A 115,343-nucleotide genomic window follows, 5' to 3' on the forward strand; every position below is an offset into this window, starting at 1 on the left:
CAAACCATTTCCTTTTTTTATCTTCATTACTATTAGGAAAATCTTTGAAATTCTATAGAGGACTTAAGTTACATACTTAAGTCCTCATCATTAAAAAAGTATGAGCTTCAGTCGTAGTTTTCGACTAAGACATTCAATTTTTTAATCTGTTCTTCTACACCAGTATCCGCATTCACGAATATTTGATATGTGTCATTACCACGTGTTCCTACAAATTCATAGCAAAGTACTTCTTGATTCAATTTATTTAAAATGATCGCTTGGCGTTCTTCCATTATTTTTAAGTTTGAACTAATACTATTTCTCGCTTCCTCAACCGATATTTTCGGCTTTGGAATCGTTCGTTTTGTATATGCTGCTAAGTAATTTTTTGATGAAAATCCTACAGTACTTCCGTCATCAAGTGCAATTTTCATCGTAACAGATTCAGGATAGATTCTTACGCCGTCCTGTTTTGTTACATATGTAAACACACCAATCGTATCATATTGTGAGCTTTCTGTTAGTTCCATATTAGAGAATTTATTACGTTCTAAAAATTTAAGCCCATTAATAGAAGCCTGATTTAAATCGATTTTTTGCGCCTTAATATTTCGACTATCAATCACCCAAACTGGATACCCTCCTTTTTCGGTAATATCCATATAAATTTCACTATTTGTTTTTGGTTCCTTAATTTCTAAGCTATAGTACCGATCTGCTAATTTTTCACCTGTAAGATCAACTTTTATTTGTGCTGTACTATTTAATTCAAGAAACTTTTTCGCAATGTCCTTCGCTTGCTCTGTCGTTATTTTTTCGCCTTTTACATTCGAAAGGTTAGCACGATTTACTTTATAATTTGTCAGTGAAGGATCTGCATTTGCATCGGAATAGGTCATTACATTCCTTTCCACTGTCTTAAATCCGTCAATAATTACGTTATTTTTCGGATTTTGATCTTTTGCATAAGCTAGCTCTACATCCATCCAACGTAATTTATTCTCAAATACCATATGCTGAACTTTTCTAATCTCTCCTTGAATTTCAGCAGAGTTATCATATAACTTTTGCAGTGTTGCGTATTCATTTTGGGTCAATGGTTCTTTATCTAAATCTCTTACGGCAGTTCGATAACTAAAATCACCAATATTTGTTAGAAATTCTTCCGTTTTATTAACTGGTAATAGCCTCAAAGGAAGTTGGCCTACGTTAGATCTAGCTTGAGAAGTTAATCCCCAAACTTCTACAAGTGCTGGAGAGAGGGATGACTTTGATTTCATTGCTAAAGTATCGCCAATTTTATCATGTAATAAATCTAATTCATAAGTTAGTTCATGAAATGCTCGTTGATAGTTGTTTTCTGCTTGGATATTGATTTCGTTTTTAGCCTTATGCTCTGTATAACCCCAATATGATGTTCCGATAAGTCCAATTGCTAACACGCCTATAGCAGCTTCCTTAATCACTTAAAACACTCCTTTCTTATCGGCAAAATATATGTCTACCAATTTGTTTTATTTGTGGTCTGCTCCAAATCCAAGCACTTGTCGCTGTGTCTGGATTAAAATAATAAAGTGCACTTTCACTCGGATCCCAACCATTTACAGCGTCTAAAACAGCTTTTTTGGCCGTCTCATTTGGTGTTAAATAAATTTGTCCATCAGACACAGCCGTAAATGCACCCGGCTCAAAAATAACTCCTGACACTGTATTTGGAAACGATGGATTGCTAACGCGATTCAGAATTACTGCAGCAACTGCTACTTGTCCGATATACGGTTCTCCACGCGATTCACCATAAACTGCATTAGCCATTAGCTGAATATCATTTTGCGAATAACCATTCGGAACATTCGATCCAGCACCTGCATTTTCACCTTTTTCATATTTTGTAGCTTTTACGAGCATCGCTTTTGTCTTAGCTCCAACAACCCCATCGACAGGCATCCCGAAATTATTTTGGAAATTCCGAACCGCCCAATATGTGTTGTAGCCAAACACCCCATCGACCTTGCTAGTGTAATAACCGTTATATTTTAACCGAGATTGTAATTCAATAACATCTTCTCCTGTAGCACCCATTTGCAGGACTTGGCTTGTAAACGCATTTACATTTTTAGGTTGAACATTACAAAAGAAACTAAAAAATACGATTAGTAATATTAAAGGACCTTTTAAGAAAACTAGTTTCCTCATCACAAACCTCCTAGTATAATTATCTCTTTTTGTATTTTTTTCAAGAATGACCAATTTATGTAAATACTTTAAAAATAGTTAAAAACAAGTCAGTTTTTTACCCAATAAAAAAGGGACCTTTTGGCCCCATTTTTACTTTCTATTAAAGGTAATACCATCACCATATACTCGATCATAGATTACCCAATCCCATATATCATTTGAATGATTTTGAAGTACCCATTCATACCATGAATGTTCAATCTGACCGTTTGTTAGAACTTTCATTAGAAGAGGTGCAATTTCGTATGATTCTAATTTAAGATTTCCTTTTTCTAAAAATGGCTTTGAATAGTTTCTAATCTTGTCCATTGTATTTTTGTCATTACTCCAAATCCACATCGGTGTTTCATTATACCAATCTTCTCCTTCACTCTTCTCCACTGGTGCTCCCCACTGCTCGTATGTTGCCTTTTTATCACCAAATGTTGGACGATGATCACCATAAAAAAGGACGATTGTAGGATTCTTACGTTTTTTTATTTCCTGCCATACTGAAACAAGAGAATTGCCGCTTTTATAAATACCACTTGCATAACTTTCCACTTTTCCTTTTAAATCCTCATCCATAGGTACTCCACTAACTCTCATGTTTTCTACAGGAAAACGGCCTTTATGCCAATCAAAATGATTTTGCATTGTCACAAAAAATACAAATTGACTCCCTTTTTTATTAATTAATGACAATGCTTTTTTCGAGCTACAATCGTCTGATAGATAGGAACCGAATTTTTCACAAGAAGTTAAATCTGTTTCTGACAAGAACTGATTAAATCCTATGTTAGGATATACTTCTTTTCGTTTGAAAAATGATGTTTTAAATGGATGAAGGGCTATCGTATCCATACCAAAGTGTCTAACATCTTGAATGAAACTAGGTGAAAGTCTATTCCCCATTTTTCCTTCTTGGTATGGTGTCCGATCTTCAAATTTACGTTTTAATTTTAGACTAGTTAATACTTCAAACTCCTCGTTAGCCGTCCGTCCTCCAAATGTATTACTAATTAACGTTCCATGAATCCCTTCATTTATAGAGCGAAGAGGTGCATTTGGATCAGTCTCCCATTTTAATTTCATGTCATCTAGAATACTGTATGCCTCACTTTGAATCACTAAAATATCTGGTAATTGTTTAGGTATAGAAAGTGGTTTGAAAGATTTGATTTCTTTAATAACCTCATTCTTTACTTTATTAGATACTTTAGGTTCTTCACGTTTGCTATTTACATAAGTTACTAAAAATGCTGGATACATACCATATCTTTCGACACTAGTCTCGTAATTCCAAGGTATATATTTTACATTTGAGTTTTTTACAAAATAAGCATAGCCTTCTTTTGAACTAAATGTAAAAAAGACCCCAAGTAATACGATTAGTAAAAAACGCAGACTATTTTTCCTTGCAGAAGCATTTCTCCATTTTTTATAGGCAAAGAAAGTCCCTAAAAAAAGAAATGTTATGATTCCAATTAAACCTCCCCATTTGAGAAGAAATGGAAGCTTTGAAAATTGTAAAAAAACAATTGGGTCACGCAGGAAAAATAAGTCACTTGGATGAAAAGGCTCACCAGTATATTTTATTTTTTCCGATAGTGCATATGAGAAAATTCCAATTGAACCTACAATCGTAATTAAAATCCACCAAACATTAAAGCCTAGAACAGAAAGTCCAATTACTAGTATTGAAACTACAACTGCCACAATCATAAAGTTCCACTTAAAAAAATCCGTAATGATCCAATTCTGATAAAGATTTACATTGTTCTTCCACAAATAATTATGAGACCAAATAACCAGTAAATAGCTACAGACCAATCCGATTAGAATTGGTCCTAACAAATTAAAACTCTTTTTCATCATGAAGAATCTACCCTTTACAAAATTATTAACACTAACTTTGCTTATTTTGTTTTTACATTAATTTCTCATTCGGTAATGCTTCATCAAGCTGGTTGAATTTTTGAATTAATTTCTCCGTAACTAATGATTCAAACACTTTAGTAGCACCTTCAATATCGCCGATCTCTGATTTGTATTTTGTTTCAAATTTACTAAGAATACTACCTTCTTCAAAAATTCCCCATATATTATTCCCACTACCTTTGTAATCGCTCAACTTAGAAGGTAAGTATGGATTAATATTTTTATAATCCTTCGTAAACGCATCATTCACAATTAGACAATCGAATTTTGTTGTAAAATTTAAAAACTCTAAAAAGTTAACATATGGGTTTACTTTTACATGTTTTTCAATTACTTCTCCCGAAAGTTCATTTGCAAGTGACTTGGGATCTGAAGTGAAAACATGAAGTTTAATTTTATCTCTTAATTCTGGTTTCGTTAATTTAAGCCCTTCAATTATTTCATTTAATTTCCTCGTTTGATAAAACGTTCCAAAGTACCCTAGGTTTACTTTGTTCTCATCAATTCGATATTTACTTGCTTTAACGTGATAATATTGTTTCGGTAATGTCGGTTGATTACAAATTCTAGCTTTCTTTAAAATGACTTCTTTCAATTCTTTTATCGGGAACATCTCTGACATGTATTTCAACTGATTTTCATTTGTAAAAACAATTTCATCTGCAAATGCATAAGCAATGTATTCACACCAAAAAAACATATTGTTATTTAATGCTAGTGGCAAGTTTTTTTTCTTTAAAAGTGCATTTACTTTTTTATAAAACCCTAAATCAATAATTGCGGACTTCCGTTCATTTCCATGAATATCTAATAGGATCGGATCTGAGAATTCTGCAACCCATTTTGCCTTTGGATTTTTCATTTTATATTCAAATGCTAAAAAGTGTGAAGCAGGCCATAGTGCTCGGCTATAAATTTTATGGTATGTACCATTTTTTCTTTCTTTCAATTTAATTTCCTTAAGAGATTTTTTAATAAAGTCTTTCATTGATTTCCATTGTTTAAAACTACTGGCAGATGATATTTCCATTCGATTATTAATAAAACCATCAACCATTGCATTTTGTCGATAATCGGTATCTCTTACCTTCGACATGTTATTATAAATTACGTCCACCACTTCATTATTCTCAATAATGCGCTTAGCCATTACAGTTCCGCTTGTATCAACATATGGTGGGAAACAATAAGAAATAATTAAAGAACGCGTCTCTCCATTGTATAGCTTAAAATAAGGAAAATAGACGAAACTGTGTTTATTTACTTCTTCAATTACTTTTTCTCTCAATTCATTGCTATTGTTAATATACCTGTCTATAAATCCATATTGAGCGTGTATTTTTCCTTTAATAAATTGTTGAATTGTAGGACTATTCGTTTCCCCTAGTAAAACATCAAGATGTTTCATGACTTCCAAACGTTCTTTTACATTAAACTCAAATGAATTTTTACGTCTAGAAACTGAATTATCTCTTAAAACTCGATAATAAATTGCCTGCTCTTCTAATGGAACAATCTTCAAGTGAAAATGATGCAAAGCAAATAATTTAGTAAAAAACACTACATCTTCTCCACTTTTTAAACCAAGTTCGTATCGTTGGGTTTTTACTTTCTTTGTTGGTATTAATTTACATGCATTCATTGTTAAAACACTATTTAAATCAGTATAAGTATAAATTTTAGTATCTAATGCTTTTTTAATTTGGGAGTTAACAGGATTGTTAGAATTACTATTACCTTCTAGATCTACGTCCACAACTTGTGAAATGACAACAGATTCTTCATCAGCATGATCAAATAGTTTTTCAAGAAAGTTAGGTGAAAGATAATCATCGTCATCCAAGAATGTAATGTATTTTTTTGATGCTTGTTGAATTCCCATATTTCTTGCAGCAGAAACACTAGCTTCTTCTGAATGAAGAATATTGAAATGATTAATATTATGTTCCTTAATGAAATTCATCAATATCTCTTCAGTTTGATCTTTTTCTCCATTGATAATAAAGAACACTTCAAAATATTTTGGTGACAAAGTTTGATTTTTTAGTGATTCAATACATTTTTTTATTACTTTTTCACCCTTGTATGTCGGGATGATTACGCTAATACCGTTTATTAATTTTTTAAAATGATAATTAGAAAATATTAAGTCTTCCGGGATTTCCTTATTCATTCGTTGGTAAATTTCGATCTTAATTTTTTCAATTTCTTCTAATCTTTGCTGAATTTCAAATTTGTTCAAAACTGACTCACCAACCTCTTAACTTTCTAAAAAGCCATCTTTTAGCTTTCCAATAAAACTGAATTAATCTGCCTAGCTTTGAGTGCATTACTTTTCGATAACGGTCTTCCATTATTTGAATTTCATTCTCTAGCTTTTCAATATACTTTATATTTTTATAATGCAGCTCTAACGCTGTTTCTTCATTAATTAATAAGGTTAAAAATTGTTCATAAAACTGAGACTCTATGTCCAAATTATTTAAATTAGATTTAAACTTGTTTAATTTTATAAACCAACTTGGTATTTCTAATTCATTCTCAATTGTTTCTGCATTTAATGAATGAGTTCTTGGGTCGATTGTCATCTTGATGAGTCCTTCCTAATAGCTTGAATACTTTATAATATGCCCTAAATAAGCAGTTTTTTTTCATAAAATGATGAATTAGAATCATTTCTTAAAATAAAAAAAGACAATCACCTTATCGGTAAATTGTCTTATGATACTTATACTATTTTGTAATTAGATTTGGATTTGATTATCCCTTTTAAATTTGCGAGATACATCTTCATATACTCCTGAACCAAATAATACACCTATTAAAATTAAAATAAATCCGACTACTTGAGTTAAAACAATTTTTTCACCTAAAAATAATACCGCACCAATAAGTGAAAAGAATGGATTTAAATTTAAAAAGATTGCCGCCTCTGTTGTGCCAACCTTTCCAAGAGCAAAATTATATAGCATATGCCCCATAGCTGTTGCAATAACTGCTGATGCAAAAAATACTGCCCAAATTCCTACTGAATGATGCACCATACTTGCCATTCCACCTGGCTCAAGTATTTGACTAATTCCAAATAAAATAATCGAACCCATAACTAGCATATATCCAGTCATTAATCTCGGGTCTAATGTTTTCGAAACTTTTTTAATTAAAACAAAGCTAGATGCCTGAGCTAAGATTGCTAAAAACACATAAAAATCTCCATGCGAAACGCCATGAAAACCTCCACCGCTCTGGAAAACAATAAAAGCAACACCTGCAAAACCAAATAAAACGCCTAAAATTCTAACAAAATTCATTACACTTCCTAAAAAGAAAACCGACAATAAAGCTGTTAAAAGCGGCCCCATACCGAGAATTAGGCCCCCGTTTGATGCTGAAGTTTGGGAAAGACCGATTGATAAAAAATAATGATGTGCAACTACATTCAATAGCATCGCAAAAAATACATACCCAAACTCTCTCCTAGTAAGCAAACGAACTTTTTTTATTAAAAATAAAATAATAAAAACACTTACTCCAGCAGTGAAAACACGGATAGCTGTCATCGTAACTGGCATAAAGTTCTCTACTAGAACTTTTGTCGCAATTACATTAAATCCCCATACCACCATAATACAAAATAAAATGATATAAATTTGTTGCTTCTTCAACTTCCCCACTTCTTTCTACTGGCCTAAATATAAAAAGAGGGAAACTTCCCCTCTTCAGACTGCCCGCCAAACGCTCACTTTCTTCGTTACTTCGCCTGTTGAGCGGTGCTCATTACCGAATAGGGTAACTTCGCGCCTCGAAAGACAAGCTCTTGCAATCCGTCTGAAAATAGTTTTTAGTTCCCCTCTTTATTTTAATTCAGAAAACGTTTAATTTACTTTTTCTAATATAGTAAATTTTTGAGATTTATTCAAAGTGTATGCTCGGATTCATTAAAAATATGTTCCTCGTTTTACTTAAAAATAAAATACTACCCTTGAAAAAGGTAGTATCCGTACTATAAAAAATATAATCATGTGCCACAGAAAGTCTGATATGGACGATCGGGATCAGGAGGTAGTGTACAATAATTTATCTGTTCATTCGTTTCAATAAAAGGATTAGAAAGTGCTTTAAGCAATTTCTCCATCACGCTATAATCTCCGTTCTCTACCGCTGCTTCTAAAGCTTCTTCTACGCGATGATTTCTTGGAATTACAATCGGATTGTTGTCTCGCATTAATTGAAGTGATGCTTCTTTTGATTCTGGTTGTCTACTTAATCTCTCCTGCCACTGCTTCTCCCACTGTTTAAATTCAGTTGATGTAAACAAAGGCAGTTCATCTTGATTGCCATATGATAATGCTCTAAACGTATTCGTATAGTCTGCTTTATACTTTTCCATTATTTCAAGTAACTCATCAATTAATGACTTATCCTGTTCTTCTTCATTAAATATTCCTAATTTTCTCCTCATGCCTGCGATCCAATTATCTACATAAATTATAGGGTACTCAGATATTGCATCTTGTGCTATTTCTAAGGCTTTTTCCTGATCATCATGCAATAAAGGTAATAAGGTTTCAGCAAATCGAGCAAGATTCCAGCCAGCCATTTTGGGTTGATTTCCATATGCATAACGACCTCGGAGATCAATAGAGCTAAATACAGTTGCTGGATCGTACGCATCCATGAATGCACATGGACCATAGTCAATTGTTTCACCGCTAATAGTCATATTGTCAGTGTTCATTACACCATGTATAAAACCAACTAATTGCCATTTGATAATTAAGGAAGCTTGGCGCTTAATGACCCCTTGAAGTAATGAAAGATATCGATTTGGATCATTTAGTTCAATTTCCGGATAATGCCTTTGGATTGTATAATCAGCTAGTTCTTGAAGTTCATTCACGCTACCCCATCTTGAAACATACTGAAACGTACCAACACGTATATGACTAGCAGCAATTCGAGTCATAACTGCCCCAGGTAATCGAGTTTCACGCTGGATTTGTTCACCTGTCGTTACAACAGCAAGACTTCGTGTAGTTGGTATCTTTAGTGCATGCATCGCCTCACTAATAATGTATTCGCGAAGCATCGGGCCAAGTGCTGCACGACCATCACCACCCCTTGAATAAGGTGTTCTACCTGAACCTTTCAGTTGTACATCAAATCGCTCGTTTTTTGGAGTGATTTGTTCACCGAGTAATAATGCTCTTCCATCCCCTAGCATATTAAAGTGTGCAAACTGATGTCCTGCATATGCTTGGGCAAGTGGCAATCCACCTTCTGGCACTTGATTCCCGGCAAAAACATTTACACTTTCTTCGCTTTGAAGAGATTGAACATCTAGACCAAGTGATAATGCCACTGGTTTATTTAAAACAACTAATTTCGGTGAACTTACTGGATTTAAGTCTTGAGTAGCAAAGAAGAATTCCGGTAATTTTGAATAACTATTATCAAAATTCCATCCTGCATCACTTTTTACATTTCCCTGTGTCATCTTATCCCCCTTTTCCACTTTTTTCTTTTTTATTATTTACTCTCTACATATAACAAAAAAGAAATCGTTTTTCTATGATTTTGATTTCTCCATCCATTTCCCAGGTTAGTGTCTACTCCTCAACTTCAATATATTCTAACATTGAAGGAAAAAAGCAATTAGTTCTTATAACAAAAAAACGGCTACTATACAGCTGCCGTTTCTAGTATCGTTTTCTGTTTAAATCGAGGATTTTAAAATTCCTGTTTATCAACAATTTCTCTATCTTGGACACGGCTTGTTGTATTTACGATAAGTTTATTATAAACCTTATCACAAAGCTTGATCGCACAATAGCCAAGCAATCCTCCAGAGGTATTTAGTATTAAATCATCTACATCAAATATCCCTATCGAAAAAATAACCTGAAAGCTTTCTATGCATAAACTAAAACTCAAAGAACTAATGAATACGCCTATGAATGATATCCCTCTATTTTTAGATAAAAATACAAGAAACATTCCAAATGGGATGAATGCTACGATATTCCCAACCAAATTACTAAAATCAGGCCATGATGATAGACTCTGAATATTAATGGATATTGTTTTAAATGGGATAAGATTTCCCATTTTCAATTCGTTTATGAGATTAACAGGATTCCTGAGATTAGTCTGAAGTTGATACCATAAAAAGGATAGATCTCTCCAGCGGAATTTAAATAGAATGACTCTAATTAATGCATACATATAAAAGACAAATAGTGCTGAAACAAAAATTTTGTTCATTAATTTTATTATTTTCATTCTGCTATGCTACCTTCCTTAAGATTAGTATGATTTGAGCTGTTAAATACCGTCACAATCACACCATCCATATTGTTGCCTGATATTTCATAACGAAGATTGGTAGGCACATGAATGGTCGTATTTCTAGTAACAGGGTAATAAGATATCTCGAAATTTTGGCCATTTATAGTAGTAGAAATAGACTTTTGTTTTTTTAAGAAATCCAAATACTCTTCTAAAGAAAAATTCTTATTCTTCATAATCACACTATGTGGCAATCCAACATAGCGAATATGCCAAGGTTCATACTGAATGCCTGTAATTGCCGTTTTATCCTTTGGATAGCGTATGATAAAGCCATATTTCCAAGCATTTTTTTCTAACCACTTACCTTCAGGTGCCTCATTCATTTTCATTTTGGTAGAGCCTACATCAAGTGATAAACCCAAATTATGTTCACTACGGCCCGCAGGCAAGGCATAGTCTGCTCCCATTTCATGATAAAGTGCATTTTGCTCATCAAAGTCTCGAAAGCCACTATTAATTGTAAAATGGCGAACCCCTTCTTTTTGAGCAGCAGTGATCATCTTCGCAAATTTACGGGCGACATCCTCTGACAATTCAATTTTCGTATCTAGTAATTCGTATCCATTTTTCAATTCTTTGTGAGTAAATAAGTTTACAACATCTGATTTTATACTTTCCTGGTGTACAGGATATTTTTTGTTTATTAGGAGTAAATTTCCTTTATAGACCGATTCTTTAGTAATGCTCTTCTTTTGAAAACTTTCAGAAGTCTCTCCATTAACTAATTGGTCATTGTTAATTTTTTTATATGTTTGAATCTCTACTTTATCTTGAAGCGACGTTTCTTTATTAACGAATGTAAAAATCAGGCAAATTACTAAAGCAACTAAAAATCCCCACTTCTTCATTTTCACGTTCCTCCTAATTCTGATTGTTTCTAGAATAGGAAAAACTTTTTAAATAAAAAGTAGGGTAAACTTTAAATTTTTCTTAAATTCTTTATGAAACGTTTAAACTTTGTCAATTGGGATACGTTCCTGCGGTAATCGAACTTCAAATACAGTTCGGATTATACTACTTTCGGCTGTAATTGTTCCATTATGTTGCTCCACGATATTCTTTGCAATAAATAAACCAAGACCTGTGCTATCTTCTTGATGAGTTCGTGCTTTGTCACCTGTATAAAACATATCAAAAAGATATGGAAGTTCCTCCGGAGGAATACAATCCCCATAATTAACAACCTGAACAATCACTTCTTGCCCATCAACAAACCCGTTAATATCTACAAACTGACCATCATATCCATATCGATTTGCATTGGTTAATAGATTTTCAAACACACGAGCTAACATCTCACCATCACCCAAAATAGGTAAATTAGGCAGAAGATTCATTCGAGCGATCAAATTATTTTTCTCAAAAACAGGGTACAATTCTTCTTTTAGTTGAAAAAGTAGATCACTTAAATTAATTTGCCTTTTTTCAAGAGGTAACATGCCATAGTTCATTCTAGTTATTTCGAATAATTCATCAATCAGTTTTTCTAAACGCTGAGATTTAGTAAAGGCAATCGTTAAAAAATGTTTGACTTGTTCCTTAGTTAACTTCTCATCCTTAAGGATTAAATCTAAATAACCTAACACAGAAGTTAGCGGGGTACGCAAATCATGTGCCAAATTTACAACTAATTGTTCTTTACTGTTTTCTGAAAAATCGCCTCTTTGTACGGCTTCTTCTAATTTTTCACTTGCTAGATTAATTGCTTTAGCAATATCTTCGAACTCATCATTTGACTGGATCGAAACCCGATGTTTAAAGTTCCCACTAGCAAGATAATGAATCCCGTTTGATATTTCATTAAAATAAGTAGAATAGGGTTTAGTTAGTAAATAGAAAAACAATATCGAAAGTGGGATAAATAGAAATAAAAAGAAGTTAACGTCTCCAATACTCTGTATGAATCGACGAAGCTGGGCTAAGGGATCACCATAACGAACCATCGTGTGATAATAAAGCTGTAATCCTTTAAAAATTATGTAAGTTATCATACTAGCCAGCGTCATACTTAAAGCAAATAATACGATGATTTTGGAGCGAAAACTGCGTATAATTTTATCCATTAAATGAATACCCCACTCCCCAAACCGTTTTGATTAACTTATTTTTCCGCTTATCTTCTCCGAGTTTTTTCCGCAAGGTGCGAATATGTACCATTACTGTATTACCACCTTCAAAGTATGCATCACCCCAAACCTGCTGAAAAATATTTTCTACACTAAAAACTTTCTTTGGATGACTCGCTAGTAAATACAAAATATCAAACTCTTTCGGTGTTAGCTCGATGTTTTCACCATAATGCAAAACTGTCCGTTGATCAGGGGAAATCATTATTTCACCAAACTCCAAAAGAACTTTATGATCATCTACTTTCGGTTGATTCAACTTCATAAAGCGTCGCAATTGAGCATTCACACGTGCAACCAATTCAATGGGGGTAAATGGTTTTGTTATATAATCATCTGCTCCAATAACTAATCCATGTACTTTATCGAAATCAGATGTTTTAGCACTCAAAAATATTATTGGCATATTATGCCGCTCGCGAATGAGCCGAGTTACTTCATATCCATCCATTTTTGGCATCATTATATCCAATATCAACAAATCAATTGACCCGGTCTCGACTACACGGACAGCCTCCTGTCCATCCGAAACTTTAATAACATGATACCCTTCTTTTTCTAGATGTAAGGCTATGAGATCAGCAATCTCCTGTTCATCATCCGCTATTAAAATAGATATAGGTTTCAACAATTTTTCCTCCTATTTATCGTTACATTCAGTGGATGATTATCCAATTAAATATCCTAACGATGATTTCTCCCAAAGACTTAAATTAACATTTGCTGAGTTGTCCAATAAATTGGGACTCTGTTTTATTTTCTATTATTTCCTCTTATTCTTCAAGAATATGGAACATTTTGAGAATAAAGCTAAACTTTTAAAAATTTCTTCTAACTAATGTCCTTGATCTTATACACATAAAAAAACACCTCTTTAGATTATTACTTCTAAAGAGGTATTTCTTCACGATTGTAGCTTTAAAATAAAGTTTGATCATAAATATCTTACAAACCCACATCTTACGTTAACTTAAAAGAACCTGTTTTGACTCTATTTTTTTAAAATACTGGTAAACCTTTTCTAGTTTTTTCTTCTGTTTTCCATTAGGGCTCTCCATTTTACCGAATTCAAAAAACTTCACTTTGTTAATCCCTACAAATTGAAATAAAGCTCTTTTCATTAATATTTTATGAGCATTATTTAACCAAAGAAGAGGATATTTCGCAGGCCCCTTCATGGTAGAGATACATACTACTGACTTTCCTTTTAACAGCCCCATGGGCAAAAGTCCCTTCTTATCTTTATAAGCAAAGTTTGATGCAAACATCTGATCAATGTAACCCAGCAGCATTGCTGGGGGTCGCCCCCACCAAATTGGATAGACAAGGACTAGTTGATCAGCCCATAATATTTGTTTCCTGTACTTTTCTAGGTCAGGATCACGATGCATATCACGTCTTCTTTTATTCTCATTAAATACCAGGAGAGGATTAAAGCCCTCTTCATATAAATCCAGCACCTGCAACTCCTTTATGTTTGTGTTTTCATTACATCCTTTGATGACGTTTTGTAAAAAAGAATAACATAAACTTTGGTGATTAGGGTGTGTGTAAATTATTAGGGTCTTCATAGGCCACCTCTTTTAGTTATCAATTGATAACTAAATCATAACACTTGCTCTTTTTACTTGTCAATTGATAATTGTATTTTGATAACTTTTTTGATATCTTATCAAAAGAGGTGAATTTTATGGACAATTCAGTACTTTTTTCTAAATGTGTATCATTCATAACTTCGGTGCATCGAGTAACGCATGAATTAACAAAAAACTCAAAATCCGGTTCAATCACACCAATTCAATATAAAATTCTTGAATATATAACGGTTAGTCAGCCCGTAACTCCAAGTGAAATTAGTGATTGTCAGAATATATCGATGCCAAATACCAGTCGTGAATTGAAAAAGTTAAGCGAAAAAAATTTAATTGAAAAGATGAGTGATCCTGCAGACCGACGAAAACAATTCATTCGTCTTACAGTGGAAGGAGAAGCCATGATGAGTGAATCCTTTAAGAGCTTAGAATCTCTTTTACTCTCTCGTATACAAAATGCTTCGAAGGAAGATTTACGTGATATTGAGCATGCAATGGAAATCCTGCAAACAAAAGTGTTTTATTAATAATAAAGAATCATGGAACAATAGCACTCAATTGAGTGCTATTCTATGTTTCTTTGAGGTAAACAAAAAAAGACTTCAAACTGCTACCTAATGGAGGGTCTACCTCTTTATCAAAAATAGATGTAACTCTACCCAGAACCACGCCCTTCTTTAATCCATTTGTCGATTTTAATTGTACTTTTAGACATAAAAAACCCCTTTAGATCATCACATCTAAAGAGGTCTTTCTTCAAAGCTATTTAAAATTTACTTTTATATTCCACACTTCAACTGAACTTGACAATTATCGCATGTATTACAACCACCATGTTCAACTACAGTACCTGCTAGGCAGATTGGACAAGTGTCTCCGTTTTCTACACCAACGTTACCTGTTTTAACTTGTGAAGTTTCATCAGGATCGTTATTCGTTTCATCTTTTATCGTTTCAACTGTTTCTAATTCTACATTTGTAAAATCATTTTCTTCATTAGTTAGCGATAGTACTTGGGCATCACGTGAACCGTCTACATATACAGTCCCGCCTTTTGCTCCACCTTTGTGTAATCTTTCATACACTTTTGCTACTTGTTCAACAGAATAACCTTTAGGAGCATTAACTGTTTTACTAATTGAAGAATCAATCCATCTTTGGATAATACATTGAACATCAGCATGCGCCTCTGGAGAAAGGTCCATTGTTCCAACAAATTGTTCAGGAAGATGTTCAATCATCTCATAAACATTTTCTTCATTTACTTCATATCCATTTGCTTCTAACCATTCTAGTGCGATATCAGCTACAACTGGAATGAATTTACCTAATCGTCCTGAACGGAAGTATACGAAGTTAAAATAAGGCTCAAGTCCAGTGCTGACATTCATCATCGTTCCAGTACTTCCTGTAGGAGCAATTGTTAATAAGTGCGAATTACGAATGCCGCTTTCTAAAACAGCTTCACGAATTTCTTCAGGCATTTTCTTCATATATCCCGAGTTAATAAAACGTTCGCGTCCATCTTCAAAAGTCGATAAGAATGGGAATTCTCCCTTTTCTTCCGCTAATTCAATTGAAGTTTTATAAGCAGTAGTTGCAATCACTTCAAAAATTTGATCAACTAGTTTGTTGCCAGCTTCCGATCCATATACTAGGCCACAACGGATTAGTAAATCATGTAACCCCATTACACCTAATCCGATACGACGTTCACCTTTTGCTTGCTTTGTATTCTCTTCTAGGAAATACGGCGTTGCATCGATTACGTTATCTTGCATTCTCGTTCCAATTTGAACAGTTCGTTTTAACTTTTCCCAGTTAACTTTACCATTTTCCGTCATTTCAGCTAAGTTAACAGCTGCTAAGTTACAAACAGAGAATGGAGCAAGTGGCTGCTCTCCACAAGGGTTTGTTGCAACTACTTTTTGACCATAAGAAACAGCGTTTGTCATTTTGTTTGCATTATCTAAGAAGAAGATTCCTGGCTCAGCAGAATAAGTTGCACAAACATTGATTAAATCCCAAAGTTCTTTTGCTTTTATTGTGTGGTACGTTCGTACACCATATCCACGTGCAGCCCATTCACGTACATCTCCACATTCCTGCCATTCTTGATCATAAATTAAACGCATTTCATCGTCATAGTTTTCTAAATCAGGGAATTGAAGCTTGTACTCTCCATCATTTTCAACTGCCTCCATAAAATCATCAGTTAAACAAACAGATATATTTGCACCTGTTAAAAACTCAGGGTTATGAACTGAATACTTACCACCGTCATTAAGCAGTTCTTTTGCCTGTTCGATTTCAGGTGTATTTAATTTCCCTTCAATTGTTGCAATATGAATTAAAGCTTCATAAGCTGCTTTTTCAGTTGCATTAATTGGCTCGAACTTTAATTTACGCTCTACTTCTTCACGAATTAATTTCGATTTTGTAGTTTGCGCAATATAGCGTAAAACCTTTGGATTTTGGTTCTTTGATACGATGAACTCTACAATATCAGGATGATTGACGTTCATCATAATCATTTGCGCACCACGTCTTGAACCACCTTGAATAACTAAATTGGTTAATTCAGATAAATCATGTAACCAAGAAACTGATCCACTTGAACGTCCATTCACACTATAAACAATCGCATCGCGAGGACGTAAAGTTGAACCGTTTGTTCCAACGCCACCACCACGTGACATAATTTCCATTACCTTCTTACGGTGTTCACCAATCCCATCACGAGAATCGTGAATATGAGGCATTACATAACAGTTAAAGAATGTTGTTGAAGCTCCTGTACCGGCACCAGCCAAAACACGTCCCGCTGGTACAAAAGTTTTGTTAGCTAAAATTTCATAAAACATCTCTTTTACTTCGGAGAATTTTTCTGGAGTTTCTGCAGATGCAAGCCCACGTGCAACACGGTCTGCAATTTGTTCGTAGAAGATTTCAAGTGGTTTGTCTACTTTATTAAATGCAACTGTAATGATTGCTCCGTCTTCAAACTGAGAATCTAATTGAACAGTTACTTCTTCCTGACTATTGTCAATAGCAATTACTTCACCATAACCACGACGAGGAAACTTTGGATCATCCTTATATGTTAGTACAACTAGGTCACCTACACCTAATGTAACAAGTTTAATATCTTTAAATGCGTATCGATCTAACATAACCGTTCTAGATACACCTTTAAATGTTGTTTTATGCATCTTTGGATTAATAGGTGTAATCATTGGAAAATGCATTATGTCTTGATTTAATTTCTGTATATTCGCAGGTAATTCAGCATCAATTATTGTATTTATCATCACCTGTTCCTCCTCGCAAAAGATTATATCGATTTTACCATATATCGATATATAGGTGTTCTCTTTCTTTTTAACACCCATATGTAGTATTCATCCCGTCTCAACAAGATATAAATATACCGACTTAAGAAGTAAAAGTCAATGTAAACGACTGAAATAAACTTATTTAAATTTGCACTATTTCCTACAAATTTCATTGACAAATATAAATTTTACTACGTGATGTTAAAAAACAACTACAAGAATTCCTAATTCATAAATATACTTCAATGGAAAGTTTGTTCATATAATTTTTTTTATTAAGTATGCTAATTTCTCTTTTAAATAGTGTACAATTTATAGATATTAAAGAATGGAGAAATCACATGGTAACTTGTAGTGAAACAAGAGTCATTAGAACAAATTTAGTTCTTCCCAATGATGTAAATAGTCATAACACTTTGTTTGGTGGAAAATTAATGAATGACTTAGATATTATCGGAAGTATATCAGCAATGAAATTCTGCCGATCTTCAATCGTAACTGCTTCAACTGATTCAGTTGACTTTCTTCACCCAATTACAATGAAAGATTCGGTGGCATTCGAAAGTTATGTAACTTGGACTGGTACCTCATCATTTGAAGTTTTCGTGAAAGTAACTGCAGAAAACTTAAGAACTGGAGAAGAGAAAATCGCTGCTACTGCTTTTTTAACTTTTGTTGCACTGGACGAGGAAGGTAAATTAATTAAAGTTCCACAAATTGTTCCCGAAACTGAGGAAGAAAAATTCTTATATCAAGGCGGAGAAGAACGAGCTAAAATCCGTAAAAATAGAAGACTTAAAAGTAAGGAATTAGCAGACTTTTTTTACAAAAAATAAAAAATGGGCCGACTATTGTCGTTCCCATTTTTTATTTATACGGTCATTTTCCAACTAGATAACGCTAACCAATTTTCTCTTTCCTTATATTCTGGAATAATTTTACCGACAAGTCGCCAAAAAGACCTGTCGTGATTCATATGAACCATATGGCACATTTCATGGACAACAACATAGTCAATCACCTTTTGAGGTGCCATTGCTAGTTTCCAATTAAATGTTAGTTGCCTTTTTGAATCACAAGTCCCCCAGTTTGTTTTACTATCAGTAATACGAATTGAAGATGGCTTTACTTTAAAATTACTTTGATACTTCTGAATACTCTTTTCAACTATTGCTTTAATTTGTTGGTAATAAAACCTTTTAAGTGCCTGTTTTATTCGTTCATCCTCTAGTTGTTTTACAATAATATTTAGCCTATTCCCTTCAAAAACTACTTGATCTTGCTGAATACTTTCATCGTGTGAAATTTGTATAGGATATGAATTCCCTAAATAAAGAAATGTCTCACCGAATTCATAAGTCCGTTCTTTTGGACCACGAAGTCGCTCCTTCATTTCATTTGATTTTTGAAGAATCAACTCCCAATTAGCCTCTAAAACTTCGATGACACTTTTATCAGGTGTATCTTTAGGAGCCTGAACCTCAACGTTTCCATAAGCATCTATATAAATACCGATCGATTTTTGCTTTTTATATTTTATATTAAAACTGATTGTTTCATTTAAATATGTATGTATCATTTATTTATCACCTATCGTTAACCTTCTAATCCTGAATCTTTTCAATTATATAATATACTACAGTAGAAGCAGTGTGTAGACAAAGTACTAAAAACTTGATTCTCAGACTGATTGCAAGCGTTTAGCGGGCAGTCTGCAACACTCTACTAAACAAGTGTTGCCTTCAATTATCCAATCTGCTTACTCACTTTGAATTTACAATTGAATACCATCAGTTGAAATTGTTTCAAAGCGAGTATGATTTAAAAGATCTAAGTTTCGTTCAATATTTTTGGATTCACGAAAACGAATTGCCCATAAGCCAGCTTTCAGCATCCAACTACTTGGACGTGCGACCATATTTCCAATTGATGCAACCTCATTATCATGCACTTTTATCAGCGCTTCCCACTCACTATCATTAGCTACAGCAAGCTTTTTTGCAAAATCCCATGCATAATTTCGAGACTTCTCTAGACTAAAGTTTATGATTGCCTTTGAAGCTTTTGGGTCAACATGATCTAAAAAACCAATCCAAGGTGAAATTCGATCCATGTCATCCCTCACCTCATCAACTAATGATGCCAAAATACTATTTATTTTCATAAAGTCATTGTAAAGCGATAAAATATCTGTGCCTTGGCATACCTTCGCTGCAGCTACTCCTAGATCTAAATTAATATGTGCATTAATACCAAGCAACAAATGCTGTAACAATATAGATTGACGGTTTTCTGCGTGTCGAAACGCTAATTGCCAACTGAGACTTACAGGTTCTCCATTTAAATAGTTTTTAAGTGCTTTTAAATAGAAATTTGCAAAATTTACATCCAGCCTTTCCATTCTTGTCCCGTCTTCGAACTGATTATTTAAAATTCCAACTTTCACTTTAATCGTTACCAATCGATATAAAGAAGCAAAATATCCTAGTTTGCTTTTTGTTTTATTGCTCATTGAAATAATCTCATCTAACTGTTCAATTACATCATCAATTGTATTTGCGTTTCCTATATGATTTAATAGACTATTCATTACTCACTCTCCTAACTGTTGTGACAAGTACGTTGTATTAGATTTGTTAATCAATATGCTATTTGTTTTAAAAAGATACTTCTAATGGTGGAGATATCTTTTGATATTCAGTGCGTCTATTGAGAATTCCTTCGTATGGCGAACACTTCATAAACTTTCCTTAAATAATAAAAAAGAGCAACTCATCGCGAGTGCTCTTTTTATTTATTTTTGACCAATATTTTAGAATCAATAAAATCCACAAGGAACATCGAATACCTTGTGAATTTCCATTATAGTTCTTTTACTAACTCTGATCGCTTTCAGGTAATTTATCAAAATCCTTAAGCAATCCTTGAATATTTTTCTCATAAACAGTACCAATCTTTACAATAGGTGGTTCAGGACGGGTACGTGCATAAATGCTTTCGTAAATATCTTCTATTTCTTCGCCTGTTAAGTCACCTCTTTTTAGCAGCTCTTGTGCAATTGAGTGTACAAAATCTGCGTGTTCGGTAACAAGTTTTTTTACTTGGCTCATTTGGTCCTTTAGAAGAAGGTTAATTTTTGGTCGTAGCGCTCTAAGTCCTTCTGCTTGTGAGCCTAGTGCATTCCAACTGAATAACTCATCGCCCATTCCAACTAAACCTAAATATGCACCAGCAAGTAGGGTTGCTTGTTGTAGATCAGATGTGACACCGTTTAATTTCTTGTGGAGAAACTCTTCTTCTACTGCTCTAGCCGCCAAACAAACTTGGATTGCTGCAAGTATTTCGCTGTCGCTTCGATTATATCTTTCTGTTGTTGGCTTAGTCGCGGCAAGCCCAAGTGCGTCACCCCTACGAATAATTGTTACCTTCCATACTCGATCGTGTGGCTTTAACAAATATTGAGCTACGGCGTGACCTGCTTCATGGTACGCTACATTTCTCTTCTCATCTTCACTCATAGATCTAAGTGGCTGCTTCAGTCCCCACTCATACGTTTCCATTGCATCTCGGAAATCAGTGTAATTTGCAACCTCAGCACCTCGCTGATGAGCAATTACGACAGACTCATTCACTATATGTTTAATTTGTGCTGGACTATATCCAATCGTATCAAGAGCTGCTCGCTCTGGTGTTAAAGATGAATCGATTTTCACCTTTTTTAGATAATATTGGAAAACATCAATACGTCCATCATAATCAGGAGAATCTACCCAAAGTTTTCGGTCAAAACGACCTGGTCGAAGTAATGCTTGATCAAGTACATCTGGTAAATTGGTAGCTGCAATCGTCAGAACTGCTGGACGCTCAGCTTTCTTTTTACGTAACCCGAGTGATCGAAGAAATTTTGCTATTTTAGAAGTATCAATATTTGGAGGATCCATTTGTAGTAAAAGTTCATTCAATAATCCAGTACCCATTCCCATACCGAACATTCCTCCGCCACCTGCTCCTCCTCCTTGACGAGACATACCAATTGCGTCGACTTCATCGATAAAAATGATACACGCTCCGTAAATATTAGCTAACTTTCTAGCCTTTTTGTAAATTCCCATTACTTTCAAATTCCCTACACCAAAGAACATGTTTTGAAAACTTGGAGCCGAGGCATAAGCAAAAGGTACTTGGGCCTCATTCGCAATAACCTGTGCAAGATAAGATTTCCCTGTACCCGGAGGACCACAAAGCAGCAATCCACGAATAGCCTCTCCACCCATCTCTTTAAACGTTTTAACACCTTTTAGTAATGTTACGATTCGTTTTGCATTTTCAACAATCTCAGGGTTTCCACGATAATCATCCCACGTCGATCCAGTCTCACCAGGTAAAATCCAATAAGTACGACCTCTAGCTAGAAACCAGAAAATTGCTACAAATTGGATGATCGCCATGAAAATCATAACGGCGAACTGAAATAAAAGACTAACAATCGATATTGCTACACTCCAGTATGTTGGCCCCCCTTTAGTAAGCACAACACCAATAAAAATAATAACAGCTAACCAAATTAATACTCTTCGCCATTTAACCCATTGATATTTTGTCATAAACATTACTTCCTTCTAGGGAATTTTTTGAATATTCTATGAAAAAATTAGCCCATTGGTGCCTAGAAATATATGTATGCAAAAACTAAATAAATTTGTGTATTTAAATAAAATAAAAAAACCTCTTTGTCATAGGCATTTAAGTTTGTTTACAAAGTCCAAAAACTTGATTTCAAACTAAAAAGCCCCCATTTGATGAGGGCTTCAATACTTATTGAAATTTACTAAATATGTCTTTCAAATACTTAATAACGATTGCGATTCCAGCAATGAAATAAAATGTTATTAAAATCCATCCTGTAGGATCAAGTCCAAACATTGTTATTAAAAACTTCAGTGGAAAAATGAAGTATAGAATATCCTTTAAATATCCTAGTATAAAAGATGTATCGAATGAACCTTTCCAGAATGAACGGATAAATGCTATTACAAAATCAAGAATCATTAATCCAGTAACTGCCCAAATAGTATATAGCATCCAATCCGCAAGTCCGAAGCCTAAATCCATAGTTATCACCACCTTACATCATACTATTCAAAGAAAATAGGCTGGTGATATGAATTTACTTAATTTTCAGATAATATTTTTTAAACCTTTTAATGAGCATTGTTCTGTTCTTTATCCTCGTGTTTATCATATTAATTTAATAAGAGATTAATTGCTAAAAATGAGTCTAAGTTCCCACTTCATATTTACTAAAAATACTCTTTTACTAAAATTTATTATATGGAAAAGACAGAACATTCCACACTTCAAATTGCCTAACTAACCGTCGTTTTCCAGCTACACTATAGCCCAACTAAGCATACCCAAGTTCCCCCATCTGTACTTGAACATAAAATATTAGTAAAAAAATATAGAAAGGGAGAAATAGTAGTGGGATTATTTATAAATAAGAATGAACACCCTGATGTCTTTAAAAATAATGAAACAATACAAACACCGAATCAAGGGCTTGTTCGGCATAATTACTTAGCTGAACTAATGGAAGAACAACAAAAAAATAACATGAGCCTGGAAAAATCAATCTCTGAATTGAAGCCACGATATGAGCAATTGGAAGAATTGCAAACAAATCAGTGGAATCATGTTAAAAATCAAATAAATAGTCTCATAGGTAGTAACCATGAGCGTGAACAATTTGAAAGAATCATGATTCAGCGATTAAATACATCGGACGCAAATGAAAGTCTGGAAAAAAAATCGTTGATTGATAAAATGATTAGTTTAAATGATGCTTACACAGAATTGGCAAAGCGATTGGAAAAAAGTGAATCTGATAATCAAGCTCTCTCATTACAACTTGATAAGCTAATTGAAAAACAAAATGAAGTAGCTCATGGATTATTACAGCAAGAGGAATTTCAACATGGGGTTTTAGATCGCCTTGATACGCAAGAAGCAATGATGGATAGAATCTCTCACCAGCTCAACAACTTACGCTCGATTATTTTTGAACGAGCAAGCTATATCACGACAAAACTTGAAGACAGCTATAAACTAACAACTGATTATATTTATAAACTAATAAATGGTACAGATAAGCCCAAATCCTATACTACTACGGTGAGCACAAAAAAAGAGGAAAAACAAAAACAAGCAGACTAACTATATGGCAAATGCTCAATTGGAGAATAGTTCGAAATCCTTTTTAAGTTTAATTCGATCGAATATAAAAAAAGCTTCTCGAAGTCTGCACTTAGACTTAATCGAAAAGCTTTTTTTATGTTCACTTAAAAGTAGACTAATGCGACTTTTTCTTTCTCTTCTAAATTTTCAATCATTGAATGCCAAGACTTTGGCTTATTAGATAACACTGTATAATAACGCTTTAGAAACTTTACAATCAAGTCTGATTGAAGCTCATTCATTTCCCCATCCATTGGAAGGAAACAAAGATCTAGACCTGTTACTGCTTCACCGTCATTATTCCATGAAGGATGGATATATTCAAAATCCAGTCGCTTATACCCTAGGTGAGCTAATACTTCCCTACGCACATATGGATTCATTGGTTTAACCCCGCCAAACTCATGGTGTTCTACTTGATAAGGGTCATAAATTTCAGCAAACATACCTGATAACTTTTTATTATTTTCAGTTGCTAATGTCTGTAAATCTACTAATCTATTGTGTGCCAAATATGGGCCGATTCCCAAACCAGCTTGGCCAATTATTGTAAAGTCAGTCATGGCAACATTAAAATCGTCATAATAGCGGTATTCTGTAGCACCTACTACTTTCTCTTCATGGACAGCAACAAAAACACGAATTCCTGGATCCTCCAAAGGCTCTTTCCAAAGATCGAATTCTAATACTTCTTCTGGAGGAAATACATCTTGCATTAATTGATGCATTTGTTTAAATAATGGGTCATTAATATTTGTAATTCTTTTATAGTCCATTTTCTTTCTCTCCCTTTAATTAGAATGTTTAAATGGATTTTTCCATTCCATTAGAGTCCCATAATTGCATGATTCTTCATCCTCTAAATAATTAGCTACTACCTTAACCGGGGTACGACCACATCGAAGTAGAAAACTAATAACTGGATCCTTTAGCTCCCCTTTTATTACAGCATCTAAGTATTGATCGGGTGACAAGTTATCCGCCTCTTTATGATATCCTGGCATCCTGCCTCCACCAAGCAATCTTTCCAAACCAAGATGTACAACAACATCATACATAGAAAACATTAACCATTTACCTAAACCTAATTTACGATAGCTAGGTCTGACACCAATATCAACGACATAAAGTGTATTTCCGTTTGGGTTATGGTTACGAATATAACCATGATCAGTAACCTCTTCCCATGAATGGTCAGGATGGCTAGGATCAAAATGAACTAGTAGACCTGTCATAGAACCCGCCATTTGACCATTTACTTCTATACATAACGCTCCCTCTGGAAAAAGAGTTATATGATTTTTAAGTTGCTCCTCATTCCACCATAGTTCCGATGGGAATGGTGGCGGAAAGCTTTCTTGTTGAATACGGATTAAATCAGTAAAGTCATTCTCATTATAATTACGAATTACCACTGGGACTGGTTTGTCCTGGTCGAAAACAAAAAATTCCTTTCGATACATGTGCTAAAACTCTCTTTTCTATTTAAGAATAAGTTTACCAATCTGGATAAAGGTCTGTACGTCTGTCACGCCATGTTGTAACGGATCCTTTTTCCCGAACTTTGTATAATAAATCTAAATTAAGATCAGCTGTAACAATCATATCCTGGTTCATTTCACCTTCTACCATAATTCCTTTTGGAGGAAATGGGATGTCGTTAGGAGTGATTACAACTGCTTGACCGAAATTTGCACGCATAAAATCAACAGTTGGAAGTGAACCAATCGTACCTGTATTTACAACATAAACTTGATTTTCAATTGCTCTTGCATGACATGTATAACGTACTCGGTGGAACCCATGGCGATCGTCTGTGCATGATGGGCAGAAAATGACATCTGCTCCTTTTGCTTTTGCCATGCGAACGATTTCTGGGAATTCAATGTCATAGCAAGTCAACATCGCAATTGTTCCTTTTTCTGTTTCAAAAACCTTTAAACCGTCACCTGCACTCATATTCCACTCATTTACCTCTGTTGGTGTAATATGTAGCTTTGCCTGCTCACCAATTCGGCCATCTGGATAGAATAAATGTGCAACATTATATAGTCGATCGCCTTTTTTAATAACATGCGTTCCTCCAATAATGTGCATATTGTATTGTTTTGCCAACTTTAAAAATAAAGAACGATATTGCTCAGTAAAGTTAGGTAAATCTTGGATTGTTAATGCCTCACTTTTTTCATTCCCAATTGACATAAGCTGAGTTGTAAAAAACTCAGGAAAAATGATAAATTCCGCTTCAAATTCCTCTGCTGTCTTAATATAATGCTCTACTTGTTTTTCAAACTCTTCAAAGGAGTTTATTGTGTGAAGATGATATTGAACGGCTGAAACTCTTATTTGCATATTATCCCCCTCTTCCCATTAACTCTTTATCTCTTACTATTATTATTGAATAAATAGAAGGAACGGGCAAGTATGTACTCTGCATTACATTTAGTAAATGACTTAACTATGCACTATTTACTTAATATTTCAACATCCCCATTTTTATCCAGCGTGATAACTAGATCAGTCATTCCAACAAATAATCCGTTTTCTACCACTCCTGGAATTAAATTGAGTTCTCTTTCTATTATTTCAGTTTGAATATGATTAGGTATACTGCAGTCAAAAATATAGTTTCCGTTATCCGTAATAAATGGAGTCGCTCCATTTAAACGAAGTTCAGGGCTTAAACCGATTGCTTTAATATGTTTCATCGTCATTTCCATGCCAAATGGAATAACTTCTACTGGTAGTCGGAACTTCCCTAATCTCTCTACCATCTTAGTTGGATCAGCAACTACTATAAATGTTTTAGCTGCTTTCGCAATGATTTTCTCTCTTAATAGAGCGCCTCCCCCACCTTTAATTAGCTCAAAGTTTGGATTAATTTCATCGGCACCATCAATTGCTATATCAATCTGTTCAATTTTACTAAAGTTTACGAGTTGGATACCCACCTCTTTAGCAAGCTTTTCAGTTTGTATGGAAGTTGGAATACCCTTTATATTCAGTCCTTCCTGAACTAATTGCCCAAGCCTTTTTATTGTATATAAAACTGTAGAACCCGTACCTAATCCAACAACCATACCATCTTTTACAAATTCTGCTGCCTTTTCTCCTACAATTTGCTTATCATTCTCATTCATGTTTACACCTTCTATTTTTTGTTCTATTTCTTAACTAGTATAAGTAATAAATCCAAATTTCATTTTTCCATAAGATGATCAATTTAATCGTACTATATAAAAATAATTTGAATAAAGAATTTTAACTATGAAAAACTAAATGAAAAATACTAAGTAAGGTGAAGATGATATGGATGTCCCTAATTTTGTACTTAAGTTTTGCATCATTTTAATGATTTTACCTGTGACGATCGTGTGTTGTTATTTTGGTTACTTAGATAAAAACTACCAAATCGTTATTTTCGGTTTTGCACTGCTATTATTTTCAATACTCGGTAATTACTTTGTCTTTACAAGAGGCAATAAAAATAGTAATTCAGAGCAATAAGAACTTTTTGTTAGTAACTACAGTTATGGAAAAACCGACCAATTTGGAAATTCAATCGATCGGTTTTTCACTAGTATTTTTTGAATTTTTCACTTTAAAACCAACTAATAAAAGGAGGAATACTTTGAGGGAATTTAAATAGATTGAATGGGTCATATTCTCGTTTCACAACTCTTAGACGATTTAAATTCCCACCATAATATGCGGTTGGCCAATTTCTAATAAACCGATCAGGCCAATTTACGTAGTCACCAGTAGTGTATCTTAATAAGGCATTCCTTAGGTCTTCAACCCATTGATTGTTTTTTCGCTCTTCGTCAGGTGTACTCCAATTAGCAAGATACTCTTGAGCAATAATGGCATCCCTGTAATAATAGGCAGTTTCATCTGGTCTAATCCGCCTTACTGCTCCTCCAAGAGATTGGTGCCAAATACTTGACTTTCCATTTGGTGTATTTTCTAGAAAACTTTTCATGATCAAGATTGCTCTCTTTGGAAAAGTTTTATTTAGAAAAGACCCTGATCTTTTTTTATAAGCTGGGACATTCCCACTTGGTTCATCAAAAAAATGAACAGCTTCTATATAAGGTACTTCCCTTACCATTACTTTTATAGGTGAACCAGTTTCTGTTAGTGGCCGTAACAGTTCTTTCAATTTTGTTACTGGACCTACAAATTCCCCTTGAGCAATAATTTGATTTACTTCCCTAGATTTTAGTTCAATTTCTGAAGTTAGCTTGATATCAGTGTTAATTGCCCAATTTTGCCAAGCATCAAAAGCGGCTTCAAAGTCTTCCCACTCCCAAATAATCGAGAAGATCGAAACAGTTGAAATTGGGTGTACTTTAAATTTAAGCGACGTGACAATGCCAAAATTTCCGCCTCCACCGCCACAGCAAACCCAAAAAAGATCACTATTCTTGTTCTTATTTGCTTTAATCAGTTTCGCTTTCCCATGCCCATTCGATACTACTATTTCTATTTCAAGTAGATTATCACATGTAAGACCATATAATCGCGACAGCATCCCGATACCTCCACCAAGTGTAAGACCAACAAGGCCAACACTACTTTCAGTACCTGCTGGGATTGTCGTACCATTTTCCCATAGAATATTATATACTTTCCCTAAATCAGCCCCGGCTTGTATTTTTGCGGTCATGTTTTTGCAATCTACACTAACTGTATTCATCTCACTAACATCGATAACAAGACCACCATCTACGAGCGAATAATTTTCATAGTTATGCCTGCCACTTCTTACTCTAAATGGCATATTATTTTCCTTCACCCAATTCAAAGCATTTAATACATCTCGTTTCTTTTGGCAAAATACAATTATTTTAGGGAATTTAGGATTGTTTAAAGTATTATTTGTTCTAGCCTGTTCATAATCCGCATCACCTGGTGTCACAATCCGTCCAGTCAGATTTGTCTTTTCCAAAAAATATAACCCCTTTCAAACATACAGTAAAGAGAATGCTATATTCTATGAAAAATCTCCTGGAAAAGACACTTGCCTATGTGTGTACATTAAATACCGCTCATTTTCTCTTTTTTACAATCATACGCAATCCATCTTTCGGACGAAGTGTGATAAGTGGTTCTGTCTCCAATTTATGATGATTAGGAGCTAGTGCAATCGTATAATGCTGAACGACTGTTGCTAATACTAAAGTAGCCTCCATAATTGCGAAATGATTTCCGATACAAACACGTGGCCCACCACCAAAAGGAAAATACGCATATTCAGGAACCCCTTCTACCTTTCCATTCTTAAAACGCTCTGGAAGAAATTCTTCTGCATGTGAGAAATACCTTTCAGAACGCTGCATGATATAAGAACTCATCATGACTGTCTCACCTTTTTGAATTCTGAAGTCACCAATGCTGACATCTTCTATTGCTTTTCTGCTAATAAGCCATGCAGGAGGATAGAGACGTAAACTTTCCCAAATAATTTGCTGAGTATAAATTAAATCTTTCATTGATTGATAATCTGCTCGTTTTTTACCTAGAACACGATCTACTTCTTCATATAATAATTTAGCTTTATCCGGATGCTGAGATAAAAGATATAAGCACCAAGATAATGCATTTGCAGTCGTTTCATGACCCGCAAGAAAAATTGTCATTGCTTCATCCCTTAATTGTTGATTCGTCATGCCTTCATTAGACTCTTCATCCCTTGCTTGCATTAATAGTCCTAGTAAATCTTCCTTTGTTTCTGAGCTATTTCTTTTTTCAATCATTTCATATAACACCTTATCGATTGCCTTAATAGCCTCCGATAAAGATTTATTTTTTGGTGTATTCAGTTTGAGTGGAGCTTTTAAAACGGATCGAATTCGCTTCGTTGCAATCTCCATAATAATGTCAAAATGCTTCCCAACACGATCATGTCCTTGACTCAGATCCATACTAAACATAGTTTTAGCAATAATAGCTAATGTAAGCTCCATCATATCTCTACTAATGAGACGCTCTTCACCATCTTTCCATGAACAAATAAACTCTTCAGTGAGCAATGTCATATCCTTTGCATAGGATTGAATATGCTGCTTCGTAAATGATGGCTGAATCAAACGCCGCTGCCTCATATGTACTTCATCTTCACTCGTTAACAATCCCTCACCGAGCAACGTTTTCATCTCTTGAAATGGCTTTGATTTATGGAATGAATACTGCTTCGTTACTAATACCTCTTTTATTAAATCGGGCTCTAATAGCAAGTTCATTTTACGATGAGCAAAACGAAATGAGACAATCGTATCATGATTTCTATAAAGTTCACTTAAAAAATATATTGGATCTTTCCGAAACTCATTCAAATGCCCTAAAGGTGAATAAGAAGCCAGTCCTTTTACTTCAAGCATTATAATCACTCCATTTCAGGAAATTTTAATCATAGGATACTCTTATTATATTAAGAAGAAGAGACGGCTAATGCTTTTTATATTTTGATCTACGTGTACTTAAAACTAGCAGACTTGTATTCTAGGAATTATTTTTAGATCTAAAAAAAGACTGCCTAATTTAGACAATCTTTCAGAGATGATACGTTCTGATAAAGAATATGGTACAAATCTTGAAAAGTTAATCTTCTTCTCGACTGTGTCCAATCCATTCTGAAACGACATAAGAAATAGAAGGATCTTTTTGCCCTTCCAAATCGTGTTTCTCGACATAGTGTTTTTTTATTTCTAGTCCATATGCCTAATTCTTATCAAAGTTTGTCGAAGCTTTTAATTATTTCTTAACAATATAAACATTCAAATGATTCAGATTTATTATATAATTTAATTGTCTTATCTTTTCGACAGGATAAGGAGGAAAGGCTTATTTTTTTAGGGGAAATGTCGAATGAAAAATGAGGAGGAATGGAGTGTTGCCCTTCCAGGTTTCTATGTTGATGATGTCAAAGTGACGACTAACAATAAGGAAATCCTATCAGACGATGCAGAAGGAACTTCGAAGTTTAACCTTAGTGGATTCACAAAAGATTCTGGTAAGAAAGAAACAAGTCACTACTATTTATTAGAATGGCGTTCTCACAACGGCTCTGATTCAGGTTTAGCAAATGTAAACCGCAGAGGCACAATGTTATCTTATGATCAAGGGCTAGTGGTTTGGTATGTTGATAATAGTTTTGACAACAACTGGACAGGTCAAGGTTACCACCCTGGTGATGGCTTCTTAGGAGTTGTCGATGCCGATCAGCACAACAATATCTGGCATAATAAAAATTGGACAGATCCTACTGATAGCTACGGTCTAAATAAAGTTCTAGGTTCAAACAGCTACCAAATGCATGATGCGGCATTTAGCTTAAATAAAGGCAGCGATGTCACTATTGGTGATTCATCTTTCTACATGAAAGATAGCTTTACACAAAGTAATGCCCTATTCGATGATTCTCAAGATTATAGCAACCCTCAAGATCCAGATGTTGGCCGAAATGTTCCTAAATACGGATTGAAAGTTCGTGTAGTGGGTCAAAGTGCTGACGGTTCAGTTGGGAAAATTGTTGTCTTTAAATAAAAATGAAGTGAACTCAAAAAGTTTATAAAATTAATAGCGAGGATTGAATCCTGTATTGTACAGGACTCAATCCTCTTAATTTTGTCTAAAGTCGTCTTCCGCTTAGCTCTAAAGAAAAAATAAACATTTTTCTCATTCAATTATTCCTATTTCTTGAGCCATCTGAACCGCTTCTTCCTTGTTACGCACGCCTAACTTTGTGTAAGCCGTGGAAGCATAGTTTCTGACCGTACCATTTGACAAATATAACCTTGAAGCTATCGTGTTGTATCGTAGTCCCTTTGCTACTAGCTGCAATATTTCTATCTCTCTAGCTGTTAGCTCATAAGCAGTTGCTTTAGATTGTGGTGTCTCATTTTGCGCATCAAACTTCTCAAATATTTTGTGAGACATTTCCTGATCTATCAGGGTCCCACCTCTGTGTATAAGTCGGATTGCATTAGCTAGCTCCAACGTTTCAATAGATTTAAGTAAAAAACCATCCGCACCGCAACGAAGGGAGTCCAGCGCCTGTTCCGTATCCTGAAACGTTGTAAAAATCAATACGCGGATATGTGGCCATTGTTGTTTAATCCTTTTGGTTGCTTCGACTCCATCCATGTGGCGCATATCTAAATCCATTAGTACAATATCGGGTTGAAGGCTCCCGCACATCTCGATGGCTTGATTGCCATCTTCAGCCAAACCGACTACATTTAAATCTTCATATCTTTCGAGTAGTGTCCTCAAACTTTCCCGAACAAACGGTTGATCGTCGACAATTAACAATCGAATAAGTCCATCTTTTATTTCAGTTTGTCGCGGTATAGTACAAGTAACAAGCATTCCTTCATCTGGTTTTGTATATACAGACAATTGACCTTGCAAATTCATTGCCCGCTCTTTCATCGCTCTAATACCAAAGCCTTCCTGCCATTCTACATTTCCCTTACCATTATCTTGCACTTCTAACCTAGTAAATTGTTGTTCAAACTGCAATGAAACTATAATTTCATTCCCCTGACCATGACGTACTGCATTTGTAAGGGACTCTTGTAAGCAACGGATGAATGCCATTCTCGCCTGCCGAGACAGTTCGTATTCCTCTCCGAATGCTCGAAAGCTTACATTCACCCGAGCGTACTCTTGAAATTCGGCTCCAAGATTTTGTAGAGATTGAGTTAAGGAAAGCGATTGACACGGTGAATCCATTTGATGTAGGTAACCTCTCACGTCCTCAATGCTTCTACGCCCCATTTCAAGCAGAGAATCTAACCTCTGAATACCCTTTTCGGTAACAAGCTCGGTACGTAACGTTTCCATCCCCAAAATAATGGATGTATAAGTGTGGCCAACTGTATCATGAAGCTCACTAGACAGCCTGCTTCGTTCCTCTGCAAGTGTAATGCGTTCGATCTGAGACATATATTGCTCAAGTACCGCGTTTTGTTTACAAATCGCTTCATTTTGCTTATGATTGACGATTAATAAATGAAAAGCGAACCCCATTACATAAGCGAATCCGTAGTATGTGACCATAATCCAATAGCTATTACTTGGCGCAACCGCATCGAAAATTCCAGTTATAATAAAAATTGTTGTTGGAGCTGTCCAATAATAGGACAAATACTTACTATTTGCTGCGATAAGAAACACCGATATAAGAAATGTGCTGTAAGCTTCTGGAAATAAAGAAGTTAAATAGATACATAGTCCGCCATATAGCAATATTTCTGTGAACAAGTAATATTTGTAATTGAACAGTAAGGCTACCCATGGAATAGAGAAGGCAACAATCTCCCAAGGAATAATAACCCAAAGTGATAGTGTTAAACCATCCTGAAAATTTAATGTAGTTAGGATGATCGAGACACTAACAAGTAGACGGATTCCTAACATAATCCAATCATACCAAAACCAATACTTAACCATATTCAACAAGTCATTTACCCCCTAAGTAGCCTTCCTTCTTATTACCTATATTATAGAATAATCTTTATCGCATTTTTATACTTTTAAGTTTAGACTGCAAACTTCTATCGATTTAGCTGCCGAATCATATTGCGTGTATAACCTCCAATTTTTTTTGCCAAACCATCTACTAATCTAATACTTATAGCGGTAATCACTATACCCATAGACATTACAATGAGTGCCTTGACAAAAGTATCAATCTGCATGAAAAAAATATTCATGTCGATGTATCGATACAGTATTGGTGCCAATAGAAACATAAGTGGCATTACATATAAAACGACTGCACTTATGAGACTGAAAATTCCAATCACAAATTTCTGCATTAACCAAAAGACTGCAGACCAGGTGCGACGATTCGTAAGCCCTAATTTCACTTGTGCCCAGTCCGATGTATCCGTTGTTACACTACTATTATAAGAGTCTGTCGAAATATCAGTGTAAATTTTCGTTTGTATACGTTCGAATTGGATAAAGGATGTGGTCGTCTGAAGTACGCGTATAACTAGTGGAATCCCGACTACAGTAAATGAAAGGGTGAAACTCAATAGCAGAGCAACCAGGTAAAAACAAAAATAAAACAGTCCTGTAACAAAAGTTAGCAATAAAAAATAACCATTCTGGATGAATCTTAGTTTCATAAGGTTCATCACTCCTCTCTATTTAATACCAGCATCATACTGCTTTCTTTGTCAAACTCACTAGTGTAAAAATGTCATATGACATTTTTACATAATGCTAAAAAGGGCGAATTAGCCTACTCCTGTTTAAAAAAAGATGATTTCCATCATAAAACAATCCCGTTCTTGGCTCTGCAAGAAGGGATTGTTTTGTACTCTTAATTAATATGAGATGGACTTGTTTTTCGGATATGAAAAATTATATCGAACTGCTCAAGCAATGAAGTATCATTATATAATGAACCGTTTGGGAGGATCTGTCCCCCTATACTCAGTAATGGCCTCTTTTCTCTAACCCATTTCTTTGCTTGACCATTAAGGTGACGATTATCTAACAAAAACATATTATATGGGACTTTTCCAAGGATATAATTGAAACTATTCACATCTTGTGGAATCGTATCAGTTGCAATCTTACCTCCAGTGGTAGGATTATATTCGCTGTATAAGGTGAATTTTCCCTCGGTAGTTGTACTGCCAATTGAAACATAATTATTGTCTAAACGTTCTTTCAAAAACTGTCCCGCAACATTAGGGTATAATTTCTCATCGATAATACCTTTGGCTATGTGGATATTGTGTGCCCATACCATAGTTTTACCGCCAAATGTCTCTTGTGCCCACATTGCATGATCAGCCAAATATTGATCATGTAGCTTCACCATACTTGGATAATCATTAGGAAGCATCATTGTGGTAAATTCCTCTATTACATTCGCCGTCTCTTTCACCCAGATAAACTCGGATGAAACTCTCTCTGTGTTTGCTTGTTCATTTTCATTATTTAGCAATTGGACTACTTTCTCAGCATTTGCCTTGAATTTTTCTTTCATTTCAGGAGCAAGCTGCATATATTCCTGTATACTTCCAGTGTAAGAAGAAAGCTCTTTATAGTTTTCTTCTACTTCTGCCCGTATATCTGGTCGATGCTGCTTTACATAATCAGTTACTTTATGAAAGACACTTTGATCCATTGTTTTTAAGTCAAGTCCGATAAATTGGATTTTCTTTTTATTGGATGGATCAGCATTATAATCTTTCATCCACTCAATCATGGCTATAATTTCATCAGTAGGATATAACAATTTTAAGAAATCTCTAGGATTCCCTTTTCCTGTTTGGATATAGTCATTTAGCTTTAAGCCGTTCCCCCAATCTTCTTCCATTCCGAAATTCGTAAAACCCATCTCAGTAACTAAGTATTTCACTAGGCGAAACTTCATGGTGAAAATTTCGGAGCTTCCATGAGTATTCTCTCCTAATCCTACATATTGAGCGCTCCCAATCATGTTCTTAAGTGGTTTTAAATCGTCAAATGGTTTTGATGGTTCTATCGTTTTTAATCGCTTTGCCTGTGATTCTATCGAATTAACGATATTATGTTGGATTGGTTGAACTGAATCTTCGACTGCTACCGCTTGAGCTTTTCCTTCTCCACCAAATCCTGCAACTAATATAGCTGTACTAACCATTGCACAATACATCTTTTTCTTATTCATTTTCTCACCTCAATTGAATTATTCAAAAGCAAGATTGATTGATGCACTTGCACGGATCAATCAATTGCCTGAATTCAATTGTTAGCTATTTCATATCACATTTTCTAGTTACATATTGTCATAAGATTAATTGACACAGGTCATATGCTAATCATTACACTTTCGTACTTTCGGTTTTATCTGTAATTTTTACAATATTAACTCTAAGCTAACTCTACTTTATTTTCCAATTACCTTTGACTAAACAGTCACTGCCATTCAGAGCAACAAAAAAAATCGAATTTACATTCGATTTTTTTGTCCACTAATGCATGGTATATTTTAGTTTTCGATTTTCTTAAGTTTCAAGAAAATGATTCATAGTCTTATAGTGTATTCTAATTGTTTAACCTTTGGTTTTGTATATTGCATTCTTATTTAGAGGTCCTGTCTTTTCTAAAACAAATGAATGTTTTCTTTCTTACATGCTTCTCGCATTTCATCAGGCCATACAGAAGATTGAACTTCACCAATATGCGCTTTACGTAAGAAGAACATGCACATTCTTGATTGCCCAATACCACCACCAATTGTTAGTGGAAGCACTTCCTCTAAAATACCTTTATGAAAATCATAATCGCGTTTGAAATCTTCACCTGTCTTCGTTAACTGCTCATCAAGTGATTTACGATCAACACGGATACCCATTGATGATAATTCAAATGAGGATTGTAATACTGGATGCCAGAATAAGATGTCTCCGTTTAATTTCCAATCGTCATAGTCAGCTGCACGTCCATCATGTTTTTCACCAGAACGAAGTACATCGCCAATTCCAATAATAAAAACTGCACCATGCTCTTTTGCAATTGCATGCTCACGATCTTTCGGTGTTAATTCTGGGTATTTATCTTCTAATTCTTGGGCTGTAATAAATATAATATTTTCTGGTAAATACTTCCCAAGATACGGATATTTTTCAAATAAATAATTTTCCAAACCTTTGAAGATTCCATAAATTGTTTGTACGGTTTCTTGTAAATAATCTATTGTACGCCATTGATTTTGAATAATTTTTTCCCAATCCCATTGGTCAACATAAATTGAATGAGTAGCATCAAGTTCCTCATCACGGCGAATCGCGTTCATGTTTGTATATAAACCTTCACCAGCTTCATAACCATATTCATGCAGTGCAAATCGTTTCCATTTCGCTAGTGAGTGAACAATTTCTAACTCTTCTCCTGAATGTAGCATATCAAATTCAATGGGGCGTTCTACACCGTTTAAGTGATCGTTTAAACCCGATTTTTTCGTTACGAATAATGGTGCAGATACGCGGAACAGTTCAAGACGTTTTGCTAATTGATCCTCAAAAAATGTTTTAACTTCCTTAATTGCGATTTGTGTCTCTCTTACTGTCATTAATGATTGATACATGCCTATTTCCTCCTAAAATGTTTGGATGTAGTAAAAGAAGCCAACAAAAAAAGCCCTTCTTTCCCAAAAAACTGGGACGAAAGACTTTGGTTCCGCGGTACCACCCAAATTAGCAACAGAGGTTGCTCACTTATTCAGTACGGAGATTAGAGAGATCTCGATACTGTTCTTCTTTAACGGCGAAGTTCACGGCTAAGTCTACTTTCCTAAAAAAGGATTTCGGTTAGCGACTCCAGGAGGTTCTTCATAACAGGCTTCGTATCAGGCTCACACCACCCCTGACTCGCTTTGTCTACGTCCTACTACTACTCGTCCTTTCACAGTCGTTTTGTTGTCACATCTCTGAAACATTTTATTAATGATTATTTTATAGATAAAAATGAGAAAGTCAATATTTTTTTCAATTTTTATTTTATTCTAATCAAATAAACATGTTAATGATCTATCTTTAAACTGTTCTCTTTTGCGTTATTTTGTAGCCAGTAATAGATCTTTTGAACTCGAAGGTTTCATTCATTGTTGTCAACTATTTTCACGGATGGCTAACGCTCAACTAGCCCAATTCAACAACCTTAAAGCTGCTTTTTTAGCTTTTTTCTTATTCAAGTAAATGGCAGGTTAGTGCAATAAGAAAGGATTAGAAATTTAGTTAAATAATCTACAAAAGAAGGAAAAATTTCCCTTTATATAGAAATGGATATATTTGGATATTATTTTTTATAGGGAGAATTTTAAATTATGATAAAACGGAAAGTAGTCATATATAAAAACAGGAAATGGGGAAAGACACTGACATGAAGAAGATACTCGTTTATCCAATTTTAGCTGTGATGTTAAGTTCTGTATTAGGAGCTTGTACATCACAAAATGCACAAACTCCCAAACTAAAAGAAGAACAGGCAACTGAAAAGAATGCAGGAACAGAAGTAACTAAAATAAATACTTCCCATTGGTCCTATGAAGGGGAAACAAGCCCCGAGCACTGGGGGGAATTAGATCCTGCTAACTCAGCCTGTGTAAATGGTAGTGAACAATCGCCAATTAACATTGAATTTTCGCAAGTTGAGAATGAACAAGATGCAGAAGACCTTCAAATTAATTATGAACCGATGTTATTTTCACTCATGAACAATGGTCATACTGTACAGGCAAATGCTGCGGGTGGTAGTAACAGCATACTCATTGAGGGGAAGGAGTACAAGCTTGCACAATTTCATTTCCATACCCCAAGTGAGCATCAATTCAACGGCAAAAACTATGTAATGGAGCTTCACCTTGTACATAAAGATTCAAATGGAAAGATTGCTGTCCTTGGAGTGATGATTCAGGAAGGTGAAGAAAATAAAAATCTGGCAGCGGTCTGGGATATTCTACCGAAAGAAGAAACAGATAAAGATATTCCCTTGAATGAGACAGTTGATTTAAAGGCTTTGCTTCCTGAAGATCAAACTGCATTTCATTATGAGGGTTCATTAACGACCCCTCCTTGTACAGAAGAGGTAAAATGGACCATTTTTGAAATGCCGATTGAAATGTCAAAAGAACAAATTGAAGCATTTCGAAAGATTTTCCCCGATGATCATCGTCCAGTTCAATCTCTAAATAATCGTAAAGTCATAAAAAGCTAAAATATCCACGTTAATAGATTGTTATACCCAACGGGAGCGTTGATCAAAGAGAGATTAATACTCTATTTTGTTGAACTTACTTATATAGGGAATAATTAATAGTCTTATCATGATTGAAATGAGGGAAATTAGAATGTAGTCTCCTGACAATAATTGATAACTAATTACATCACCATCTTTTAGATCAGTATTAGCAATGAACCTCTTTGGTATTTTTTTAGCTTGTGGTTGTGAGGAATTTATTTGTTCTTTTAGTTTTAGTAATACTGCTTGCCGCTTCTTTTTTAATTGTTCGTCATCTGCCCAATATTCAAGATCATCACCACTATCAATAATTTGAATGGCTATATCTTTTACTTCGTCTTGGAGTCTACCTAATTTCCATTGAATACACGCAAATGTTAACCAGAAAGTAGTGATTTCATCATCATCTAATCATTATTCTTTTTTATTAATAAAGCTCGATAGAAATCTATCTTTTATTTTATTGGCAACAATTTCATCAAATTGTTTTATTCGATGAATATAGAGGTCCATTTTCTTAATGGTTCATTTTCAAACCTGGAAGACGATGTAGCCACCAGAGAAATGATATCGGCACATTCGGCCCAAAATGGTCATATATTTTACAAATCGTGGCCACTCTCGCTTCAACTATCCGTCAACCCTACCGCTGAACCGTTTGATCGCTTCCTCGGTCACCGGCTCGAAGAGGTTTACAAGGTTGCCGTCGGGATCACGAAACAACATAGCACGGTTCCCCCACGGCATCGTGGTCGGTTCCTTCACCCACTCGTCAATAAAAGGCTTTAAACGTTCGTATTCAGCATCGATGTTGTGGATTTGAAATTCGATGATAACAGTGTGATTACTGGCCGCTATTGCGGAACCAGTGCCAAACAGTGGTACCGTCTGCGAGTGGCCGATTGCCAGGGTGCACGATTTCAAAACAAGTTCGGCAAAAACAGGCGCGGGGCGTTCCGCTGAAACACTCAAGACTTTTTCATAAAACTTGACAAGACGATCCAAGTCGTCGGTAATAATGCGAACAGAAGCAAAATTCACTAGATAACACCCTTCCTAATAAAATATCGTATCATATCATTTTTGGCCAGAACCAGCGATGCTATCGTAAATTGCAAAAGGTTACGAAGTCCTGTTTTTTCCATTTTAAGTAACTTAATTTGCGATTTAACGGACATTCGTTGGTTCTACCCAGGTTTAAAACTGTAAAGGCTAGATTTAATCAATAATTATTCCATTTTTGGTTTTAGGACCCATCCTTCCATGTCTGCCTACTGTGCAATTGGTCCATAGTAATATGAATTATCCTTTGCAAGACATACTTCGCATTTATCTCCCACTCCTTTACGTTTGCTTACTCCCATTATAAAAAAACACTACTGACAACAGTATGTCAGTAGTGTTTTAACATTTTTTTGACTTCCTCACGAATCCGATTTCGGAATGATTCAGGCTCCAATACAATCACTCCCGCTCCCCAGCCAAGCACCCATTGTAGCAATTCGTCTAGTTGACGAACGCGTAAGACCACATGCAATCCATCTCGATGCTCTTCCATATCCTCCATATATTGATGGTTCGACTCCCTCACTTTATCTACGATGTCATGGTTAAATCGAAGGCGTACTCGCAAGTTCCTATCATCCGGAGGGGTATACTCCCTTAAGTTAAAATGCGACGCCAGTTCGAATTGTTCTTCCAGATCGATAAGTTCCGTCATTCGGGACAAGCGGAAGTGGCGAATCTCTTGGCGCAGATCACATCGAGCTACGAGCATCCACGATCCTTGAATGAGCACCAATCCATAGGGAGCAACGGTACGAACACTATGGTGCTTCCCCTCGGAATCTGCAAGTCTTTTTGCATAATGAAAGTTTATCTTTCGCTCGTCTAATATCGCTCGACGGATCTTTTCTAGATATTTCTTTTCTTTTGACGGCGTAACCTGTTTATCGGAAATGAGCAAACGCATAGTTTTGAGTACTTGAGAAGTTTCATTGCGAACGCTCGACGGAAGAATGGCCTCGATTTTGGCACCAGCCGCTTGAGCCCTGACACGATAATCATCATCAAATTGTTGTTCGATAAAGTCTGTTCCAATCAGTAGGCTCACGGCTTCTGGTACCGTAAAACTGATAGGGGGAAGGAAATAGCCTTCCATTAAGGAATATCCTGTCCCAGGGGCTCCTATGATTGGCACACCAGCTTCACTCAGCGCCTGAATGTCGCGGTAGATGGTTCGCACGCTAGTTTCAAATAGGGTTGCCAAATCTTCGGCACGTACAACTTCTTTACGTTGCAACTCCAGCACAACGGCTAACAATCGGTCTGTTTTGTTCATTGGTTCCCCCCTTGAATGTTTATTACAAAATAATATACCACATGTTCTTCAACTAACCTGCCATTTAATCGAATAAGATAACCTCAATCCACTTTAACAAATTCAAATTAAAAAAAAAAAAAAACAGAAACAAGCCACCACAATCGACTGTTTCTGTTTTTAAATATTATTTCCCTTTATTACGTGTCATTACGTCAAACACAACTGCAAGAACAAGTACTGCTCCTCGAATGATGTATTGGTATGAAATATCAATACCCATTAAGTTCATCCCACTTGTTAATGAAGCCATTACGAATGCACCGATAATTGTACCTGTTACTTTACCAACACCACCAGCAGCAGAAACACCACCTACATAAGCTGCAGCAATTGCATCTAACTCAAACATTGTACCTGCTTGGGGAGAAGCAGATGCAAGTCGAGCTGTAAACAATACGCCTGAAAGGGCTGCAAGCATACTCATTGAACCGAATACAATGTAAGTGATTTTCTTTACGCTAATACCACTTAACTGTGCTGCTTCAGGGTTTCCACCAACTGCATAAATGTGACGCCCTAAAGGAGTTCTTGTTGTAATGAAGTGGTAGACTACTACTACAATAAACATGATCACAGCAGTCCAAGAAATTCCTTGATAGCCCGCTAGAATATAGCAAATGTAACCAATGATACCAGAAATAAATAATAATTTAATAATTTGCATTGGCATTGAAAGTACTTCAAAACCGTATTTTATGTTTACGCTTCTCTTTTTAAAATCACTCCAGATAAAAAGAATGATAGAGATTGCACCAATTAATAGTGTTGATATGTGTAAACCATTTATATTTCCTAAACTAGGAATATAGCCATTTCCAATTGCCTTAAAGCTTTCGTTAGCAACGATGATTGTACCAGTTTTAACAAGAGACATTAGTAGTAATCCCTTGAATATTAACATTCCTGCTAATGAAACTACGAATGAAGGGATTCCTAAATTAGCAACAAAGAATCCATTAATTAGACCAATAATAGCGCCAAATACTAGAACTGCAATGATAGAAATCCAGACTGGCAAACCGTGTGTTAGAAATAGAGCAACTACTGCTCCTAGAAAACCAGCAACGAAACCAACTGATAGGTCAATATGTCTAATGACAATTACTAATGTCATCCCAACTGCAAGGACTGCAACATAACCTGTCATATTGATTAAATCGCTTAAGTTACGAGATGACATAAATAATCCATCTGTATTTAAAGTAAATACTAACATAATTACTGCAAGAGCTATATACATTCCATATTCACGGATGTTTTTCCTTAATAACATGCCTGCTTCTTGAAAAAAGTTCATTTTATTCAACCTCTCTTAAACGGTAGCTAGAGCCATAACGCTCTCTTGAGTTGCTTCTTCTCTTGATAATTCCCCGGTTATTTTACCTTCTGCCATTACATAAATTCGGTCACTCATACCAAGGACTTCTGGAAGTTCAGAGGAAATCATGATAATACTCATGCCTTGTTCAACCAGTAGATTCATAAAACTATAGATTTCAAACTTTGCGCCTACGTCTATACCACGTGTAGGTTCATCAAGAATAAGTACATTCGGATTCGTAAATAACCATTTACTTAACGATACTTTTTGCTGATTACCCCCACTCAATTTCCCAACAATTGAAGTAATTGAAGGAGCTTTTATGTTTAACTTGTTTAAATAATCATTTGCAACGACAATTTCTTCATGTTGATTAATCACGCTTGACTTGGAAATTTCAAATAAGTTCGTAATCGAAATATTATTTTTAATATCTTGTTCAAGGATCAGTCCGTCGCCTTTACGATCCTCTGTTACATAGGCTATACCAGCTTTTATTGCATCTTTTGGATGTTTAAAACGCTTTTGTTCACCATGCACTAAAACGGAACCATCAAGTTTGAAATTTGTTGGATTGCCAAAAATACTTTTTGCTAGTTCTGTTCGACCCGACCCCATCAATCCAGCAATACCGATAATTTCGCCTTTTCGAACATTTAGATTGATATGATGAAGAATTTTTCGACCTAATTTTGGATCGTATACATCCCAGTCTTTTAACTCTAATGAAACTTCACCAAACTTTTGATTTGGACGCTTTGGATAAATATCATCAATTTCACGCCCAACCATATGTTTGATAATTGTGTTTTCGGTGATTTCTTCTTTATTTAAAGAGCAAATTGTTTTCCCGTCACGAAGTACAGTAACCGTATCTGCAACAGCAATTACTTCTTTAAGTTTGTGCGAAATCATAATACAAGAAATGCCTTGGTTTTTTAATTCTTCCATTAAGAATAGTAGATTTTCACTATCATCTTCATTTAAAGCAGCTGTAGGCTCATCAAGAATCAGCAATTTAACATCTTTACTAAGTGCTTTAGCAATTTCAACAAGCTGCTGTTTCCCAACACCTAATTCCTTAATTTGCACGTCCGGATTTACATCCAACTTTACCTTTTTTAACATTTCGATTGCTTTTACAATCGTTTCATTGAAATCAACCGTCATTCCCTTTTTAATTTCATGTCCAATAAAAATATTTTCATATACGGACAGTTCAGGAAAAAGCGATAATTCCTGATAGATAATTCCAATACCCTTTTTTTCACTATCACTAATTTTTGAAAATTTTTGAACTTCATCTCCAAAAACAATATCACCTGTATAGGTTCCAAATGGATAAATACCACTTAAAACTTTCATTAGGGTCGATTTTCCAGCACCATTTTCACCAACTAAGCAATGTATTTCCCCTTTTCTAACCTTGAAGTTAACATTGCTTAATGCTTTCACCCCTGGAAACTCTTTTGTGATATTTCTCATTTCTAAAATAAATTCACTCATATGATCCGTCTCCCGAATTTGCCATCTACTTGAGTCATTGAAATTGAATAATTAACAAAATAGTGACGGTTAGACCATCACTATTTTGCAAGTTTTTTTCTTCTATTAATTACTTCAATCCAGTGAAGTCTGAAGCACTATAGTATCCAGAATCAACTAAGTCTTTCTTCACTGTGCTTTGATCAACAACAATAATATCTGTTTGTTTTGTTTTGATATCAGCTTTACCGTTGTTTGTAACGCCTGAAGCATCAGGAGTTTCATTTTTTAAGATTGAAGTTGCAGTAGCGATTGCATCTTTAACTAAAGTACGAACATCTTTGAAAACAGTCATAGATTGTTTGCCATCGATAATGTATTGTACAGAAGCTTTTTCAGCATCTTGACCAGAAATTACATATGAAGTTACGTCTTTATCTGATTTAAATGTATCAGCGATTGAACGAGCTGTTCCATCATTTGGAGCAAGAACTAATACATCACCTTTGTCAGCTTTAGTAGCCTTTGTTAAGTTAGATGAAGTTAAGTTTTTAGCTACATTGAAATCCCAGTTAGTTGTAACTTGACCAATAATTTTTGCTTGCTCATCACGAGTTAAATCAGCTTTAGCTTTTAAGCTATTTGCAGCTGCTGAATTCTCAACTTTGAATGTTCCATCAGCAATTTTTGGTTGAAGAACTTTCCAAGCACCTTGGAAGAATAAGAATGCATTGTTATCAGATGCAGCACCTGCGTATAGGTATAAAGGTTGGCCTGTTTTACCTGAAGCATGGTCTACAAGATATTGTGCTTGTGCAGCACCTACAGCAACGCTATCAAATGATACATAGTAATCAACTGCGTCAGTACCTGTAATTAAACGGTCGTAAGAAATTACTTTAACACCAGCAGCTTTTGCAGCTTCAGCTGAAGCAGCAGCAGCAGCACCGTCTTGAGGACAAATAATTAAAACTTTAATGCCTTTTGCAATTAAAGAATCAACGTTTGCTTTTTCTTTAGCAGAGTCACCTTGTGAGAATAAAATTTCAACTGAATAATCTGTATCTTTTAAAGCATTTTTAAAGCGAGTTTCATCTTGAGTCCAACGTGGCTCATCTTTCGTAGGTAAAACGATACCAATATCAACTTTACCATCCTTACTTTTCTTACCAGCAGAAGTGCTATCACTTGATGTTGCTGATGATCCACATCCAGCTGCGACAAGAGTCATTACTAAAAATACTGAAATTATTGCAAAAATCTTTGATAACTTTTTCAAAGTGTTTCCCCCTTTTTTTCTGGTTACGCTTTCATAAATAAGGTTATCACGATTTTTATTGGAAACGCTTACCCATTTCCTTCACTCTTTTGTCTATTACCTGTACTAATTTACCCCACCTCAGAAAACGTTTACATTCAGAATATTAAAACTAGCATTATCTTAACTTTGAGACATATTAGTGCAGTTAATTTCGATTTAATACAAAAAAGAGTCAAACAGAAACTCAATAAAAGTATGTACAAATTTAAAAACAATTCGTAAATACGATCATTAAGTACGTCGTTAGACTCTTTTAACAATAATTATTCAAATAAAGTAATTAATCATTTATTAGTTCAAATTTAAGTTTCCAAATTTTCCTCTAATTCTCTTTAAATATTCATTAAAACTTTCTTCCTATATTCCTTAGGAGACTCATTCGTACATTTTTTAAATACTCGACTAAAGTAATTTGGATCATTATAGCCCACTTGGTAACAAATTTCTTTTAAATTCAATTCTCTTTTTTCCATTAATTGTTTTGCTTTATTGATTCTTAAATTCATTAAATAATCACTGAAAGTCTCACCTGTTTGTTTTTTAAATAGTTTACTAAAGTAGACCGGATTCAATTTTAAATAGTTGGCCACTTGCTCAAGTGAGAGATCCTCTATGAAGTGATGAGCGATATATTCCCTAGCCAATATCATGAGATGATTCGTTTTGATTTCTTTTTCTCGATCGATCTTAGTAATTAAATGAATGATTTGTTGCTCCACAAACATCTTCAATTCACTGATTTCGTTAATTTCTGGAATATGAAATTTCTCAACTTCAATCGATGAACTACGGAGAGATTGGAAAACTTGATTAAATAATGAATTTAATTCCCTTCTAACTTGCTTAACATTATAATTAACAAATCTTTCATACAAATAATTAAATTGGTTCATAACCTCTTCTAAATCAGCTTTTCTAAAAGTATCAATTAAAACTTGTTTTTCCTCGTCCGGTATACTTAAAGAAAGATTTACTGAATGCAGATTAACACGTGTTAACTCATCACATTCTAAACTTGCATGAAATGCCTCATTATAAGATTGTCGTAATCCTTCAATCCCTTGCTTTAAAGACCCAATACCAATCACTGTTTGATAACCAGTTTGATTTTCTATATATTCAATGGTTTTTAAAGCATCTTGATAGAGTACAAGCGATTGTAGATCAGCTTCTCGGTTTGGCTGTACTGGAATAAATATGGCTAATTGGCCATCTACAACAGGACTGATTAAACAATTCCTCCAAGATTTCATAAAATGCCTTACGCATTCATAAATTCTCCTCTGCTCCTTGTCATTTTGACTAATTTCTTTTGGCAATTTAATGACGTTCGCATAACCTAATTCGATTTCAAAACCGAGAATACTAGATAGTTGAGACACATTTAGTTCCTGAACAGTATTAAACATTAACATTAACGTATATTCATTTTCAGTGAGAGGACGTATAATCGATAAATTTTCAATAGCCTCTAATTCTTGTAATCTTTTCTTATGATCTTCTTCTATTTCATCGATCATTTTTTGAAGCAAAGAGATAATATGATCCTTTTTAGCTGGCTTTAATATATAATCTTTAACACCTAATGAAATAGCCTCTTGTGCATACGTAAAATAGTCATATGCCGTGACAATAAATATTTTCGTATCAGGTAGTTTTTGTTTTATAACTGAAACAGCTTCAAGTCCTTGAATACCAGGCATTTTTATATCCATAAAGATAATATGAGGCTGGTATTCTATTGATTTTTCAATCGCAACTCGTCCATTTTCAGCTTGTTCAAATTGAAATTGATTAGGCATTGAACGGTTAATCATCAATTCCAGTCCCTCACGCTCTAATGGTTCATCATCAACAATTAATAAACGATACATAGGTTTCCTCCTTCAATTTTAAAATTTTGATGAGACAGGAAGCTTTAAAATAATGGTTGTCCCTTTATTTCTTTCACTTTTGATATCAACAATATCTTCTTCTCCATAAAAGAGGCGCCAGCGTTTAAACACATTTGTTGTACCTAATCCAGTTGAGCTTTTTTGAGAGATGATCGGCATAGACGATGTTAAAAGAGCCTCTCTAGTCTCCTCTTTCATACCAGCACCATTATCATAAATTTCAATGTAAATATAGTTATCATGATTCTTTATCGTAATCCCAATTACAGCTCCTTGTTCCATCCCTTCAATACCGTGTATAAATGCGTTTTCAAGAAGTGGTTGCAATGTTAAACAAGGAACTTTATTTCCTAAACAAGACTCCTCTATATTCAATTCGAAGCGTACACGATCTCTAAACCTCGCCTTTTGAATCGAAAAATATTCCTCAGCATTTCTAACTTCTTCCAAAAGCGTTACAGGCTCGTCTAATTTTCGTAAATTATAACGTAGCAAATTCGAGGTCGATACAGTTAGATCACTCGTCTGCTCAGCCCCTTCAATATAAGCTAACTTAGATATAACGTTTAACGTATTGAACAGAAAATGCGGGTTTATCTGACTTTGTAAAGCTTTTAACTCAAGTTCCTTAACAAGGCGATCCTTCTCTACTATTTCAATATTTTTCATCATTAAATTACTTAAATTTTTGGACATTTCATTGAGGATTTTACCAAGAATACCGATTTCATTATTTCGATACAGTGTAGGAGGATCCACATTAAAATTACCTTTACCAATTTGTTTAGCCATATAAACTAATCGATTGATTGGAATGACAATACTTCTAGACAACCATATTGCAAAAACAATACTAATGATAGTCGTTATAACGAACAACTGGACACCTAATTGATTCATTGACTGAGTATTTGCAATAATCTTTCGAAAAATAGGCTGATAATTACTAAGCTCTAAATCAACTAAGTTTTGACTATCTTCTCTAATAAACCCTGAGATTTTCTCTATATCTCGGTATTGATCTGTATAGCTTGAAAAATTTTGAGAGACTAAATTATCTGTAATCGATGTTTCTAACTCTAGAAAAGAATCAATCATATGGGTAAAGTTTTCTAACACAAGCTGATTATTTTTAGTAGCATTATGTGTTAACAATTCCTTTTTTAATTTTTGTAAATTGCTTTTATGCTGCAAAATCGACCGATAGTTTTTTGGCTGTGGATTAATAATATAACTACTCACCAAGCTTAAATTCTCCTGAGTTTCAGAAGAGATTTGTTTATATAAAAATATTTTATTAATCATTAAATTATAACTCTCTTGAACTTTCTTACCATTTTCAAAAATAAAAAATGAAACTAGATTTAATAAAATAACTAGAATAGGAATAAAAATAAACAACTTTGTCCTAATTTTCAACGTTTCTCCTCCTGATCAACGTTTCTTTCGTCACCACCTCGGTTGGTGTAAAATTTTCTTTATTAATTACTTTTCCATGTAACCAGTCGATTAATAATCCTACAGATTGAAAGCCCATTTCATATGGCTTTTGAATCACAGTTGCTTTGATGGAATCATCTTGAACTGCTTGGAGTGTGCCTTCAATGTTATCAAATCCAAATATCTCAACTTGATTTAACTTTAAATTTTTTGATGCATTCAAAATACCAATTGCATCTAATGCACTCGTACCAACCATAACTGAAATGTCTTTATTATTACGTAGCATACTTTCAGTTTGAAGTTTTGCTTGAATAATCGATATATTAGAGGACTCGATATCCTTTACTACTAGTTTCGGATGCTTTTTAACAATACTTAAAAAGCCATTTAATCTCGCCTGCTGACTTTCTGATTTTTCACTCCCTATAATAACGCCAATTTTTCCAACACCATTCGTTTCCTCTACAACAACTCTACCTAACTGCTCTCCCGCGCTAAAATTATTTGTACCTACATAAGCTATACGCTTACTTTTTGGCGCATCTGTATCAATTGTGATAACAGGAATATGTTGTGTAACCGCTTTATTAATTACGGGCGAAAAAGTATTCTCATCAAGACTTTGTACGATAATACCATCCACCTGAGAAGCAATTGCCTTTTCTAATAACTTAATTTGTTCTTCCGGACTTGTACGTAAAGGACCAATATATTCAACATTTACTCCATATTTTTCTGCAGCAACATCTGCCCCTTCTTGTACTTTCCTCCAATAAGGATTATCAAACTCCTGCGAAATAAGGACAAAATGGAGTTTTTTCTTCGGTTCTACTTCCCGATCCTGTAATTTTTGAACTGAATTTTCAATATTTCTAGCATTTATTTCAAAATGAATAAGTACATAAACAAACAATAAAAAAAGCACGCTTAAAATAATCGACCATTTTTTCTCTTCCATAACGCCCTCCAGTCCTATATTAAAATAGTACATTTTGATTATACAGTTTACAAGACTATTAGACTTTACAATTTTTTCCCTTTTATGTTAATTACTAATTTTCCCAATTGTTTTATAAATAAGTTTGACGTTTTACTACACTTTATTTGTTAGTCAAACATCTCTCATAAAATTTTAAATCGATATATTGAAATTTTTTCAAAAAAAAATGATCTCCTTTCTATAAATAGGAGATCATTTTCATAAATTTTATTGTATCTATGTATTTTATTCCTCTTACAAACCCAAGAATTTTAACCAATCTCAATAACCATTGGTTGACTCAAAAAAGTGCACAAAATATCTGTGCACTTTTACAATATGGTTTCTATAATTTTTTTCTTTCACTTAATTTGTCCAGAATTAAAAATGTTGGATCACATTTTCTAACTTAAACTGTCATTTTTGTTTCCTCAAACTCGTAGATCGGATGATATTCCCCTTCAGACTTTGATACTACAACAGTAGCAACACCGTTTCCAATAAGATTAGTAACTGCGCGTGCTTCCGACATGAAACGGTCAACACCAAGAATGAGTGCCATTCCCTCTACTGGGATGGATGGAAATACCGCTAATGTTGCGGCTAATGTCACAAATCCGGAACCAGTAACTCCCGCAGCGCCTTTAGAAGTCAGCATTAATACTCCTAGTAACGTAATCTGCTGCAAAATGCTTAAATCAGCTCCATAAGCTTGTGCTATAAACAATGCTGCCATTGAGAGATAGATAGATGTTCCATCAAGATTAAAAGAATAACCTGTTGGAATAACTAGCCCTACTACTGATTTTGAACATCCATATTTCTCAAGCTTTTCCATCATTTTCGGCAACGCTGCCTCAGATGATGAAGTTCCAACAACAAGGAGGATTTCTTCTTTTATATAAGCAATAAATTTAAAGATATTAAAACCGAACATTTTAGCAATTCCGCCAAGAACTAGAACAATGAATAAAGCCATTGTTAAGTAAACAGAACCCATTAGTTTTCCAAGATATAACAGAGAGCCGATACCGAATTCTCCAATTGTATATGCCATCGCACCGAATGCGGCTAATGGAGAGACTTTCATGATAATATTTACAATTCCGAAGAACACTTCAGTCAATTTTTCAAAAAGCTCTATAACCGGTTTGCCTTTATTGCCTAAATGGGCAAGAGAAATGCCAAACATTATGGCTAGTAGAAGCACTGGTAGAAGCTGACCATTTGCAAATGCTCCAATAAAGCTATCAGGTATAATTGAGGCGATAAAGTCCATAAAACCATGGCTTGTTTCCGCAGCTGCCTTAGTAAATTGCGTAATATCTCCTTTTCCTGAAGTTGCATCAATCCCTTTACCCGGCTTTAATATATTTGCAACAATGATACCAATCACTAAAGAGATTGTCGAAACGATTTCAAAATAAAGTAAGGCCTTTCCACCAATTTTGCCAACTTTCTTTATATCCCCCATACCCGCAATTCCAATCACAATGGTTAAGAAAATAATCGGTGCAATTACAACTTTTACTAGTTTTATAAAAATATCAGCAATAACCTTTAACTGTGAACCGAAATCTGGAAATGCGAACCCTACCAAAACACCTAGAAAAATACCAAGAATAACTTGAGTTGTAAGACTTTTAAAATTAATCCTCAATGCCCTTATCCTCCAATCACTTTTTTGAAAACGATTACATTTTTCCGAATTATTTACATGTTACAATTTTGTGAACATTATAAATAGTTAAATTAACTTTTTAAATTGTTTTGTAATTAAAGTAAGTAACAAAATCACGATGTTTCGTTCAATTGGGCTATATTTTATAGTAAATTGGAAAAGTATGAATAAAATCATGCTAACTTTTAATAATTACTAGTAATTTTACGGAGGTAAATGTGCGCGATCAGCGATTTAGATTTAAATTAAGTACAATTATCATTTTTTTTGTTTGTTTAGTTGTTCTACTCTCTTTAATGATTACTGATTTATTAATAAGTAACAATGTCAGTAATAAACTTATAAAAAATCAAGAAGAAAAGGCCATAATTGTAGCCAGAACTGTTGCTAAATCACAACTTGTAATTGATGAAATAAGTGACAAACAGCCCACTACTGCAATTCAAGATTATACAAAGGACATTCAAACCGCCACAAATGTATTATTTATTGTTGTAATGGATATGAACGGAATCCGTAAATCCCATCCAAACCCAGAAAAAATTGGCAAACATTTTGTTGGTGGTGATGAAAAAGCAGCACTAAAGGGTAAAGAATATATATCGATTTCACATGGTACATTAGGTGAATCAGTTCGTGCTTTTACCCCTATATACAATGGAAGAAATGAACAAATCGGCGTAGTAGCAGTCGGAATATCACTTAAGAGTGTAGAGTCCGTACTTGGCAAAAGTCATTGGAACATTCTGATCGTTACTGTTCTTGGTTTAATAATAGGCATTATTGGTGCCATTTTACTTGCAAGGTATATTAAAAGGATATTGCTGGGACTCGAACCCTTTGCCATTGCAAGGATTCTTGAGGAGAGGAGTACAATGCTCCAATCCGTTCATGAGGGAATTATCGCAGTCGATAATCAATCAATCATTACCTTGGTAAATAAATCAGCATTACAAATCTTTCAAAAGGCTGGGCTTTCTCAAAAACCTGTTGGCATGAAAATAGATGAATATATGCCATCAACAAGATTGGATTATGTTTTGGAAACAGGTAAACCTGAATTAGATGAAGAACAAAACATAAACGGTATCTCCATCCTCGTTAACCGAGTTCCTCTTCTAGTAAATGGTGAAGTCGTAGGGGCGATTTCCACTTTCCGAGATAAGACCGAAGTAAATCAGTTAGCCGAACAATTAACTGGGGTAAAAATGTATGCGGAATCCCTTCGCGCCCAGTCCCATGAATTTATGAACCGACTTCACGTCATTCTTGGGATGGTCCAAATGAAATCCTATGATGAATTATCAGATTTTATCCGGACTTTAGTAAACTATCAAAATCAAGAATTTGGAAATATTACTCAACATATTAAAGACCCTGCTCTGGCCGGATTTATTATGGGAAAATTAAGTTATGCCAGGGAAGAAAATGTAGAGCTATCTTTTGAATGTAATAATGTCATACCAGAGCCAAAAGACCCTCAGTTCACTCAAGAATTAATAACCATTCTTGGGAATTTGATTGATAATTCGATAGAAGCAATGTCTGATACTGATGAAAAAACATTGGAAGTAAATTTTAATTACACTGAGAAATTTTTAACAATCGAAGTTTTAGATTCAGGACCTGGAATGTCTGATGAACTACAAAAGAAAGTATTTGAAAAAGGTTTTTCCACAAAAGGAGAAAATCGTGGCTATGGCCTTTATTTGGTTGCAAATAGCATTCAAAACCTAAATGGGGGATTAATTATCGACTCAAAATTACAGTTAGGGACTGAATTCCATATACAAATTCCATATGAAGAAAAGAGGTATGATCATGATTAAGGTCTTAATTGTAGAAGATGATCCGATGGTTGCTGAATTCAACAAACGTTATCTTAAAGAGATTAAAGGTTTCAGTTTATTAGGAATTACTCATTCCGTGAAAGATGCCATTAAATTCCTTAAAAATGAACAGGTAGACCTTATTTTACTAGATGTTTACATGCCTGGTTCGACTGGACTTGAATTACTTAGCTTTATTAGAGAACAAAATATGGCAGTAGATGTCATTCTAATAACTGCAGCTGCAGACAAAGAAAAAATCCATACAGCTATAAGATATGGTGCAATAGATTATCTAATTAAACCGTTTGAGTTTGAAAGATTTAATCAGGCCTTGATGAGATATAAAGATAAATATAATTTTTTTGCAACTAAAAATTTGTTTAGTCAGGAAGATCTAGATGAACAGTTCTTTAGTATCGATCAAAAACCTATTGGAGACGCAATGAGTAATTTGCCTAAAGGCTTAACTAGCAGTACTTTACAGGTAGTCCTAAATGTGATCAAGTCAAAAGGAAACAATCAGTTTACAACTGATGATATCTCTGAGACTACCCTTATATCACGAGTGTCGATACGAAAATATTTGAAGTTTCTAACCAGTCTTGGTGCTCTTGAAGAGTCATTAACATATGGAATTGGAAGACCAGTCTATTTGTACACTCTAAAATTAGATAAACTCAATCAAGTGAATACATTATTTTAAAAGTGGCCTTGCCACTTTTTTTAATTTTAGGCTCTGTTAAACTATAATGTTGATTTTTGCGTACTAAAAAAGCCTATTTTCTGATATGATCCCCTTATAGTAGACACGTGAAAAAGCCTATCTGATAAAATGGATAGGCAGTCTACTATAGGGGGATCTATTATGGCTTTAAAAGGAACAAAATTTAAACACTATTCAATTGAACTAAAACTAAAGGCAGTAAAATTATATGAGGATGGCAATGGAAGCAAGAAAAACCCATTTTATAATTTTTAATTAATTGTATACTTCATACGACTTAGATAACTTGAAGGAATTTAACCTTTTTTACATAAAATATCGGTTCATATTTATGAAGATAATCTGTCATTTTGTAGGATTATAATAAATTCTACTCACTGCATTTGTGTATTCAACATCTCCAATTGAGTGCACCTGCTGAAAGACTTTTGGAGAATGAGAACCTAACGGAACTAACATTAATTGTTTTTATCTTTATAGGAACGATCAGCGTTTACTCTGTTATCGAAATTGATTGTAAAAAAGAAAAGGTATGGTAAGATCCAATCGTAGTAAGAAAAGCCATCATTAAATGATTCTTTTATAACTACTGTACTCTTACTGCTCAGGGCTAATTCAACAGCATTTAATGGTTGGTTATTTTTATAGGTAACTACCATTGAACTGAGGATCTACCATTATCCATTTTCTTATTTTAGAAATATATATTTCTACGACGACGTGACCTGCACCATATTGTCTGGTCTCACAATCCTGTGTTTTTAATGATAATATTCTCGAGCGAAGTCCCAAAGCATTTAAACACCCATTTAGAACTACTGCATATTCACAAACTTGCTCTAAAATATATAAAGGATCAGAGTGATTGGGTACGTTTTCACCATTATGCTCCCATTAACTATTTACCCAATTCATTACAGCTTTCACTTTTGCCAAATCGTCCATATCATCATTAATTAGGCTTCTTAATTTATACCTCTCACGAAGTTCTTTTAGATATTGATGGTTGTAATCAAGCCATAAAAACTTATCTTGAGTCCGAATTTCTTCAAAAGAAAAGGTAATCATTATAAGTCCTCCATATAATTACATAACATTGATTATCTAATAAATTCTACTCAAAAGTCTATTTATCTCTTTGACTAAAAATAACCTTCTAATTCAAAATAAAATTCTCATCATTATCATTCCTTATTCTACTAATCTGCCATTTAGCGTGATAAAAAAATCGACTATAAAGCCGATCATGTTGTTCAACTACATCATAGTTATGGTAAATTCATATCTCGCAATTTAGACTGATGTTTCAGTTGCTTATCCATTTTAAAGAATAGCCAATTCATTTCAAATTATCTTGAACTAGATCTCGAGTCGCTTTAATGAACTAAAGTAGAATTTAGATGAAGAAGAAAATTTTCATTAGATTTTCATTTTTATATTGTAAGTTTTAGTAGTTATCAAATTTAGGAGGAGTAATCTACTTATGAAAAAGAGAATGGGATTAATATTTACTGCAATAGCTTTGATGGTAATAATGTTAAGTGCTTGTGGAAGTGCTTCTAAAAATACTTCCAAAGATGCAACATCTAACAAAAAGTCGGATACCACAGTACAAACATCAAAAACTGCAAATCCATCATCTAAAAATTCAACAACAGGAAATGTAGTTGATATTAAGGTTATGGCGAAGGATTTTGCATATGATAAAAAAGAAATTCATGTTAAAAAAGGAGATAAGGTAAGAATCACTCTTCATAGTGATGATGGGGGACATGGTTTTACTCTTCCAGCATTTAATGTAAACATTCAAGGTAATAAGAGTGCTGAATTTATAGCAAATAAAACAGGCACTTTTGAATACCACTGTTCTATATTCTGTGGATCAGGACATACTCAAATGACAGGAAAATTAATCGTAGAATAGTCTATAAACTAAAAAGAGAGTTCAAATTGAATGTTAAACGACTGTCAATCATAGACAGTCGTTTTTGATTTAAAAAATCAACATTTTACTTTAACTGAGCCAATATTTTAGTAATAATATACTTGTGTTTTCTTCAACTAAAGCATGCTTTAGTTAAATAAGATACTTAAAGTTTTTCAATTGAAAAAACCAAGTCATCAAAATTCGTTTCAAAACCAAAGTCATTGCAGTAATAAATAAATATACCGTCTTTCTCTTCAACTATCATACCCGATGAGTATGACTGTGATTCCCTTCCATCGCCTTCATCCCAGATATTGTATAAACTTAGATATCCATTTTTTGAATGACATTTGCAAATAATCTCCTTGGGAGAAGTGTCTTCCCATAAATTAATACTCGGGTAGATTTCTTCATTAAGAGCTGGTATTTCAATCCCCTTATCTGTTCTTAACCAAATACCTTGCCTATGTAATGATCCTTTATTAATAAATTTAATTTTTATTAATTGTTGATCTACTATTGGTTGTACTTCCCATTTAATAACGTCGCTCATTCCCTTTTCAGAAAATGACTTACTATAAATTCGCTCAATCCCAATGTCCATTTCTCTTCTCCAATTCGTGTATGTTATATGTATTTTACACTATAAATTTACAAATTCCTTATTCAACTAAACTGTCTGATAGATGAATAAGAAAATCAACAATCTTCATTAACAGAGCCTAATTTTAAAACGTTGAAAAGGGGTAGGTAGAAATGAAGAGTAACCTGAAAGAAGCAGTAATACAGCTATACTCCAAAGTAGTGGCAAAAGCTTTAGCAGAGGCTGCAATTCAGCCAAAGAAAAGAATTACTTCTGCAAATTAAATTAGAAAAAAATAAAAAAGGCACTGACTTTGATGGTCAGTGCCTTTTTCAATACTAGTTTTTTGTTATTTTAGGACGGAGACTGAAATCTCGCAGCTTCAAAATGAGTACTAACATCGCCATCTACATTTGCTCCGATTACACCAGCAATACTACTCTGGGCAAAAATCTCAATCTTATCTAAAGCATTAAGTTTCTGTATCGTCGAAACATTAACAGCATTCCCGAAGTTTATTGGACCAAAGGAATACTATCTCATTTACAAGTTTTTATTAAGGCGTTTTTTCCATAAATACGTTATCGTAATAAAGAGATAGATGCAAAGTGTAATAATCGTTACGATAATAGGTGTCGTGAAGATGATTCCGATTAGAATCATCATTAAAGCGATGATCACAGCCCAAGTCGTATATGGGAACCATTTAACTAAATAATCACTCGTTTTTCCAGATGACTGTTTACGTGATTTCACATGGGCAAAGGCAATGATCAACCAGATGAATAATACGGTATATCCTAACGATCCCATTAGGAAATCAAAGGTCTTGCTTCCTGCAAATAAGGAAATTAGAACACCGCCAAGTAAAGTGGAAGTACACATTAATATTGCGTATACTGGAACTTTCCTTTTAGATAATCTTGAAAAGATCTTTGGAATGCGACCGTCCGCAGATTGCGTATACAGAACGCGGGATGAACCATATAAGCCAGAGTTCATCGATGAAATAATCGCTATTAAAACAACAGCGTTCATTATATGATCAGCTCCAGGAATCCCTATCATTTTAAAGACCATCACAAATGGACTTTCAGGCACCCCGTTTACTTTGTTCCAAGGAATTAAACTAACGATGATGAAAAATGGAATGATATAGAAAGAAATGATTCTGACCAATGTACTTCGAACAGCTTTTGGTACCACTTTTTCGGGATTTTTCGTTTCTGCTAATGTTACCCCAATTATTTCAGTACCACCATATGAATAAATTACCACCAGCATAGCCGAGATCAAACCAGTTGATCCATTCGGAAAGAAACCACCATGGTCTGTTAGATTAGAGAAACCTACTGCTTTATGATCACCAAAATTCACTAGTAACAACACTAATCCAGCCAAGATGAACACAATGATGACAGTAATTTTAATTAAAGCAAGCCAGTACTCCGTTTCTGCAAAAACCTTTACTGATAGCAAGTTGATTGTTGTAACTACCACAGAAACAATTAATGCTAGTATCCAGATTGGATAGTCAGGTAACCAATATTGGATGAAAATGGCAGCAACGATTGACTCGGCCGTGATGTTCAATACCCACATTTTCCAATAAATCCAATCAAGGAAATAAGCAGAATACTTTCCTAAAATAGATTGGACAAGATCCCTGAATGTTCTTGCATCGCTATTGCGAACCGCCATTTCAGCTAACCCTTGCAAGATAAATAATAAGATGATGCCTCCTAGCAAGTAAGCAATTATTATGGATGGGCCAGCCATATCAATTGCTGAACTACTTCCCTTAAATAAACCTGCCCCAATGGCACCTCCTAATGCCATCATCGTAATATGTCTTGACGTCATTGTCCTTTGTAAATTCCGTTTTTCCGTTTTCATATCCTAACCTCCCCAAAAATCAAAAAAGGCATATCATCTCATTCTTCATAATCAAATGAAGAAAGAGACGATATGCCTTAGCTTACCGCGGTACCACTCTTATTGGCTCTTTTGTGAACCCTACTTTAAAAACCTTATAACGTAGGTCATTCGTTAAAACAAGAGAAAAGATTAAATCTAATCTTTCGCTTTACCACTCCCAGGCAAGTTCAAAGTATCATTGGACTGCGTTGCACCAAACCGCAGCTCTCTTAACCTAATAATTAACTTTTACTACTCCTGATCTTTGCGTTTTGATAAATATTTCTGAATATTTTTTATAATAACTAATACTATACGGACGTGAAGCAAACTTGTCAACAGTTTTTTTAGGATAATTATTTTAAAAAAACAAATCATAAACGTATTGGTTCAATAGCAAAATAAATCTGTAAAATCCTTTTATTTAAGTATCAAAATCCAAATAAATCAAACGATTTTAGTTTCAAATATGACTATTTATCACTTCATTTTTAGTGGTCACATGTAAATAAATCTATGAAAAAAATTACTAAACGAAATGGAGAATACCAAGAATGAATGAAATCATCGAAAGTTTGAAGAGCATACAAAATGAAATAAGCCTTAAGCTTAGCAATGCCTTCAACTTCTCAGAAGCCAATGATAAGCATAACCAAAATTCACATCACGATTATGCTGAATTATCTAAAGCTGCTAAAGAACAGTTAGAGCAAAATAAAGAACATCAAATAGCTAAGACAATTTTAAAACATTTAGAAACACTACTTAGTGAGGTTGATAAAATAAAAAACGCTTAACTTTAAACGTTACATAACATTATCGAAAAAAAGGATTTTTTCCTTTTGTATCAATAATATTTTTAATCAAAATAGCACTCCCAACATTACAAGTTCAGAACCAACTAATACAAAAAAATCTCTACGGAATCTTCCATAGAGATTTTAAAAAATACATATTTGATTATCTTTTTGCTCCTGTAAAGCGTCTATTTAAAAACTTTGCAAACAATCTAGCAAATAGATTAAATAAAAGGATCATTACAATTAGAACTGCAGCAGATTTTGTAGCAATGCTTTGCGCATCTGGAACGATACCTTCTGAATTTAATTTCCAGATATGAACTGTTAACGTTTCTGCTGGTCTAAAAATATTAAACGGGTTCATCGGTGTATTTAATGGAGCAGCATTATTTAGAATAGGCGTTGTAAGTCCAGCAGTATAAATTAATGCCGCTGCTTCACCAAAAATTCTTCCAGCTGCTAAAATAATTCCCGTAATTAATTGTGGAATTGCAGTTGGGATACTAATTTTAGTAATTGTTTGCCACTTTGTAGCTCCTAATCCAAGACTACCTTCTTTACTAGTTTTAGGAACATTTAATAACGCTGTTTCACTTACCCTTGTTAGACCTGGAAGATTTAAGATTGAAATCGCAAGTGCACCACCAATTAAAGTGTAACCCCATCCAGTCATTGTTACAAATACTAATAAACCGAATAAACCTACTACGATTGAAGGTAATGAAGCCAACGTTTCAATACATAATCTTAAGAAATTTAAAAAACGACCTGGTTTTGCATATTCTGCCATATAAATCCCAGCTCCTACTCCAATCGGAACTGAAATAATTAATGTTAACACTAAAATATAAAATGAATTAAAAAGTTGTGGTCCGATCCCACCACCGGCTTGAATATTACTAGGTTTTCCAAAAAGGAAATTAAAGTCCCAGAATCCCCAACCTTTAAAAATAATTTCACTTAATAAAAATAATAATAGTATTACAACTAAACCAGCTATTAAACAAAGTATTCCCGTCCAAACCTTATCCATTTTTCTTGCAATCATGATTCATATCCTCCTTTTCGTCCAATTAATCGAATGACTAGTATAAAGAGGAAGGATATTAGAAGTAAGATCATTGCTAGAGTCCATAGAGTGTTATTCCAAGCTGTACCGTTTAATGTATTTGCCATATCCATTGTTAAAATTCCTGTTAAAGTTGCCGTTGGATCGAAAATACCATTAGGGAACTTAACCGTATTTCCGATTACCATTTGTACTGCTAACGCTTCACCAAAAGCACGAGCAAGACCTAAAACGATCGCAGTTAAAATATTTGTTTTTGCAGCTGGTACAATCGCCAACTTAATTGCTTGCCATCTAGTTGAACCTAGTCCGTATGATGCTTCTAAATATGTTCTAGGAACAGCTCGGACAGCATCAGATGCTATACTTGCAATTGTAGGTAAAATCATGATACTAAGCACAATAATCCCTGCAATTAAGCTAAACCCTACGCCACCTACTGTATTTCTAATTAGAGGAACTAATATTGTTACGCCAAGAAATCCATAAACTACTGAAGGAATACCAACTAGAATTTCCAATACTGGTATTAAAACTTTTTCACCAAACTTCGGTGAAATAAAATTCATGAAAATTGCTAATGCAATCGCAATTGGTGCAGCGATAATTACAGCACCAACAGATACTAGAATTGATCCAACAATAAAGATTAAAGCACCATATGTTGGGTTTGTAGCATTATTTGGACTCCAATGTTTTGAAAACAAAATTTCACTTAACGATATATCATTAACTGTAAATGATTGGATTCCTTTACTTACAATAAATCCTATTATTGCTATTGTAATACCAATCATTAAGAAACCACATAAAGTTACAAGAGTTCTTCCAAGGTATTCAATTAGAAATAAGTTCCTTTTTTTGAAATTCATGATAAACCCCTATCATCCATTAATAAATTAGATTGAGAGTTGGTATAAAACCAACTCCCATTTTTTATATTATTCTAAACCTGTCATTTTTGAAGCTGGGATATAACCCATCTCTACTAACTTGTTAGCAAACTCATCGCCACTAATGAATTCAATATATTCTTTTACAGGAGATTTTGCATCGCCTTTTGTAATCATGTACTCGTAAGAATAGAATGGGTAATCACCTGCAACGATATTGTCTGTAGTAGATTCTTTTCCATCAATTTTCACAGTTTTTAAAGCATCTTTTTTATCGCCGATTAAATATGAATTAGCAAGATAAGAGATTGCTCCAGGAGTAGAGTTTACAGCTTGTTCAACTGCACCGTTTGAGTCTTGAACAGTTCCTACGCCATCATTAATTTTAACGTCTTTCATAATTTTCTTTTCAAACGCTGCACGAGTACCAGATGATGCTGGACGATTAATTACATTAATTTTTTCATCTTTACCGCCAACTTCTTTCCAGTTCGTCACTTTACCAGCGAAAATATCTTCAATTTGTTGAAGTGTAAGTGAATCTACACCAACGTCTTTATTTGTTACCATTGAGTAACCAACACCAGCAACTTTAGCTTCTACTAATGAACTTGCTAAAGATTTATCTTCTAATTTTTCAGCAGCTGGTACATCTGAGTTACCAATTTGAATTGCTCCAGTAGATACTTGGTTTACACCAGTACCACTACCGCCACCTTGAACAGTAATTGAAACTTGTGGGAACTTCGCCATAAATTCAGTAGCCGCTTCGTCTGCTAATGGTTGTAACGCTGTTGATCCTGCAGCACCAATTGTTCCTGTTAATTCTACTTTTTTATCATCTGAAGTCTTGCCAGTTGTTTTTTCATCTTTATTAGAACATCCTGCTAACATACCCGTAATAGCCATTGCTGCAAATGTTAATTTTAATCCACGCTTCATTTTAAATCCCCCTAAAATGTTTGTTTTTATTTTTTATGTTGTTTTTAATTTTTGTTTGTTATCTCTTACAATCTCTACTTTAAAGTTTTTAAGTTAAGCAAGTTTTAATCAATCGTAAAGAAATTGTAAATCTTTTTAAGAGGTAGTATGTTTAATTGATTTATGGGCATTGAATGGAATGATAAAATACGAATTGCTTATTAAAACTTGCTAAATATACATAAGAAAACTACTTAAAAGTAGCTTAACTTTTTAAGTAGTTTCAGGTGCTGATCTATATTAAAAAAAATACGAACTCATAGTGAACTTTATAAAGTTACTTCTTTGTTGACATACTAAAAGAAATACAAAAAGCTGACTCAAAAAGTCAAAGACCTTTTGAGTCAGCTTAAATTGAATTATTATTGTAAACCTGACATTTGTGAAGCTGGGATATAACCCATTTCAACTAACTTGTTAGCAAATTCATCGCCACTAATGAATTCAATATATTCTTTAACTGGAGATTTTGCATCGCCTTTTGTAATCATGTACTCATATGAATAGAATGGGTATGCACCAGATGTAATATTATCAGTTGAAGATTCTTTTCCATCAATTTTTACAGTTTTTAAAGCATCTTTTTTATCGCCGATTAAATATGAATTAGCAAGATAAGAAATTGCACCAGGAGTAGAGTTTACAGCTTGTTCAACTGCACCGTTTGAATCTTGAACAGTTCCTACGCCATCATTAATCTTAACGTCTTTCATAATTTTCTTTTCAAATGCTGCACGAGTACCTGATGATGCTGGACGATTAATTACATTAATTTTCTCATCTTTACCGCCAACTTCTTTCCAGTTCGTTACTTTACCAGCGAAAATATCTTCAATTTGTTGAAGTGTAAGTGAATCTACACCAACGTCTTTATTTGTTACCATTGAGTAACCAACACCAGCAACTTTAGCTTCTACTAATGAACTTGCTAATGATTTATCTTCTAATTTTTCAGCAGCTGGTACATCTGAGTTACCAATTTGAATTGCTCCAGTAGATACTTGGTTTACACCAGTACCACTACCGCCACCTTGAACTGTTATAGATACTTGTGGGAACTTCGCCATAAATTCAGTTGCCGCTTCGTCAGCTAGTGGTTGTAATGCTGTTGATCCTGCAGCTCCAATTGTTCCAGTTAATTCTACTTTTTTATCATCTGTAGTAGTCTTGCCAGTTGTTTTTTCATCTTTATTAGAACATCCCGCTAACATACCTGTAATAGCCATTGCTGCAAATGTTAATTTTAATCCGCGTTTCATTATTGTTTGTCCTCCTAAGGAAAGTTATTATTTTCTACATCTCTAACTATAAAAAAGAATAATTAACCTAGTTTTAAAGGATTGTAAATAATACGTAAAGTTGTTTTAAGATAACAAAATAATGATAAAAATAAGACTCTCTAATTATTTTAGAGAGTCTAAAGAAACAATCTATATAGTTTACGTTAGTGAAATACATACAAGGTATTACTAGTAGTTTTGAAATAAAGCCTTATTTATTCACTTTTTCAAGGCATAGTTTTAATACAGTATTTAGTAAAACATTCGCTCCTTTAGCACAATCTTCATATGAAGTTAACTCATCTTCACGATGACTATATCCATTTACACTTGGTACAAAAATCATAGCAGTTGGAATATATGAAGCAATGAATTGAGCATCATGGCCGGCACCGCTATACATACGATTTTCTTTATATCCTAACTCTTTGCAAGCAGATTCCACAGTATTTACGACTTCTTCATCAAAGTTAACTGTATCTCGATCCCATAGGCGTGTGGATTTGATTGGACAGCCACTTATATTTTTTGGCAGTTCTTCCACCATTCGTGTAACTTCTGCAATAACACTCGGATCCTTATGTCTCGCCTCTAAAGTAAAGGTTACTTCTGAAGGAATGACCGTGTGAATATTTGGATATGCATTTATACGACCGATTGTGTAAACGAGCTCTGAATCCAGTCTTTGTAATTGCTTTTGTAAATCGACCACAACATTGGCAGCAGTGAACATCGGATCTTTGCGCATGCTAATTGGTGTCGTACCTGCATGGTTGGATTCTCCAAATACAGAGATTTCATAGCATACCATTCCTAGTACACCTTCTACTACTCCGATTTCTAGGTTTTTCCGTTCCAGTACAGGACCTTGTTCAATATGTAGTTCGATATACGCGCTAGCTTCTATTAAGCGATTTGCTTCAGAACCTTCAAAACCGCTTTCATTTAGTGATTTTTCAAATGTAATTCCATTTTTATCAGTAGAAGTAATCATTTTCTTTTTATCAAATTTACCTGATAGCACTCCAGAAGACATAAGAGATGGCTCAAATCTTGCTCCTTCTTCATTTGTAAAATTGACAACTGTAATTGGATAATCTAATTCGATCTTTTCATCTATTATTGTATAAACAGTCTCTAAAGCTGTGAGTACACCTAGTACGCCGTCGAAACGTCCTCCCTTAATAACTGAGTCTAAGTGTGAACCAATTACAATTGGAGGTAAGTTTTGTTTCCCCGGTAAAGTAGCATACATATTACCCATATCATCATGCTTTACTGTCATTCCCACTTCTTCACATAACGCCTGAAATTTCTTCCTTGCAGCGAGATCTTCAGGAGATAATGCTAGTCTAGTTACTCCATTGTTTTCCGTTTTACCATATTCACTAAACAACTCAATTAATTTTTGAAGCCGATTGGCATTCGTTCTGATCATATGAAGGCCTCCTTTAATTATTGGGCAATTTCTTCAATATCAATGCTGTTAATTCATTTAGTGAAATAGAAATATTCGAGAAAATATTTACTAATTTAAATAAAGTTGTTTCATTAAATAATACGATGGAAACTGTTGTTATAATACTAGCAATTGCACCTTACTTATTCATTCAAAACAAAGACAGTCGTGTTCTCATTTTTGGGACTGCATCTGTCTTTGTTTTTTTTATAAATATATGAAGACCGAACCCTACTTTTTATTTAAATCGCTTGAAACAATGATTAATTACCTAATCCTAACAAAAAAGAGCAATTAACATTATTTATATAAGCCCTATCTGTGACTGAAATTAAGTGTATTTAATTCAGAAAATTTGTATTATTTTGCTATTTTCCATTGATTTGTGTTAATAAAAAGTTATAATTATTTTGAAAACAATTTGTGCAAACGTTTGCAATAAGTGAGCATTACCTACATACATATTTTTATTGCATCTTTTGTATAAACGTTTTCCTAATTTAGAAAGAGAAAGGGGTTTTTTCATGAGGAGAAAACAGAGATCAATATTATCGCTCGTTACAGTATTAGGCTTAGTTCTCCAGATGTTTCCGGGATTTTTTACAAATGGAAATGTAAAAGCAGCAGAAACGACAGCTAGACAAGTTGTGCTTGTAGGAAGCCTTCAAAAATTGTTAGGAAATTCAGGTGATTGGGACCCATCCTCGCAACAAACAGAAATGGTGTTTAAAGGTAATGGTCTCTATACATTTACTGGTACTTTACCGGCTGGTGAATATGAGTACAAAATCGCCATTGGTGGAAACTGGTCAGAAAATTACGGTGACGGCGGAAATCCTGGAGGCAACAACATTAAACTAATACTATCCGAACAAAAGGCTGTCACTTTCTACTATAATGACAACACTCATTCAATTACTGATAGCACTCATTACACCCCTATAGCAGCGGAAAAACAACCACGTCTTGTTGGAACGATCCAGCCTGCTATTAATGCAGGATCAGCTTGGAGCCCGGCAGACTCAACAGCCTTTTTAAAAGATGATAATTTCAAAAATATCTATTCCTTTACCACAAAAGTGCCAAGTGGTACTTACGAATACAAGATTGTACTAGGAAAAGATTGGAACGAGTCCTACCCTACTTCCAATTTGAAGTTAACTGTACTCTCAGAATCAACTATTACATTTTTCTATAATAGTGAAACAAAAGAAGTTTATACAGATTATAAACCAACAGGCTCTGATGGCTTGATTGATCAGAATGCCCTCTCTCATGATTCATGGGACCAAGTATACAAGAAGCCATTCGGGGCTGTTCCAGAAAATACACCTGTCACCTTACGGATATCGGCTAAGAAAGGAGATTTGACAGGCGCGAGCCTTTATGTAAAAAATTATAATTCTGGCACTACAAAGGTCTTGGCTATGAAGAATGTAGGCTGGTCAAATACAAATGGCAAAGGTGACCTTGAGTACTGGGAAGCCACGTTTACGCCAACAGACAAAGGGGTTCATGGGTATAAGTTCATTGTCAGAGATCAAGATACAACAGCAGAATATGGAGAAGACACACAGGAAGGTCATACTGGAAAAGCAGTCGATAAAAATGCGAGCCTTTTCCAACTGACAGTATATGACCCTAGTTACCAAACGCCAGATTGGATGAAAGAAGCTGTAGTTTATCAAATCTTCCCCGATCGCTTTTTTAACGGAAACAAGACAAATGACAATGTAAAGGATAAAATTGGTGCTCGTGGTAATCAGCCAATCGAACATCCCGCTTCTTGGTCAAGCTTACCTGATAATCCTTATGAACAAGGAACTGGATCATATACTGGAGACGGAGAGTTTAGTAATGATTTTTATGGCGGAGACATCGCTGGAATCAAATCTAAACTTGATTACCTTCAATCACTAGGAGTCAACACACTCTATTTAAATCCGATTGCTCTTGCACCTTCTAACCATAAATATGATGCAACAGATTACAAATTGGTTGACCCGATGTTTGGCTCAGAAAAAGAATTTAAGGATTTCACAAAAGAATTAGCAAAACGTAATATGCATTTAATTTTGGACGGTGTTTTTAATCACGTATCAGACGATTCCATCTACTTTGACCGCTATCACAAATACAATACAGTCGGTGCATATGAATATTGGTCTCGTATTTATGATTTGATGAATAATGAAAAATTGTCCGAGGCTACTGCCAAAGAGAAAGCGAAAAAGCAATTTATCTCCGAAGGCCAATCTTTTAGCCCGTACGGTTTTGAAAACTGGTTCCATATTGAAAATGTTAAAGTACCGAATGAAAAAGTCAACGGTGTTTCAAATGGAGAACATTATAAGTATGAAGGTTGGTGGGGCTATGACAGTCTCCCAGTATTTGAATCAAAAGAAGGTTCAAAGGTTGATCACCCTAGTGAACTGAACAACACTGCATTTGCTAACTATATAATGTATGATAAAGACTCTGTAAGCAAATCATGGATTGATCGAGGTTCTTCCGGTTGGCGTTTAGATGTTGCGAATGAAGTAGACAGCTCATTTTGGCAGGAATTTCGAAAAGAAATTAAATCCAAAACGATGACCGGTGCCGGACAAACTCTTCAAAAAGATGAAAAACCACTTATTTTGGGAGAAATTTGGGATGATGCTTCCAAATACTTTTTAGGAGATCAATATGACTCTGTAATGAATTATCGTTTCCGAGGTGCCGTACTGGATTATTTAAAAAATGGTAATGCAGAAAATGCACAAAACTCACTCCTTGCAGTACAAGAGGATTATCCAAAGGAAGCTTTCTATGCTCTAATGAATTTAATGGGATCACATGATACTGCACGAGCTATATTCCTGTTAGGCAACGGGACAGATACTTATAACAGAGCTGAACAGGATCCGAACTATAATTACAATGAAGGTGTAAAACGATTAAAGCTAGCCTCTATCCTTCAAATGGGTTATCCTGGCGCACCGACCATTTATTATGGAGATGAAGCAGGTCAAACGGGATCAAAAGATCCAGATGATCGCCGTACGTATCCATGGGGAAATGAAAACCAAGATTTGATTAAACATTATCAAACGATTGGTCAAATTCGCAGTAAAAATTCCGATCTATTTAGTCATGGAGATCTTCACCATATTTATGCTAAAGACGATGTATTAGCTTACGTTCGTACTAATGGAACAAAATCAGCCCTTATCATCATTAACAGAGGGAAAACTGCACAAACTGTTGATGTTGACACAAAAAAGCTGATTGCAAACGGAATTCGTCTAGAAGACCAACTAGATAAAAAATACGCTGCTACAGTGAAGGATGGCAAGTTGACATTGAGTGTTCCTGCTGAATCAGGAAGAATGTTACTATCTAGTAATGACGTGAAAAATCCACAGTCAGTTAAAAGTGTAATTGGTACTGTAGGTTCTAAACAAATTACTTTAAATTGGACAGGAACTGGCACAAAATTCAATGTTTATCAAACAACTGTTGCTGGCGGATTATGGACAAAAGTAAAAGAAACTAAAGACACTAATGTAACCATTTCAGATTTAAATAATGGTCGTAACTACTATTTTTCTGTAACCGCTGTAGATTCAAATGGGAACGAATCTGAACCTGCTGTCTCAGTTGGTCTCGTGCCTCATTACGATGTTAGCAAAGCTAGCGTGTCCAACATGACAGCCTTAGCCAACCAGGAGCTGAATTTAGCACTTGATTCAACTGTTAAAGCAACCTTTTACTTACCAGGTGCAACAGAAACAGGTCCAGCTGAAGGAATTACGGCCGAGCTTCAAGTAAGAATGAAAGGCCAAACTGCTTGGGAATCATACAAAGCTCTATATAATGGTCAATCTCAGGATAATCAAGCTAATGAGTTCCAAGGTAGCTTCACTCCATTAGAGGCTGGCATATATGAATACCGAATGGCCTTTACACCTGATTTAGGAAATACATGGGTATACTCTGAAACAGGAGAAGTGAATTACACACGTAGCACTTTAGATACTACTCCCCCTGCTAGTAAGGTCACTTTGGAGACACCAATTCAAGAATCTGGTCAGGTTAACTTGAACTGGAAACTTACGCAGTCAGATCAGCCATATAAAACTGTCATTTATCGTGACGGTCATATACTTACTTCAGTAAGCGGGGACACTACTACCTTCCGTGATTATCAGGTCACAAACGGTACATCATATAACTATCAAATCCGCGTCTTTGATCAAGCAGGGAACTATGTAGATTCAAATACTGTAAATGTCACACCGGATATTGTCATGGTACAAGTCACATTTAAAGTACATGCACCAAGTGACACTCCATTGTCAGCACAAATGAATATACCAAACAGCTTAAATGGTTGGAATACAGGTGCATGGTCAATGAGCCGAAATGGCGCAGTTACACCGGATTGGGAATATACAGTTGAGCTTGAAGAAGGAACTGAAATTACTTATAAATATACGAGAGACAACACTTGGGATCATGAAGGATTAGCAGACCATACACCATCTGACACATCAGATGATGATATCAGTTACTATGGTTACGGTGCCACTGGAACCGATATGAAAATAGTTGTTTCAAATCAAGGTGGCAACAAAATGACAGTCCAAGATACGATCTTACGCTGGATTGATAAGCCACTTGTTGTAAGCCAAATTGATGTGAATGGTTCAACTCTAACTGTCAAAGGGAATGCTATTAAAGGAGCTAACCTCACAATCAATGGGGAAAAAGTAACTGTAAATAATGAGATGAATTTCACCCAATCTTTTAATCTAAAAGAAGGTCAGACACAAGTACCAGTTCACATTGAACCAACAGATACAACCAAAACCACAATTTTTAAAGGTGATGGTGGTTCGATTAATAAAAACACTAAAAACTATGTGATTGATGTTATCAATAAAACGATTAGTGAGTCCAAATAAATAGAAAGAAGAAGGTCTACCGATTTTGGTAGACCTTTTTTTGAATTATTTTTGCCGTCAATTAAATTATTCAATTAATCCTAAAAAGTTTTTTCCGAGTATGTATTCCTTTTCATTATCTGGAATTAGAAGGGATTCCACCCATCTCTTCTTGTCCGAATAGTCATATTCATTAAATGTCTTCATTCCATATGGACCATCACAGCCAAAAAGAACTTTACGGTAACCTAAAGCCTCTACTGCTTGTTTTACAATTGACGGATCGAGATAATCACTAGATGTATCAACATATACATTTGGTTGTTCCTTAACGTATTTCCATAGTTTTTTCCAAAATGGTAGACCAGCATGAGCATAAATTAATTTGAGTTTAGGAAAATTTTCAGGTAGATATTTATAACTGTTAATTTCTGAAGAAAGATGAATAATCAATGGTACACCTCTTGATTCACATAAAGCAGCAACTGGTTCAAGAGCTTTAATACTATAACCATGCATGAATGGATGAGCCTTTACACCAATAAAACTAGGATTTTTAAGATAGAATTCTATTTCTTCCATAAAATTAGGAATCGTAGGGTTCACTGCTACCCAACCTAGAAAACGATCTGGAAATCTTGCAATTGCAGTAGCCACGATATCGTTATTCGGTTTAGTAAAAATCTTATATGAGTTACCATAAAGTTTTAAATAGCCATCTTTCACAAGGCCATCGTAAATTTTGTGTCCAATTTGAGGTGTATTAAGTATTAGAAAACGGAATAATCGTTGGATATGATACTGAATGGTACTATCCGATTCAAACATTGTTTCACTCATGGGGGGGATCAGAGCAGTTTTTGCAATATTATTATTATCCATCCCCTCTATCATTTTTTCTAAAGTCAGCATGGATTCATCCACATGAAAATGGCAATCAATAATTATATAAATCTCCCCTTCTATTATTTTTAACGTGTTGATTTAACGACTGTGAAATCAATTTTTAGGATTTTTACTTTTAACCCATTAATACTAATATCAAATATATGCTTTGTATAAATACTTTAGTAAATTAATGACTTCTGAGCAAATTCAAAACAGCTTTGCAAATTTGCTTAAGAAAAGACAACCACCCTAGGGTTATTGTATTTTTTTTGAATATTTATCAAACTATTTTATGGTATAATATAACAATTAATCTAACAGATTTAGAAGGTGTTTGTGATGACTAATGTTTTGACAAAAAAAATAAAACCTTTTTTTATAGCAGTAATGATAGGTAGTCTTTTTATTATTAAACCTCAAAATATTGATTTGAAAATAATTTTAATGTGCATTTTAGGTGGTTCACTTATATTAGAATCTTTTATTTTAAGCTACAAAAATAAAAAGGTGACTAATCGTATAGATTTCTTTTTTGGTTTGTTTTTAATTTTTTTTTCTATCTTTCAAAAAATAAATTAAATCTGTCATCTGTCACAGCTTGCATTAAAATTATCTCTATCAGTTAACATTTTTTTTATTACTTTATTTTCTTTTTCAAACACTTCAACACGTTCATTTGTAAACTTCAAATGCCCCAATATTGTTTCAAGTTTTTCGTTCATTATAAAATGTGTTACAGGATTATAAAGGCTAAGCCTCTATGAATATACTTGTAAATCATTTGACGAGAAACACCTAATTCTTTTGAAGCCCGTGTAATCGACATTAATTCCTTAGTTTTTTATTAGCAACGTCAGCCCATTTTTAGCGCTATCTCCTACTTTAGGTATAGATTGGAAACCTTGTGATTTTAGTTTAAATAATGAAACAGAAAAATCCCCATTACCAGAGTAATAGGGATAATATTTATGGTGACCCTAAATTTTATATTTACGGTACTTCCTCGCATAATTATATCTATCTAAGAAAAAGTAGACGCTTTTATTAATTTACAATAAAACTATCAATATTTACTTGAGTAGATGATTTTCGAGCACCTGAAGCAGCTTTTCCAGTACAAGAAACAGTAATTGTATGTCTTCCGTTAGATAGTCCTGTTTTTGTATAAACAACAGATTTATATACTGATGAAACCGAGTGAAGGTTTACTTCCGATGCTGTACCACCGTCGATTTTAATACTTACAATTCCTTGAGAACTGTTTTTTGTTGCTACTAGTTTAATAGATGTACCATTAAACACCAAATTAGCTAAAGTTCCTGATTTATTACCAATAATAAATGATCCACCTGACGCACTACTATTTGTAGAAGTAGACCAGCTACCTACATATTCAATATTTGCGCTAGTATTCTCATAAGTACCAGCTGTTACACCTTGTTTACTTGTTAAGGTATAAGAACCTGATCCACTGTAAGAATAAACGTCTACATAATAAGTACCAGCGGAAGGTGCTGTATACGTAATACTTTCAGTTGAAGAACCTGCTTTTTCAGAGTGAGCAACCATATCTTCATTAATTTTTACTGTTGTTGCATTAGACCCATATAGGTATAAATCAAAATCTGTTCCTGTAGCACCAGTTAAATTTAGAGAGATCTTCTCGCCTTTTTTCAGCGTTACCCTAAATACATCATCTTTATCAGTAGAGTTGTTTAATGAGCCAGATACAGTGGATGATAACGCTACTCCTGGAATATCATCATCACTAATTAATGCATTATTCGCACTCAAAAGACCACCAGTAACTGTGATATTATTAAGTGAATTTAATTTTTTCAAACTACTCATGAGTGTCGATTTAATAGTAGTAGCGGAATAAGAAGGGTTCAAACTTGCAATAAGAGCGGCAGCACCAGTAACATGTGGAGTTGCCATTGAAGTTCCAGATGCATATTCATAAGCAGAATAACCTTGTGCAACCCAATCAGTTGGAAGTGCACTTAATATATTTTCTCCTGGAGCGGCCAAGTCAACAGTTGTTTTACCATAGTTCGAGAACGAGGAAAGCCCACCTTTATTATTAATTGAGGCTACTGATAAAATATTTGTTAAGTCAAAGCTAGCAGGATACGAACGACCTGATGAAGAGTCATTATCTAATGAATCATTTCCTGCGGCACATATAAACAAACCACCATTGTTTTTAATTGCATCATATAAAGATTGGGAGTAACCGCTTCCTCCCCAAGAATTATTATAAATTTTAACACCTTTTGCTTTAGCATAATCAAAAGCTAGTATAGCATCTGAATCATATCCGCCATAGTACCAATCAATGAATTTTAGAGGCATAATTTTTATATTTGGAGCTACTCCAACTACACCTAGATTATTATCCGCTTTAGCTGCAATTGTACCAGCTACATGAGTAGCGTGGAAAGAGTCATCATAATAGCCATCATAAACAGATTTATCATAATTAAAAAAATCCCATCCATTTTTATCATCTATATAACCGTTTTTATCATTATCAATTCCATCATTTGCTACTTCCCCAGAATTTGACCATATGTTTGAAGTTAAATCTGCTTGAGTAATATCTAAACCAGTATCAACGACAGCTACCACAAGTGAGGTGGATCCTTTCGATTTAGCCCATGCACCTTCAGCACCAATATCAATTCCAGGAACACCTACCGAGCCACCAATCGTTTGACCTGTATTTTTTAACCCCCATAAATTAGAAAAATTTGTATCGTTTGTTAAAGTAGTTCGTAAATAATCTGGCTCTGCATATTCAACATTAGCTTGACTGTTCAGTTTTGTAATTAAAGCTTTCACATCTTGATTTCCTTTTAAATGCACAATATAAGTATCTTTTGAGATCGTAGCTACATTTTTAACTGATAATATATTAGATTGTTGAATAAATGACTTTGTTGTGCCTGCCTTAAGTTTTATGATTAGTCTGTTAGGATTAAAGTACGCTTTCTTACTTTGTTGAATTTCAATCATAAACGATTTCTGTTTTTCTTTACTAAGTTTATTGATCTTACTACTGGAAGGAAGAGGTGTAGCCAGTTTAAGACTATTCATAATACGACTTCGTTTTTCGCTTAAAGTTAATTCTTTGGCGGGTTGATTTAACGCAACATTTTTTATGCTTGATACTTGTGACTTGCGGGGTGAAGAAGCCGCTGTTATTTTACTTGGTCCTAGACTAGATAAAAGTCCTGTGACTAAACCTACCACCATAATTCCATTCAAAATTTTCTTCATTGTGTTCCTCCTTTTATTGGACTACATGATATTTATACAGCATTATATTCTGAATATTACAAAAATAAAATAGGTTATATTATACTTAAATACTATTTTAATTACTTTTAAACTAGAAATAATTTAAGTAATTAACACTTAGAAGTTTCTCAATAAAGAACTAGTTTGTTTGATAAAGCTCATTTGCTTAATGAAAAATTATTAAAATACAATTACTAAAATTTTTTTTTTAATAGTTTTATAGTAAAAAATTTTTAAAAAAAATGGTTAATATGGTGGGACGATTAGTAGTCAGTAGTGCTAAAGAAACTCGTTTGAAGATTATATAAAATAGCAGACCGTTTTTTCATATCCCCTTTTATTCGAAAATAATCTCATCTATATTATCTTAAAAAAGCTGTACCGATTTACAAGTTCGATCGATTTATATCAAAAAGTACCAACAGCATTTAGCGAACAAAAATTTGTACAGGCACTTCAAATTCTAATCACAAACTTGGTTTATTCTGAAGAATTTTTAGGGGAATCTAGACAATAACAAATTTTAAAAGAAATTAAATAGCCTTAGCCCCATAGAATTCAGGTCTAAGACTACTTATTAAATACTTTTTTAATTGTCCACTTTACATGGATAGTTCAGGAAAGTCCCTTTATAAATTACCTATTCTTACATTACTCTTTTTTTATATGTAGTGAACAGCTCTCAATTGTGTATAGCCAGAACTAAATTTCAGGCTTTTTTAACCGGGACTTGAATTTCGAACATCACTTCATTCGGATTATCCGTAACGGTAATATCCACCACCATGATCTGCAGTGCGTCACCAGCTATAAGATAGCCTGTTTCATGAAGGTATGCAAATAATTTTTTTAAGCTTTTACTGCGATTCCTTAATAATTCACCATTATAGCGGATGCATGCAAATAACCCTTCAGGAATCATTTTTAGATATTTTTTTTGTATTTTTTCATCCTTTTTCGCTACAACAAATATTACTGAAGGCTCTTCAAATCGTTTATCCTTTAGGTCTTCTTCTTCGATAATAATGCCTAAACGATTACTGGCGAGAATTGGGGCCTTCTCTGTTAGCATAGTTTCCAATCGGATAATACTGTAACAGAGTTCCAAATTACTATTGATTTTTTCATTTAAAGTAATTAACTTTCTACTCTTTATTTCGCGAAAGATAATCTCTTGAAATGCCTCTTTTCTTGAAATATTGTCCAAATAGGCTATTTTTTCTTTGATGTTAACTTCTATTTCGGTTAATTCCTTTAATTTCGAAACAAGTTCAGCATGTTTGGCTTTAAGAATCTCACTTGATTTCTTAAAATTTCGTTGATTGAAATATTGTTTAATTTCATCTGTGCTCATCCCAATTTGACGAAGCTCTTTAATGGTCCCGAGGATCTCGTACTGAAAAATGGAGTAGTATCGGTATCCTGTTTCGGGATCAACAAATTTCGGTTTAAATAAATCAATTCGGTCATAATGACGCAAGGCCTCTGTCGTCATTCCTCTTAACTTGGCTATCTCACTTATCGTTAACATTTCTTTCAAAAAAACACCACCGTTTCCGAGAGTTAAACTAGAAGAAAAATGCTAGAAGAAATTCTATTGACATTTGTGTAACACAAAGCTTTACTATGATTATACATAATTTTCAGATTAATCTGAACAACAGAATAAGGGTGGTGATCTAAAAGTAGATTTTTTTGTTTAGTTGAAAACTCCAAGTATAACCTCATTGACCTCTGTAAGTTGAAAAAGAACAATATTTAGAGCTAAAAGACCCTATTAAATTCGTAAAGGAGACATGGAATTTGACTGAAAAAATAACGCTTAAAAGGTCACTTACATTGCTTCAAGTTGTATTTTTAGGTTTAGCATGGAATAATCCGATGGTATTTTTTAACACTTATGGAATTGCAGCGAATAGTTCCAAGGGAGTGCTGGCGGGTGCGTATGTAATTGCATTTATGGCGATTGTTTTTACTGCATTAAGCTATGGGAAGATGGCAAAGGCACACCCAGTTTCAGGCTCAGCTTATACCTATACTCAGAGGTCGATGAATTCCGAAACTGGCTTCATGATTGGCTGGACCATTTTATTAGATTATTTACTGACACCGATGATTACCTGTCTTATGTCCGCTGTATTTTTAACATCGCAATTTCCACAAGTTCCATTTTGGCTTTGGATTGTCATCTTAAATATCGGCATTACGATTATTAGTTATATTGGTATAAGCGTTTCAGCAAATACAAGCAAGATTTTTGTGATTGCCCAAATCCTTTTTATTATTGTCTTTGCATTCTTAACGATAAAAAGCGTCTTAAACGGAATGGGTACAGGTACACTTCTAGCAGTTGAACCTTTCTTTAAATCAAATGTTTCAACTTCTGTTCTTCTTGCTGGAGCTTCCATTCTCTGTTTCAGTTTTCTAGGGTTTGATTCTGTTACAACATTATCCGAGGAAACCATTAATCCTGAAAAAACGATCCCAAAAGCAATCTTTGTCATGATGGTGATTATGGGTATAATCTATATTGGTTCCTCCTATCTGGCTCAGGTTGTCTTTCCGGGATATGCCTTCAAAAACACTGACTCTGCGGCGCTAGAGCTCATTAAAATGGTTGGTGGCAATTTATTTAGCTCTCTTTTTATAACGGTTATGATAATTGGTAATTTTACTTCAGGTGTTTCCTCTGTTACAAGCGTATCTCGTGTGTTATATGTAATGGGACGTGATTCTGTTTTACCTAAAAAGATATTTGGATATATACATCCACGATTTAGAACACCAACAGCTAATATTCTTTTTGTTAGTTTAATTACCATGTTGGGGATTGTCCTAAGCCTTGATACAGCGATTACGTTTATAAATTTCGGAGCTCTTATTGCATTTACTTTTGTCAATCTTTCTGTAATCGCTCACTATTATATTAAGAATTGTAAGCGCTCTCCCAGGGAGACTATTCAGTACTTAATTTTTCCTTTAATTGGGGCAGGATTCATCATGTGGCTATGGTCCTATTTGAATATAAATGCATTAATTTTAGGGATTAGCTGGATGGCAGTTGGATTTGTATACTTAGCTTTCATGACAAAATTCTTCCGTCAACGTCTTCGAAATCTACATTTTGATGATGGGAATGATGAATTTATGTTAAGGGAAAGCAAAGAAGAAAATATTCCAGTCAATTCATAATACTATGTAGTCGGAAAAGGATTTATATATAATAAAAAACTGGATTTCCCATTTGTGTTTAAGGAATCTAGTACCTAAAAGGACTCCTTTAAAATTTATGGAGTTCTTTTTACTTTTTACTCATTAAAACAAAGAACCCTAGGGATCTAAAACAAGCTAAAATGATTCACAGTAGCATTTGTGGTTAATCATTATGAAATAGCGTTCGGGATTAGAGAGTTCCAGGAAAAAGTTTAATAAATTACAGCACAACTTGATACGTTAATTCGATGATAATGTGACTGGTTATGAGAAAGTAAAGATTCAAGGTCCACCTTGTACCCTGGGAAACAGATTTATTTATGGCATTTACAATCTTTTCCTCATACGCCATAGGATACCATTTCAAACCATTTTCCTAAGACGCTGACAGAACAGTCATTTGTTCGATGCCTACCATGTGAAAGTTTCATTCCATAACTTTATTACCAAACTGAAGCAGTCCATAAAACAAAGCAAAGTTTGCATCTGCTACTCAGTGAAGCTAAACAGAACTTCCATTTTCACATGCAAAAAGGACAGGTAAGGGTAGCTTTTACCCTTCTCTGTCCTTTAAGCTATAGCTTTGTCACCTTTCCTTTGGTGATGAAACCAATCCCGTTTAAAAAAGTATTTCTTTCTTCTCATTTTCATATTTATTATTCAATTTTATCTCTTTTTCCTTTAATACATAGCTGAGTAAGTCTAATGCAATACGGGCTGCTACTTGCCCAGTCATGCCAGTAGGATCATATTGCGGGGCAACTTCTACTAAATCAAAACCGATGACCTCACCTCTTTTGGCAATCCCTTCAAGCAATTCATTAACCTCATCGTAGAGGAGACCACCTGGTGATGGCGTACCTGTTCCTGGTGCTATAGACGGATCGATTCCGTCAATATCAATCGTAACATAATATTTCTCGCCCGCAGGAATTAACTCCAGCAATTCCTTAAGTCCCATCTTTCTCATCTGACGTGGCGATAAGATCACACTGCCATACGATCTTGCTGCTTCGACGTCTTCCTTTTTGCTACTGCTGATCCCGCGAATGCCAAATTGAAATATTTTCTGAACATGATCCATCTCTGATAAGCGGCGAATGCAATTTCCGTGACCATATCGCATTCCAGAGCGATGGTCTGCCCAGTCTAAATGGGCATCAATTTGAATCACATGAAACGGACCTATGTCTTCTAATCCTTTTCCAACTGCTGCTGTGATGGAATGATCACCGCCTAATACAACCGGCATAGCACCTTTTGAAATGATTTTTCGGATGGCTTCTTCTGTATTCTCATGGCATTGCATAATATCCCCGTGTACCATGTCTACATCACCGCAATCGACGACTTTCCATTCAGGCCCAAGGTACATAATATCGTTTTCAATGTCATAAGCACCATCTAGACCGAAACTATATAATGTAGAGCCTTCGCGAATTCCTCTAGGGCCCATTCTTGACCCTGATTTCCATTGAGTACCCATGTCATTTGGCACCCCGATGACCGCCACATCTGCATCAAGCTCATTCAAGTTTACACACATTGGGTATTTTCCAAAAGTACAAATGCCTGTAAAAGGTAAATTTAAAAACTGCTTTTCATCCCGATTAACCATTCATGCTCCTCCTTCCAAATTTATTCTCGCTTTTTCGTTATGCAATGTTTTTTGCCAGATGACCATTTCTTAACCGAGGATTTTACATTTTACTTCGATTCATATTACGCATTAATTTTTAATAAAAGTGGTGGTTTTTGCCTCATAAGTATTTTGAAATAAGTTCAGATAATCTTCTTTTGTCAAATCTCTTGAATTGGCTTGAGTACACAAATGTTTAAAGGCTCCTTCCGCTAGGAAAGGGAAGTCTTCAGGATTTACATTTCCTAAATCTCTGAAGCTAGGAATGCCGATTTTATTTGCCAGCTCTTTTAACAGCGCAACACCCTCGTACGCCGTTTCTTCCACTGTTTTTCCTTCTGGATTTGCCCCAAGTTTGATTGCTACCATAGCGTGCTTTTCTGGATTGGAAGGAATATTAAATTCAAATACATGTGGAAGAAAAATAGAATTCGCTACACCATGTGGAGTATCATAGAGTCCTCCAAGTGGTTCTGCCATCGCATGAACAGCCCCAAGATCCGTGTTATCAAAGGCTAGTCCTGCAACTAAACTGCCCAAAAGCATATTTTTCCTAGCTTCTAAATCGTGTCCATTTTCTACTGCTAATGGAAGATATTTTGCTATTAATTCTATGGCATATAGCCCTAAAGCATCTGATAGTGGTTGTGCAACTTTGCAAGTATAAGCTTCGATTGCATGTGTGAGTGCATCCATTCCAGTTGCGGCCGTAATTGATTTAGGCAATGTTAACGTCAATTCAGGGTCGACAAGTGCTAGTTTAGGAGCGATTTTCAAATCTAGTATCGCCTCCTTCTGTTTCGTCACGGTGTCGGTAATGACAGAACCTCTTGTAACTTCACTACCGGTACCTGAAGTTGTCGGAATACAAATTAATGGCGGGATTTCCCGTTCTAGTAAATTTACGCCGTAACGCTCTCTTAGTTCTCCTCCGTGTGTAAGAAGTGTCCCAATTGCTTTGGCTGTATCCATCGAACTTCCGCCACCGAGACCAATTAAAAGATCGATGTTCTCGTTTTTAAACTGCTGATAAGCACTCTCGCAATCTACATCTTTTGGATTTGGAACTATTTTATCGTAAACAATATAATTGACACCTTCTTGATCTAGTGACTGTGTGATTTTCTCCAAAATTCCTGTTTGTGCAAGACCTTTATCAGTAAAAATAAGGGCTTTCGTTCCACCTAATTCTTTAGCTCTTTTCCCAATATTCTTTACTTTTCCATTCCCAAACTCTATAGAAGTAGGCAGATTAAAATGAAAATCCCATAACATAATAAATTTCCTCCTCATTTTTAGAATATTCAGAATTTAAAATTGAATTTTTTTCTCTATTTAATGACTAAACCATTCAGTTGGCTTAACTTCTAAATTTATATTAATTTGTTTTACCTCAGTAAACGTATCCAAACCAAAAGTTCCTAACCCGCGTCCAATCCCGCTCTGCTTGTAACCTCCCCACGGTGCTTCATTATAGGCAAGGTTATATGCATTAACATAAGTAATTCCAGCTCTTACTTTTTTAATAACCCTCAAAGCTTTTGCGCCATCTTGTGAAAAAACACCTGCAGCAAGACCGTATGATGTATCATTTGCCAGTTGGATGGCTTCCTCTTCACTTTTAAACTTTTGAACAACAAGGACTGGTCCAAAAATTTCTTCCTGAACAATTCTCATGTCAGGTTTAGTATCAACAAATATCGTTGGCTCAACGAAGTAACCATTTTCAAGTCCTTTACTAGAAATACGGTTGCCACCGCAAGCTAATGTAGCCCCTTCGTCTACCCCAACTTGAATATATTCAAGTATCGTCTTCATATGGTCTCCACTTACAAGCGGACCCATTTCGGTAGAAGAATCGTCCCCAAGGCCAACCTGAATCTTCTTCGCTCTTTCTACCAATCTAGCAATAAACTTATCATGAATGCTCTCTTCTAACAGTAAACGGGATCCCGCATTACATACTTGCCCGGCATTTGTAAAAATCCCATTCAGAGTATAATCGATGGCTGTTTCTAAATCAGCGTCTGCAAAAACAATATTTGGTGACTTGCCGCCTAACTCGAGTGAAATGTTTTTAATATTTCCAGTTGCAGAATTCATGATGCTTCTACCCGTCGCTGTACTACCTGTAAAAGATATTAGATCTACCTTTTGGTTTTCCGCTATTTCATTTCCTACTGTTGAACCACCTCCCAAAACTAGGTTTACAACACCAGCTGGTATCCCCACTTCTTCCATGATCTCAAATAATTTGAAAGTGGTGACTGGAGTGATTTCAGCTGGTTTAAAAACAAGCGTATTTCCCGCAGCAAGCGCAGGGGCTATTTTCCAAGCACCCGTCAACAATGGAAAATTCCATGGGGCAATAAGTCCGCATACACCGACAGGTTCCCGAATAACCATGGCTTGCACAGGATCGGCAACAGAATAGGTTTGACCATTTGGCTTAGTCACTAGACCAGCATAATATCGAAAGCAATTCACGGTATCAGCAATATCAAACTCTGATTCTTTAAGGGGCTTCCCCATATTCTCTGTTTCAAGTTTGCTTAGCTCGTCTGCTTTTTCTTCAATCTTATCTGCTATTTTAAATAAATAGGATGCACGTTCAGAAGCCGGTAATTCTGACCAAATGCCTGAGTCAAAAGCTGTTCGTGCTGCATTAATTGCCATTTGGGCTTCTTCTCTACCTCCTCGTGGTGACTCTGCCATGATTTTACCGTTTGCAGGATTCACAGCATGACTCTTTTCTCCGCTTAATGAATCCATCCATTCACCATTAATAAACATTTTCAACTTTAACATTTTGATAAACCTCCAATATGTTATTTTTACCTTGCCTGTAGAGGGATAACCTCAAATCAATTTCTAGAACATTATGTGTGATTAATAGATTTTTACATAAAATGTATAAGATCGGTTATGCTCTACTAATGTCCATAAACGTATTAATATACGCGCCAATTAAATTGCTATTGAACCATGCGCTGCAATCTATCATGGTGGTTATTTTAAAGAAATCAACCTATGTGTTCTTGCAAGAATTCTACTGTTTCTTTATACTCCCTCCAAGTTGAATTTTTTTTGAAGATTTAGTATTTTTACTGTAAACCTTTTTGTTACACAAAGGTCAATAACTGTTTTTATTTTTTTTATGGGATGATTTCTGCTCAAATAAAGGAAAAAATACGTGGGTTAACAAAGGCATTTCTTTTTCAATATAATTTTTTCGAATAAAGTCTTGATAAAAAAATAAGGAAAAGGCTTAAGGTGACTACGATTGTCCCTTCTTCCTTCTCCCTGTTCGTGCCTTTTGTCAGAAGTCTATTCTGATTTTAGCAAAGGTATCTTATTTTAAAACAAGCTCAGCTACGCACTCAACATGTGTCGACTGTAATTGACAACACAATAGATGTTGGTGTTCGTTCAAAACTGAACAAAAAATCGCCTTTTTTTTACAAATGTTTTATGAGACTGGATAGTTCAACAGACTTTTGCGTACAACGCTTTATAGCTGAAATGATAGCTGTTCTTAAGCCTTTTTCCTCTAATATTGCTACAGCTTCTATTGTCGTTCCACCTGGAGAACAAACCATGTCTTTTAATTCACCTGGATGTATTCCCGTTTCCAGTACCATTTTTGCTGAGCCTAATACAGCTTGAGCTGCGAATTTATATGCTTGATTTCTTGGCATACCATCTAATACAGCAGCATCTGCCATGGCTTCTATAAACATAAATACATATGCTGGCGAAGAACCACTTATAGATGTTACAACATCCATTAATTTTTCGTTTACTATCTCTGTTTGGCCAAAACTATTAAAAATGTTCAGTATATCCTCTAAATCTTTTTCTGTAACCATTTCATTAGGACATATCCCAGACATTCCTTCTCCAACAAGAGCAGGTGTATTAGGCATTACTCTTACAACCTTTAACTTTTTATCAAAAGCTTCCTCAGTACTTTTAATGCTTTTTCCTGCAGCAATAGTTACGACTATAACATCGTTTTTTATCTGTTCGTTTATTTCGTTAATTATTGATGAGTATAGGTCTGGTTTGATAGATAAAATTAATATGTCAGCATTTTTAGCTACCTCATTGTTGTCAGTAGTTGTAGTTATACCATATTTTTTACTAGCATTTTTTAAATTTGTAAGGTTTAAATCTGAACAAATTATTTTATCCGGAGGCACTATATTTTTGGTTATCATCCCACCAATCATAGCTATCCCCATATTTCCGCATCCAATGAATCCAATTTGTTTATCCATACTCAATTTTGCTCCTTCTAAAATAAATTATATCGGTTTGAAATTATTATTCTGAAAAAACTAATAATATCCCATGCAATATAAAAAAACATTTTAAGAGAGTAGATTGTTTTTTGCAATATAAAAAAATTTAGAAATCAGTTTTATTCTGTATGAAACACGTAATTTCTAAATAATTTAGTATCTTTGTTATATATTAACTAATCAAATTTTAAATCATGTTGAAGATTAGTAATACATCACTATTAACAACGTGATGAATATAAAAAACTTATGTTTAGACATGAATTTCACTTTATGCTAAGAGATATTTAGAAAATTAATTTAATTTAAAAAATGCCTCTTGACATAAAAACGCACTATATTGCATAATGTATAAAAATCAAATTGAAAATCGTCGAAGGGAACTAGTACATATATCTTCTTGCGAAAGAGAGTGGAATTCACCGGCTGAAAGATTCCTCGTATAGAAAGTATGGAACCTATCCCCGAGTCTTAAACGAAAGTTTAGGCGTATACCTTCGTTATAGGTGTCAAGCGGATATATATATTTATATCAATTAAGGTGGTACCGCGGAACAATGACCGTTTCGTCCTTTTTATTAAGGGCGAAGCGGTCATTTTTATTTTGCTCTTTATTGCTAAATAGCATGTTAAAAGTTTAATTTACAAAAAATTCGCATTTAGAATAGGAGGTACAAAAGTGAAAAAACAACGAATTGTCGTGAAAATTGGAAGCAGTTCCTTGGCAGTTGATCATGGAGGTATCTCTGAGGAACAGCTTTCTGATCATGTTGCTGCTTTGGCGAAATTGAAACAGGAAGGACATGAAGTGTTGCTGGTTACATCTGGGGCAATTGCTGCAGGTTTTTCTGCTCTTGGGTATCCAAGTCGACCTGTAACAATTAAAGGGAAGCAGGCTGCCGCGGCTGTAGGACAAAGTCTGTTAATGCAGGCGTATACGGAGGAATTTCGTAAATATGGTATCGTTACCGCGCAGCTTTTGCTTACGAGAAGTGATTTTTCTAGAAAAGATCAATACAGTAATGCATATGCCACTTTAGGAGAGCTACTAAATCGTTCCGCTCTTCCAATAATCAATGAAAATGATTCAATTTCTTTAGAGGAGCTGACTTTTGGTGATAATGATATGCTGTCAGCTTTAGTGAGTGGGCTTGTTTCGGCGGATATGCTCATGATTTTTACGGATGTGAACGGCTTATATGACCAAAACCCTCAGAAAAATGCGGACGCGAAAAAGTATTATTTCCTCCCTGAGGTTACGGAAGAAATTACTTCTCTTGCTGAAGATGCGGGCTCAAAACTTGGGACTGGCGGTATGAGATCAAAAATCGATGCTGCAAAGACAGCACTATCTCTTGGAGTGAGTGTATTTATCGGAACAGGACGTGGACAGGAGAAGTTTTTAGATGTTTTGAAGGGTAAAGGTGATGGAACGTATATCGGTAATGCTCCTCAAAAAGTGATTAAGATGAACAAGCAATGGATCGCGCTACATTCACTTGTTAATGGACAAATTGAAGTAGATGCTGGGGCAGCCTCTGCCATCATTCATCATGGAAAAAGTCTTCTTCCTGCTGGTGTTACTAATGTGTCTGGATTCTTTCGAGCGGGCGAAGTTGTGGAGGTCATCACACAACAAGGACTCTTGATAGGGAAAGGTCTATGTAGATATAGTGCAGAGGAACTACAGGATATAAAAGGGATGCAGAGTCACGTCATTCAGGCTCAAGGCGTAAGACATAGCTATGAAGTCATTCATAGGGATAATTGGGTTTCATTTTAAGAAGAAAGAGGATCCGTTCACGTAAAGAGGGCGGAATCCTCCGTCCTAAATCTGATAGATTCACCTAATATCTATGTAGAAGAGTCTTGGATGATCGTTCCAAGTTATCAAAGTTAAACATGCCTCAAGTTTTTATATTTTGAATCTTTAAAAGGGGGAAATGAAGATGAATGAAGTATTAGAAAAGGGACAAAAAGCGAAAAAGATAGCTGGAGAACTTGTTCTAAAATCCACAGTTCAAAAAAACAAGGCACTTGCTGCGATTGCGGATCAATTGATAATAGAAACACCTTATATTTTGGAGGAGAACAAAAGAGATATTGAAGTAGGTAAAGCAAAAGGAATGTCCGCTTCTATTCTTGACCGCCTTACGCTGAATGAACAGCGCATTATTGATATGACAGAGGGTATCCGGCAGCTAATTGATTTGCGTGATCCTGTTGGAGAATGTGTAACCACATGGGAAAGACCGAATGGATTGTCTATTCAAGAAATGCGTGTGCCACTAGGTGTTGTCGGGATGATTTACGAAGCGCGACCGAATGTAACTGTGGATGCGGCCACAATTTGCTTGAAAACAGGAAACGCAGTGATCTTGCGTGGCAGTTCTTCCGCTACTTATTCTAACAAAGCCATCGTAGCTGTCATTCACCGAGCCCTTAAAAAAACGAGCTTGCCTCCAGAAAGCGTTCAGCTCATTGAAGATACGTCACGATATAGTGCAAAGCAGCTGTTTACATTAAATGAGTATTTGGATGTTCTTATCCCAAGAGGTGGCAAACAGCTAATAGATACTGTAGTTAGAGAAGCGTCTGTTCCTGTATTGGAAACAGGTGCGGGAAATTGTCACATATTCATTGATGAAACAGCGGATAAACAGATGGCATTTGATATTATTATAAATGCAAAAACACAGCGACCATCTGTATGTAATGCAATTGAAACAATTATACTTCATGAGGAGTGGGCGCACCGATTTGGTACCGAGCTCTTTTCTTCCTTAAAGGAAAAAGGAGTAGAGTTACGTGGAGATAAGAAGGCACTGGCTATCGATTCTTCTATTGTACCTGCTTCAGAAGAAGACTGGGGAACTGAATTTTTGTCTCTCACACTGGCAGTTAAAATGGTCTCCTCTGTTGAAGAAGCTATTAACCATATCAATACTTATGGATCCATGCATTCCGAAGCGATTATTACAGAAAGGGAAGAAAGTGTGAACAAGTTTTTCACGTCCGTAGATGCCGCGGCTCTCTACCATAATGCTTCGACTCGCTTTACTGATGGTTTTGAATTCGGCTTTGGTGCAGAAATCGGCATCAGTACGCAAAAGCTACATGTAAGGGGACCAATGGGACTTCCTGCATTGACTTCTACAAAATACGTGATTCGTGGAAATGGACAAATTCGGAGATAAGGAATGTCATTTGTTCACTAATGTATTGTTCTGTGAAAATTGCCAAAAAGGAATGTGGTACAAGGCAAATCAAAAAGTGTATAGATGCGGAGGTAATATTAAGTACGGTGATCCTTTCTGTTTAAATAGAGTTGTTATCCGTGAGAAAGAGCTAAAACACATTATCCTAGAGGATCTACAGGAGTTATTCCATTCCATTCAAGATGATGAGTTTATAAAGAGTTTACACAAAAGATTGGATCAAAAGAAGGTTTCGATTTCAAACGAACTAACAAAAATCAAAAATAAAGCAAATAAATTACGTTCTAGAAAGAGAGATTACCTTGATGATATGTACGCTGACCAAATTATATCTCGAGAAGAACTGGTTGAATATAGAAAGCAGATAGACCAGGAAGTAGCTGAACTCGAAACAGCCAAGATTGAGTATCAAGAAAAGCTTGAAGAGTGCGAAAGTGAGAACTATGCAATTGATTTAGGAAAAAAGCTTAAAGACGTTTCATTACTAGATGATTTAACTCCTCAAATCTTGTACTCTTTGGTGAATAAAATAACCTGTAGCATTGAAGGTAATCTACGTATTCATTACAACTTTGTAAATCCTTTCGAAGAACAAGAATAGGCAACAACCGCAAGGGTTAGTTGCCTTCTTTTAAAATGAGTTGCGAGATACACTCCACGTCCGCAGTACGTAATTGACAATACATGAGATGATGTTGAGTTTACATCTAATCTCTAAATATAAAGGACATTCGACCGTTAGTATGAATACGAATTGGTGCCAAGTACTACAAGATCAGTTTATTGGTATCTAAATTATTAAGTACTCATACCGCTCTTCCCTAAAAGCCGTAAAGCTTTTAAATAACTGATTTATTAACTGATCTAACTCTTGGCTACATTGAATGGTATTAGAATGAAGAAATCCATACTGCTTACAAAAATTATATAATTCATTTCTCTTTTTCTCTACCTCAAGTTTTGCTTGTTGTTGTAATAAAGTAGCCATCCCTAAACCCCTCCACCCGGTTCTTGCTATCATGTAAGTCAACTAGGATCTATCAGTAGTTACACATATGATGTCAAAGCATACCAGTTGCTGTACTTGTTTCTTTTTTAGGTCAAGACCAATCAAACGAATGGAGTAATCTAAGACTTTTTCATTTGCATTCTGAATGATCGTATTGAACCTAATTTATTTTTTCACTACAACTTTTTTCGCTTTACCTGTATTCCCTGCTTTATCTTTTGCATAAACGTAAAGGACTGTTCCCACTTTTTGTTTTTTATAAGAAACAGTATAAATTCCTTTACTGTTAGCAGTACTAGAACCAATGATTACTTTTCCTTTTTTCACATAAACTTTAGCACCTGGTTCGGCTTTCCCTGTTACTTTTGTATTAGATAAACTTTTAACAGAAGGAATTGCTGGTGGTGTTATGTCTTTTATTACTACCTTTTTTGCCACTCCAACATTCCCCGATTTGTCTACTGCGTATACATTAATGATTGTTCCTACTTTTTGACTTTTGAAGGTAATAGAATAAATTCCTTTGCTGTTTACAACTGAGGAACCTATGATTAATTTGCCTGCTTTAGCGTATACTTTGGAACCTATCTCAGCTTTTCCAGATATTCCTGTATATGTCACCTTACTTACCAAAGGAATACTCGGTGCTGTTTTGTCTGGAACAGGCTTAGGAATTGGTTTGCAATTTACATATAGCTTTCCTGCTGCCGTGGAACTTAATGAATTTCCATACATATCTTCAACTTTTACCACTATTTGTGCACCGTTTAATGTAAGCTTCTTAGTTGCTGTCCAGTTGCCCTTATAGTGTCCAGTGCCATTTCCTTTTGCATCCTTTACTTCGGTCATAACTACCTCAAAGTTGTTTAAACTTGCTGTTGGCACATATACTGCACTTGTTATGCCGTTAATCGGAGCGTTAATTGTAAATACTGCCTTTTTTAATCCAGGCTCACTGTCGAACTCGACCTTTAATGTTTGATCTGCCTTTAATATTACATCACTCGATGGCATTATATTTTTAATTTCATGTATTGAGTATTTTACATTAACTGTTATGCTCTTTGCAGTTTCATTTCCTGCCTTGTCTCTAGCAACAATATTTATTACATTTTCCCCTTCCTTGGACATAAGCTTTACTGTCCAATTCCCATTTGAATCTATGTCTGTCTTTGTTCCGTTAACTTCAACATAATCTAAATAATCATCTTTAGCTGTTCCTGTTACAGTTATAACCTGATCATTTATATTTGCGTTATTTTGTGGGCTTGTAATTTCTAAAACTGGTTCTGTCTTGTCTACTATAACCTTTATCTCCTTCGAATAAGGAGTAGATCCGATTTCTGTAATAGTTTTCGCCTTTAGAATATTAACTCCCTCTTGAAGTACAGCATCAATTGAGAAACTTCCATCATCATTTGTCTTTCCATTTGCTATATCTTTATCACCGCTAAATAGATGAACGTCCATTCCTGGAGCTGCCTTACCTTTTATTGTTGCGTTTTCATTATTCAAATATGAGCTGTCCGCTGGTGATGTTATACCTGGAGCTAGTGCTTCCTGTTTAACTGTTGCTCTAATCATCATATTTCCAAAATCTTTATTTGCTAAAGTGAATGGACCACCCTTTACAAACCACCATGATCTTTGTGCTACTATTGGGTTATTTTTATCCAATGAAATTTGTGGGCTTTGAGGAGCAAACTTATCCTGTATAAAAACCATATAAAAATCACCTGTTACCACTATTTGCTCTGAGGTTAAATCAACAACTGTCCATTTTCCTGCCTCCCTAGTAGTAGTTGCACTAAATGGTCCTGCTACCATTTTTCCAGGGGCTCCATCCTGTCCACTTGCATCATAAACTGCCACCTTAAATGTATTTCCACCTGATCTTGGATCAATCATAAATAATCCAGAGGTTACTATTGCTTTGGTCTGTCCTTCCGGAAGTGACATTCTTACTGCATAGCCACCTCCTGCTTCCCATTGAGCCACTGAATATTCTGGTGTTCCATCATCATAGCCTATCTCTCCTAGGAAATTTATAAATGGTTTTAGCTGAATATCATGCGACACATGTTCATTACCCGTAATATCTACAGTAAATCTCTCATCAAAATAATTCTCAGCAATAACCTGTACTGTATATTTACCTTCATATCCAGTTATTGAGTAGTTACCCTCTGCATCAGTCGTAACTGGTGCTACTGCTGCATCCTCAATTAAGTAAATTTTTGCGTTTTTAACTGGTTTTCCCGTTTGGGCATTAATGATTTTACCTGTTACTGTTCCCTTAGGTATTGGAGCCATTGTAATGTTTGTATTTTCAAGAACTTGGTTAGCTGCTACTTGAACCTGCTTATCCTGTGGATAGTATCCATACTTTTCAGCTCTTAGTGTATACTCTCCTTCTTTAACCTTAAAACTATATGATCCGTCTTGCGGATTTGTTTTTGTTGAACGACCATTTTCAAGAATAGATACTGTAGCTGATAATGGAATTTTCGTTATCTCAGCATTTGTCTCCGCAGAATTTATTATTTGTTCTTTTGGGCTGTTGCTTAAAGCGGATGTATCACCTGATGCTGCAAACAGGTTTGTTAAACTAAACTGTTCTTTAGGTCTGCTTCTTAAAGCTGATGTGCCACCTGGTGCTAAAGATTTGTTTGTTAATCTAACATCATCTATAAACCATCCCTGCTTATTATTGGAGTCATTAGATATAAAGGCAAATGCGATATTTATTTTCTTTCCTGCGTATTCGCTAAGATTTATTTCCTCATTTGAATATCCTTCTGTCTTAGTGCCTCCATATGATGCTAATATATACCAATTATCATCGTCATCACCTTTAGCCAGAACAAACGCACGGTCATTATTTTCTTCTACATCATACCAATTTTTAAACTGTAAATAAGCACTTCCATTTGGCAGGACAATAGGAGGTGATTTTATTAGCATTCTTTCATTTTCTGAATAAGTTCCTTCAAGATTAGTAGCTAAAACTTTTTCTCCTGAGACTGCTGCATTAGGTCCTGTTGTTGGTTTTCCCCAGTTCCATTGATCCTTAAATGGAGCCTCCAAGACGTTTTCCCATCCTGTTATATTTGCTTCAAAATCATTAAAGTATCCTATTGTAATTGCAGGTTTAACAAGTATTGTATAGATATCACTTGTAACCTCGTTCTTTCCAAAGTCAACAATTCTCCATCTGTAAGATAGATTTGATACTACTCTATCAGCTGGAATTACAGCTTCATAGCTTCCTGACTTGTAGTCCCCACTCTTCCTATCAGCTGCCACTGTTGTCCACTCATCTGCAGAATTTCTATATTGAAGCTCAACTGACTCAACACTTACATTATCCTGTACATCTATTTTTAATTTTTGTTCCAATCCTTCGTATGTCACTGTAACAGGTGTATGGTTAAATGTTGGTGGAACTGTATCCTCTGCATCTTGTAATACCTGGCCTTTAATCTCAGAAATTCCTTGCATAACTGATGTTACAGCCTTAAATGCATTAATAACACCATAACCATATCCATTGTTAGGATTTGTAGGATATTCAGAGTTAGTACAAGGAGTTGCTGTTTCCTTTATTATTTTTTCAATTTCACTAACTGTTAAAGAAGAATTGGCTTGAAGTAATAATGCTACAAGTCCTGATGTATGTGGACCTGCCATCGAGGTTCCATTCCATCCACCCTCATATTTACTTCCTGGAACTGATGATCTTATATTAACTCCAGGTGCTGAAATATCTGGCTTAAGTATTCCACCATATGGTGATGGTCCCCTTAAAGAAAAGCCAGCTAAATTGTTGTTTATGTCAGTCGCTCCTGTTGCAAAGGATTCTTGATAGTTTGCAGGATTAGCGACTGATCCTGGTCCACCAGAATTGTAAGGGGTTGTATTTCCTGCTGAAAATTCCGGGAATATATCTGCTGCTCTCCAATTTGTTATAATAGTTTTATACCAATCATCTATTCCAGGACCGCCTCCCCATGAGTTATTAATTACATCAGGAGCCATTTCTGGATGTGGTACTCCATTTTTATCTTTAGGAGCAAGCATCCATTCACCAGCTTCTATTAAATCTTCATCTGTTCCACCATCTTTTGTAAATGCCTTAGCAGCAATCCACTTTGCTCCTGGTGCAACACCTATCTTATTTGTACCATTTGGTTCTGAACCAACCATAGTACCTACTGTATGGGTTCCATGACCTACATTATCGTATGGTGCTGAACCGTTATTTTCAGTTGCATCAAACCAATTGTATTCATTATTTGGATTATCTGGATTAGCTGGGTCAAATCCTCTATATTTTGTCTTTAATGCAGGGTGATCCCACTGAACTCCTGTATCTATGCTACCAACAACTATTCCTGTTCCATCTATTCCCAAACTCCAAACATCAGGCACTCCAATTTTTTCAAGGTTCCATTCTACATTATTAGCCGCTGTAATAGTAGCTTCAGTAGTTTTTGCAGGCCCAATTAACTTTGTAATTCCATTAGGTCTAATACTTTCAACCTCGGGCATATCTGCTATGTTTTTCATAACTGCCTCTGTTGCTGTAACTACCATACCATTTACTATATAAAATGAATTAAAATCCTTTACATTTCCGTTATTCTTTTCTTTTTCAATATACTTCCTCAAATTTCTCTGTGATGAATCTGCTTTAATTTTTAATTCAGAAACGATTGATGAACGTACTACTAACTCTTTTTTCACATTTGATAGATTTTTATTCTTAGCCTTAACTTCCTTAGCGACCTTTACTGTATCTACCTGATCCTTAAATTTTACAAGAAAGGTAGTTTGAGAGTTATTCGCAAATTCTTTTATAAGTTCTGGACTTATTTTATTCTCTATTACTTCTTTAGCTTCGGGGTTATAGCTTGTCTCAATATTGTCCTTTGCATAAGCTTTAATATAATTTCCAGCTGGTGCAGCAAATGAACTTACGGTAACTATTAAAGCTGTCGACAATGTAAGCAATTTTTTGGTGATTTTTATCATGTTTATCCCTCCATAATTAGATTGAATTTACATAAATAATCCTTTAGTCTCCTTTCCATTAACTTTAAAATAGGTTTTGCGATGGGTCTTACAACATTAACTGCATTTTCATCAATTAGTGAAGCAAGGATAGCCGTGGATCATGTTGCAGCTAGTAACGTCTTCAATTTCTTTTTTTACCAAACATCCTCTTAGTGGATATAAATTAAGATACAAATGGTAAGAAATATCTTAAAATATGATTCATAGTTGAATAGGGTAAATTAAAAGATTGCTAACAAGATGAAAAGGGCACCTCCTATACCAATTACCGATTCTGTATTAGAGTTATGTAGTTTCTAGCTGTGTACTAAATGAATAGGTAACATTGAATTTAAAAGAATTATATATTTGCTAGATTGGGATGACAAATGGGGTTTTTACGAGGGAACCGTCCTATATTTTTACAATTTTTTACAATTTTTTAATCTTTTTAATATTTCGACAAATAATGACATTGCAAATCTATATTCAGCGTACGATTAATATAGATTTTGACTTAGGGCTATAATTTAATAGATTGACTTGGGGTTTTAAATCAGTTTGTTGACAATTAAGGTATTTTGTGATTAAGGGTATAAGAAGTGTAAATATGGAGCAATGGAAAGTATAAAAAAGAAGAGGATGCTTTTTTCTGCGTGAAAAACATATTCTCCTCATAAACGAATGTATAAGTGTTGTTACCACCTATTATTAAATCTTTCCGTGCCGTTTCATGAAGAGAACGATTTCGCTTTTCTTTAGGCTCTTTTTGCATTAATAATTGTTTTTGACTATATAGTTTGTCCGCTGATTTCAACTACAGGCAATTACTTTCCACAGGGAGGGATAGAGTTCCTCAGTGCTACCGTCTGCGGGGTTTAATGATCCCTTACGTGAATCATTTAACTAGGTTTCCCATTTCCCGAAGGAGTAAAGTGCCTACGCTACAATCAACTCCCATGATTAAAGCTACAAACTTTTCGAAAACAGCCTTTCTTTAAAATGTACGTAGTAACATGACTTCCTTAAAAGGTATTAGTTTAAAAATCAAGCAAATTTATCGTTTCTACGGTATTTTTCCACGAGATACGCTGCGTATTGATTTGCTTCTTCGACATTGCCTTTTTCCATATGATAGTCGAACAACTTTATCCCATAATGTTCAATCAAGCGAACATGTTCCATTTTCTGGTAATAAGGAAATGCTTCTTTTTCAAGGTAATGGTAGTAAAGCTCTTTTTCGTTTTGAATATTATATTTATGTAAATAAAAGAAATGTATATAGATTGGATCGCTTATTTCTTCAGAAAGAGCAATACCCTTTTCGACCAATTGGAGCAATTCTTCGGTTGATTTCGATCCTTGTTTCGTTAATGCATTTATATAGCCTTCCAAAGAGGCTATATGAAGGGCTGTATGAGGATCTTTTATGTCCATAGATTGTTTATAGTATTCACAAGCTTTATCATAATTTCCTTGGCGAACTTTCTGGTATGCAAGATTGTGAGACAGCATTGCTCTTTGATGGTCTAATCCAATGTTTTCGGTCATCTCGATTAATCTTTGGTATTCCGTATTTTTTGGATCGTAAAACTCGTCCTGCTCTACTTGTATCAGCATAAGCAATTCTGCTTCAATCATTCGCGTAAGACTGCGCACTTCTGTGAAAAAGCGCAGGGACTTTTCGGCAAAATAATAAGCCAATACTCGTGAATTCAGAAAATGATAGGCAAAAGCCAAATGATAATAGTACTCTTGGTTGTTGTAATAGGTTATATCGATTCCTTGAAAATATGAAATTGCCTTATAATATTCCTTATTCATCAATGCATTGATCCCTTTAATGTGAAGAAGCATGTTTGTTTCATATGGTGAAAGATTAGACCATTTGTCCATTTCATCAATTTGAGACTTAGCTTCATGCCCCTGCCCTATCAATAAATAATATCTTGTGAGTACGAGCGTATAGGAACGATAAATAACCGGCATTTGTAGAAGAGCAATAGCCTCTAATTGTTTCTTAATTCTCTCAGCCTTTTTATTCAATTTTAAAATAATCGATTCATGCCATTTTTTTAAAAGGGAATCTAGACCAATGTAAGTTTTAATTTCTGTTTCCATATCAATACAAAGGCGCTTTGACAGCAAGTTTATCGTTTCTTTAGAAACTTCTGTTAATCCCCGTTCAATTTTGCTAATATGTGTACTCGAACAGATTCCAATTCCTAAATCCTTCTGCATCATGCTCTGACGTTCACGATAGAATTTGATTATTTGTCCCTCAAGCATGGTGATCACCTCACTTAATCCCATCAATATTAATTTTTTTGGTTTTATTTTATTAAAGAAAACCCCACTCAAAATAATACATTTGAGTCTCTATGATTAAAATAACACAAAGAGAAACGACTGCGACTTACCATTTTCTTCCAATTAACAACTTCAGACTGAAGTAGTCCAATGCTTGATTAACATCATAGATACCATCTATTTATTTCTCTAGACAGAATTAATTAAGCAAATCGTAGGTTTCACTATTGGATAATGAGTAACTGGTAGAGCTTAAGAGTTTGTCTGTTTCTGTTTTGCTGAGCTCAGGGGGAAAAGGAAAGGACTATAATGGTATTCTTCCCTGGTCAGTAGTTTATGTTTTGGATATAAATATTCAGCAAGAAAATACTGCATTCGATCTGTGAAAGTTGCAGGAATAGAATTTATTTGATTCAAATAAACGTGAACAAAGCCACACTCTTCCGTTCCCATATTTCCTATTCAATATAAAACCTTGCTACAAAACCCGCTTTTTCTCATTTTTCATTCTACTTTTTTTAGCAAATTATTATTTTTCGAATAAAGTCTTGATAAATAAAAAAAGGAAAAGGCTTGAGGTGACTGCGATTGTCCCTTTTTCCTTTTCCCTGTTCGTGCCTTTTGTCAGTTGTCTATTCTGATTTTGGCAAAGGCTTTTTATTTTAATACAAGCTCAGCCACACATTCAACATGTATAGTCTGCAATTGGCACTACATGAGATGATGATGAGTTTACGTATAATCACTAAATACTACAGAATAAAGTTACTTCAATTTGTAAGAAAAACATCAAAAGAAGCCTTTGCAATTGATAAATTTTGTATATAAGTTGGCTTAAAACCACATCCCAACATGCCTTTCTTTGAATAACTGATTTAATAACTTGTCTAGCTCTTGACTACATTGAATGGTTTTGGAATGAAGTAATCCATACCGCTTATTAATATCAAATAATTCATATCTCTTTTCTTCTATCTCTTTTGTTATCTGTTGTAATAAAGTAGCCACCCCTATACCCCTCCATCCAAATAACTCTCCAGTAAGAATTCTATCTTGATATGACTGCCGAATTTAGCTGCCCCGTTATTATCTTTTGCATATGTTACAGTTTAATTGGCAAGTAGATGAACGTCCTTGATTTTTAAAGTAATTTTATGATTACTAGCCGCACTCCATTGTGCCACTTCGCTTAATTTCGTCAACTCTCATCACAACTGGCTGGTCGACGCTCAAATCCAAAGTATCATCTGCAACCCCTTTTCTCCGCTTATTCCTAAAGAATAGAAATATAAAGCGTAAAAAACCAGCAACGTCATAATGAAGCGTCACCGGTTCTTGGGAATCATGAAATTATCTAGAATCTAACGATAGTTTGCACAACAGAGGTTTTTACGTACCATTTGCTGTACCTGCTTATGATCATTACATTACTCGTATAAAGCACATCGTCTTTTTGTTTAGCTATTACAGATAGATTAGCAGAGTATGTTACACCTTGATAATCATTTGTTGCTGACTCATCATGCTTTACGCCAAACGAAATATCAATGTATTCATTTTTTTCTAAATTCCAGAATTTGTTGTCTTTCCTGATTCTTGCACCATCACCCAACAGAGTTTGTTTTTCGCCGACAGCTGAAGCAACTTAACTACTATAGAAGTAGCTGACTTTGCTGCTACAAAAGCATTCAGGAAGCCAGTTACTATTTCTATACCTTCTGTACCAACTGCTCCTTTCTTAAAATTCTGAATTTCCCATACCGACCATACCTCATTTTTAGAGTAATATTATCCATATGTCCAAGAGTTAGAGATTCATTGCAAGTGCTTTGAAGTTCTTGCACAAGAACCAAATAAATAATATAAGCTGCTTCAGTTAGTGTTCTTGGCTACTGCATCTTATATTAAAACATTAAATTTTTACGCGTTTATTGTAAAATCATTAAATATTATGGTAACCATAACATTATTTTATTGATATTCAGCACTATACTAATCTGCTCAATCCAAAAAATCTGGTTATATTACAAGTGGTCTGGCAACATACGAAAAAGCCAAGGCTTTTTTCAAAAAGCGCTTGGCTGATTTGGCATCCCTCACTAAGGAAAAAGTCAATGGTATTTCCTCTTGAATTGACTGCACGATGTAAATACATCCATTATCCTTGTTTGAGTTGACGAAAGATTCTCTTATTCAGTTCAGGACAGTATTGATGTTCCCATCGCATAATAATTGTGTGAGTAATGGATAGGCCTCGTTCCCCATCATTTCCACCTAATCACGAAAACCGTAGATAGCATCTCACCGTTAAATAATAATGTCAGCTTGAATACTTCCATTTGAAAAAAATTTTGTTTTTTCATACCATTTACGCAGCATTTTAGAATAATTGTATCAGTATGTTCAAGAGTTAAAGATTCATAGCAATTATTCTAAAGTTATTGCATCCGTTCCGTTCCACTTGTCATAACTCAACTACTTCCCCACTAATATCAGTGTTATATCACAACTAAAAGAATAGCGTTAGGCTTTTTTACCCAATTGTAGAAATGCTGTTCCAATTTTTTTGAATTAAATTAATAAAAGATTGAATTATTACTAATTTTTCTTTTTCCTTCAACGAAATGATAGAGGTTTTTATTTTCACCTTTTTATTAGTAACTAAGATTGGGATTAAATCACCATTACTAATTTCTTTTTTTATGCACCCATTGGTTCCCAGCCCTACTCCAATATTATTTAATACGGCCTTTTTGATCCCGTCTAAACTTCCAAATTCTATAACATTTTGCTGTGAGAGTTTCAATTGTCTCAAATATTTCTCTATCATAGATTCATAATATCCGTCATCTCGATATTTAATTAAAGGAAATTTCGTCAGTAATTGGTCCTCCGGATAATTATCATATAAATCTTTAGAAGCCACTAAAACTATGTCTTCCTCAGCAATCACGATATTTGAAAATCCATTTTTACTTAGTTCACCTGAAATAATCCCTATATCGTATTTTTTGGATTCTACCCCTTTTATAACTTCATCCCTTTTACAGGAAATCAATTTTATTTGTACATGTGGGTATAGCTTTAAATATTCAGAAATAACATAGGGAAAATAATTTGTGCAATAGCTTTCACCAGCAGCAATCGTTACACTTTCAGACGAATTTGAAAGTTCAGCGAATGATGATTGAATCTCCTCTACTATGGAAAAAAGCTGATCCGCATATGTTTTAAGGATTTCACCTTCAGGCGTTAAAAAAGTCTTTTTTCCTATTCGTATAAATAACTCCCGTTTCAATTCTTGTTCCAGCGTCTGAATTTGTGCGGTTACAGCAGGTTGTGTGAAGTTTAACTGTTGCGCAGCCTTTGTAAAATTTAAGTGCTCTGCTACGAATTTGAAACTTTTCAGATGTCTTAATTCCATAATAGCTACTCTCCATCTATCAAAATTTTTCGTACTGGTAAAATAAGATAATGTTACGGTTACCATAATGTCTTTTAATTTTACAAAAAGTCCCCTTTAAAGGTTCAACAACGTGAGTTTCTTTTCCATTTCTGTATCAGAGTTTTGTAGTTTCTAGCTGTATATGAAATGAATGGGTAACATTGAATTTTAAAAGAATTATATATTTGTTAGACTAGGATGACAAATGGGGTTTTGTAAGGGGGAGCGACCTATTTTTTTACAATTTTTTATATTTTTAATAATTTTTAATATGATTACATTGTAAATCTATCAATCAACTATTAATATAGATTTTGACTTGGATTTATAAATGAATCTATTGACAATTAAGATATTATGTAATAATGGGTTTATAAGAAGTATCAAAAAAGGCATATTTATCATGCATTTTCAGGAGCTTTGTAACTGCTTTTTATTAAATTGAACTACCCGTTAGGGTAATAAAAAAAACCGCTTTAGCAGTCATTGTAATTCATCTAACGTTTGCGTTAGTTGCATAAGAAAGCCTTTTAACTAATTTCAAAATCTCTCCATAACCCAACTCCATAAACTTCATATTTTTCCTTTTTCACTCGTTTAACCATCAATTCATTTGCATTTATTATCTTTTTGCCAGAAGCAGATTTTTTGTATTTTGCATATTAGTATAGTGCCGAATATCAATAAAATATTGTTATGGTTACCATAATATTTCATGATTTTACAATAAACTCGTAAAACCATAAAGTTTTTAATATAAGATGCAGTAGCCAAGAACTTGAACTAAAGCAGCTTATCAACACTTGCAATGAATCTCTAAATCTTAGACTTACTGAAACTATTACTCTAATAAGAGGCAAAATCAGTATGGGAAATTCAAAATTTTAAGAAAGGATAGTTGATTACTAGTATTCTGAAAAGTTTATCAAAATTATTCATTAATGAAGAAAGCAACTTCTATGGCATTTTTCAGCAGCCTCAATATTCATTCGGTACTTTCCACTAAAGTAATAGCAAAAGAGCAAAAAGATATACAAATCTATTAAATTCGATGTTACCAATTTATTTCATATACAGCTAGAAACTACATATCTCTGATACAGAATCGGTAATTGGTCCAGAAGGTGTTTCTTTTAACCTGTTAGGAATCTCTTAATGTACACTATTCAATTCTACTTTAAGATATTTCTCAACATTTGTAACATATTCATATCTACTAGGAGGATGTATGATGAAAAAAATGAAATTGAATACGTTTTTAGCTGCCTCTTTATCTACGGTTGTTTTTGCTTCTTCGTCTTATAACGTAAAAGCCTATGATAAATCGTCATTAGACAAAACACTTAATAGTGCTGCCCTTGTTAACGCTTTGAGCGGTTCCGACGAGCATACCATTACCTTAATTACGGGTGACGTCGTTAAGGTTAAAATGATTGAAGACGGTAAAAGAGCTATAGACGTGGAACCTGCCGATCCGAACGCAGGCGTACAAATGTATACAATTGGTGAAGATTCGTATGTCATACCAGATTCAGCTATACCTTATCTGGCTGCTGACAAACTGGACGAGGATTTGTTTAATGTAACGAAATTAATAGCGGAAGGCTATGATGATAAAAGTCTCTCTTCCCTGCCAATTATCGTAGAATACACAAAGTCCACAGCGAGCTCCGTCCAAACAAAGAAGGAATACACAGAGTCCACAGCAAGCTCCGTCCAAACAAAGAAGGCCCCAAAAGGAGCAAAAAAGGTTCGAGTGTTAGAAAGTATTAATGGTGCCGCTCTTGCAACATCTAAAAAAGAAGCGGAGACGTTCTGGAAAGATATCACACCTGAGGCTACCCAAAACCCAAATTCTAAATCAGTATTATTTGATGAGGGTATTGAAAAGATCTGGCTTGATGGTCGTGTGGAAGCCACATTAGAACAAAGCGTACCTCAAATTGGTGCCCCAACGGCATGGGAATCCGGTTATACAGGTAAGGGGGTTAAGGTAGCAGTGCTTGATTCAGGCATCGATCTTAATCATCCCGATCTTGTAAATCAAATAGAAGAGGCAAAAAGCTTTGTACCTGGAGAAACGGTTGATGATTTTCACGGGCATGGTACACACGTTGCTTCAACGGTATTAGGGACAGGTGCTGCTTCTGATGGCAAGAACAAAGGAGTTGCTCCTGAAGCACGTTTGCTTGTAGGTAAAGTGTTAGACAAAGGAGGACGCGGTTTCGAATCATGGATTCTTGACGGTATGGAATGGGCTGCACACAACGCCAAGATTGTAAGCATGAGTTTGGGAGGCGGGAAAAGTGACGGAACAGACCCGATGTCCCAAGCCGTAAATAACCTAAGTGAAGAAACAGGTGCACTATTTGTTATTGCAGCCGGTAACGATGGTAGCGAAGGATCCATCGGTTCACCAGGAGCTGCAGATGCTGCTTTAACGATCGGTGCTGTGGATAAGGCAGACAAAATTGCTCCTTACTCATCAAGAGGACCTCGTCTTGGAGATGGTGGATTGAAACCTGACCTATCTGCACCAGGTACTGGGATTGTTGCTGCTCGATCTGGACTAACAAAAGGAAGCGGATCTTACATAAGTATGAGTGGTACATCCATGGCAACCCCACATGTGGCGGGTGCTGCTGCGATCCTTCTTCAGAAGCATCCTGAGTGGAATGGCACTCAGCTAAAAGAAGCGTTGATGAATACCTCTAAAAGATTAGATTACTCGCCTTATCATATCGGTACGGGTCGATTGGATATACCTGCAGCTCTAAACAGCACTGTTCGTGCAACGGGTTCTCTGTCGTTCGGCTTCCTTCAGTGGCCATACGATCATGCGCAGCCTATACAAAAAACAGTCACGTATACAAACGACAGTGACTCCGCTGTCACTCTAGATCTTCAAGCGGAATTTAAGAGTACAAAAGGTGATGCTGTACCAAATGGTATGTTAACCATTTCTGAGAGCAAGATCACGGTTCCAGCTAATGGTACAAAGACAATAACAGTTACAGTAGATCCGAAGCTTGGTAACTGGGGTCGTTATGAGGGGCACCTAACAGCAACTGATTCTGAAGGCAAGCAAGTGACTCATACTTCAATGGGAATAGAGAAAGAAGATGAGAAGTATCCGCTAACGTTTAACGCTAAGGACTTTAATGGAGAGCAAAAATATGCGAGAGTCGGAATCGTTGGCGAAAACATGGAACCTACATTTATAGATGTATACGGAACAGAAACAATTCGTGTATCACCTGGTACGTATTCAGCCATGGCCTTCCTAGCAGTAGGCGGTGGTACCGATGATGTTAGTCAAGTATTAGTCGGTAATCCTGAATTCAAGGTAGACGGTCCTCAAACCGTGGAACTTGATGCACGAAATGCAAAAGAAATTTCAGCTGAAGTACCGAAGAAGACAGAATCAAAATTTCGTCGCGTTCAATACCACCGTATCATTGGTGACAATGAAATGACCGCTTCATATATGGTTGGTTTTAACGTTAATAAAATATATGCTGTCCCAACAGAGGAAGTTAAGACAGGAGAATTCGAATTTCTGACTCGCTGGCATTTAATAAAACCTCAACTTGAGATCCAATTTAAAGAAAAAGTGTTGGATGATATGCTGGAGTATGGAACTACACCTCTTGAAGGTAAATATAACTTAGAAACGGTTTATGCGGGAAAAGGAACACCAGCCGACTATGAGGGTCTGGACGCAAATGGCAAAGTAGTTGTCGTCGATCGTAGCACGAAAGGTAAGCCTTCAGAGTATATCCCTGAGACACAAGCACAGGCCACTACGGCAATTGCCGCTGGTGCAAAACTGATGATTATCGTAAACTATGAAGATACGGAATTCCAACCGTTAATGTCAAATTCACCAGGAAATCCAAGTGGCACGAACATCCCACTTACCGTTACTGGAATCAGTAAGAGTAAAGGCGATGAAGTGATTGCAGCAGCACGTTCCGGTAACCTGCACCTGCTTGTTGAAGGTGTACCATATTCACCATATGTATATGATTTGGTGGATGTTCACCAAGGCCAGATTCCAGAGAATTTAAAATATAAACCGTCTAACAATGAACTCGTTAAGATCGACATGAGTTACAAATCAGATAGTGGTACAGTTGCTGAAGATGTCCGTTATGATTTACGTCCGTATCAAAAGGACACTTGGAATATAATGTATAAAGACTTACTGCAGTTGCCTTCTAATCGAACAGAGTGGGTTTCAGCAGTGAAGGATACAAGCTGGTCTCACACAGCCAGAGTACTACAAGCATATCCATTCCGTCCATGGCAAATTCAGCCTTTAGTTACTTATGAAAAAGGACAAAAACTTCAGGAAGACTGGATTCTCCAATAGTTCGTCCGCGTTTGGGTCAAGGCTATTGGACATACCGCCAAGGGAACAATTTACAATTTGATATTCCTGCTTCGGCAGATTCAGGAAATGGCTCTACAGGTCGGGTCACATCTGCGGAATCTGTAAAAAATTTCAAACACTTAAATTATACCAAGGAAATACTCTTCTTATAGAAGTAAAAGGACAAACTATTTTAAATAAACGAGTCCCAGAAGAAAAAACACAATACCGTCTAGTAAGTGAGGCGAAGCGAGATCCGAATCGCTGGAAAACATCATTAAGTATGCATCATACCTCTTTGACTTATTAAACTTGGTTTGCCGATCGGGTTTAAGTAGATCAAGGAGGTTTTATTTTTTTCATGGGTATATAAGCCTTTTAACATTACATTTAATCAAGCTACCCATTGGGCTAAGCAATTTTTCTTCGAATCATGTCAACCACCAACAACAGCAAGGGAATCCCTAGCTCATAGACGGGAAATGCAATTGGGATCACGAAAAACATGTAATAATAATGGGTAAATATCTGGATATTTTTAATCGACACAGCCATGATTAACGAAATAGGAGCAACAAACCAAGCTACTTTTCGCCAATCCTTTAGGTGAAACATTTGTGCTGTTCCATAACAAGCGAGAAACATATATAACGCCAGTTTAACAAAAATACTGAAGAACCAAATAATAACAATCAGAATATCCACATTTTGAATGAATCCCATTACAGATATGTACCGACTCAAATCGTAAACTGGATAAAGAAACCTTGAAGGCAAATTCGGACCGAATGTTAAAATCACTGCTAATGTTCCAATTGTTACAATGAAAACTGCCAGTCCTACTCCCCACATCGCTCTTGATGACGCTTTGTCCGGTTTGTCCATAAAGAAGACGAACATTGTCATCATGACAGACTCTCCAAAAAAAGCGGCTACAGGGGTATAGGATCCTTTAAGGATTGGAAGCCATCCAGAATCTTGATAAATAGGTAGCATATAATGCCAATTCATATTGCTAAGATTCAAAATGATTACAGACAATATCATTAAAAGCACCATCGGTCCAAAGATTTCACTTAAGCGTCCAATGCCTTCCACACCACCTTGGTATATGATAAAAATAAGCAGTAACATGGCAGGAAAGACAATGACCCACAGAGGTGTATTATGAAACAACGATGTAATAATAAAATCACCAAATTCACGGACTGTTATCCCATTAATCCAGTACCATGTAAGTAAATAGGGAATCACCATCAGCTTTCCTAGCCATTTGCCGAGAAGTGTTTGACTAAATTCAATCATGGTTTGATTCGGATAAAGCGAACTGAGTTTGGTTGCTAGAAAAGTAATGGCAATCCCAGCAAGCCCTGCAATCACCATCGAGATCCACGCATCTTGTTTGACAGTACGAATCGTAGATGGGATGATCAGAAGAATTGTTTGTCCCACTTCTAATGTGAACATCATCCAAAAAATTTGCGTGCCAGAGATTTTCATTGAATTTCTCACAATCCATTTGCCTCCTTATTTTTTTATTTCATTTTGCTTTACCTGCAAAGATGGCCCGGTCAGACCTACTCGCCGAATAGTCAGTTTTGCATGGACAGAGACCTGTACTTTTGAAAACTGTTTGTCCCACTCCTTCTTTAGTACTTTCCATTTGGATGGATTACTTTGATGAATAGCTTCTCCCAAGCCAAAGATATCGGTTCCGAATTGTTTTTGAACCTTTCCGATTGTCTGGAGAGCTTGTTTTTCGACCTTTTTTTCCAATACATGTTCTAAAAAGGTAAGGTTTTTAGGCTGCGTAATATCTAAATTCGTATTGTTCTCCTGAATGGTTCCTTCACCAGAAAGAACAATGTCACACTTGATGGTGTTCCCGTGAATACTGGGCTTTATTTTACTAGCAATTTTTGTCATATATAAACTGGCATTTCCATTCCCCTGTGGGACAGTTTCTGTAATAGTCTGTTTACTTAAACGATTAGCCACCCAAAGTGTGATTGATTCTTCCTGATTATTTAAATATCCTATCAATTTAAGGTCTTTATTAAAAACCGCTCCACCTACATATTGAAATTCTTTGACACCCGGTTGATCTTGGTCATTAGAACTAGAGATCAATTTAATAACGGGTAGGATAGGGTTGATTCCATCACTAGCACCGGCAATAAGAAAATTTACTAAAGAACTGTCTCCTAATCCACCCGATTGCGCATGTTCTTTTTGTGCCCCAATTGCCGGGATATTTTCTAAAGGGGAAGATGCTTCCAGAAACTCTTTTGCAGAACTTCCTTTTACTACGAGCGCATCTGCTCGTAATCTAATATCAGGATCGCGGCTATAGTTATCTAATACATTAGCAAGACCTTGTCTAGCTAATGGTTCTCCAATCAAAATCACACGATGATGCCCTCGAAAGACTTCTCTTGACAATTTTGTTTGCATCTTTTGTACAGCTTCAAGTGTGTCTCTTCCAGTACCCGATTCTATAAAAAACGGTTTTCCTGAATCACTTCTTCCACTCTGGCCCATCCCCATCATTGAAGGTATGATAAATTGAGCGCTGACTTCAAGCTTGTTATTTTTCGCTTGATCAAGCCCCAAACCTAACTCTATTGCCAGGTCGTTTAACTCGGTACGATCCCAACAGCCCGTCAAGAAAAATAAAGAAACGATCAACATCATACAAAGTAACTTGTGCTTGCTCATTCTGTCTCTTTCCCCCGTTTTGGACCTGGTTGTTGTCCATCTGGAATACGCGTTTTATCCTCACCCGAAATCATTAATGGACGACGAGTCATATTCCACCGAGGTGTTCGGAGTAAAACGTCCTTCAAATCGCGAGTAATCTGAGGAGCAACCGGACTTAGATAAGGAATACCAAAAGAACGAATGTTTGTAAGATGGATCACAATCGCAATGGTGCTTATAGCAATGCCATACAGCCCAAGCATCCCTGCCAATAGCAGCATCGGAAAGCGTAACATACGATAGGCTGTTCCCAAGTTGTAGCGTGGAAAAGCAAACGACGCAATACCAGTTGTAGCCACAACAATGACCAATGGTGCCGAAATAATGCCTGCTTGCACGGCAGCTTGTCCGATGACAAGTGCTCCCACGATACTAACTGCTGATCCAATCGGCTTTGGCAATCGAACGCCTGCTTCCCTCAAACCCTCAAACAAAAATTCCATCATCAGTGCTTCTATGACAGCCGGGAAAGGTATGCTTTCTCGCGCCGATGCAATACTAATAAGTAGATTTGTTGGGATCAATTTCGGATGAAAGGTTGTAATCGCAACGTAGAGGGAAGGAAGAAATAAAGAAACATTGATTAAAATAAAACGTATCCATCGAACAAAGGTTGTGTAAATGGATCGTTCATAATAATCCTCCGCTGCTTGTAGACCTGTCCAGAATGTCATAGGAACGATCAGAACGAATGGTGTGTTATCTACTAAAATAGCGATTTTCCCTTCTAATAGGCTTGCACACACTACATCCGGCCGCTCGGTATTCTGAATTTGAGGAAAGGGAGAAAAAGGTTGGTCCTCGATAAACTCTTCAATGAAGGCTGACTCTAATACCCCATCAATTTTAATTCGCTCGACCCTTTGTCGTACTTCCTCCAATACCGAATCTGGAGCAATTCCTTCAATGTAAGCAATAACCACATCTGTCTGAGATAAATCCCCAATCGTATAGGGTTCCATTTTTAGTCTTGGGCTCCGAATTCTTCGACGAATAAGACTCGTATTGACTCTTAACGTTTCTGTAAAACCATCACGAGGCCCACGAACAGAGATTTCGGCAGATGGTTCTTCAATACTACGTTTTTCAAACCCTTTTAAATCAGCAACTAGAGCTTGATTCTCCCCGTATGTTAGAACGACGATATTAGCTTTCATTATTTCATCTATAACCTCACGAACCTTTGAAACCGTCTTTATTTGAGAAACAGCGATAAGCCGATCATGCATGATATCCCCTATTGAGTCCACACTCTTTAGTCCATTAGGCATTCCTTCGTACATCATTGGTTTTAAAACAACCTGATCCAATGTTTTTGTATCCACTAATCCATCTATATAAATTAGAAGCATTTTGGTTTGCCCATTTACGAGGATTGGACGAAAAACAATATCGGAACAATTCTCAAAAACTTGTTTCAAAAGCTCTTCATTCACGTATATATTCTGTTCGAGTTCACAATCTTGACCATTTTGGAGCAGTATGTCGGAGGACTCAAGTTCTTGAATATCCTTTTTTAAACGCTTTATATTACGATTTTTTTTCATCATACCACCTCAAGACATATGTTTTATAAAGGATGTCTTCTTATTTTGCTATTTTGAATATGTTAGTTGATTACAACTCCAGGTGGCTCTTTAAAGGTAAAATTATTTATTTAAAAAATTTCAACAAGAAAATACACCCTAGACATCCTTCTTATTGTCCCCACCTACACAAGAAAATTATTCAAGTATTTCTGTAAGTTAGTTACCTACAAATTGGGAACCTAACCTTGCTGTTTCTTTAATTTAAGTAACTTTGAAATAGTGTTTGGTCAACTTTTTATAATGTCCTAAACAACAAATAAACCACCTTTCCTTAGGTGGCTAAAACATATCTTTCGATTAGTATTCTTCTCTTCATAACTAAACAAAACAGCATTACTCTCACTCTGCTACCCAAAATGAACAGCATTACCTTTTCAACATACTTTATTTAGGGCCTGCTGCCTTTTTTTTGTTCAGAAATAATAAACTCTTGCTATTTATCCACCCTCTCACCTTTTTAGCAAAACATCATAATTTTCAGAGTAAAGGATTGTTAAAAAATAGGGAAAAGGATTGAGGTGACTACGTACGCCCCTTTTTCCTTTTCCCAACTCTTTCCTTTTATCAGATGTTTATTCTGATTTTAGCAAAGAATTATTTAATCTATCAAAAATTTTTTTGTTGGTTATAACTTTAAAGTGAGTTGTGCCACGCACTCAACGTGCGCAGTATGCGGAAACATATCAACAGGCTGTAAATACTTCACATCATAATTCTTACTCAATACCTTTAAATCCCTAGCTAAAGTAGAAGGATTACAAGAAACATATACTAATTTCTTCGGTTTAATCTTTAATACAGTATTTAAGAACTCCTCATCACAGCCAGTTCTCGGTGGATCAGTTATGATAACATCTGGTTTCCAGCCTTCGTTTAACCATTTCGGTAATACTTGTTCAGCTTTACCTGCTTCGTAATGAGTATTTGTAAATCCATGGCTTAGGGCATTTGTTTTCGCATCGATGATTGCTTCTTTCGTTACGTCCATGCCTCGAACTTCTTTTGCGTCTTTCGCTAGCCATAGTCCGATTGTCCCTACTCCACAATAAGCATCTACGACTTTTTCTGTTCCAGTAAGTGCCGCTGCTTTTTTGACTTCATCATATAGCTTAACTGTTTGTTCAGGATTTAATTGGAAAAACGCTCTTGCTGAAAGTTCGAATGATAAATCTCCAAGCTTTTCTTCAATTACTTCTTCACCTGATAAATAGACAGTTTCACGCCCAAAGATTACTGAAGTCATTTGATTATTAATGTTTTGCATTAAGCTTGTTACTTCAGGAATTCGCTTTTTAATTTCACTGATTAGTTCATTTTTCTGAGGAAAATCTTTCGTTCCAGTTACTAGTACTAATTGGATTTGACCTGTACGTAAACCAACACGCGCAACGATTGTTCGGATTACCCCTTTATTTTTTCGTTCATTATAAACAGGGATATTTAAACGAGTTAAAATTTTCTTCACTTTACCTGTGATTTTATTTAAATCCTCATGTTGAATTGGGCAATGGCCAATATCAACAACATTATGAGAGTTTTGTGTATATAATCCAGCGATGATTTTATTTTTTTCAAGCCCAGCTTGTAGCTGACTTTTGTTACGATAGTTCCATGGATTTTCCATACCGATCGTTTCTTTAATTGGTGTTTTTTCTAGTAAATCTTTTGCATACTTTTCCATTGCTTGGATGACAATGTCGCGTTTATATCGAAGTTGTCCTTCATAAGAAGCATGCTGAATTTGACAGCCACCACATTTTTCGTAGATTTTACAAGTCGGCTCTACACGATCAGGTGATGCTTTTCGAATACGTTGAATTTTCCCTTCAGCAAAGCCGTTGCGAACATTTGTTACCTCTGCAACTACTTCCTCTCCAGGTAATGCACCTTTAATAAATACTACTTGTCTTTTGAAGTAACCAACACCTTCACCATTAATCCCAATACGTTTAATTGTTATAGGAAAGGATTGGCCTACTTCTAATTTATTTTCTAACTGATTGCTCATATATACAACTCCATTATTCTATGCTCTTCCAAAGATAAAGGGCAGCGTAGCTTCCAAACGGAGAAACTTGCTCTTTTACATAATCCATTATTTCTTTCGAAGGCTTTTCATCTAAATTTAAAAGCTTTTGAAGTGCGATTTGAATGCCAACATCACCAACTGGGAAAATATCTTTTCGACCTAGACCAAATAATAAGAAGTTTTCAACTGTCCAAGGACCGACTCCCTTAAGCTTGATTAACTCCTTTGAAATGTCCTCCGAAGATAATGTCCGATAATCTTGATGACTTAAAACTCCTTCACTCCAAGCTTTAGCAATTCCAATCATATATTCAGCTTTTCTCGTACTAAGCTGCAAATCTCTTAACTCATCTATAGTTAAATTAGCAATTATTTCAGGAGATGGAAAAAACCATGAATTACCAATTCTTTCACCATACATTCGAACAAATCGTTTTGTTACTTGGATTGCAAATGTACGCTGTATTTGTTGATGAATAATACATGTAATTAAACAGGCAAAAGGATCATTTGAAACGGTAATTGGTGTATGTCCAAAAAGGTCAATAAGAGGAGAAATTGTAGTTTGTCTTAAATGATGATGTAGTTCTTCAAATTCTGTTTGCCATTGCAAAATAGTAGCAACTTCTTCGAGAATTTTCTCTTTATTTTCATGTTCACTAATGACTTCAAACTGCACTGGAACATCATTTATTTTCTTAACCTTTACAACTACTTGATCCCCATCAATATACAGTGGAATGCTTAATCGCTTTTCAGCAGAATGCACTGTAAATGTTGGCTCATGCTCTAATCTCTTTAAAACTTCTTCCCATTGATATGGTGTTTCTAAAGCAACCTCTTCCTTCCACATTCACCCGTTCCTCCTTAATTACTCTGAAGTGTATTATAGCATAACAAGTACCGCTTAATAAAATTTGTGACAAATGCAAAAAAACTAGAGAATGATCTCTAGTTAAGGTCTGAAACAAAAATTTTAAAATTTGATTTTCAGACTGATTGCAAGCGCATGTCAAAGGTCCGAAAAACGCAAAAAAAGCTTGGGGACTAGTCAAGCTTTCTTTGACACATTAAATTTTAAGGGAATGGGGAAACTTTCAAGTCCAATCAGGTTTCAAAACTTATCAAATATCGCAACAGCTGTGTTGATATTTGCTATACTTAAATGATAACGATTATCATTATCAAAGTCAAGGTGTTGAATAAAAATAATTTTAATCTTTTTCTATCATTAATTTATATACTCTCTTCTCCCTTAAAATCTCTATAAATAATTAGAGATAGCAGTATAAAGACCAATAACTAAAAACTTGATGATCAGACTGATTGCGGGCGCTTGGCGGGCAGTCTGATATCTCCATAAATAATTGGAGATAATACAAGTACGATACCTACTTACCATTCGTAAATTATGTTCAAGAAGACGCATTGGGTTATAATTTATGATAAACTATTTAATTGAAAGTAGAGACTAGTGAGGTAAGACTATAATGGAAAAAGCCAAAGTTAGTGTAGTCGTTGTTGCACATAATCATGAAGATGTCTTAAAAGATTGCCTAAACAGTTTACAAGGTCAATCATTAACTGATATTGAAACGATTATTATAGACAACGGTTCATCTGATAATAGTAAAAAAATAATAGAAGAATACTCGAATTCACATAAAAATATTCGCTTTATATCATTAGAGCTAATGTCAAAAAACAAAGCACGAAACATAGGTTTACATGAAGCTACTGGAGAATTTGTGGCGTTTATCGATGCAGATGATATTGTAAATCCATCAGCCTATGAAAATTTATATAACAGCGCAATAAAGGATCATACTGATATTGCTTTAGGAAATATACAATTATTCAATGGTACAAGAAAATGGGAGCACCATGAATTAAAATCAATCATAAAAAAAGATTTACCAACATTACGTGAGTTTCATAAACATCCAGAACTTCTGTTAAATCCTTCTATTAAAAATATGATGATTAAAAGAAGTTTAATAATCGACAATCAATTGCAATTCAATGAGCTTTTAACAGAACAACAAGATTTATTATTTACTCAACAATGTTTTATTTGTTCAAATAAAGTTTACGTAACAACAGATATCGTCATAAAAGTGAGAGATTTAACAAACAGTGATGTTATTAAACAAACTAGTACTTTAGAATTTTTTGATAATCTTCTCGTTACTCAAACTGAATTAATAAACTATTATAATCTGAAAGATATCACATCTCATTACTCGCATGTTGAGAAAAAATTATGGGATTATTATTTAACGTCTTTACTGACAAAGGCATATTATTTCCCTTCTGAACAGTACAATGATCTTCTAAGGATTTCATCGGATTTTGCTAAAAACTTATCTGAAAATCTAATGGAAAATAATACTTCTAAAATTAGTAAAGTATTTTATACTATTTTTCTTAATCAAAATCCAGAAGAATTTCATTTATTGATGAATCTATTATCAGATCGTTCCTTACAAAAAGGAGCAGTGATGATAGAGGGAAAATATTATCATTATTTTGCAAAGTATTTTCCGAAATATAAAGAATACCTAGAAATTAAGGAATTTAATTTGCATCAAAAAATCGAAATCCTTTCGTTACGAGGTGACCGCTTACAAGTTGGTGGCTTCGCATTTATCGAGGAAATTGATAATTTAGATTCTGTTAAGGAATTGCAGTTTAAAAACAAATCAAATGGGCAACTAATTTCAGTTACACTCGAAACGCTTGAGCGTTCTGATTTATCTTATCTTTTCTCAAAAAATAGTATCAATTATAGCGACGGTGGCTATAAAACAACTACATTTGAGCTAAGTAAAATATTACCTGATGGCGATTATGAAGTGTTTATTTCAGTAAAAGTTGGAGATATTTCATTAAAAAAACCACTTCATATTTTCTATTTTTCAACAAAGGCAAATTCAAAACCAGCAACAACTAAAACACATAGTATCGTACCCTATTTTCCAAAGAAAAATTTACACATTCGAATCAAAAAAACAGGCCTACTTGGAAAATTAAAAACAAAGATCCAAAAATCATTCCGTGATATCGTTTATGAATTTGGGTTACTTGTACTAAGAAGAGAATGGAAGTCATTCCTTATTTTTTACCTTTACCGTTTAACCCAAAGATATTATCGAAATAAGCATATTTGGTTAATTGGAGAACGAAAAGATACGGCACAAGATAATTCATACCATTTATTCAAGTACATTCAAAAAAATAAAATAAGAGATAACTGTTATTACTTGATTGATAAAAAGGCCAAGGATTACGAATATATTAAGGAATTCGGAAACATTGTACAATATGGAAGTTTAAAGCATACTCTTTACTTATTAACTTGTGATAAAACAATTAATGCCTATTCAGAGCGTGCCAACATGTACACGCACGAGTACTTACAAGTTTTAAAATGTCATCCTGAGTGGCAGCAAAATCAAAAAATCCTTATTCAACATGGCGTTATTGGAGTTAGTCGTGTAAATCATGTACTGAATAAAAATCGAATGGGCTATTCATTGTTTATCGTTTCATCTGATTTTGAAAAAGATCATATTGTTAACGAATTCGGTTATGCTGAAAATGAAGTGGCCGTGACTGGATTGGCTAGATGGGATGCGCTTGAAAATACAGGAAATGGCAAAACCATTTTAATCATGCCAACATGGAGAAACTGGAATAAAAGTACTCAGCAATTAATGAACTCTGAATACTTTAACCGTTATTTTTCTTTACTTAGTAATCCTGAGTTACATCAAATCTTAGAAAAAAATGACTTAAATATCATTTTCTATCCGCACTACCAGACTCAAATTTATATGAAGGATGTTCCTGATTTCCATAAAAGAATAAAAACGATCCGTCAAGGTGAAGAGACTGTCCAATCTCTATTAAAAAGATCAGATTTATTAATCACTGATTATTCAACAGTTTCATTTGATTTTTCATATATGGAAAAACCAGTTATTTTCTATCAGTTTGACTATAAGCGATTTTATTATGAGCACTACAACCAAGGACCAATTACACAAGACTTACTTTTTGGAGAAGTTGTAACGGAAGAAGAGCAAGTTCTAAACGGAATAAAAAAATTCGCTAATAAAGATAAACAATTTTTAGAGAATACAGTCGAGAACCCATTTGTTATCAAAACACCTAAGCAACATGCTAAACTAAATTACGAAGCAATCGCAAACCGATAAAGAATACTCGTCTTTTAAAGTGTAAAAAAGCTAATGATTTAAGCAGTTAATAAAACTACTTAATCATTAGCTTTTTATTTTTTAGGTAGATAAAAGCTCGGATCAAATCCGCTTCTCTCCATCATTAAGTCATCTAAACTTTTAAATTGATACCCTCGTTTATGTAAGCCAGTAATAATCGCATCCATCGCTTCTGCATTATCCTTCGATACAGTATGCATTAATATAACTGCGCCAGGATGAATCATTTTCATCACATTATCATAAGCATATTTCCAACCTCTTTGTTGATCAACCTTCCAATCAACATATGCCAATGACCAGAAAATATTTTCATATCCTTGTTTATTAACTAGTTTCAATGTACGTTCGCTAAAAACACCTCGTGCAGGTCTGAAATATTTCATTTCTGTTTTCCCAGTCAATTCCTGGTATGCCATTTTAACTTGTTCCAATTCCTCAACAATCTTTTGATCACCTATCGTTGTCATATCAGGATGACTCCATGAATGGTTTCCAACAATATGCCCCTCATTAACCATTCGTTTCACTAATTCAGGATTTTCCTTAATGTAATGTCCGGTTATAAAAAAAGTCCCGTGAACACCATGCTTCTTTAAAACATCCAAAAACTTTGGTGTAAAACCATTTTCATACCCATTGTCAAAAGTTAAATAAACATCTTTTTTTGTAGTATCCCCTAAATAAACTGACCCCGTATTTGATAATAATTTATTAAGTTGCTCACCTGCATCAGGTGGAGTCTCATTTTTCGCAGGAACAATCCCCCAGCCATGTGGCGCATTACTATAAGCAAATGTTGTACCAGGAAATACTAAGAAGAAAGTAAGAATATATACAATAATTTTTTTCAATTCATTCACCTCACTTTAAAAATAGTATCTGTAAATAAATTAGAAATATGAAAAGAATTGGTGTAATTTTGATATAAAACTAAATTTTTCTAACAAGGATTTTTGATGAAAAAAAGATGCGGATTCGCTTCTCGATTTGATTTGAATTTTTTTGACCTTAGGACCATTAATTTACCCTAAAATTAAACTTTTTCTTCATGATTTAACTACTTATTTGCGCACTTGGCGGGGTTTATTTGCAGTTTTCATTTATTTAATTGCAGATATGTCTTTTTTAATTGCAGGGTTGGAACGTTTATTTGCACTAACCAATTTTTTATTTGCGGGTCTGATCTCTTTAATTGCAGGATTGGGACACTTATTTGCAGCTGTGTTCTTATTTGCAGAATCAGGACGCTTATTTGCAATAACCACATGTTTATTTGCAGATTTCATTCCTTTATTTGCAGCTCTCATTCCTCTACTTGTTCTCTACACCCCAAAAAAACAAAAAAAAGCAATGCCAAAAAAAATGACATTGCCCTTAAAACCCAATAATTAAAATACCTTCTCAGCCATAGTAGCCAATTTCTCAAGTGAACTCTTATCTACATCTTTATGCAATGAATTACCATGAGAATCCATTGTTACTACTGCTTTGAAGTCTTCAACTTGTAAGTGCCACATAGCTTCAGGAATACCAAACTCTAGGTAGTTTACGTCTTTTACTTCTTTAATACATTGTGAGTAGTATTGTGCTGCTCCACCAATTGCATTTAAATAAACACCGCCGTGTTCTTCTAGAGCTTTTAATGTTTTTGCACCCATTCCGCCTTTTCCGATTACAGCGCGAATGCCGAATTTTTTCATGATATCGCCTTGGTATGGCTCCTCACGAATACTTGTTGTTGGACCAGCTGCTTTAATGTGATATTTGCCTTCTTCATCTTTTAATACTACAGGTCCACAGTGATAAATAATTTGTCCATTTAAATCAACTGGACAATCGTGGTCTTTTAAATGATGGTGGATTGCGTCGCGTCCTGTGTACATCATGCCACTAATTGAAACTACATCTCCAACTTTTAAATCACGAATTTGTTCTTCTGTAATTGGAGCTACTAATTTCACTTCGCGAGGTGCTTCAGTTGTTTCATCAGTTTCATTTGTAAAGCTAATTTCTTCGCCTTCCTTATATAACCATTCTGAAATATCACCAGTTTCAGGATTGATTTTCATTCCTAAACGGCGGAATGCCCAGCAGTTATACGCTACTGAAACGAAGAAGCTCGCAGGTAGACGGTTCATTACACCGATTTTACAGCCAAGTAGAGTTGTTTCTCCACCAAAGCCCATTGTTCCTACGCCAAGCTTGTTAGCATTTTCCATAATGTAATCTTCCATTGCTTTAAGCTCTGGAATTGAATTTTCATCATCAGATAAACGGAATAATTGATCCTTTGCAAGTTCATAACCGCTAGTACGGTCTCCACCAATACCAACACCGATGAAACCTGCGCTACAGCCTTGTCCTTGTGCTTGATATACGCTGTGTAAAATACATTTACGGATCCCATCTAAATCACGACCTGCTTTTCCAAGTCCTTCAAGTTCGCATGGTAAGCTGTATTGGATGTTTTTATTTTCACAGCCGCCACCTTTTAAAATTAGGCGAATATCGATATAGTCACCCTCGTGTTGC

Annotated in this window: 84 protein-coding genes, 1 pseudogene and 3 other annotated features (1 of these 88 cut by a window edge); of the genes and pseudogenes, 19 read left to right on the forward strand and 66 right to left on the reverse strand. The window is 35.0% G+C overall.

The genetic code is table 11. The features are described 5' to 3' along the window. Window positions 1-107: 107 nt before the first annotated feature. The 12 genes from ypeB to BED47_RS21280 all read right to left on the reverse strand — a co-directional run bounded on the left by ypeB (window position 108) and on the right by BED47_RS21280 (window position 14,188). Window positions 108-1,448, reverse strand: a complete 1,341-nt coding sequence (gene ypeB / locus BED47_RS21225) for a germination protein YpeB (RefSeq protein ID WP_069035317.1) — start codon at window positions 1,446-1,448, stop codon at window positions 108-110. Between the two features lie 16 nt (window positions 1,449-1,464). Continuing rightward, complete coding sequence (gene sleB, locus BED47_RS21230) at window positions 1,465-2,181, reverse strand: spore cortex-lytic enzyme (RefSeq protein WP_084007028.1); 717 nt, start codon at window positions 2,179-2,181, stop codon at window positions 1,465-1,467. 129 nt (window positions 2,182-2,310) lie between these two features. Continuing rightward, complete coding sequence (locus BED47_RS21235) at window positions 2,311-4,077, reverse strand: LTA synthase family protein (protein WP_084007029.1); 1,767 nt, start codon at window positions 4,075-4,077, stop codon at window positions 2,311-2,313. 52 nt (window positions 4,078-4,129) lie between these two features. Continuing rightward, the gene (locus BED47_RS21240; RefSeq protein WP_069035319.1) at window positions 4,130-6,382 is read right to left on the reverse strand and encodes a glycosyltransferase; all 2,253 of its coding nucleotides are present in this window, start codon (window positions 6,380-6,382) and stop codon (window positions 4,130-4,132) included. A 7-nt stretch (window positions 6,383-6,389) separates the two neighbouring features. Next, entirely contained in the window at window positions 6,390-6,728 is a 339-nt protein-coding gene (locus tag BED47_RS21245; RefSeq protein WP_069035320.1) for a hypothetical protein, read from the reverse strand. A 156-nt stretch (window positions 6,729-6,884) separates the two neighbouring features. Next, complete coding sequence (locus tag BED47_RS21250) at window positions 6,885-7,805, reverse strand: DMT family transporter (protein WP_069035321.1); 921 nt, start codon at window positions 7,803-7,805, stop codon at window positions 6,885-6,887. A 353-nt stretch (window positions 7,806-8,158) separates the two neighbouring features. After that, entirely contained in the window at window positions 8,159-9,637 is a 1,479-nt protein-coding gene (locus BED47_RS21255; protein ID WP_069035322.1) for a protein adenylyltransferase SelO, read from the reverse strand. A gap of 233 nt (window positions 9,638-9,870) precedes the next feature. Beyond that, window positions 9,871-10,422: a VanZ family protein gene (locus BED47_RS21260; RefSeq protein WP_069035323.1), complete on the reverse strand. Its 552-nt coding sequence runs from the start codon at window positions 10,420-10,422 to the stop codon at window positions 9,871-9,873. Next, window positions 10,419-11,339: a VanY-A/VanY-F/VanY-M family D-Ala-D-Ala carboxypeptidase gene (gene vanY / locus BED47_RS21265; RefSeq protein WP_069035324.1), complete on the reverse strand. Its 921-nt coding sequence runs from the start codon at window positions 11,337-11,339 to the stop codon at window positions 10,419-10,421. The genes BED47_RS21260 and vanY overlap by 4 nt, the downstream gene beginning before the upstream one ends. A gap of 102 nt (window positions 11,340-11,441) precedes the next feature. Beyond that, window positions 11,442-12,554 (reverse strand): HAMP domain-containing sensor histidine kinase, encoded by a 1,113-nt coding sequence (locus tag BED47_RS21270; RefSeq protein WP_069035325.1) that lies wholly within the window; start codon window positions 12,552-12,554, stop codon window positions 11,442-11,444. Next, window positions 12,547-13,245 (reverse strand): vancomycin resistance response regulator transcription factor, VanR-F/VanR-M family, encoded by a 699-nt coding sequence (vanR, locus tag BED47_RS21275; RefSeq protein ID WP_069035326.1) that lies wholly within the window; start codon window positions 13,243-13,245, stop codon window positions 12,547-12,549. Before vanR ends, BED47_RS21270 begins: the two co-directional genes overlap by 8 nt. Window positions 13,246-13,582: 337 nt before the next feature. Then, entirely contained in the window at window positions 13,583-14,188 is a 606-nt protein-coding gene (locus tag BED47_RS21280) for an NAD(P)H-dependent oxidoreductase (protein WP_069035327.1), read from the reverse strand. A gap of 119 nt (window positions 14,189-14,307) precedes the next feature. On the opposite strand from BED47_RS21280, the gene BED47_RS21285 reads away from it, so the two are divergent. Then, the gene (locus BED47_RS21285) at window positions 14,308-14,736 is read left to right on the forward strand and encodes a MarR family winged helix-turn-helix transcriptional regulator (protein WP_069035328.1); all 429 of its coding nucleotides are present in this window, start codon (window positions 14,308-14,310) and stop codon (window positions 14,734-14,736) included. Between the two features lie 252 nt (window positions 14,737-14,988). Here BED47_RS21285 and BED47_RS21290 read toward each other — a convergent pair whose 3' ends face one another. Continuing rightward, on the reverse strand, window positions 14,989-17,520 hold the full coding sequence (locus tag BED47_RS21290) for a vitamin B12-dependent ribonucleotide reductase (protein ID WP_139116381.1): 2,532 nt from the start codon (window positions 17,518-17,520) through the stop codon (window positions 14,989-14,991). Window positions 17,521-17,885: 365 nt separating this feature from the next. Here BED47_RS21290 and BED47_RS21295 point away from each other — a divergent pair, with 365 nt between their 5' ends. After that, on the forward strand, window positions 17,886-18,380 hold the full coding sequence (locus BED47_RS21295; protein ID WP_069035329.1) for an acyl-CoA thioesterase: 495 nt from the start codon (window positions 17,886-17,888) through the stop codon (window positions 18,378-18,380). A gap of 35 nt (window positions 18,381-18,415) precedes the next feature. Here the strand turns inward: BED47_RS21295 and BED47_RS21300 are convergent, their stop codons facing one another. The 4 genes from BED47_RS21300 to BED47_RS21315 all read right to left on the reverse strand — a co-directional run bounded on the left by BED47_RS21300 (window position 18,416) and on the right by BED47_RS21315 (window position 22,656). Further along, window positions 18,416-19,123, reverse strand: coding sequence for a M48 family metallopeptidase (locus BED47_RS21300; RefSeq protein WP_069035330.1), 708 nt, complete (start codon window positions 19,121-19,123; stop codon window positions 18,416-18,418). Window positions 19,124-19,318: 195 nt separating this feature from the next. Beyond that, window positions 19,319-20,134 (reverse strand): DUF5995 family protein, encoded by an 816-nt coding sequence (locus BED47_RS21305; RefSeq protein WP_069035331.1) that lies wholly within the window; start codon window positions 20,132-20,134, stop codon window positions 19,319-19,321. Between the two features lie 286 nt (window positions 20,135-20,420). Beyond that, entirely contained in the window at window positions 20,421-22,148 is a 1,728-nt protein-coding gene (locus tag BED47_RS21310; RefSeq protein ID WP_084007030.1) for an AAA family ATPase, read from the reverse strand. A gap of 211 nt (window positions 22,149-22,359) precedes the next feature. Then, window positions 22,360-22,656 carry a hypothetical protein gene (locus tag BED47_RS21315; protein WP_069035332.1) on the reverse strand — a complete coding sequence of 99 codons (297 nt, stop codon included), beginning with the start codon at window positions 22,654-22,656 and terminating at the stop codon, window positions 22,360-22,362. Window positions 22,657-23,025: 369 nt separating this feature from the next. On the opposite strand from BED47_RS21315, the gene BED47_RS21320 reads away from it, so the two are divergent. Beyond that, on the forward strand, window positions 23,026-23,757 hold the full coding sequence (locus tag BED47_RS21320) for a hypothetical protein (protein WP_069035333.1): 732 nt from the start codon (window positions 23,026-23,028) through the stop codon (window positions 23,755-23,757). A gap of 125 nt (window positions 23,758-23,882) precedes the next feature. On the opposite strand, the gene BED47_RS21325 is transcribed toward BED47_RS21320, so the two are convergent. The 4 genes from BED47_RS21325 to rpiA form a co-directional block, all read right to left on the reverse strand. Next, window positions 23,883-24,554 (reverse strand): GNAT family acetyltransferase, encoded by a 672-nt coding sequence (locus BED47_RS21325; protein WP_069035334.1) that lies wholly within the window; start codon window positions 24,552-24,554, stop codon window positions 23,883-23,885. A gap of 15 nt (window positions 24,555-24,569) precedes the next feature. Then, window positions 24,570-25,241 (reverse strand): GNAT family N-acetyltransferase, encoded by a 672-nt coding sequence (locus BED47_RS21330; RefSeq protein ID WP_069035335.1) that lies wholly within the window; start codon window positions 25,239-25,241, stop codon window positions 24,570-24,572. Between the two features lie 34 nt (window positions 25,242-25,275). Next, window positions 25,276-26,130, reverse strand: a complete 855-nt coding sequence (locus BED47_RS21335) for a carbon-nitrogen hydrolase family protein (RefSeq protein WP_069035336.1) — start codon at window positions 26,128-26,130, stop codon at window positions 25,276-25,278. Window positions 26,131-26,243: 113 nt separating this feature from the next. Further along, window positions 26,244-26,918: a ribose-5-phosphate isomerase RpiA gene (gene rpiA, locus BED47_RS21340; protein ID WP_069035337.1), complete on the reverse strand. Its 675-nt coding sequence runs from the start codon at window positions 26,916-26,918 to the stop codon at window positions 26,244-26,246. 169 nt (window positions 26,919-27,087) lie between these two features. On the opposite strand from rpiA, the gene BED47_RS21345 reads away from it, so the two are divergent. Then, on the forward strand, window positions 27,088-27,285 hold the full coding sequence (locus tag BED47_RS21345; RefSeq protein ID WP_069035338.1) for a hypothetical protein: 198 nt from the start codon (window positions 27,088-27,090) through the stop codon (window positions 27,283-27,285). 94 nt (window positions 27,286-27,379) lie between these two features. On the opposite strand, the gene BED47_RS21350 is transcribed toward BED47_RS21345, so the two are convergent. Both BED47_RS21350 and BED47_RS21355 read right to left on the reverse strand, forming a co-directional pair. After that, entirely contained in the window at window positions 27,380-28,729 is a 1,350-nt protein-coding gene (locus tag BED47_RS21350; RefSeq protein ID WP_069035339.1) for an FAD-binding oxidoreductase, read from the reverse strand. Between the two features lie 100 nt (window positions 28,730-28,829). After that, window positions 28,830-30,161, reverse strand: coding sequence for a cytochrome P450 (locus BED47_RS21355; RefSeq protein WP_069035340.1), 1,332 nt, complete (start codon window positions 30,159-30,161; stop codon window positions 28,830-28,832). Between the two features lie 487 nt (window positions 30,162-30,648). On the opposite strand from BED47_RS21355, the gene BED47_RS21360 reads away from it, so the two are divergent. Beyond that, entirely contained in the window at window positions 30,649-31,326 is a 678-nt protein-coding gene (locus BED47_RS21360; protein ID WP_069035341.1) for an immune inhibitor A domain-containing protein, read from the forward strand. A gap of 132 nt (window positions 31,327-31,458) precedes the next feature. On the opposite strand, the gene BED47_RS21365 is transcribed toward BED47_RS21360, so the two are convergent. The 4 genes from BED47_RS21365 to asnA all read right to left on the reverse strand — a co-directional run bounded on the left by BED47_RS21365 (window position 31,459) and on the right by asnA (window position 36,877). After that, window positions 31,459-33,246: a helix-turn-helix transcriptional regulator gene (locus BED47_RS21365; protein ID WP_069035342.1), complete on the reverse strand. Its 1,788-nt coding sequence runs from the start codon at window positions 33,244-33,246 to the stop codon at window positions 31,459-31,461. A gap of 95 nt (window positions 33,247-33,341) precedes the next feature. Continuing rightward, entirely contained in the window at window positions 33,342-33,920 is a 579-nt protein-coding gene (locus BED47_RS21370) for a sensor domain-containing protein (RefSeq protein ID WP_069035343.1), read from the reverse strand. A gap of 197 nt (window positions 33,921-34,117) precedes the next feature. Then, window positions 34,118-35,458, reverse strand: a complete 1,341-nt coding sequence (locus BED47_RS21375) for an erythromycin esterase family protein (RefSeq protein WP_069035344.1) — start codon at window positions 35,456-35,458, stop codon at window positions 34,118-34,120. A gap of 435 nt (window positions 35,459-35,893) precedes the next feature. Beyond that, complete coding sequence (asnA, locus tag BED47_RS21380; RefSeq protein ID WP_069035345.1) at window positions 35,894-36,877, reverse strand: aspartate--ammonia ligase; 984 nt, start codon at window positions 36,875-36,877, stop codon at window positions 35,894-35,896. Window positions 36,878-36,946: 69 nt separating this feature from the next. Beyond that, window positions 36,947-37,207 (reverse strand) — a binding site (T-box leader). Window positions 37,208-37,671: 464 nt separating this feature from the next. Here asnA and BED47_RS21385 point away from each other — a divergent pair. Continuing rightward, window positions 37,672-38,505 carry a carbonic anhydrase gene (locus tag BED47_RS21385; protein WP_069035346.1) on the forward strand — a complete coding sequence of 278 codons (834 nt, stop codon included), beginning with the start codon at window positions 37,672-37,674 and terminating at the stop codon, window positions 38,503-38,505. A gap of 654 nt (window positions 38,506-39,159) precedes the next feature. Here BED47_RS21385 and BED47_RS21390 read toward each other — a convergent pair. The 9 genes from BED47_RS21390 to BED47_RS21430 all read right to left on the reverse strand — a co-directional run bounded on the left by BED47_RS21390 (window position 39,160) and on the right by BED47_RS21430 (window position 51,016). Next, window positions 39,160-39,570, reverse strand: coding sequence for a VOC family protein (locus tag BED47_RS21390; RefSeq protein ID WP_069035347.1), 411 nt, complete (start codon window positions 39,568-39,570; stop codon window positions 39,160-39,162). Window positions 39,571-39,922: 352 nt separating this feature from the next. After that, window positions 39,923-40,870: a helix-turn-helix transcriptional regulator gene (locus BED47_RS21395; RefSeq protein ID WP_069035348.1), complete on the reverse strand. Its 948-nt coding sequence runs from the start codon at window positions 40,868-40,870 to the stop codon at window positions 39,923-39,925. A 166-nt stretch (window positions 40,871-41,036) separates the two neighbouring features. Continuing rightward, on the reverse strand, window positions 41,037-42,209 hold the full coding sequence (locus tag BED47_RS21400) for a sugar ABC transporter permease (RefSeq protein ID WP_069035349.1): 1,173 nt from the start codon (window positions 42,207-42,209) through the stop codon (window positions 41,037-41,039). 15 nt (window positions 42,210-42,224) lie between these two features. Then, complete coding sequence (locus BED47_RS21405; protein WP_069035350.1) at window positions 42,225-43,739, reverse strand: ATP-binding cassette domain-containing protein; 1,515 nt, start codon at window positions 43,737-43,739, stop codon at window positions 42,225-42,227. Between the two features lie 109 nt (window positions 43,740-43,848). Continuing rightward, on the reverse strand, window positions 43,849-44,997 hold the full coding sequence (locus BED47_RS21410) for a sugar ABC transporter substrate-binding protein (RefSeq protein WP_254664640.1): 1,149 nt from the start codon (window positions 44,995-44,997) through the stop codon (window positions 43,849-43,851). A 374-nt stretch (window positions 44,998-45,371) separates the two neighbouring features. Further along, window positions 45,372-46,913, reverse strand: a complete 1,542-nt coding sequence (locus BED47_RS21415; protein WP_069035351.1) for a response regulator — start codon at window positions 46,911-46,913, stop codon at window positions 45,372-45,374. 18 nt (window positions 46,914-46,931) lie between these two features. Further along, entirely contained in the window at window positions 46,932-48,353 is a 1,422-nt protein-coding gene (locus BED47_RS21420) for a sensor histidine kinase (protein ID WP_069035352.1), read from the reverse strand. Beyond that, window positions 48,343-49,335: a sugar-binding protein gene (locus BED47_RS21425; RefSeq protein ID WP_069035353.1), complete on the reverse strand. Its 993-nt coding sequence runs from the start codon at window positions 49,333-49,335 to the stop codon at window positions 48,343-48,345. The genes BED47_RS21420 and BED47_RS21425 overlap by 11 nt, the downstream gene beginning before the upstream one ends. Before the next feature lie 430 nt (window positions 49,336-49,765). Beyond that, complete coding sequence (locus BED47_RS21430) at window positions 49,766-51,016, reverse strand: dicarboxylate/amino acid:cation symporter (RefSeq protein ID WP_069035354.1); 1,251 nt, start codon at window positions 51,014-51,016, stop codon at window positions 49,766-49,768. A 239-nt stretch (window positions 51,017-51,255) separates the two neighbouring features. Here BED47_RS21430 and dcuS point away from each other — a divergent pair, with 239 nt between their 5' ends. Both dcuS and BED47_RS21440 read left to right on the forward strand, forming a co-directional pair. Beyond that, window positions 51,256-52,866, forward strand: coding sequence for a DcuS/MalK family sensor histidine kinase (dcuS, locus tag BED47_RS21435; RefSeq protein ID WP_069035355.1), 1,611 nt, complete (start codon window positions 51,256-51,258; stop codon window positions 52,864-52,866). Continuing rightward, the gene (locus BED47_RS21440; protein WP_069035356.1) at window positions 52,859-53,572 is read left to right on the forward strand and encodes a response regulator; all 714 of its coding nucleotides are present in this window, start codon (window positions 52,859-52,861) and stop codon (window positions 53,570-53,572) included. The genes dcuS and BED47_RS21440 overlap by 8 nt, the downstream gene beginning before the upstream one ends. Window positions 53,573-54,051: 479 nt before the next feature. On the opposite strand, the gene BED47_RS23500 is transcribed toward BED47_RS21440, so the two are convergent. Beyond that, the gene (locus BED47_RS23500; protein WP_139116382.1) at window positions 54,052-54,252 is read right to left on the reverse strand and encodes a hypothetical protein; all 201 of its coding nucleotides are present in this window, start codon (window positions 54,250-54,252) and stop codon (window positions 54,052-54,054) included. Window positions 54,253-54,487: 235 nt separating this feature from the next. Continuing rightward, a complete protein-coding gene (locus tag BED47_RS23840; RefSeq protein ID WP_175403535.1) occupies window positions 54,488-54,661 on the reverse strand; it encodes a hypothetical protein in 174 nt (57 codons plus the stop codon). A 415-nt stretch (window positions 54,662-55,076) separates the two neighbouring features. On the opposite strand from BED47_RS23840, the gene BED47_RS21445 reads away from it, so the two are divergent. Continuing rightward, a complete protein-coding gene (locus BED47_RS21445) occupies window positions 55,077-55,517 on the forward strand; it encodes a cupredoxin domain-containing protein (protein ID WP_069035357.1) in 441 nt (146 codons plus the stop codon). Window positions 55,518-55,683: 166 nt separating this feature from the next. Here BED47_RS21445 and BED47_RS21450 read toward each other — a convergent pair whose 3' ends face one another. Beyond that, a complete protein-coding gene (locus tag BED47_RS21450; protein WP_069035358.1) occupies window positions 55,684-56,124 on the reverse strand; it encodes a hypothetical protein in 441 nt (146 codons plus the stop codon). Between the two features lie 522 nt (window positions 56,125-56,646). Next, on the reverse strand, window positions 56,647-57,999 hold the full coding sequence (locus BED47_RS21455) for an amino acid permease (RefSeq protein ID WP_069035359.1): 1,353 nt from the start codon (window positions 57,997-57,999) through the stop codon (window positions 56,647-56,649). Between the two features lie 60 nt (window positions 58,000-58,059). Beyond that, window positions 58,060-58,295: a binding site (T-box leader), on the reverse strand. A 279-nt stretch (window positions 58,296-58,574) separates the two neighbouring features. On the opposite strand from BED47_RS21455, the gene BED47_RS21460 reads away from it, so the two are divergent. Next, window positions 58,575-58,817: a hypothetical protein gene (locus BED47_RS21460; protein WP_069035360.1), complete on the forward strand. Its 243-nt coding sequence runs from the start codon at window positions 58,575-58,577 to the stop codon at window positions 58,815-58,817. A gap of 163 nt (window positions 58,818-58,980) precedes the next feature. Here BED47_RS21460 and pstA read toward each other — a convergent pair whose 3' ends face one another. The 5 genes from pstA to BED47_RS21485 all read right to left on the reverse strand — a co-directional run bounded on the left by pstA (window position 58,981) and on the right by BED47_RS21485 (window position 64,481). Next, window positions 58,981-59,868: a phosphate ABC transporter permease PstA gene (gene pstA, locus BED47_RS21465; protein WP_069035361.1), complete on the reverse strand. Its 888-nt coding sequence runs from the start codon at window positions 59,866-59,868 to the stop codon at window positions 58,981-58,983. Next, a complete protein-coding gene (gene pstC, locus BED47_RS21470; protein ID WP_069035362.1) occupies window positions 59,865-60,761 on the reverse strand; it encodes a phosphate ABC transporter permease subunit PstC in 897 nt (298 codons plus the stop codon). Before pstC ends, pstA begins: the two co-directional genes overlap by 4 nt. Window positions 60,762-60,830: 69 nt before the next feature. Continuing rightward, entirely contained in the window at window positions 60,831-61,724 is an 894-nt protein-coding gene (locus BED47_RS21475) for a phosphate ABC transporter substrate-binding protein PstS family protein (protein ID WP_069035363.1), read from the reverse strand. A 401-nt stretch (window positions 61,725-62,125) separates the two neighbouring features. Beyond that, a complete protein-coding gene (locus tag BED47_RS21480) occupies window positions 62,126-63,022 on the reverse strand; it encodes a phosphate ABC transporter substrate-binding protein PstS family protein (protein ID WP_069035364.1) in 897 nt (298 codons plus the stop codon). Between the two features lie 232 nt (window positions 63,023-63,254). After that, on the reverse strand, window positions 63,255-64,481 hold the full coding sequence (locus BED47_RS21485; RefSeq protein WP_069035365.1) for a Zn-dependent hydrolase: 1,227 nt from the start codon (window positions 64,479-64,481) through the stop codon (window positions 63,255-63,257). Window positions 64,482-65,026: 545 nt separating this feature from the next. Between BED47_RS21485 and BED47_RS21495 the strand changes: the two genes are divergently transcribed. After that, on the forward strand, window positions 65,027-69,451 hold the full coding sequence (locus BED47_RS21495; RefSeq protein ID WP_069035367.1) for a pullulanase X25 domain-containing protein: 4,425 nt from the start codon (window positions 65,027-65,029) through the stop codon (window positions 69,449-69,451). 66 nt (window positions 69,452-69,517) lie between these two features. Here BED47_RS21495 and BED47_RS21500 read toward each other — a convergent pair whose 3' ends face one another. Next, complete coding sequence (locus tag BED47_RS21500; RefSeq protein ID WP_069035368.1) at window positions 69,518-70,342, reverse strand: amidohydrolase family protein; 825 nt, start codon at window positions 70,340-70,342, stop codon at window positions 69,518-69,520. Window positions 70,343-70,657: 315 nt separating this feature from the next. Between BED47_RS21500 and BED47_RS21505 the strand changes: the two genes are divergently transcribed. Then, complete coding sequence (locus BED47_RS21505) at window positions 70,658-70,897, forward strand: hypothetical protein (protein WP_069035369.1); 240 nt, start codon at window positions 70,658-70,660, stop codon at window positions 70,895-70,897. A gap of 465 nt (window positions 70,898-71,362) precedes the next feature. On the opposite strand, the gene BED47_RS21510 is transcribed toward BED47_RS21505, so the two are convergent. Together BED47_RS21510 and BED47_RS21515 are read right to left on the reverse strand one after the other, a co-directional pair. Further along, complete coding sequence (locus BED47_RS21510) at window positions 71,363-73,600, reverse strand: S8 family serine peptidase (RefSeq protein ID WP_069035370.1); 2,238 nt, start codon at window positions 73,598-73,600, stop codon at window positions 71,363-71,365. Between the two features lie 730 nt (window positions 73,601-74,330). Continuing rightward, window positions 74,331-75,152: a MerR family transcriptional regulator gene (locus BED47_RS21515; protein ID WP_254664647.1), complete on the reverse strand. Its 822-nt coding sequence runs from the start codon at window positions 75,150-75,152 to the stop codon at window positions 74,331-74,333. A gap of 272 nt (window positions 75,153-75,424) precedes the next feature. Here BED47_RS21515 and BED47_RS21520 point away from each other — a divergent pair, with 272 nt between their 5' ends. Continuing rightward, window positions 75,425-76,813 (forward strand): APC family permease, encoded by a 1,389-nt coding sequence (locus tag BED47_RS21520; RefSeq protein ID WP_069035372.1) that lies wholly within the window; start codon window positions 75,425-75,427, stop codon window positions 76,811-76,813. A 640-nt stretch (window positions 76,814-77,453) separates the two neighbouring features. Here the strand turns inward: BED47_RS21520 and speB are convergent. The 4 genes from speB to proC form a co-directional block, all read right to left on the reverse strand. Next, the gene (speB, locus tag BED47_RS21525; protein ID WP_069035373.1) at window positions 77,454-78,452 is read right to left on the reverse strand and encodes an agmatinase; all 999 of its coding nucleotides are present in this window, start codon (window positions 78,450-78,452) and stop codon (window positions 77,454-77,456) included. Between the two features lie 111 nt (window positions 78,453-78,563). Further along, window positions 78,564-79,766: an iron-containing alcohol dehydrogenase gene (locus BED47_RS21530; protein ID WP_254664641.1), complete on the reverse strand. Its 1,203-nt coding sequence runs from the start codon at window positions 79,764-79,766 to the stop codon at window positions 78,564-78,566. Between the two features lie 42 nt (window positions 79,767-79,808). Further along, window positions 79,809-81,281 carry an aldehyde dehydrogenase family protein gene (locus BED47_RS21535; RefSeq protein ID WP_069035375.1) on the reverse strand — a complete coding sequence of 491 codons (1,473 nt, stop codon included), beginning with the start codon at window positions 81,279-81,281 and terminating at the stop codon, window positions 79,809-79,811. 650 nt (window positions 81,282-81,931) lie between these two features. Continuing rightward, window positions 81,932-82,753 carry a pyrroline-5-carboxylate reductase gene (gene proC, locus BED47_RS21540; protein ID WP_069035376.1) on the reverse strand — a complete coding sequence of 274 codons (822 nt, stop codon included), beginning with the start codon at window positions 82,751-82,753 and terminating at the stop codon, window positions 81,932-81,934. Between the two features lie 388 nt (window positions 82,754-83,141). After that, window positions 83,142-83,354, forward strand: a binding site (T-box leader). Window positions 83,355-83,456: 102 nt separating this feature from the next. On the opposite strand from proC, the gene proB reads away from it, so the two are divergent. From proB to BED47_RS21555, 3 genes are all read left to right on the forward strand, one after another. Further along, entirely contained in the window at window positions 83,457-84,560 is a 1,104-nt protein-coding gene (proB, locus tag BED47_RS21545) for a glutamate 5-kinase (protein ID WP_069035377.1), read from the forward strand. A 166-nt stretch (window positions 84,561-84,726) separates the two neighbouring features. After that, window positions 84,727-85,974, forward strand: a complete 1,248-nt coding sequence (locus BED47_RS21550; protein WP_069035378.1) for a glutamate-5-semialdehyde dehydrogenase — start codon at window positions 84,727-84,729, stop codon at window positions 85,972-85,974. Beyond that, a complete protein-coding gene (locus BED47_RS21555; protein WP_069035379.1) occupies window positions 85,955-86,596 on the forward strand; it encodes a zinc ribbon domain-containing protein in 642 nt (213 codons plus the stop codon). Before BED47_RS21550 ends, BED47_RS21555 begins: the two co-directional genes overlap by 20 nt. 189 nt (window positions 86,597-86,785) lie before the next feature. Here BED47_RS21555 and BED47_RS21560 read toward each other — a convergent pair whose 3' ends face one another. The 7 genes and pseudogenes from BED47_RS21560 to BED47_RS24260 all read right to left on the reverse strand — a co-directional run bounded on the left by BED47_RS21560 (window position 86,786) and on the right by BED47_RS24260 (window position 99,338). Further along, window positions 86,786-86,983, reverse strand: coding sequence for an aspartyl-phosphate phosphatase Spo0E family protein (locus BED47_RS21560; RefSeq protein ID WP_069035380.1), 198 nt, complete (start codon window positions 86,981-86,983; stop codon window positions 86,786-86,788). Window positions 86,984-87,169: 186 nt separating this feature from the next. Then, window positions 87,170-92,038, reverse strand: a complete 4,869-nt coding sequence (locus BED47_RS21565) for a S8 family serine peptidase (protein ID WP_069035381.1) — start codon at window positions 92,036-92,038, stop codon at window positions 87,170-87,172. A 1,068-nt stretch (window positions 92,039-93,106) separates the two neighbouring features. Further along, window positions 93,107-94,348, reverse strand: coding sequence for a helix-turn-helix domain-containing protein (locus BED47_RS21570; protein WP_069035382.1), 1,242 nt, complete (start codon window positions 94,346-94,348; stop codon window positions 93,107-93,109). Between the two features lie 855 nt (window positions 94,349-95,203). After that, window positions 95,204-95,377: an aspartyl-phosphate phosphatase Spo0E family protein gene (locus BED47_RS23375; protein WP_254664642.1), complete on the reverse strand. Its 174-nt coding sequence runs from the start codon at window positions 95,375-95,377 to the stop codon at window positions 95,204-95,206. Window positions 95,378-96,391: 1,014 nt separating this feature from the next. Next, window positions 96,392-96,629 (reverse strand): annotated as a pseudogene (locus BED47_RS24255) (DDE-type integrase/transposase/recombinase); the annotation flags it as partial. Between the two features lie 273 nt (window positions 96,630-96,902). Beyond that, window positions 96,903-97,793, reverse strand: coding sequence for a LysR family transcriptional regulator (locus BED47_RS21580; RefSeq protein ID WP_069035384.1), 891 nt, complete (start codon window positions 97,791-97,793; stop codon window positions 96,903-96,905). A gap of 1,335 nt (window positions 97,794-99,128) precedes the next feature. Beyond that, window positions 99,129-99,338: a hypothetical protein gene (locus tag BED47_RS24260; RefSeq protein ID WP_254664643.1), complete on the reverse strand. Its 210-nt coding sequence runs from the start codon at window positions 99,336-99,338 to the stop codon at window positions 99,129-99,131. 475 nt (window positions 99,339-99,813) lie between these two features. Between BED47_RS24260 and BED47_RS21585 the strand changes: the two genes are divergently transcribed. Beyond that, complete coding sequence (locus BED47_RS21585) at window positions 99,814-102,189, forward strand: S8 family peptidase (RefSeq protein WP_254664644.1); 2,376 nt, start codon at window positions 99,814-99,816, stop codon at window positions 102,187-102,189. Between the two features lie 411 nt (window positions 102,190-102,600). On the opposite strand, the gene BED47_RS21590 is transcribed toward BED47_RS21585, so the two are convergent. The 5 genes from BED47_RS21590 to BED47_RS21610 all read right to left on the reverse strand — a co-directional run bounded on the left by BED47_RS21590 (window position 102,601) and on the right by BED47_RS21610 (window position 109,420). Then, window positions 102,601-103,689, reverse strand: coding sequence for a GerAB/ArcD/ProY family transporter (locus tag BED47_RS21590; protein WP_069035431.1), 1,089 nt, complete (start codon window positions 103,687-103,689; stop codon window positions 102,601-102,603). A 27-nt stretch (window positions 103,690-103,716) separates the two neighbouring features. Further along, complete coding sequence (locus tag BED47_RS21595) at window positions 103,717-104,907, reverse strand: Ger(x)C family spore germination protein (protein WP_069035385.1); 1,191 nt, start codon at window positions 104,905-104,907, stop codon at window positions 103,717-103,719. Next, window positions 104,904-106,499 carry a spore germination protein gene (locus tag BED47_RS21600; RefSeq protein ID WP_098948246.1) on the reverse strand — a complete coding sequence of 532 codons (1,596 nt, stop codon included), beginning with the start codon at window positions 106,497-106,499 and terminating at the stop codon, window positions 104,904-104,906. Before BED47_RS21600 ends, BED47_RS21595 begins: the two co-directional genes overlap by 4 nt. 664 nt (window positions 106,500-107,163) lie before the next feature. After that, entirely contained in the window at window positions 107,164-108,546 is a 1,383-nt protein-coding gene (gene rlmD / locus BED47_RS21605; RefSeq protein ID WP_069035387.1) for a 23S rRNA (uracil(1939)-C(5))-methyltransferase RlmD, read from the reverse strand. 13 nt (window positions 108,547-108,559) lie between these two features. Beyond that, entirely contained in the window at window positions 108,560-109,420 is an 861-nt protein-coding gene (locus BED47_RS21610; protein ID WP_069035388.1) for a DNA-3-methyladenine glycosylase family protein, read from the reverse strand. Between the two features lie 637 nt (window positions 109,421-110,057). Between BED47_RS21610 and BED47_RS21615 the strand changes: the two genes are divergently transcribed. Continuing rightward, window positions 110,058-112,787 carry a bifunctional glycosyltransferase/CDP-glycerol:glycerophosphate glycerophosphotransferase gene (locus BED47_RS21615; protein WP_069035389.1) on the forward strand — a complete coding sequence of 910 codons (2,730 nt, stop codon included), beginning with the start codon at window positions 110,058-110,060 and terminating at the stop codon, window positions 112,785-112,787. Window positions 112,788-112,861: 74 nt separating this feature from the next. Here the strand turns inward: BED47_RS21615 and pdaA are convergent, their stop codons facing one another. Next, the gene (gene pdaA, locus BED47_RS21620) at window positions 112,862-113,662 is read right to left on the reverse strand and encodes a delta-lactam-biosynthetic de-N-acetylase (protein WP_069035390.1); all 801 of its coding nucleotides are present in this window, start codon (window positions 113,660-113,662) and stop codon (window positions 112,862-112,864) included. Between the two features lie 151 nt (window positions 113,663-113,813). Here pdaA and BED47_RS21625 point away from each other — a divergent pair, with 151 nt between their 5' ends. Continuing rightward, window positions 113,814-114,203: a hypothetical protein gene (locus tag BED47_RS21625; protein ID WP_069035391.1), complete on the forward strand. Its 390-nt coding sequence runs from the start codon at window positions 113,814-113,816 to the stop codon at window positions 114,201-114,203. Here the strand turns inward: BED47_RS21625 and BED47_RS21630 are convergent. Beyond that, window positions 114,200-115,343, reverse strand: the 3' portion of a protein-coding gene (locus tag BED47_RS21630; RefSeq protein WP_069035392.1) for a fumarate hydratase. It continues 380 nt past the right edge of the window; only the last 1,144 of its 1,524 coding nucleotides appear in the window; the start codon falls outside the window, past its right edge; it ends in the stop codon at window positions 114,200-114,202. The genes BED47_RS21625 and BED47_RS21630 overlap by 4 nt on opposite strands.

This window comes from Gottfriedia luciferensis, from assembly GCF_001712755.1.
GTDB classification, from domain to species: domain Bacteria; phylum Bacillota; class Bacilli; order Bacillales; family Bacillaceae_G; genus Gottfriedia; species Gottfriedia luciferensis_B.

Excerpts from the sequence above, each read along its gene's own strand:
- BED47_RS21245 (WP_069035320.1), bottom strand. The coding sequence starts at position 6,728 with ATGACAATCGACCCAAGAACTCATTCATTAAATGCAGAAACAATTGAG.
- BED47_RS21590 (WP_069035431.1), bottom strand. The coding sequence starts at position 103,689 with ATGAAAATCTCTGGCACGCAAATTTTTTGGATGATGTTCACATTAGAA.
- BED47_RS21445 (WP_069035357.1), top strand. The coding sequence starts at position 55,077 with ATGAAAAAGAGAATGGGATTAATATTTACTGCAATAGCTTTGATGGTA.
- BED47_RS21475 (WP_069035363.1), bottom strand. The coding sequence starts at position 61,724 with ATGAAGCGTGGATTAAAATTAACATTTGCAGCAATGGCTATTACGGGT.
- BED47_RS21535 (WP_069035375.1), bottom strand. The coding sequence starts at position 81,281 with ATGTTAAAGTTGAAAATGTTTATTAATGGTGAATGGATGGATTCATTA.
- BED47_RS21375 (WP_069035344.1), bottom strand. The coding sequence starts at position 35,458 with ATGAATAAGAAAAAGATGTATTGTGCAATGGTTAGTACAGCTATATTA.
- BED47_RS21610 (WP_069035388.1), bottom strand. The coding sequence starts at position 109,420 with ATGTGGAAGGAAGAGGTTGCTTTAGAAACACCATATCAATGGGAAGAA.
- BED47_RS21405 (WP_069035350.1), bottom strand. The coding sequence starts at position 43,739 with ATGAGTGAATTTATTTTAGAAATGAGAAATATCACAAAAGAGTTTCCA.
- BED47_RS21550 (WP_069035378.1), top strand. The coding sequence starts at position 84,727 with ATGAATGAAGTATTAGAAAAGGGACAAAAAGCGAAAAAGATAGCTGGA.
- BED47_RS21295 (WP_069035329.1), top strand. The coding sequence starts at position 17,886 with ATGGTAACTTGTAGTGAAACAAGAGTCATTAGAACAAATTTAGTTCTT.
- BED47_RS21300 (WP_069035330.1), bottom strand. The coding sequence starts at position 19,123 with ATGATACATACATATTTAAATGAAACAATCAGTTTTAATATAAAATAT.
- BED47_RS21310 (WP_084007030.1), bottom strand. The coding sequence starts at position 22,148 with ATGACAAAATATCAATGGGTTAAATGGCGAAGAGTATTAATTTGGTTA.
- BED47_RS21495 (WP_069035367.1), top strand. The coding sequence starts at position 65,027 with ATGAGGAGAAAACAGAGATCAATATTATCGCTCGTTACAGTATTAGGC.
- BED47_RS21370 (WP_069035343.1), bottom strand. The coding sequence starts at position 33,920 with ATGAAACTAAGATTCATCCAGAATGGTTATTTTTTATTGCTAACTTTT.
- BED47_RS21290 (WP_139116381.1), bottom strand. The coding sequence starts at position 17,520 with ATGATAAATACAATAATTGATGCTGAATTACCTGCGAATATACAGAAA.
- BED47_RS21530 (WP_254664641.1), bottom strand. The coding sequence starts at position 79,766 with ATGAGGAGGAAATTTATTATGTTATGGGATTTTCATTTTAATCTGCCT.
- BED47_RS21615 (WP_069035389.1), top strand. The coding sequence starts at position 110,058 with ATGGAAAAAGCCAAAGTTAGTGTAGTCGTTGTTGCACATAATCATGAA.
- BED47_RS21580 (WP_069035384.1), bottom strand. The coding sequence starts at position 97,793 with ATGGAATTAAGACATCTGAAAAGTTTCAAATTCGTAGCAGAGCACTTA.
- BED47_RS21440 (WP_069035356.1), top strand. The coding sequence starts at position 52,859 with ATGATTAAGGTCTTAATTGTAGAAGATGATCCGATGGTTGCTGAATTC.
- BED47_RS21595 (WP_069035385.1), bottom strand. The coding sequence starts at position 104,907 with ATGAGCAAGCACAAGTTACTTTGTATGATGTTGATCGTTTCTTTATTT.
- BED47_RS21335 (WP_069035336.1), bottom strand. The coding sequence starts at position 26,130 with ATGCAAATAAGAGTTTCAGCCGTTCAATATCATCTTCACACAATAAAC.
- BED47_RS21305 (WP_069035331.1), bottom strand. The coding sequence starts at position 20,134 with ATGAATAGTCTATTAAATCATATAGGAAACGCAAATACAATTGATGAT.
- BED47_RS21260 (WP_069035323.1), bottom strand. The coding sequence starts at position 10,422 with ATGAAAATAATAAAATTAATGAACAAAATTTTTGTTTCAGCACTATTT.
- BED47_RS21415 (WP_069035351.1), bottom strand. The coding sequence starts at position 46,913 with ATGTATCGTTTATTAATTGTTGATGATGAACCATTAGAGCGTGAGGGA.
- BED47_RS21255 (WP_069035322.1), bottom strand. The coding sequence starts at position 9,637 with ATGACACAGGGAAATGTAAAAAGTGATGCAGGATGGAATTTTGATAAT.
- BED47_RS21570 (WP_069035382.1), bottom strand. The coding sequence starts at position 94,348 with ATGCTTGAGGGACAAATAATCAAATTCTATCGTGAACGTCAGAGCATG.
- BED47_RS21500 (WP_069035368.1), bottom strand. The coding sequence starts at position 70,342 with ATGCTGACTTTAGAAAAAATGATAGAGGGGATGGATAATAATAATATT.
- BED47_RS21425 (WP_069035353.1), bottom strand. The coding sequence starts at position 49,335 with ATGGAAGAGAAAAAATGGTCGATTATTTTAAGCGTGCTTTTTTTATTG.
- BED47_RS24260 (WP_254664643.1), bottom strand. The coding sequence starts at position 99,338 with ATGACATACGAATCTTCACCAATTGTATACATTTGTACGCCTGCGTTC.
- BED47_RS21385 (WP_069035346.1), top strand. The coding sequence starts at position 37,672 with ATGAAGAAGATACTCGTTTATCCAATTTTAGCTGTGATGTTAAGTTCT.
- BED47_RS21325 (WP_069035334.1), bottom strand. The coding sequence starts at position 24,554 with ATGGACTATAAAAGAATTACAAATATTAATGACCCATTATTTAAACAA.
- BED47_RS21480 (WP_069035364.1), bottom strand. The coding sequence starts at position 63,022 with ATGAAACGCGGATTAAAATTAACATTTGCAGCAATGGCTATTACAGGT.
- BED47_RS21505 (WP_069035369.1), top strand. The coding sequence starts at position 70,658 with ATGACTAATGTTTTGACAAAAAAAATAAAACCTTTTTTTATAGCAGTA.
- BED47_RS21515 (WP_254664647.1), bottom strand. The coding sequence starts at position 75,152 with ATGTTAACGATAAGTGAGATAGCCAAGTTAAGAGGAATGACGACAGAG.
- rlmD (WP_069035387.1), bottom strand. The coding sequence starts at position 108,546 with ATGAGCAATCAGTTAGAAAATAAATTAGAAGTAGGCCAATCCTTTCCT.
- proC (WP_069035376.1), bottom strand. The coding sequence starts at position 82,753 with ATGGATAAACAAATTGGATTCATTGGATGCGGAAATATGGGGATAGCT.
- BED47_RS21315 (WP_069035332.1), bottom strand. The coding sequence starts at position 22,656 with ATGGATTTAGGCTTCGGACTTGCGGATTGGATGCTATATACTATTTGG.
- vanY (WP_069035324.1), bottom strand. The coding sequence starts at position 11,339 with ATGAAGAAGTGGGGATTTTTAGTTGCTTTAGTAATTTGCCTGATTTTT.
- BED47_RS21485 (WP_069035365.1), bottom strand. The coding sequence starts at position 64,481 with ATGATCAGAACGAATGCCAATCGGCTTCAAAAATTAATTGAGTTGTTT.
- BED47_RS21600 (WP_098948246.1), bottom strand. The coding sequence starts at position 106,499 with ATGATGAAAAAAAATCGTAATATAAAGCGTTTAAAAAAGGATATTCAA.
- BED47_RS21565 (WP_069035381.1), bottom strand. The coding sequence starts at position 92,038 with ATGATAAAAATCACCAAAAAATTGCTTACATTGTCGACAGCTTTAATA.
- BED47_RS21280 (WP_069035327.1), bottom strand. The coding sequence starts at position 14,188 with ATGAAGACCCTAATAATTTACACACACCCTAATCACCAAAGTTTATGT.
- BED47_RS23840 (WP_175403535.1), bottom strand. The coding sequence starts at position 54,661 with ATGATTACCTTTTCTTTTGAAGAAATTCGGACTCAAGATAAGTTTTTA.
- BED47_RS21360 (WP_069035341.1), top strand. The coding sequence starts at position 30,649 with ATGAAAAATGAGGAGGAATGGAGTGTTGCCCTTCCAGGTTTCTATGTT.
- BED47_RS21345 (WP_069035338.1), top strand. The coding sequence starts at position 27,088 with ATGGATGTCCCTAATTTTGTACTTAAGTTTTGCATCATTTTAATGATT.
- asnA (WP_069035345.1), bottom strand. The coding sequence starts at position 36,877 with ATGTATCAATCATTAATGACAGTAAGAGAGACACAAATCGCAATTAAG.
- BED47_RS21450 (WP_069035358.1), bottom strand. The coding sequence starts at position 56,124 with ATGGACATTGGGATTGAGCGAATTTATAGTAAGTCATTTTCTGAAAAG.
- BED47_RS21395 (WP_069035348.1), bottom strand. The coding sequence starts at position 40,870 with ATGAACAAAACAGACCGATTGTTAGCCGTTGTGCTGGAGTTGCAACGT.
- BED47_RS21330 (WP_069035335.1), bottom strand. The coding sequence starts at position 25,241 with ATGTATCGAAAGGAATTTTTTGTTTTCGACCAGGACAAACCAGTCCCA.
- BED47_RS21455 (WP_069035359.1), bottom strand. The coding sequence starts at position 57,999 with ATGAAAACGGAAAAACGGAATTTACAAAGGACAATGACGTCAAGACAT.
- rpiA (WP_069035337.1), bottom strand. The coding sequence starts at position 26,918 with ATGAATGAGAATGATAAGCAAATTGTAGGAGAAAAGGCAGCAGAATTT.
- BED47_RS21555 (WP_069035379.1), top strand. The coding sequence starts at position 85,955 with ATGGACAAATTCGGAGATAAGGAATGTCATTTGTTCACTAATGTATTG.
- pstA (WP_069035361.1), bottom strand. The coding sequence starts at position 59,868 with ATGATTGCAAGAAAAATGGATAAGGTTTGGACGGGAATACTTTGTTTA.
- BED47_RS21270 (WP_069035325.1), bottom strand. The coding sequence starts at position 12,554 with ATGGATAAAATTATACGCAGTTTTCGCTCCAAAATCATCGTATTATTT.
- BED47_RS23500 (WP_139116382.1), bottom strand. The coding sequence starts at position 54,252 with ATGGTAGTTACCTATAAAAATAACCAACCATTAAATGCTGTTGAATTA.
- BED47_RS21285 (WP_069035328.1), top strand. The coding sequence starts at position 14,308 with ATGGACAATTCAGTACTTTTTTCTAAATGTGTATCATTCATAACTTCG.
- BED47_RS21510 (WP_069035370.1), bottom strand. The coding sequence starts at position 73,600 with ATGAAGAAAATTTTGAATGGAATTATGGTGGTAGGTTTAGTCACAGGA.
- BED47_RS21460 (WP_069035360.1), top strand. The coding sequence starts at position 58,575 with ATGAATGAAATCATCGAAAGTTTGAAGAGCATACAAAATGAAATAAGC.
- speB (WP_069035373.1), bottom strand. The coding sequence starts at position 78,452 with ATGGTTAATCGGGATGAAAAGCAGTTTTTAAATTTACCTTTTACAGGC.
- BED47_RS21560 (WP_069035380.1), bottom strand. The coding sequence starts at position 86,983 with ATGGCTACTTTATTACAACAACAAGCAAAACTTGAGGTAGAGAAAAAG.
- BED47_RS21400 (WP_069035349.1), bottom strand. The coding sequence starts at position 42,209 with ATGAACTTTTTTCAAGAAGCAGGCATGTTATTAAGGAAAAACATCCGT.
- BED47_RS21355 (WP_069035340.1), bottom strand. The coding sequence starts at position 30,161 with ATGCTTGAAGTAAAAGGACTGGCTTCTTATTCACCTTTAGGGCATTTG.
- BED47_RS21235 (WP_084007029.1), bottom strand. The coding sequence starts at position 4,077 with ATGATGAAAAAGAGTTTTAATTTGTTAGGACCAATTCTAATCGGATTG.
- pstC (WP_069035362.1), bottom strand. The coding sequence starts at position 60,761 with ATGAATTTCAAAAAAAGGAACTTATTTCTAATTGAATACCTTGGAAGA.